Genomic DNA, 92,888 nt, shown 5'->3' with positions numbered 1-92,888 from the left:
CTCACCACCCTGTGGGCAATCACGGCGGGGCTGGGGGGGGCGGGCGGGAGGGCGACCAGCCCCCGGGCCCCCCCCGGGTTGGAGGCGATCGCGGGGGGGGGCGCCGCGCCCCCCACGTCGGTCCCGCCACCGGTGGGGCAGCCGGGCGAGGACCCGCGCGCCCCGCGCTGAGCGCAGCGAGGCCATCGAACGGTGCGCGGCGGCTCGGGGGCCGGAGGCCTCCCGCCGCCGTGCACTTTCGCGCTCAGCACCCGCCGGGAACGGCTCCTGGTCGCGGTGGTCGTCCGGGAGACGACGGTGTCACGGCTGGAAGACCGACCGGACGCAGCCGTCCTCCTTGTCCTTGAACAGCTGGTAACCCCGGGGCGCCTCGGTGAGCGGCATGACGTGGGTGGCCAGGTGCTCGGTGACGAGGTCGCCGGACTCCATGCGGCGCAGGAGCTCCGGGATGTAGCGCTGCGCGTGCACCTGGGCGCCGCGGATCGTCAGCCCCTTGTTCATGGCCGCGCCCAGCGGGAACTTGTCCACCATCGCGGCGAAGACGCCCAGGGTGAAGACCGAGCCGCCCTTGCGGCAGGCCATGATCGCCTCCCGGACGGCGGTCGGCCGGTCGGTCTGCAGCCGCAGCTGCTGCTTGACCTGGTCGTAGATGCCGGGCGCACCGGGTGCGTGCGCCTCCATGCCGACCGCCTCGATGCACACGTCCGGGCCGCGGCCACCGGTGCGCTCGCGCAGCTCGGCCTGGACGTCGGTGGCGGTGTAGTCCACGACCTCCGCGCCCACGTGGCTGCGCACCTGGTCCAGGCGCTCGGGGATCCGGTCGATCACCACCACCTGCTCGGCGCCCAGCAGCATCGCCGCGCGGGCGGCCATCTGCCCCACTCCCCCGGCGCCCCACACCGCGACGACGTCGCCCGGCCCGGTGCCGGCGAGGTCCGCGCCCATCCAGCCGGTCGAGGCGGCGTCGGAGGCGAACAGGGCGCGGGTGTCCGAGATCCCCTCGGGGACGACGAAGGTGCCCACGTCGGCGTAGGGCACCCGCATGTACTCGGCGTGGCTGCCCGCGTAGCCACCCATCGCGTGGGAGTAGCCGAAGCAGCCGCCGGGGCTCTGACCCCACAGCCCCTCGGTGATGCCCGGGTCGGGGTTGCCGTTGTCGCACAGCGAGTGCAGCCCCTGCGTGCAGTACCAGCAGTTGCCGCAGGCGGCGAACGGCGCGACGACGACGCGGTCGCCGACCTTCCGGTCGCGGACCTCCCTGCCGACCTCGACGACCTCCCCGATGAACTCGTGGCCGATCACGTCGCCGGCGCGCATGAAGGGGATGTAGCCGCCGATGAGGTGCAGGTCGGAGCCGCAGGTCACGCTCTGGCGGATCTTCAGGATCACGTCGCGGTCGTTGAGGATGGTGGGCTCGGGGACGTCCTCGACCGCGACCTCGTTGACGCCCGCCCAGGTCGCCGCCTTCACAGCACGCCCTCCTTGCCGGCACGCGCGGTCATGCCCTCCAGCACCGCGCCCTGCGGCGTCGGCTTCCGGTGCCCGTGCGGCTGCGGGTCCACGCGCAGCACCTCACCGACCTCCAGCAGCTGCTTGGCCTCGCGCAGCGCCGACCGCAGCTCACCGACCTCCCGCTCCGAGGGCGTGCCCCGGAAGCGCGCGGCGAGCTCGGTCCCGCGGTCGCCCGGCGCCGGCGCGGTCCGGACCTCGATCCGGTCGCCGAAGCCGTCCAGCGGCGGGGGCAGCGGCCCGACGTCCTCGGGGGAGCGCAGCACGGTGACCGCACGCCAGCGGCGTGCGGCGGTACGCGGGTCGTCGGTCACCGACGCCTGGCCCACGCCGGGGAGGCGGACGTGCTGGAGGGTGCTCAGGAGCGCCCCCCCGGCGCGGCTGACGATGGCGGGTAGCTCCATGCCTGCTCCTCGGTCGACGACGGTCCCCGACCTACCCGCGCAGCCCCCCGGGGCAACCGGCCTACTGTGAGGTGGTTCGCACCGACCCGTCGCCCCCGTGCCTGGAGACCTCGTGCCGTCGTCGTCGCTGATCCTGTCCCGCCGTGACCTGGACTTCCTGCTCAACGAGTGGCTCGACGTCGAGTCCCTGACCAAGCGGTCCCGGTTCACCGAGCACTCCCGGGAGACGTTCGACGCGGTCCTGGACCTGGCCGAGCAGATCGCCACCGACCACTTCGCCCCGCACAACCGCAAGGCCGACGAGAACGAGCCGCGTTTCGTCGACGGCAAGGTCGAGCTGATCCCGGAGGTCGCCGAGGCGCTCCGCGTCTTCGCCGAGGCGGGGCTGATGGCCGGCGAGTTCGACGAGGAGTTCGGGGGCATGCAGCTGCCGCACGTGGTCGGCCAGGCCGTCTTCGCCTGGTTCAAGGCGGCCAACGTGGGCACGTCGGCCTACCCGTTCCTGACGATGGGCAACGCCCGTCTGCTGCTGGCGCACGGCAGCCGCGAGCAGATCGACACCTACGTGGCGCCCGAGATCGAGGGCCGCTGGTTCGGCACCATGGCGCTCTCGGAGCCGCAGGCCGGCTCCTCGCTCGCCGACATCGCCACCAAGGCCGTCCCGCAGGACGACGGGACCTACCGGCTCAGCGGCAACAAGATGTGGATCTCCGGCGGCGACCACGAGCTGACCGAGAACATCGTCCACCTGGTGCTGGCGAAGATCCCGGGTGGCCCGCCCGGGGTGAAGGGCATCTCGCTGTTCATCGTCCCGAAGTTCCTGGTCGAGGAGGACGGCTCCCTGGGCGAGCGCAACGACGTCGTCCTCGCCGGGCTCAACCACAAGATGGGGTACCGGGGGACGACGAACACGCTGCTCAACTTCGGCGAGGGCGTGCACACCCCCGGCGGGCAGCCCGGCGCCGTCGGCTACCTGGTGGGCGAGCCGCACAAGGGCCTGACCTACATGTTCCACATGATGAACGAGGCCCGGATCGGTGTGGGGATGGGCGCCACGGTGCTGGGCTACACCGGCTACCTGCACGCGCTGGAGTACGCGCGCACGCGCACCCAGGGCCGCCCGGCCGGCGCCAAGGACCCCGCCTCCCCGATGGTGCCGATCGTCGAGCACCCCGACGTCCGCCGGATGCTGCTGGCCGCCAAGTCGTACGCCGAGGGCGGCCTCGCCCTGGGGCTCTACTGCGCGAAGCTCGTCGACGAGGAGCAGACGGCGGAGACCCAGGAGGAGCGGGACCGCGCCCACCTGCTGCTGGACATGCTGACGCCGGTCGCGAAGGCGTGGCCCTCGCAGTGGGGCCTGGCCGCCAACGACCTCGCGATCCAGGTGCACGGCGGCTACGGCTACACCCGCGACTACCCGGTGGAGCAGTTCTACCGGGACAACCGGCTCAACCCGATCCACGAGGGCACCCAGGGCATCCAGTCGCTCGACCTGCTCGGCCGCAAGGTGGTCATGCAGGGCGGGGCCGGTCTGGCGCTGCTCGGCGAGACGATCTCCGCGACGACCACCCGCGCCGCCGGGACGCAGTGGGCCGGCTTCGCCGCCGACCTCGACGCCGCCGTCGCCCGGATGGGATCGGTGACGGCGACCCTGTGGGGCACCGGCGACCCCGACCTCGCGCTGGCCAACTCGCACGTCTACCTGGAGGCCGCCGGGCACGTCGTCGTCGCCTGGCTGTGGCTCGAGCAGGCGCTGGCCGCCGAGGCGGGCAGCACGGACTTCCACGAGGGCAAGCGCGCCGCGGCCCGCTACTTCTGGCGCTGGGAGCTGCCCCGCACCCGCGCCTGGTTCGACCTGCTGGAGTCCCTGGACCGCACGGTGCTCGACGCCCGCGACGCCTGGCTCTGAGACCTTCCCCAGGGACGACGACGCCCCGCCGTCCAGGAGGACGGCGGGGCGTTCGGGGTCGTCCCGTCAGGCGCGCACGGCCCCCACGGACTCCGAGCCGGAGCGGCGGGTGTTCGCGGCGCGGCTGGCCGCGCGCTGCTCCTGCTCGTACCGGGCGGTGGACTGGGTGCCCATCGCGATGACCAGGGCCGTCAGGACCAGGAACCCCAGGAGGGTCACGGCCGGCCACAACATCATCAGATCGCTCTCCTCGTCGAACTCGCGGATGCCGCCGCCGGGTCAGGGGCGGTGGCACGTCATCGGGCCTGACTGTCCCCCGACGGACCCTGTCTCAATCGTCGGATCCGAGAGTTCACCTGAGGGGGTGTGAGATGTTGCACACAGGACATCCCGGGTAGGCGCGGATCCGGGGCGTGGTTGCATCAGGACGTGCCCGAACCCACAGCAGCGCCTCGGGCCGGTGCGGGTGCCGGCACCCGGCCGCTGGCGCTGGTCGTGGCCCTCTCCCTCGGCGTCACCACCCTCTCGCTGCTGCAGAGCCTCGTCGTCCCGGCGCTGGGGCGGATCGAGGAGCAGCTCGGCGTCTCGCCGGGCGCAGCCGGCTGGGTCCTCACCGCCAACCTGCTCGCCGCTGCCGTCCTGACCCCGGTCCTGGGCCGGCTGGGCGACCTCCGGGGCGCGCGCCCGGTCATCCTGGGCATCCTGGTCGCGGTCTCGCTGGGCACGCTGCTGATCGTCCTGACGGAGTCCCTGCCCCTGCTCCTGGTGGGCCGCGTCCTGCAGGGGGCGTCCTACGGCCTCTTCCCCCTGTCGATCAGCGTGCTGCGCCGGGAGCTCCCCGAGGCTCGGCTCAGCGTGGCGATGTCGGTGGTCAGCAGCACGCTCGCGGTCGGCGGGGTGGTCGGGCTGGTCGCCACCGGGCTCATCACCGGGGACGACGGCGACTACCGGCACGCCTTCTGGCTGGGCCTGGGCGTCGCCCTGCTCGCCCTGGTGCTCGCCGCCTGGCTGCTCCCCCGCCGCCCGGCCTCCGCCCGCGGCCGGGTCGACTGGTGGGGCGCGCTGGTGCTCGGCCTCGGCCTGGTCCTGCTGCTGCTGCCGCTCTCGCAGGGGCCCGCCTGGGGCTGGGTCTCCCCGGGGACCCTGGGGTGCGCCGCGGGCGCGGTCGCCGTCCTCGCCGGATGGGTCGTGCTGCAGCGGCGGACCGCCGAGCCGCTGGTGCGGCCGGGGATGCTCACCGACCGGCGGACCGTCGTCCCCAACGTCGCCGGCGTCATGAGCGGCATCGCGCTGTTCGCCTCCTTCCTCGCCGTCCTGCAGTACGTGCAGGCCGACCCGGCGGTCGCCGGGTACGGGTTCGACGCGAGCGTCCTGGAGGCCGCGGTGGTCTACCTGCTGCCCGGTGGGGTGGCGGGCATCCTGCTCGCACCGTTCGCCGGCCGGGTCGTCGGCCGGGTGGGCGGCCTGCCGACGCTCACCGCGGGTGCCGTGTTCGGCATCGCGGGCTTCGGGCTCCTGGCCGGCGCGCGCGGCGAGCCGTGGCTGGTCGTCGCCGCCGGCCTGCTGACCCAGGTGTCGGTGACGGTGGCCTACGCGGCCCTGCCGGCGCTCGTGGTCGACGCCGTCCGGGAGGACGAGACGGGCGTGGCCAACGCGGTGAACTCGATCGCCCGCTCGGTCGGCCAGGCGCTGGGCAGCACGCTCGCCGTCACGCTGATCGCGGGCACCCTCGACCCCGCCACCGGCCTGCCACGCGCCCTGGCCTTCACGCTGGTCGCGCTCATCGGGGCGGGCGCCTCGGTCGTCGTCGTGCTGGTGGCCCTGATCGGGGTTCGCGGCGACCGGCGCGGCGGGCCCCACCGGCGCCACGACCCGCTCGCCGACGTGGAGGAGGCCACCGCGGGCGCCGGTGAGTGGTCCCCGGTCTCCGGGGTGCGCTGAGGTCACCGACACAGGTGCCGCACAACCGTTACCGGCGCGTCCGGCATGGAACCCCCCCGTCCGGGGCAACGAGAGGTGCGACCGCCCTCGTCCCTGGAGGACCCCACATGGAACGACCCACCGGCTCGTCCAGCCGTGCGAAGGCTGAGACGCGCTTCGACGACAACCGCGCAGGCGGCGATCCCACTCCGCAGGACGACAACATCAGCGGCACGCGGGCCGACTACGCGCCCACGGGCGCCGACCCCAAGCCCACGACGGGCGGCACGCTCAAGCGGAGCGTCAAGGAGTTCAGCGAGGACAACCTCACCGACTGGGCGGCGGCGCTGACCTACTACGGCGTCCTGGCGCTGTTCCCCGCGCTGACCGCCCTGGCCGCCATCGTCGGCCTCTTCACCGACCCCGAGGAGCTCACCACCGCGCTGACGGCGGTGGTTCCCCAGTCCGCGGCGGAGACCCTCAACCCCGTCATCGAGGACGTCGCCGGGCAGAGTGCACCGCTGGGCTTCGCCCTCGTGCTCGGTCTCGTCGGTGCCCTGTGGACCGCGTCGGGCTACGTGGGCGCCTTCACCCGCGCCGCGAACGTCGTCTACGAGACGCGCGAAGGCCGCAAGGTCTGGAAGCTCAAGCCGCTGCAGATCCTGATCACCCTGGTCGGCATCCTCTTCGCGGCGCTCATCGTGGCGATGCTGGTGCTCAGCGGCCCGGTGGTCGACGCGATCGGGCAGGCCATGGGCCTGGGCGAGACCGTCCTGACCGTGTGGACCTGGGCCAAGTGGCCGGTCATCCTCGTGATCCTCGCGCTGATGATCGCGGTGCTCTACTACTCGACGCCGAACGCCAAGCTGCGCGGCTTCAAGTTCGTGAGCCCCGGTGCGGGCGTCGCCATCCTGGTGGCGGTCGTGGCCTCGGCCGCCTTCGCCTTCTACGTGGCGAACTTCGGCAGCTACAACGCCACCTACGGGGCGCTCGCCGGTGTGGTGATCTTCCTGATCTGGTTCTGGCTGATCAACGTGTCGCTGCTGTTCGGCATCGAGCTCGACGCCGAGGTGGAGCGCACCAAGGAGCTGAAGGAGGGCGTGCCGCGGGCGGAGAAGGAGATCCAGCTCGACGCCCGCGACGAGCCCGACGACAAGCAGACCACCTGAGACAGGCCCGCTCCTGCCCGAGTGCGACACAGCGCCGACGGCCCCCTCCCGCTGCGGGAGGGGGCCGTCGCGTGCCCGGGCCCGGTCGACCTCGCCGTACGTCAGCCGGGCGCGCGGTGGGCGGCGAGGTCCGCTCCAGTGCCGCGAGGTCGAGCGCACCTCCGGGACGGCCGTGAACCGGCGGAGGGGCCGGCACCGTGGGCGCCGGGCCCTCCGCCGGGTCAGCGGCTGGTCGGCGGCTCGTCCCCCCGCCGGCTCAGCGGCACCCGCTCGACCAGCCCGGCCAGCGCGCCCAGGCCCTGGCTCACCGCCCGCCCGGCCGGGGCGAACCGGGCCGGCACCCGGCGCGTCCCGGCGTCGACGGCGTCGCGGGTGCGGTCGATCAGCGACAGCGGCAGGCCGGAGAGCGCGTTCCCCGGAGGCCGACGCGACACGGTCGGGTGCGGCCGCGTGGGCGAGATCCGGGCCATGAGCGCCCAGCGCCGACCCAGCGCCCGCAGCTCGTCGGGGGTCAGCCGCTCCTGGAGCCGGGGCAGCACCACGTCCTCCTCGTCGCGGACGTCCTCTCGCAGCACCTCGACCAGCCGCCGCAGCCGGGCGGGGCGCCCGGGGTCGTCGAGGCCGTCGCGCTCGAGCGCGCTGACCAGCTCGTTCACCTCCTGGTGCTCCTCCTCCACCTGCAGGGTCAGCGCGTCGCCGTCGGGCAGCACCCGCCGGATCACCGGCCACAGCACCGTCTCCTCCGCGAAGGCGTGGCTGAACACCAGCCGGTCGATGCGGGTGAGCACCTCCTCCTGCGCGGCGCCCTTCGCGCCGTCGAGCTCGTGCAGGAGCCGGTCGAGCTCCTCGTGGTCACGGCGCTGGCGGGCGAGCACGCTGCCCGGCCCGCCCAGCTCCTCGATGGTCTGGTCGGCGATGGATCTCGTCACGGGGGTTCCTCCGGTCGGTCGGTCGGGCTTCTGTGCCCGCGGCGCCCGCACCGCACGCCTGGTTGCCACCACCGCCCCCGGGTACGTGCAGGCCACCGATCCCACCCAGGAGGCCGTACCGCGATGAGCGACGCGTCGACGATCACGTCCGACTTCTACGACCTCGAGGCGCTCCTCGACGACGAGGACCGGGCGCTGCTGCACCGGGTGCGCACCTTCATGGACGAGCAGGTCACGCCGATCATCAACGAGTACTGGACCCGGGCGGAGTTCCCCCGCCAGCTCATCCCCGCCATCGCCGAGCTCGGCATCGCCGGCGTCTCGATCCAGGGCTACGGCTGCCGCGGCCGCTCGCCGCTGCTGGACGGGATGATCGCCATGGAGCTGTCCAAGGGCGACCCGTCGATCGCCACGTTCATGGGCGTCCACGGCGGCCTGGCCATGGGCTCGGTCTACCTGTGCGGCTCCGAGGAGCAGAAGGAGCGCTGGTTGCCGGCGATGGCCCGGATGGAGCTGATCGGCGCGTTCGGGCTGACCGAGCCCGACCACGGCTCCGACGTCGCGCGCGGCCTGCAGACGACCTGCCGCCGCGAGGGCGACACCTGGGTGCTCGACGGCGAGAAGAAGTGGATCGGGAACGCCAGCTTCGCCGACCTGGTCATCATCTGGGCGCGCGACGTGGAGACCGAGCGGGTGCTCGGCTTCGTCGTCGAGCAGGGGACGCCGGGCTTCACCGCCGTCGACCTCAAGGACAAGATCGCGCTGCGGGCCGTGCAGAACGCGCACATCACGCTGGAGGGCGTGCGGGTGCCCGAGGAGAACCGGCTGCAGGAGGCGCACAGCTTCCGGGCAACCGCCGACGTGCTGCGCATGACCCGCGCCGGCGTCGCCTGGTCGGCCGTCGGCTGCTCGCGCGGCGCCTACGAGCACGCCCTGCGGTACGCCAAGGAGCGGCAGCAGTTCGGCCAGCCCATCGTGGAGTTCCAGCTGGTGCAGGACCTGCTGGTGCGGATGCTCGGCAACATCACCGCCTCGGCCGCGATGTGCACGCGGCTCTCCCACCTGCAGGGGGCCGGCACGATGACCGACGAGCAGGCCTCGCTGGCCAAGGCGTTCTGCACCATGCGGATGCGCGAGACCGTCGGCTGGGCCCGCGAGCTGATGGGCGGGAACGGCATCCTGCTGGAGAACCACGTCGGCCGGTACGTCGCCGACGCCGAGGCGATCTACTCCTACGAAGGCACCCGCGAGGTGAACACGCTCATCGTGGGGCGCGGTGTGACGGGGAGCAGCGCGATCGTCTGACGACAGCCCCGTGAGCATCGCGGCGAGCGCCAGCGAGCCAGGAGCGGGGCGCGGAGTAGGGCCGGCGGCATCGTCTGACCCCTACTGGGCGGCCCACCAGGCCCGCGCGGCCTCGGCCGGGGTCCGCCCGTCGAACTCCACGGCCCGGTTGAGCTCGACCAGGTCGCCGGTGGTCAGCCGCGCGCTCGTGTCGTCCAGGGCCTCGCGCAGGGGCTCGCCCCACCGATCCAGCGCCTCCGCCCGGACCATCGGGACGACGTTCTCGCGGGGCTGCAACCCGCGGTCGTCGGCCAGCAGGACGACGGGCGCCACCGCCAGCCGCGCATCGGTGGTCTCGAGCATCCCCACCTGCACCTGGCCCGACAGCAGCGCCTCGAGGGTCGCCGCCCGCGACGGCATGCTGGTCACCGTCCCGAACCGCAGCCCGTACACCTCGTCGAGGCCGACCAGGCAGAACGGGCGGTCGGGGCACTCCGGCGGCCCGCCGAAGGCCAGGTCACCGGCGAGCGGGGCCAGGTCCGACAGCCGACTCACCCCGTGCTCGGCGGCGAACCGGGCGGTGACGACGAAGCCGTTCTGGTCCTCCGCCGCGGCGGGGGTCAGCACGTCCACCCCGCGGCCGCCCATCGTGCGGGAGAGCACGGCGTGCATCTGCCCGGGCTCCGCCGGTGGGCGCGGGAACTGCGGGCGGGCGAAGGAGAGCGCCGTCCCGAGGTAGTCGACCACGACGTCGACCAGACCCTGCTGCAGCGCCGGCGAGACCACCTCGCGGGTGCCGATGCCGTGCTGCACCGAGACCGGGAGGCCACGGTTCCGGACCGCCTCGGCGTAGACCTCCACGAGGATCTGGTTCTCCGTGAAGTCGTAGGAGGCGAACCGGATCACCTCCGGGTCCGGCGGCGGCGCCTCCGCGGGGGTGCAGCCGGCCAGCACGGCCAGCGCCAGGAGCACCGCTCCGACGGACCTGCCAGCGCGCACGGCACCCACCTCCCGCGGCTGGCCACCGTAGCGCCGCAGCGGGCGGAAAGGGATGGTCCGTACGCGGGTGGAGGTGCAGCATTCCCCGCATGGCGTCGCTGCCGCAGGCGCTTCCGGAGCCACGGGCGACGGGGCCGGTCGCGCGCCCCGATCCGCCCCCGATCGCACGCGTCCGCCGCCGTCGCCGGCCCTCGGGCGAGCCACCGCCCCTCCCCCGCCAGCTCCGGGCGTCGGGCCGGTGGTGGCTGGCGCTCAGCGCGCTCGTCCTGCTCGCCTGCGTCGCCGTCGTCGCCACCGGCACCATCCGGTACGTCGACGTCGCCGACACCCGGATCCTGCAGGCGATCGCCGGCATCCGTTCCCCCGCCCTGACCACGGTCGCCGACCTCGCCGGCCTGCTGGCCAGCGCGAAGGCGCTGCACGCCCTCTGGCTCGCCGACCTGGTCCTGCTCGCCGCCTTCCGCCGCTGGCGGCACCTGCTCGTCTGGCTGGGCGTCGGCCTGCTCGTGGTCAACGTCGGCGCCGCGATGGCGACCACCCTGCAGCGGCCCCGGCCCTTCGAGGTCGAGGTGCTCGGCGACTGGTCGGGGTTCGCGATGCCGTCCCTCCCCGTGACGGTGCTCGCCGCCCTGCTGGTCAGCACGATCTACTCGCTGGTCCCGCCCGGCCGGAAGCGGGCGATCGGCAAGTGGGTGGTGTGCGCCCTGCTGGTGATCACCGCCGCCTCCCGGCTCTACCTGGCCCAGGACCACCCGACCGGCGTCCTGGCCGGCGTGGTCCTCGGCGTGGCCACCCCGCTGGCCGCGTTCCGGCTGCTCACGCCGAACGCCGTCCACCCGGTGCGCTACACCCGCGCCCGGCCGGCCCACCTCGACGTCTCCGGGGAGCGTGGCGCGGCCATCGTCCGGGCGCTGCAGGACCAGCTGGGGCTGGTGGCCACCGACGTCGCGCCGTTCGGGCTGGCCGGCTCGGGCGGCTCGACGCCGCTGAAGATCACCGTCAAGGCCCACGACCCGCACGGGGACGTCGAGAGCTGCGTGTTCGGCAAGCTCTACGCGGCCACCCACCTCCGCTCCGACCGCTGGTACAAGCTCGGGCGCACGCTGCTGTACGGGCGGCTGGAGGACGAGATGCCCTTCCACAGCGTGCGGCGGCTCGTGCAGTACGAGGACTACGTGCTGCGGGTGCTCTGCGACGGCGGGCTGCCGGTGCCGCAGCCGCACGGCATCGTCGAGATCACGCCCGAGCGGGAGTACCTGCTGGTCACCGAGTTCATCGCCGGCGCGAAGGAGGTCGGCGAGGCCGAGATCGACGACGCGGTCATCGACCAGGGCCTCGCGGCCGTGCGGCGGATGTGGGAGATCGGCGTGGCCCACCGGGACATCAAGCCGGCCAACCTGCTCGTCCGCGACGGCACGCTGTACCTCATCGACTCCGCGTTCGCCGAGGTGCGCCCGAGCCCGTGGCGGCAGGCGGTGGACCTGGCCAACATGATGCTGGTCCTGGCGCTGCGGACCGACGCCGAGCGGGTGTACCGGCGGGCGCGGCTGCACTTCTCCGACGAGGAGATCGCCGAGGCGTTCGCCGCCACCCGCGGGCTGACCATGCCCTCCCAGCTGCGGCGCATGATCCGCCAGCGGGGCCGGGACCTGCAGGCGGAGTTCCTGGCCCTGCTGCCCTTCCGGCTGCCGCCGGTGCGGATCCAGCGCTGGACCTGGCGGCGGGCCGGCCTGACCGTCGTCACCCTCGCCGCGGTCGGGATCGCCGCCTACGTCTCCACCGGCCTGCTCGGGTCCCCGCTGTGACCGCGCGACGGCGCCCGGCCGTGCTCCTGCTCGCCGCGACGGCCCTGCTCTCGGGCTGCGTGCAGCCGCAGGTGCTCAGCGAGGAGACGCTGGCCTGCAAGCGGGGCGACGAGGGGCACCCCGCCAACGGGGTCGTCCTCATGGCCCAGTCGGTGCCGAGCGCCACCTGGCTGCCCTGCCTGGAGGCCATGCCGCTGGGCTGGCGCCTGGCCGGCCTGGTCGCCACGGAGAGCTCCGCGCGCTTCTGGCTGGACTCCGACCGCGACGGGGTGCACGCGCTGGAGGTGGCGCTGACCGCGTCCTGCGACACGACCGGCGCGACGGAGATCCCCAGCGAGCGGGAGGGGATGCGCCGGTGGGAGCAGGTGGGCCAGGTGAGCCCGCACTACGTCGGCACCCGCTTCTACGTCTTCGACGGCGGGTGCGTGAGCGTGCTGTTCCGGCTGTCCGGCGAGAACCGCGCCGAGCCGCTGGGCGTGGCCACCCAGGGGATCGGTGCGGTGACCCGCGACGAGGTGCGGGCCGCCGTCCTCGACCAGACCGACGGTGAGCTGCACCTCGACCCGCCGGGCGGTGGCGGGTGAGCGCCGCCGCGGCCCCGGCGGGCGGCAAGGCCCCCCGCGCGCGGTGGTCCCGCCTCCTCGGGCCGCTGCTGTCGGTGGGCCTCGTCGTCGCCGTCTTCGCCTGGTTCCTGCCGCAGTTCACCAGCCTGTCGCAGGTGTGGGCGGCGATCGCGGACCTGTCGTGGGTGGAGACGGCGGCCCTGCTGCTGGCGGCCGGCTGGAACCTGGCGACCTACCAGTTCGTCGTCGTCGCCACGACCCCCGGCATGAACCTGCGGCAGGCGACGGTGGCGACCGAGGCAGCGACGGCCGTCTCCAACACCGTGCTCGGCGGGGCGGCCCTCGCCGTCGGCCTCACCTACGCGATGAACTCCTCCTGGGGCTTCTCCCGCTCCCGCACCTCCGTGGCGCTGCTGGTGGCCGGGCTGTGGAACAACTTCGCCAAGCTCGGCCTGCCCGTGCTGGCCCTGGCCCTCCTCGCGTTCTCCGCCCCGCCGTCGGCCGCGCGGCTGGTCGCCGGGCTGGTGGCCCTGGGCGCCCTCGCCGCGACGATCGCGCTGCTGGGGGCGGTGCTGCGCAGCCCCGCCGGCGCCGCCCGGGTCGGCCTCCTCGCCGCCCGGGCGGCGACGGCCGCGCGGCGGCCCTTCGGGCGCGGCCCGGTGGTCGGCTGGGACCTGGCGACGACGAAGTTCCGCGACCGGACGGTCCTGCTCCTGCGGGCCCGCTGGCACTGGATCACCCTGGCCACGCTGGTGAGCCACCTGTCGCTGTTCCTGCTGCTGCTGCTCTCGCTCCGGTTCGTCGGGGTGGGCGCCGAGCAGGTCGGCGTGGCCGAGGCCCTCGTCGTCTTCGCCTTCGCCCGGTTGCTCACCGCCGTCCCCTTCACCCCCGGCGGCCTCGGCGTGGTCGAGGTGGCGCTGATCGCCGGCCTCGCGGCGGCCGGGGGGCCGCGCGCGCCGGTGGCCGCGGCGGTGCTGCTGTTCCGGGCGCTGAGCTACGTGCTGCCCATCCCCCTCGGCCTGGGCAGCTACCTGTTCTGGCGGCACAACCGCTCCTGGCGGCGGGAGCCCAACGCCGCGCCGCGGACCGCGCTGGTCCCGGAGGCGGCGTGAGCGCCCGGGCGGGGCGGCGGGGCTGATGCTGGTCGACTCCCGGCGCGGGCTGGCCGTCAGCGGCGCGCTGCTCGGCGGCGGCGTGCTCGTCGGCGTGCTCGTCGTCCTGCCCGCCACCGCCCCGGCCGTCCAGGCGGTGGACGACGCGGTGTGGCGGTGGGTGGGGGCGGCGCAGAGCGAGGCCGTGACCGCGGTGGCGCGGGCCCTCTCCTGGATCGGGAGCGCCGAGGTCAACTGGCCGCTGCGCGTCGCGGCGCTGCTCCTGCTCGCCTGGCGGCGGCACTGGCTGCGCATGGCGGCGTTCGCGCTCGCCGTCCTGACCAGCGAGCTGTTCATCGGGCCGGTCAAGGCCGCCACCGACCGGCCGCGCCCACCGGGCGCCCTGATCGAGACGACGGCCGCGTCGTTCCCCTCCGGGCACGCCATCGCCACCGCGGTGACCGCGCTCGGCCTCGTGCTGGTGTTCGCCCACCCGGGCCCGAGCCGCTGGCGCTGGGAGGTGCACGCGGTCGAGTTCACCGCCGTCATGGCGCTGTCGCGCGTCTACCTGCGGGCGCACTGGCTCTCCGACACCGTGGCCGGCGCCCTCATCGGCGCCGGCCTGGCGCTGGGCTGGCCGGCCCTCCTCATGCTGCTGCGGCACCGGCGGGACTCGACGGCGTCGACAACCTGAGCGCGGGCTGCCGGACACCGGGCCCTGTGGTTGAGTGGGCCGAGTCACAACCGCGTCTCGGGGGACGGCGTCGCCGCCTCCCCGGGCAGCGCGTCACGAGGAGACCCGCGATGGCCCAGCCCGCGACCGAACCGGCCCGCAGCGCCTCCGCACCACCGCGCGGAGGTCCCGAGAGCGCACCTCCCGCCGGCAGCCCCGACGAGGCCGTGGAGGCCGCCACGGGGCTGGACATGGTGCTCGTGGACGCCGCCCGCGGCCCCCTGCGGCGGCTGGTGCCGCCCGCGGGGACGGCCCTCCGCTTCGGCACCTCGCTCGCGCGCCAGCCGGGCACGGTGGCCCGCCGGGCGGGCGAGCTGGCCCAGGAGCTCGGCAAGGTCGCCCTCGGCCGCTCCGACCTCGCGCCCGGGAAGAAGGACAAGCGGTTCGCCGACCCCGCGTGGAGCGGCAACCCGCTGCTCCGGCGGACCATGCAGGCCCACCTCGCGACGGCGCAGGTCGCCTGGGAGCTGATCGAGGACGCCGATCTCGACTGGCAGGACGACGAGCGGATCCGTTTCACCGCCACGAACCTGGTCGACGCCCTCGCCCCGAGCAACGTCCCGGTGCTGAACCCGCTGTCCCTGAAGGCCGCCATCGACACCGGCGGGATCAGCGCCCTCAAGGGCCTGCGCCGCCTGCTCTCGGACCTGACGAGCCCGCCGCGGGTGCCCTCGATGGTGGAACCCGACGCGTTCACCGTCGGCGAGGACCTGGCGGTCACCCCGGGGGCCGTGGTGTTCCGGACCGACGTCTTCGAGCTCATCCAGTACCGGCCCACGACGGAGACCGTGCGGTCGGTGCCGCTCGTCATCGTGCCGCCGACGATCAACAAGTACTACATCACCGACCTCGCGCCGGGCCGCAGCATCGTGGAGCACTACGTGGCCGGCGGCCAGCAGGTGTTCATGATCGTGTGGCGCAACCCCGACGAGCGGCACGCCGACTGGGGCCTGGACACCTACGGCCAGGCGGTCCTGGACGCGATGGACGCCGTCGACCGGATCACCGGCCAGGAGCAGGTCAGCGTCCAGGCCTTCTGCTCGGGCGGGATCATCACCGCGATGGTGCTGGCCCACCTGGCCGCCACCGGGCGGCAGGAGCGCGTCCGCTCGGCCAGCTTCGCGGTGACCGTCCTCGACTGGGAACGGGCCGGCACCATGGCCGCGCTCATGGACCCCGAGGCCGTGGAGTCGGCCATCGAGCGCTCGCGGCGGAAGGGGTACCTCGACGGCTCCCAGCTGGCCGAGGTCTTCGCCTGGCTGCGCCCCAACGACCTGATCTGGAACTACTGGGTCAACAACTACCTGCAGGGCAAGCCCCCGCCGAACTTCGACATCCTCTTCTGGAACGCCGACACCACCCGGATGAGCGCGGCCCTGCACCGCGACTTCATCGAGGTCGCGCTGGGCAACGCGCTGACCGAGCCCGGCCGGGCCGCCATGCTCGGCTCGCCGGTGGACCTGTCGGAGGTCACCGTCGACTCCTACGTCACCGCGGGCATCGCCGACCACCTCTGCCCGTGGCAGGCCTGCTACCGCACCACCCAGCTCCTCGGGGGCGAGAGCCGGTTCGTCCTCTCGACCAGCGGGCACATCGCCTCGCTGGTCAACCCCCCGGGCAACCCGAAGTCGACCTTCCAGGTTGCGCCCAGCACGCCTCCGGACCCCGAGGAGTGGCTGCGCCGGGCGGAGACGGTGCCGGGCTCCTGGTGGCCGGACTACGTGGCCTGGCTCGGCGAGCGGTCGGGCGAGGAGATCCCCGCACCGCAGCAGCTCGGCGGCAACGGCCTCGAACCGCTGGCCGACGCGCCCGGCACCTATGTCTTCGACAAGTAGCAACCGGGAGGTCGTCCGGAGCCTGACCATCGGCGGCCGGACGTTGCGCACCTCCGTGCGGCCGGGCACCGACGAGACCGTGCCGCCGCTGCTGCTCATGAACGGCATCGGCGCCAGCCTGGAGGTGCTGCAGCCCTTCGTCGACGCGCTGGAGCCGCGGCGCACCGTCATCCGCTTCGACGTACCCGGCGTCGGGGGCTCGCCCCCGCCCGTCGTCCCCTACCTGCTCTCCACGCTGAGCCCGGTGATCGCCGGGCTGCTGGACCGGCTGGGCCACCACCGGCCGGTCGACGTCCTGGGCCTGTCCTGGGGCGGCGGGCTGGCCCAGCACTTCGCGGTGCAACACCGGCGCCGCTGCCGGAAGCTGGTGCTGGCCGCGACGGCCACCGGATCGCTCATGGTGCCGGCCAGGCCCCGCGTGCTGGCCCACATGCTCACGCCGCGGCGGCACCGCGACTCCGATTACGCCCGCAGCATCGCCGGCCAGATCTACGGCGGGTCGGTGCGCACCGAGCCCGAGCGCGCCGCGGCGGCGCTGCACGCCCACACCCGCGTCGGCCCGCGGCGCGGCTACTACTACCAGCTCGCCTCGAGCACCGGCTGGAGCAGCCTGCCGTTCCTGCGGCTCATCCGGCAGCCGACGCTGGTCGTCGCCGGCGACGACGACCCGATCATCCCGGTGGTGAACGCCCGGGTGATGGCCCGGCTGATCCCCCGGGCGCAGCTGCACGTGTACCGCGGCGGGCACATCGCGCTGGTCACCGAGGCCGACGAACTCGCGCCCGTCGTGGAGGAGTTCCTCGACCGCTGACCGGCCGGCTCAGCCCCGGGCGGCGACGTGCTGCTCGAAGCGGTCCATCACGTCGTCGATCAGCTGGGCGTGGGTGAAGTTCATGACGTCGTAGCCGACCGCGCCGTCGCGGCCGCCCGGCTCCACCTGGACGTCGAGCCGCGAGCCCCCCAGGTCCGACGCCGGGCGGGCGCCGCCTCCGCCGCGATAGGGGGCGCGGCCCGGCCTGATGCGGTAGCGGAACGGCACCCCGTCGTGGCCCTGGGCGGTAAGCTCGACGCACGGCACCCCGGAGTCATCGACCACCCAGCGGGTGTCCGACGCCAGGTCCCGCGCCCGCAGCTCGGCCGACGCCTCCGCGAGGGCCGGCCGGACCGTCTCGTGCAGGTACTGGTCGACCCGCTCCCGCCCCGTGGGGCCCGGCGCCCGGCGGCGGCGCAGCCGCGCCCGGCGCCGTGCGGACGGCCGGCCCGAGGGGGCGATGCGGTGCCGGTACACGGCGCGGTCGGCCTCGCTGCGCAGCGCGCGGTACAGCCCGATCATCACCAGCACCATGACGAAGCCGAACGGCAGGCCCATGATGATCGTCGCGTTCTGCAGCGCGGGAACGCCGCCGACCAGGAGCATCGCGGCGGTGAGGACGCCGGTGGCGACCGCCCACACGATGCGCACGGCCGGGGCTGCGTCGTCCTGCGGCCGGCGCAGCCGTGACGAGAGGTTGGCCATGACGAGGGCGCCGGAGTCGGCCGACGTCACGTAGAAGAGCAGCCCGATGAAGGTCGCGATCGCCGCGATGAACGGGAACGCGGGGTAGTCGGCGAGCAGCGTGTAGAAGCCCCGCTCGGGGAGGTTCATCGCGGTCTCCCCGAACGCCGCGTCGCCCTGCCGGATCCGATCGATCGCGCTGTTCCCGAAGATCGACACCCACATGAGGATGTAGCTGAACGGGAGCAGCAGGGTGCCGGCGACGAACTGGCGGATCGTCCGCCCGCGGGAGATGCGGGCGAGGAAGAGCCCGACGAAGGACGCCCAGGCGATCCACCAGGCCCAGAAGAACAACGTCCAGGCGCTCAGCCACTCGTCCGGCCGGTCGTACGCGAAGGTCTCCGTCGTCAGGCCGGGAAAGCTGCTCACGAAGTCCCCGACGTTCTGGACCAGCCCGTTGAGCAGGAACGCGGTGTTGCCGGTGACCAGCACGAAGCCGGCCAGGCCCAGGGCGAGGACGACGTTGAGCTGGGACAGCCGCTTGATGCCCCGGTCGACGCCGCTGACCGCCGAGACGGTCGCCATGCCGACGGCCAGCGCGATGAGCCCGAGCTGGGCGGCGCGGCCCTCGGGGATCCCGAACAGCACCGACAGCCCGTAGTTCAGCTGGACCACGCCGATGCCCAGCGAGGTCGCGACGCCGAAGATCGTGCCGAGGACCGCGGCGATGTCGACGGCGTCGCCCAGCGCCCCGTGCACCCGCTTGCCGAAGATCGGGTAGAGCACCGAGCGGATCGCCAGCGGCATGTTCATGCGGTAGGCGAAGTAGGCCAGGGCCATGCCCATCAGGGCGTACATGCCCCAGCCGTTGATGCCGTAGTGGAACAACGTCCACACGGTCGCCTCGCCGGCGGCCTCGGGGGTCCCGCCCTCCCCCACCGGCGGGGCCAGGTACTGGCTGACCGGCTCGGCGACGGCGAAGAACATCAGGTCGGTGCCGATGCCCGCGGCGAAGAGCATCGAGGCCCACGCGAAGGTGCTGAACCGCGGGGTCGAGTGCTCGGGCCCCAGCTTCACCTTCCCGTACCGGGAGAAGGCGATGGCCAGGACGAAGACGAGCACCGCCGTCGCGAAGGCGATGTAGAACCAGCCGAACCACTCCGACGTCCAGCCGACGAGGGCGCCGATGGTGTCCGCGGCCGAGGTCGGGCTCGCGGTCGCCCACAGCGCGATGGCCAGGACCCCGGCGATCGAGCCGTAGAAGACCCGGCGCTTGACCCCGTTCTCCGCCTCGGCGGGCCGGACGTCGAGGTCGCTCACGCCCGCTCCCCCCGCCCGGTGGACGCGGAAAGCGCTGCCGACTCCGTTGTGCCGCTCACCGGGCGCATCGTGGCACACCCCGCGCCGCGGGGCAGCCGCACGACGGACGGCGGGACCCTCAGGCGCGGTCGGCGACCGCCCCGCGCCGGTGCAGCAACGCGCCGGCCTCGGCCGCGGGCAGCGGCCGGGAGAGCAGGTAGCCCTGCGCCCGGTCGCAGTCCTCGGCCCGGAGCCGGGCCAGCTGCCCCTGCTCCTCGACGCCCTCGGCGACGACGGTCAGCCCGAACGTGTGCGCGGCGCGGATCATCAGCGCCACCAGCTCCAGGTGGGCGGGCTCGGCCGACGCCACGAAGCTGCGGTCGATCTTCAGCGTGTCGACGGGCATGCTGCGCAGCTGCCCGATCGAGGTGTACCCGGTGCCGAAGTCGTCGATGGCGATGCCGACGCCCAGGTCCCGCAGCTCGGTCAGGTGGTCGTAGGCGGCCGGGTCGTCCACCAGCACGGTCTCGGTCACCTCGAGCACCAGCAGGTGCGCGGGGAGACCCGCGGCGGCGAGCGCCTCCGCGACGTCGGCGACGACCCGCCGGTCGGCGAGGTGCCGGCCGGAGATGTTCACCGCCACGGTGGGCTCGGGCCACCCCGGGGGCACCGGGATCCCGGCCCGCCACTCGGTCAGCTGGCGGGTGGCCTCCCCGAGCACGAAGCGGTCGATGTCCCGGATCAGGGACGAGCGCTCGGCCACCGGGACGAACTCGTCCGGAGGCACCGGGCCGACGCCCGGCCGGTCCCAGCGCACGAGCGCCTCGTAGCCGGTGAGCCGGTCGGAGGCCACGTCGACGACCGGCTGGTAGACCAGGTGCATCTCCCCGGCGGCCAGGCCGTGGCACATCGCGGCCTCGAGCGCGGCCTGCTCGGAGAGCTGGTGCCGGAGCGTCTCGTCGAAGATCTCCGCCCGGCCCCGCCCGTGGGCCTTGGCCCGGTTCGCGGCGGTGTCCGCCTCGGCGAACAGCACGTCGGCGTCGGTTCCGCCGTCGCGGCTGACCGCGACGCCGACGCTGGCGCCGACGCCGACCGTCGCCGTACCCACGACGATCGGTTCGCTGACCGACGCGATGAGGCGCTCGGCGAGGTCGATGAGGTCGTGCTCGGCGTGCACCGGCTCGACCAGGACGACGAACTCGTCGCCGCCGAGGCGGCACACGACGTCCCCCGGCCGCACGGCCGCGCCCAGGCGGGTGGCCACCTCGTGCAGCACCTGGTCACCGGCGGCGTGGCCGTGCGCGTCGTTGACCGCCTTGAAGCCGTCGAGGTCCACGTAGAGCAGCCCGGTCATCTCGCCGGACCGCCGGCCGCGGTGCAGCGCGGAGGTGACGAGGGTGAGCGCCTGGGCGCGGTTGGGCAACCCGGTGAGCGGGTCGTGGGTGGCCTGGTGCGCGAGGGCGAACTGCAGCTCCTCGCGCTGGCGCACCGAGGTGACGATGGCCTTGACCGACGCGTGCACGACCGCGCCGAGGGGGCCGGGCAGGGGCTCGTCGAGGAGCGCCTCGTCGACGTCGCCGCGGGCCACGGCCTGCGCCTGGTCCTGGATCCGGCGGAGCCCCGCGACCGCCGAGCCGAGCGCGGCCGAGACCGTCCGGACCTCGCGCGGTCCGTCCACCTCCACCTCGACCAGCGACCCCTCGCTGATCTCGGTCGCCTGGCCGGCCAGCAGCCGGAGCGCCCGGGTGACGCTGCGGCCCAGCAGGAACGCCCCCAGCAGGGAGGCGCCGAGCAGGCCGGCCCCCATGAGGAGCACGGCGTGGAACCGGTCGTTGGCGCGCTCGCGGTCCGCGGCGACGAGCTGCCGGGCCTCGTCGACCGCCGTCCCGACCAGCTCGGCCATCATGGCGCTGCGCTCCTGGCTCTGGAAGAGCGCGGTGACCAGGTCGGGGAGCTGCAGGTTCCTGACCTCGCCGGCGAGGCCGCGGGCGAGCAGCCCGTCCACGTCCGCGACGACGTCCGAGGTGCGCACCTGCTGCCAGGCGTCGCGCAGGGGTTGCCCCGACAGGGTCTCCATCGTGCGCTGGGCGTCCCGGTAGTCCATCCACGAGGTCTCCCACGCGGTGCGGGAGCCGATCAGCCGGTCCTCGCCGTCGACCAGCAGGGAACCGAGGAACAGCGGCATCTGCCGGCCGGCGGTCTCCGCCAGGTGTGCGACGGTCTGGACGTCACGGACGGCCAGCAGCGTGGCGCGGGGCACGCCCTCGGAGGTCGCCGTGGCTGCGGCGGCGGCCTGCGCGGTCATCAGGTCGTTCGAGACGGCGAGGAACCGCAGGTGCAGCTCCTCGAGGTCCAGGCGCCCGGCGTCCTGCCCCCGGCGCAGCCTGCCCAGGTGTTCCGTGGCGTGCGCCGCGGCCTCGGCGCCGACCGGGCCGTCGGCGAGGCGGGCCAGGGCGCGGTCGGTGATGCCGCGCGCCCGGGCCGCCTCGTCGAGGGCGACCTGCCGCTGGGCGGCCGGGAAGAAGGTGGGCAGCCCGAAGGCCGCCGCGGCCGCCGGGTCGTCGATGACCGCCAGCGACAGGGCGGGGATCATCTCCTGCTCCACCCCGCTGCGGGCGGCGTCCAGCAGGGCCAGCGCGCGCACGGCCACCTCGGCGCGCTCGGCGCTCTCCGCCTCGGCCGCGCGGGCCTGGGCCGCCGCCCCGGTGAGGACGACGACGCCGATCAGCGGCAGCAGCACGAGGGCGGTCAGGTACCGCCACAGCGGCACGCCGCGCCGCCGTCGGCGGTCCACGTCCGGGGATGTGCGCACGCCGCTCCCATCGGGCTGTGGTGCAGGTCGCTTGAAGGGGCCCCACCCGTCCAGGTGAGGCGAGTGCGGACCGGGGAATGGCAGGCACGTCGCAGGTCGCACCCGGGACGAGGTCAGCCCTCCGGGGAGCTCCGCGACCGACCTGCCCGCCCGTCCCGTCCCGTCCGACCCACCGTGCGCCCGCCGTCCGCGGGGCCCCTGCTGCCGGCACCGAAGCCGCCGGTCAGCGGTCCGGTTCCGTCACCAGGTGGCAGCCGGGTGAGCCGAACTCCGCGACCCCGAAGCCCATCTGCCGCAGCACGGAGGCGACGGCGACGCTCATCGTCCGCTGCACGGCGGCCTCCAGCGCGGCTCCGTGGGCCTGGTGCACGTTCATCCGGTCGTGCTGCCGCCAGGTGACGAGGACGCCCGCCCCCTCCGGGTGCGGGGTCAGGCAGACGCCGCCCGCGGCGTGGGCGGCCGGCTCCCGGGCCTCGCAGTCGTGCAGCGGGAGGCCCGCCTCCAGCAACGCCGCGGTGACGTCGACGGCGAGCGTGGCGAGCACGTCCTCGTCGTCGACCATGAAGGGGTCCCAGTCCTCGGAGAGCCGGTCGAGCTGGTCCCCGAGGTCGGCCAGCCACTCCCGCTCCTCCGGCGGCTGCCGGCGCACCACGCCGCCGTCCGGCCGCCGGCCGCCGTGCACGACGCGCGTGGTGTCGGTCAGGTTCGCGGAGAGGCGCGCCCACCCGGCGTCGATCGAGTCGACGAACGGGCCGGCCACCGCGGCGCCGTCGTGCTCGGCGACGAGCCACCAGCCGGTCGTGGAGGGGCCCTCGGGCAGGTCCCGCCCCGCCGGGTGGGTGGCCAGGCCGACGGCCGACCGCTCCGCCGCGGGCCGCTCGGCCGCACCGCTCGCGGCGGCGGTGACCTCGGACGCGCGGGCCGCGGCCGGGGCCGCCGGCCGGGACGCGTGCACCGACGCCCGCCGCTGCGCCTGCACCCCGTTGCGCTCGAACTCGTAGCGAGCGGTGGAGCTCGCCCCCAGCACCACGACGATCGCGATCAGCGCGCCGCACCCGATCAGCGGCGCGGCGACCGCGAGCAGCTCACCAGGCACGCCAGGCCCCCTGCGGCCCCTCGCCCCAGGCCGAGGCGCGGTGGGTCCAGTCCTGCACGCGGGCGGTCCACCCGGGATGGGGCGGGCGGGGTGCCGGCGGCGCGGGGGCGGGCTCTTCCACCATCAGCTCGCGCAGCAGGCCCAGGCCCTCGTCGGCGCCCTCCAGGAGATCGGGGACGGGCTTGCGGACCGGTGAAGCGGTGGCGTGCACAGGGGCTCCTCGCAGGCGGTTCACCGCGGCTGGGAAGCACCGCGGACGTCCCGAAGGCTAGGGAGGAGGAGCCCCTCCGACGGCCCCCGCGACCGGCCCCGGACCGGGCCCGTGTCCCATTCGTTGCACGGTGCCCGCGAGGGGCCCGGTGACCGTTCCCCCGGCGCACCGACCTGTCGACAAACCGCCGCTCCACGAGCGTGGCGGAGGGTCGGGAGCAGCTCGGTCATCCCGCGGCCGCCCCGCCGCGCCGGCGTGTCGGGGGCTACGCCCGGGCGGCGAGGAAGGCCCGCACGCGGTCGAGCACCTGGGCAGCGGCCGCCTCGACGTGGTCGGCCAGGCTGCGGTCGGTGAACAGGTGCCGGTCCCCCGGGTAGAGGAACAGCTCCGCGTCACCGATCGCCGCGGCGAGCTCGCGCGCCTCGGCGACGTCCCCCCACTCATCGGCTTCCATGACGTGGAACTGCACCGGCACACCCTCGGGCCACTCGTCGGCGAACTCCCCGAGGGGGACGGCGGCGTGCATCAGGACCGCACCGGCCGCGCCCGGGCGGGTCTGCGCCAGCAGCTGCGCCGGCATGACGCCGAGGCTGAACCCCGCGTAGACCAGCCGCTCGGGCAGCTCCGCCACGGCCGCCCGGCCGCGCTCCAGCACGGCGCCGAAGCCGAGCTCCCGGGCGTGCGCGACGCCGTCCTCCAGCGTGGCGAAAGTGCGCCCGTCGTAGAGGTCGGGTGTGTGGACGACGTGCCCGTCGGCCCGCAGGTCGTCGGCGAACGCGCGGACCCCTGCGGTCAACCCCTGCGCGTGGTGGAACAGCACCAGCTCGGCCATGGCGGCACGCTAGCCGGGAGCGCCGACCCTCGGGTCGGGGAACGACCGGTCACCGAAGAGGACGCGGGCCGCCGCGGCCCTGCCCAGCGGCGTCCGGAGCAGCCCGAAGGCCGCCGCCGCCATGGCCGGCGTCCGCACCTGCGCCAGTCCCCGGCGCAGGAGCAGCCGGCCGCGGAAGCGGGCGCGCAGCGTGGCGCCGTCGTAGTCGCGCAGCACCTCGGGATCCCCCGCGCGCAGCGCCCGGTCCAGGACGTCGACGGCGTGCTCGGACAGCCGCAGGCACGGGTCCAGTCCGCCGGCGGTGAGCGGCGAGACCGCTCCCGCCGCGTCGCCGACCAGGAGCCCCTCCGCGCTGCTGATCGGCGCAGCAGCCCACCGACCGGGATCGGGCCGCCCCGTCGTTCGACGTCGGCCGGCCGGCCGCCGTCGGCGAGACCGGGCGCGACGGAGGCGAACCGGTCCAGCGCGCGGCGCAGCCCGTGGGGGAAGCGGTCGCCGTAGCCGGCGACGCCGACGTGGGCGTGCCGGCCGTCGTTCACGACCCAGGCGAGGTAGCCGGGCGCCAGCGAGGGGTCGAGGACGCAGTGGAACGTCGGTGGTCCGTCGACGCCGGGGACGTCGAACACCTCCTCCGCGCCGACCAGCAGGTGGTCGTTGCGGTCGAGCCCCAGGTCGCGGGCGACCCGCGACCGCGCTCCGTCGGCGCCGACGACGAAGCGCGCCCGCACCTCCGCCGGGCCACCGCGACCGGCGAGCAGGGAGCGGCCGGACCGCCGGCCGACGTACCGCGTGCCCAGGGCGAGCCGCACGCCGGCGGCCTCGGCGCTCGCGGCAGCCGCCCGGTACAGGCCCGCCATGTCCCCCACCCGGAACTCGTCGCGCCCGCTGACCAGCTCGAGCGGACGCCGCAGGTCCGGTGGGTAGAGCAGCACCCGGCGGATGGGCGGGCCGAGGTGCTCCGCGGGGAGCGGGAAGTCGTCGAGGGTCTTCTGCACGAAGATGCCGGTGGTGCGGATCGCACCGGCGAGCTCGGTGCGCCGGTCGGCCAGCAGGACGTCGTGGCCGCGCCGGGCGAGCGAGGTGGCGGTGTGCAGGCCGGCCAGCCCGGCGCCGACCACGAGGACGTCGACGGGCTCGGGTCGCGTCACCGGTGCGCGTCGTCCCGCACCAGGCGCAGGCCGCCGAGGACGACCGCCGCGGTCGCCCAGGTGACCAGGACGGTGACCGAGGAGCCGCGGGTCATGCCCTGCGCCTCCCCGAGGAGCAGGAACGCGGCACCCGACCCGGGCAGCCACTGCGCCGCCGTCGTCGTCCAGTCGTAGCCGAACTGCGGCAGGAAGAGCGGGAGGACGAGCATCAGGAGGAAGACCGAGACGAGCACGCCGGCCGTGGAGCGCAGCAGGAAGCCGAGCCCGGTGGCGAGCGCGGCACCCGCCGCGACGACGAGGCCGAGGGTGCCGAGGGTGTCCAGGCCGGCGTCGAGCGGCAGCGTGAGCCCGGGGCCGACCACCGTGCGGGCCGCCAGGGCGGAGACGACGCCGAGCAGCACCCCGGCGAGGGTGGCCGCGGCGACCACGACGGCGGTGCGGGCGAGCAGGAGGACCGCGCGGCGGGGGGTCCACTGCAGCGCGGGGACGATCCCGCCCGTGGCGTAGTCGGCGATGACCGCGAGGGCGGCCAGCCCGAGGAGGGCGAACTGCGCCGGCATCGCGGTGAAGGTCGAGACCATCCAGGCCGGCTCACCCCGCAGACCCCCGGGGTCCGACGCCGCTTCACCTCCCAGCACCGCGCCCAGCCCCACCATGGCGATCGCCGCCGCGAGCAGGAACCACCAGGTCGACCGGACCGTCCACAACCGGGTCCACTCGGCGGCGCAGGTGCGCCCGAGCACGCGGGTGACCGACACGTCGTGCGCCGCACCCCGTGCCGTGGTCGCGCTCACCGTGCGGCCCCGGCTGCTGCCGGCTCGGCGCTGCGGTCGGTGAACTCGACGCTGCCGCCGGTCAGGGCGAGGTAGGCCTCCTCCAGTGACCGGGCCTCCTCGGAGAGGTGGTGCAGCGGGATGCGGGCGTCGTTGGCGGCCTCGCCGACCTGCCCGGCGGTCGCCTCCTCGACGACCAGCTCCTCGGCGCCCGTGCGCTCGGCCGTCATGCCGCCGTCCCGGAGCCGGGTGACCAGCTCGTCGGCGCGCGGGCTGCGGACCCGCACCCGGCCGCGCCCGAGGCCGCGGAGGATCTCCTGCGTCGTCGTGTCGGCGATCAGGCGACCGCGGCCGATCACGACCAGCCGGTCGGCGACCTGCTGCATCTCGCTGAGGAGGTGGCTGGAGACGAGCACGGTGCGGCCCTCGTCGGCCAGCCGCCGCAGCAGCGCGCGGATCCAGCGGACGCCGTCGAGGTCCAGGCCGTTGACCGGCTCGTCGAAGAGCACCACGCGGGGGTCGCCGAGCAGCGCCGCCGCGATGCCCAGCCGCTGCCGCATGCCGAGGGAGTAGCCGCGGATCCGGCGGCGGGCGGCGCCGTCGAGGCCCACCTGCTCGATGACCTCGTCCACGCGGCGACCCGGGATCCCGTTGGCGCGCGCCGCCACGCGCAGGTGCTGCCGTCCCGTGCGGCCGGGGTGTGCGGCCCCGGGGTCGAGGAGCGCGCCGACCTCGCGCAGCGGTTCGCGGAGGGCGGCGAAGGGGCGCCCGTTCACCAGCGCCAGGCCGGCGGTCGGGCGGTCGAGGCCGAGGACCACCCGCATGGTCGTGGACTTGCCGGCGCCGTTGGGTCCGAGGAACCCGGTGACTGTGCCCGGTTCGACGGTGAAGCTGAGGTCGTCGACGGCGAGCACGTCGCCGTAGCGGCGGGTGAGCCCGCGGACCTCGATCACCGGCCGGCTCCCTGAGCGGGTTCCGGCACGGCGTGCTCGTCCTCGACCCACTCCAGCAGGTCACCGGGCTGGCACTCGAGCACCCGGCACATGGCCTCCAGCGTGCTGAACCGGACGGCCTTGGCGCGCCCGTTCTTCAGGACGGCGACGTTGGCCGGGGTGAGGCCGATCCGCTCGGCGAACTCGCCGACGCTCATCTTCCGGCGGGCCAGCTCGACGTCGATGCGCACGACGATCGGCATCAGATGACCGCCTCCATGTCGGCCCGCAGGTTCGTGGCCTGCCGCAGCAGCGCCCGCATGACCACGACCAGCAGGCCCAGGACCGCGCCGACGAGCAGCAGGAGGAGCAGCAGCGCCGGCAGCACCGGGTCGTCGCTGACCTCGTCGACGATGAAGTAGTAGGCGCAGACGAAGGTGGCCAGGAGCATCGTCCACCCGACCGCGACGGCCCGGACGATCCCGTCCACCCACGGCAGCGCACCCGGGCTGAAGATCTTGTCCTGCGTGACCAGCGTGAGCAGCTTCCCGGTGCAGACGACGACGACCTGCACGCAGGCCAGCGCCACGACGGCGGCCACCAGCATGATCACGCGCATGGCCGACTGCTCGAGCGAGGGCTCGCCGATCTCCGGCAGCAGCTCGGGGACCACCCACAGCTGCGCGGCGAGCAGGGCCGCGAGGACGACCGCGAGCAGGATCCGGAGCGGGAGCACCACGTGCCGCAGATGGGTCATGCGATCGACTCTCGCCGCTTATCTATCGAAAGTCAGTAGAAACGCGCGGGCGCTCCGGCGGGGTCATCACGTCGTGGGTCAGGCGGCGCTGCCTCGGAGGACGGCGGGCGCGCGGGCCAGGCGTAGCGTCGGCGTTCCGGCCCCTCCTCGTTCGCTGCCTCCTTGCTGCGCCGGGACCGACGCACCGCTATCCCGCCGCGCCGCGGTGGAGTCAGGCCGCTTCCGCCATGACCTCCTCCATGCTCCACGCCCCGACCACGACCTCCGTCGAGAGACGAGCGCCCGAGCAGGCGCCGGCACCCGGCGCCGCGTGCGGCGCATGCCCGCACCCTCGGGCGGACCACGACGCGATCGCCGCGCGGTTCTGCTCGGCGACCGTCGACGGCGCCATCGCCCGTGGGTGCGCCTGCCGGACCTGACCGGCCGGCGGTCGCCACCCGTCCGTCGGGCACGGGGCGAACACACCGGCGCGGAGACGCACGGTGTGATCGCACGACAGCGGGCCCGTGGACCTGCTGTCGTGCGAACGAGCAGCTCTCGCACGGCTTCGGTCGGTCCGCGTGCCCGCGCAACCGGCCGAAGCAACCGGCGTCAGGAGGCGGGGAGCACCGTGATGGTGAAGGTCCTGCGTGCCGTGGCGCCGGTGTTGTCCTTGACCTGGACGGTGAACGAATAGGTCCCGGCGTCCGACGGGGTGCCGGTGACCCTGGCCTCAGGCCGGTTCTCCAAGGTGTTGCCGGAGAAGCGGGTGCCGTCGGGCACCTCGCCGGAGACCAGCTTGAACTTGAAGGTCGAGGGACCGGGCGGGTCGCTGCACACTATGGAGGCGAGGTAGGCCTCACCCACGACCGCGTCGGGCAGTCGGGACGGGGTGAGGAAGGTCAGCGCCTCCGCCTGCTGCACCGTTGCCGAGACGCTGTTCGCCGCCGAGACGTTCCCGGCGCCGTCGAAGGCCGCCACGGTGTAGGTGTAGGTCCCGGCGGCGAGGCCCGAGTCGACGTAGCTCATGTCCAGGGTCGTGCTGAGGACCGTGCCGTCGCGGGTGAGCCGGTAGCCGGTGACCGCGGTGTCGTCGGTGCTGAGGCCCCAGCCGACGCTGACGGTGGTGCCGACGACGGTGGCGGTGAAGTTGGGCGGGACGGTGGGAGCGGTGGTGTCCGTCTCCGGAGGCGGCTGCACCGTCACCGAGGCGCTGTTCGACTCCGCCGAGACGTTGCCGGCGCCGTCGACCGCGGCCACCGTGTAGGTCCAGGTGCCGACGGTGCGGTTCGTGTCGTCGTAGAAGGGGTTGAGCACGGTCGTGACCACCTCGCCGTTGCGGGTGACCCGGTAGCCGGTGACGCCCACGTCGTCGGCGCTGGCGGTCCACCTGAGCGAGGCCATCGTGCCGCTGAGGGTGGCCGTGAGGTCGGCCGGGACGGTGGGAGCGGTGGTGTCCGTCGCCGGCGGCGGCTGCACCGTCACCGAGGCGCTGCCGGACTCCGCGGAGACGTTGCCGGCGCCGTCGACGGCGGCCACCGTGTAGCTGTAGGCGCCGGCGGCAAGACCCGCGTCGGCGAAGGTCGTGCCGCTCACCGTGCCCGGCAGCACGCTGCCGTTACGGCTCACGCGGTACCCGGTGACGCCCACGTCGTCCGTGGCGGCGGTCCAGCTGAGGTCCGCGGTGCTGCCGGTCAGGGTGGCGGTCAGGCCGGTCGGCGCGGTGGGAGCGGTGGTGTCGCCGGCCGGCGGGGGCGGCTGCTCGGTCGTGGTGCAGCCGGACAGCCTCGCCGATGTGACGGTCGCCGTCCCGTCCGCGAGGTCGACGGTGCAGTCGGACGGCGGCACATAGCCGGAGCGTTCGATCCGGAACTCTCCGTCGCTGTCGCTGCGGCCCATGACCACTCCGTCGACCACGATGTCGCGGCCCGCGATCGCCGTCCCCTCCAGGCGCAGGTCAGAACCGCTGACCTCCGCGCGGCTGACCGCCACCGCGGCGTGCGCCGGCAGTGCCATCAGGAGGCTCAGCGGGACGGCGACGGTCACCACGAGCACCGCACCGCTCACGCGTCGCCCCCACCGACCCGGACGAGCACCGGTCCCCACTGCGGAATTCATCGAACTCACGACAGGCCTCCGATCAGCGACGGACGACCAGTCGGTGCCGTCCGAGGCGCAGAGTTGCACCGCACAGGCGTCCCCGGCTATTGGACTGAAGTCCTACGACCGCTCCTCGAGGCCGCCGTGGCGCGGGGAACCGTCGACGACCAGATGCCGCAGCCGTCCAGCGCAGCATCGCCCCCCGACACGGTCCACGCGGGGGCCGACGCGCGGAGGGGCGCGGACGCGGGAGTGGCCGGCACGGTGCAGCGCCGCTGGTGCCCCGATGGCGATCGGGGCACCCGCCTTCGAGCGCACTGCCGCCCCAGCCGACGACCACACTCGCCCGCTGCTGCCGCCGGTGCCGCCACCCAGGCCGACCCGACGGGAGCCCCTGGTGGTCAGCGAGGTGGGCCCCGTGGGGATCGAACCCACAACCCGCGGATTAAAAGTCCGCTGCTCTGCCAGTTGAGCTAGAGGCCCTGCGGGAGCGCGCGACCGACGGCCTGCGCCATCCGGCGGAAGGCTACCGCCGGAGGCGGCGCCGGCCCTCTCGTCCCGGGCGGCGGAGGGCCGATCGGGGCCGCTGGGTCGGCCCGCGCAGCGGTCCCGGCAGGTGCGGCCATAACCTTGAGAGGCCGCACCCACGAGGCGCGGTGAGATACCTCATACGCCCGCGATCGCATGCAGCGGCCCAATCAGGCCGACGATCGTGGAGGAGGCGCTGCGGCGCCGGGCCGAGCACACAGCCAGAGAGGCAGACGTGACTTCCGAGCGCAGCGTTCCCGACAGCGCGAACCCCGATGTCGTACTCGTCGGCGGCGGCATCATGAGCGCCACGCTGGCGCAGCTGCTGCACCTGGTCGCCCCCGAGTGGAGCGTCGCGGTCTTCGAGTCGGGCAGCGCCGTCGCCGGTGAGAGCTCCGGCCCCTGGAACAACGCGGGCACCGGGCACGCGGCCCTCTGCGAGCTGAACTACACGCCCGCGGGCCCCGACGGGCAGGTCGACCCCAGCAAGGCGATCACGATCAACGAGCAGTTCCAGGTCTCGCGCCAGTTCTGGTCGCACCTGGTCCGCGCCGGCATGACGGGGTCGCCCAAGGACTTCATCTCCCCGGTCCCCCATCTGAGCTTCGTCACGGGGGAGCAGGGGCGCACCTACATGCGCAACCGGTTCGCCGCCCTCAGCGCCCAGCCGCTGTTCGAGGGCATGGAGTACACCGAGAGCCAGGCCGAGATGGCGGGGTGGCTGCCGCTGATGATGGAGGGCCGCGACCCGGAGCAGATCGTCGCGGCCACCCGCTCGGTCGCGGGCACCGACGTCAACTTCGGCGCCCTCACCCGCCTCATGCTCGACGACGCCGCCACCCGCGGCGTGAACGTGCACCTCAACCAGCGCGTGGACGAGCTGGAGAAGGAGAGCGACGGCCGCTGGAAGGTCACCGTCCGCGATACCCGCTCCGGTGACCGCGTCACGATGCGCACCCGCTTCGTCTTCGTCGGCGCCGGAGGCGGCGCGCTCCCCCTGCTGCAGAAGGCCGCCATCCCGGAGATCCGCGGCTTCGGCGGCTTCCCGGTCAGCGGCATGTTCCTGCGCTCCCGCTCCCCCGAGCTGGTCAGCCGCCACCAGGCCAAGGTCTACGGCCAGGCCGCCGTCGGCGCCCCGCCGATGTCCGTGCCGCACCTGGATCTGCGGCTGATCGACGGCGAGTACTCGCTGCTGTTCGGGCCCTACGCGGGCTTCTCGCCCAGGTTCCTCAAGGCCGGCTCGATGTTCGACCTGCCCAAGAGCGTCAAGCCCAACAACCTGGGTTCCATGCTCGGTGTGGCCCGCAAGGAACTGGCGCTGACCAAGTACCTGATCGGCGAGCTCGTGCAGTCCCGCTCGGCCCGGCACCGCACGCTGCAGGCCTTCGTCCCCACCGCCGAGAAGCGCGACTGGGACATGGTGACCGCGGGCCAGCGGGTGCAGGTCATCAAGCAGGACCCGAACAGCGGCAAGGGCGTCCTGCAGTTCGGCACCGAGCTCATCGTCGGCGGGGACGGCAGCATCGCGGGCCTGCTCGGCGCCTCGCCCGGTGCCTCCACCGCCGTCTCGGCGATGCTGACGCTGATCGAGCGCTGCTTCCCGCAGCGCCTGGACGCCTGGCGGCCGCGGCTGCAGGAGGCCATCCCGTCCTACGGCCGGCCGCTCAACGACGAGCCGGCGCTGCTCGCCGAGATCCGCGCCGAGACGACGCAGACGCTGGAGCTCAACGGCTGATCCGGCACGACCCCACGCCCGGGTGACCGGTCCCCCACGGGACGGGTCGCCCGGGCGTCGTCGTCAGATCACGTCCAGCACCAGGAGCAGCACGAGGGTCAGCAGCGCCGACAGCAGCAGCGAGCCGAGGCAGCCCAGACGGCTGGAGAAGAGGAAGAACACCGCCTCTGGGTGCCCCCGGACCCCCTCGGCCCACACCTCATGTGCAACGCGTCACCCCCGCAGGGCTTCCACCACCCGTTCAGGGGATCGCCGGGACCGCGACGACTACGTACCGTCATCGACGTTCCGGTCGGGAGCGCAGCACCGCGCCCCGTCCGCCGCATCGTCCGCCCCCGCGCCCCGGCGCCGGGCGGGACCGACCCCGGCCCGGCTGACCCGTTCCCCCCGGGGCGGCCGGGCCGGCTCCTTCCCCCCTCAGCCCCGCCGGCACACCTGCCGGACGAGATCGGCGAGCGCCGACCGCAGGTCGTCGTCGACGGGCAGGCCGACCACGACCTCGTCCTCGTCACCGAGCCGCACGCCCGCGGGGAAGAGGTAGGGCTGCTTCACCTCCGCCAGGACGTGCGAATCGCAGGTGGCCACGGTGACGGTGACGGCGCCGTCCGCCACCTCCGCGCCCGCGGGGAGCTCCAGGGGCAGCTCCGCCGCGACGTCGAACTGGACGTTGCCCCCCACCCGGCCGACGACGACCTCCCCGTCGGCCCCCCGACGGGTCAGGCTCAGCCGGCCCGTGAGCCGGTCGGGACCCGGCTGCAGCCCGCCCACCCGCAGCTCGACCGCCTCGGCCACCGCGCGAGCCCGGCACTGCTGCTCGTGCACGCGGGCGAGGTCGTCACCGGTCAGTGGCACCCGCACCTCCTCCACCGAGCCGCCCGGCCGGAGCAGCGTCAGGCGGGCGGCCGACGTGCCGCTGCCCGGCGGGCACACCGCCTCGCCGTAGGGAGTCGGCAGGTCGACGACCCGGCCGGGCGCGAACTCGGCGGACACCGCGGACGGCGGGAGCGGCGCGAAGCCGGGTGCGTCCAGCGCCACGCCGGTCACCGTGTACGGCGCGCCTCCGGTGTGGGTGACCCGCACCTGGATCCGCCCGCCGACGGCCTCGTCGGTGCGCAGGAGCACCGCCTCGGCGGCCACGCCGGGCACCTCGGGCTCCGCGGCGACCGCGGACGACGACGGCGCCGGGTCCGCCCGCGGCGCGACCGGCTCGGCGCCGCAGCCGGCCAGGACGAGCGCCGTGCCGAGCGCGATTGCCCGAGCGATGGCCGTCCGCCCCATGGCGCCGCAGCCTAGGGCGGCTCCGGCGTCAGCGGTGGCGGCCCGGCACCCGGGCCTTCACCCGCCCAGCGTCCATCCGCACCTCGAGCTTCTCCTGCGGGTTGGCCGCCGGCCCGCGGCGCGGCTCGCCGTTGTCGAGGTCGAACGCGGAGCCGTGCCACGGGCAGACCAGGCACTCGCTGCCGCGCACCGTCTCGACCGTGCCCTCGTCCAACGGGCCGGACAGGTGCGAGCAGGCCCCGACGAAGACGTCGACCCGGGCGCCGCGGCGGACCACGGCCAGCGGCACCGACATGCTGCCGCCCTTGCCGGTGCGCATCGTCGGCCGGCCCTCCGGCAGGTCGTCCAGCGGGCCGAGGTCGACCCAGTCGGTGGTCAGCGCGCGGACGGCGGTCGCCGCGTGCGACGCCCCCGAGGACTGCGCGTAGGACATGTGCCCGCCGATCGCCGCCGAGCTCCCGGCCAGGCCCAGGCCCGCGTACGCCAGCACGCGGCCCAGCCCACCCCTCCCCCGCGCCCGGGCGACCAGGGACCCGCCGTAGAGCCCCAGCGCGGCGGTGTTCATCACCGCGTGCAGCGCGCCGAGCCGGCGCACACCCGAGCCCTGCTCCGACCAGTCGGCCGCCCCGGACATGGCGGCCGGGACGGCGGCGGCCATCCCGGTGCCGATCAGCACCGTGGCGGCGGGCCGCAGGGGCGGCACGGCGTCCAGCAGGCCGGCCGAGACCCAGCTGCCCACCGGGACCTGCACCAGCACCGGGTGCAGCGGGTGCCCCAGCCAGGTGCCGTGCAGGACGTCCTTGACCGCGCTCGGCATGCCCTGGACGGCGCGCCGCGCGGGCTCGATGGCCTTGTCGAACGACGACACGTCCGCGATGCGGTCCAGGAACCCCATGAGACTCATGGCGGCCCCCTACCCGCGTCACCCCGCCCCGACGCACGGGACGACCACGACTGCGCGGCGGAACACCCAGGTGACCGTGAGCAAGGACACGGGTGGATCCCAGGTGGGCGAGGCATGTTCGCACGTGACAGGGGTTCTCCTGGAGAGAATCCTTGCACCACTGACCCGCTCCACCAGAGGAAGCCCCGTGACCTGCGCGTCCCTGCTCCGCCGCGGCCAGGCCGCCGACACCGTCGGCGACCTCCCCGACGCGGCGCAGCCCCGGACGACCACGGCTCCCTCCCGCCTGACCGCGTGCCTGCGCGGTGACGCGATCCCCGCCCAGTTCCTGCGCTTCGTGCTCGTCGGCGGGGCCAGCACCGTGGTCTACGCGCTGCTGTTCGTCGCCGGGCACGGCTGGGGCTACCTCACGTCCCACCTGGTGGCGACGGCGGCCTCCACGGTGCTCGCCAACGAGCTGCACCGCCGGCTGACCTTCCACGCCGACGAGCGGGTGCACTGGTTCACCGCCCAGTGGGAGGCCGGTGGCGTCACCGTCCTGGGACTGCTGGCCACCAGCACCGCCCTGGGTCTGCTCGACGCCCTCACCGGAGACAACCAGCCGATCCTGCAGATCGCCACGGTCGTCGGCGTCACCGCGTTCATCGGTCTCCTGCGGTTCATCGCGCTGCGCTGGATCTTCCGCCCGGTGCCCGCGCGGGCCTGACACGCACCGCACGTCCGGAGACGCCGTCGGGAGATCGCTAGCCTGGGCCTGGTGAGCGAGCCCACCGCGTCGACGTCCCCGTGGCCGGGTCGTGCCCGGGTGGCCGCGCTCTGGTCCGCGCGCGTGGGGCTCGCGCTCATCGGCGCCCTCGTCGCCGTCCTGCTGTTCGCCCGGGTCTCCGCGCCGATCGGGCCGTTCGACGCCACGCTGGCCTTCCGCCCCGCCTCCGGGGGGGCCGAGGTCTCCGTCCCCCCGCTGGGCTCCCTCGCCGTCGACGCCTACGACGGCCCGCTGCGGCTGGACATCTCGCTGCAGTCCGTGGACCAGGCCCGCGCCCAGGCGCTGGCCACCGACCCGGTCCGGCTGGCCGGCGTCGTGGACCAGGTGACGGAGGACCTGCAGTCGGCCGTCGTCCGGCTGGTCTGGGTGACCGTGCTGGTGGCGCTGGCCGGAGCGGCGCTCACCTCCTGGGCGGTGCTGCGCCGGCGCCGGGAACCCCTGATCGCCGTGGGGCTGAGCGCGGCGCTGCTGGCCGGCACGGGCGCCCTGGGCGCGGCGACCTGGCGACCGGAGGCGCTGTCCCAGCCGACCTACACCGGGCTGCTGGTCAACGCCAACAGCCTCATCGGCAGCGCGCAGGACATCGTCGCTCGCTTCGACGCCTACCGCGCGTCGCTGGAGGACCTCGTCGCCAACGTCGGGACGCTCTACGCGACGCTCTCCGCGCTGCCCACCCCGAGCGGCACCGGCGACTCCGTGGTCCTCCTGCACGTCTCGGACATCCACCTCAACCCCTCCGGCTTCGACCTGGTGCGCCAGGTGGCGGAGAAGTTCGACGTCGACGGCATCCTCGACACCGGCGACATCACCGACTGGGGCAGCGAGCCGGAGAACCGGCTGATCACCTCGGTCGGCGACCTCGGCGTCCCGTACGTCTACATCCGCGGCAACCACGACTCGGCGACCACCGCCGGCATCCTCGCCGCGCAGCCGAACGTCACCGTCCTCGACGACTCCGACGTGACCGTCGCCGGGGTCCGCATCGTCGGCGCCCCCGATCCGCGCTTCACCCCCGACAAGACCACCGGCGGCGACGACGCGGGCGCCGACGTCCTCGAGGAGTCCGGCGAGGAGCTGGCGGACTTCACCCGGGCGCTGGGCGACGAGCCGGCCATCGCGATGGTCCACGACCCCAAGCAGGCGCCGCCGCTGGACGGCCTCGTGCCGCTGGTCCTCGCCGGGCACACGCACGACCGGGTGGTCGAGCAGCTCTCCGAGGAGACCCTCCTGATGGTGCAGGGCTCGACCGGCGGCGCCGGCCTGCGCGCCCTGGAGGGCGAGTACCCGGAGCCCCTCACCTGCACCGTGCTCTACCTCGACCCGGCGACCGGCGCCCTGCAGGCCTACGACGACATCACGCTCGGCGGGCTGGGCGCCACCGAGGTCACGGTGCAGCGCACCATCGTGGCGGCCGTTCCCCCCGCGGAGGGCGCACCCCTCCCGACGGAGCAGTTCACACCCCCGATCGGTGGCCTGGAGCCCCCCGCCGGCCGGGTCGGGCCACCGGTGGTCCCGGCATCCCCACCGGGATGATCCCCCGGCCCTACGCTCGGGTCATGACCTCGACGACCCGCGCCACCAGGCTCGCCGGAGGCCTGCTCGCCGGCGGCCTCTCCCTCGCCGCCCTCACCGGCTGCAGCTTCTCCTCCCAGAACGTCTCGTGCAGTGGGGGCACGTGCACGGTGACCCTCTCCGGCGCGGGCGCGGAGGCCGAGATCCTGGGCACCACGGTCTCGGTCGGCAGCGTGCAGGACGGCCGGGCCTTGCTGAGCGTCGGCGGCACCAGCGTGTCCTGCGCCGAGGGCGAGAGCGTCGCCGCCGGCCCCCTGGAGCTCGCGTGCTCCAGCGTCACCGAGGACGCGGTGGAGCTGCGCGCCTCCGTCGGCTGAGCCCCACCCGCCCGGACGGCCGGCGGACCGGCTCAGCCGGCGTGCGCCACCTCGACGACGACACGCGTCGGGGAGTCGAGCAGGTGCACCCGGAACGGTGCGCGCCCCTGCGTGCCGGCGAACGCCGTCGTGACGCCCTCGTAGGTCGCCGCGAAGGCCACCTCGGTCACCGCCGCCGTGCCGGCACCGGCCACGGGCCCGGCAGGGGCGAACTCCTCGACCCCGGTGTCGTACGGGTAGCCGGCACCGGTGATCTGGATCTGCAGGACGGCATCGCCGGCGAGCTCGATCTCCTGCCCGCGGCCCGGCTCGGTCGCCTGGTCGACGTACCGGACGTCCCAGCCCGGCGTGCCGGTGCCGCCCACCTCGAGGACCACCCGGTCGTAGCCGTCGTGCGCCCCCACCCGCACGTCGCGCACGGTGACGCGCGCGTCGCCGGAGGGCTCGGCGATCGCCGGCCCGGCCGCGGCGTCGAACGAGGGCACGGCCTGCTCGGACGGTGCCGGCTCGACCTCGGCCTCGCTCGTCGGCGCGCTCGCGGACGACGTGCTGGGAGTGGCGGCAGCCGAGGACGACGCCTCCCCCACCTCGCCGGTGCCGGCGCAGCCGGAGAGGGCGACGAGCGAGGTCACGACGGCGGGGAGGACCAGGTGAGGGCGGAGGCGCACACGACACAGCCTCGCACCCGGAACCCCCCGCGCAGAGGAGGCGCGAGGGGCATGTATTGTTCTCGCTGCCCCCGGCGACAACGAGCCCCCATCGTCTAGCGGTCCAGGACGCCGCCCTTTCAAGGCGGTAGCACGGGTTCGAACCCCGTTGGGGGCACGCACGATCAGCACCACCAGCAAGGCCCTGTAGCGCAGTTGGTTAGCGCGCCGCCCTGTCACGGCGGAGGTCGCGGGTTCGAGTCCCGTCAGGGTCGCTCTCCGGTGAGATCACCGGAAGGGGCAGGTAGCTCAGTCGGTACGAGCGCTCGCCTGAAAAGCGAGAGGTCGGCGGTTCGACCCCGCCCCTGCCCACACTCACTCCCCGCACGGGCCCGGCAGCTGCCGGGCCCGTCGTCGTTCAGGCCCAGCTGCGGTCGGCGACCACCTGCGCGTAGACCTCGCCGTGGACCTCGCGCACGGCGGTGCGCTGGTCCTCCCGCCAGCCGCGGTCGGCAGGCCGCGGCATCGGCCGGGTCAGCGCCGCACCGATCGCGGCGGCGAGCGAGACCGGGTCCAGCCCGGTGCGCTCGTCGTTGGCGTAGGGCACGACGTCCGACCACTGGTCGGCGAACCACCCGCAGCTCGGCGCCACCACCCGGGTGCCGACGTCACGGCAGACCTCGACGTCCGGCGAGTGCGTGCCGCACCGCTCGGGCAGCACCGCCACGTGCAGCTGCTGGAGCTGGGCCGGCCACTCCTCCTCGCCGTACCGGACGATCTCCAGCTCGCCCTCGTCGGCGAGCGCGACGATCCCGGGGTCCAGCGCCGGGGCGACGGCGGCGTCGACGAGGACCCGCAGCCGACCGCCGCCCGACAGCGCGCCGGAGAGGGCCGCGCGGACCATCCCCACCGGATCGGGCAGCGCGCTGGACGCCGGGCCGACCCGTACGCCGACCAGCCCCCGCTCCGCACCGAGCTCCGGGTCCGGGACGGCGAGGGAGGGGTGGGCGACCACGATCGCGGTGCGCCCGTAGCGCTCGGCGATCTCGTCGGCGGCCCCGGGCGTGAGGGTCAGCACCACCTCGGCCGTGGCGAGCACCGCCGCGAGCTGGGCGAGGTGCGAGACGGGCGAGGGCTGCTCCGCGTCCCGCAGCTCGTGGACGGTGACGACCAGGGGGATGCCGAGCCGCTGCAGCTCCTCGGCCCACGGCTCGAGCTCCGCGTCCCGCAGGTGGCCGCGGCCGACGTGCAGGTGCACCACGTCGAACTCGCCGGCGTGGGCGGCCACGTGCGCGCGGTCCAGCCACGGGCTCGGCTCGCCCACCCCGCCGATGCGGACGACGCCGGTGGGGAGCACGGCGTCCACGTAGGGATCGGCGTGCGGGAGGGAGACCACCCGGATGCCCACCCCCGGCATCGGGGGCAGCCCCGGGACGGGGGGTTCTGCGTACGTCACGCGGCGGCGCTTCTCCTCGTGCGGTCGCGTCTCCGACAGCACCACGGTGCCGCTCGACGTCCTCGACGCCCGCCGACGTCCTTGCAGCCGGGCCGGTCCTGCCTACCCCACGGGTCCGACGATCAACCTGTGATCAACTCCATCGGGTGACCCGGCGTGCCCGGCGAGTCATGGGCCCGGGCGGCCGAGCCGGCGCGCGGTGGCGTACGCCGGCTCCCGGAAACGCGCGAGCGGGCCGTCCGCCCGCAGGCCCGGCGGCGGGTTCCGCACCGCGTCGAAGCGCAGCCGCGTGTCCAGCGGCTCCTGAGCACCGGTGGCCCGCACCGTCGCGAAGGGACGCCAGTCCTCCCACCCGTGAGCGGCCGCGAGCGTGAAGACGACGTCGCCCGCGGCCGCCGCCGCGGCGACCGACGCGGGTTCCGACGGCAGGGACCGCACGGCGGGCAGGGCGGCCAGCCGCACCGGCCCGGCGGGTGACCGGTAGGCCATGATCGAGCCGTAGGTCGTCGCGGCGTCCGCCCGCAGCACGGGCACCCGCCGGGTCAGGGGGCCGCGACCGGTGGCCGAGAGCAGCAGGTCCACCGGGGGGCCATCGGGGGCGGTCACCCGGATCGCCAGTCCCAGGACGTCGGGCAGCGGAGCCGGCAGCCCCGCGCCGCGCGACATCCGGAGGAGCACCTCGTCGCTGCCGGTGTCGTCGAGCCACGGCACGCCGAACGCCGGGCTCGCCCCCCGCCGCTCCAGGACCCCGGAGAGCAGGGCGCCGCGGGGGTGCATCGGCCGGCCGCCGCGCCAGCGCGCCACGGCACCGACCGGCCACGCCACCAGCTGTCCCGCAGCCGCCACCAGATCCGGCACGACACCCTCCACCTCGACCGACGGCGGCAGCACTACCCGCCCGTGGGCGGCGGTCATGCGCCCGCGCCCGGTTCCCGCGGCAGGGCGTCGCCCGGCCCGGCGGAAGGTGCTGAGGCGGGTGGGGCGCTCCGGGGGAACCGTGGGTGAACTCTGCGGAACGGCGGACCCATCTTCGGATACTTCTGCCTGGTGACAGCACCCGCTCAGGCGCCTACGTTGAGTACATGCTCTCGACGCTCCTGGTCATCGGCGGTGTGCTGGTCGGTCTCCTCGTGCTGCTGGCCGTGATCGTGAGCCTGAGCGCCCGTCCGGCCACCACCAGCCGCGGTCCGCGCACGCCGGACTGGGCGGCCGACGCCGGGCGCCCGCACCCCGACGCGTGGGCGGCCCCGACCATCACCACCAGCGAGATGCCGGCCATCCGCTGACCCACGAGCCCGGGTCCCGGCGGCTGCGTCCACGCGCCGCCGGGACCCGCGTGCGTTCCGGGGACGGCGGGCCGCCTCGGCGCCGGACGGTGTCAGCCGGTCGTCAGCTCCGCGGCTCGCTCCCCCACCAGCACCGCGGTGGCAGCCGGGCCGCGGACGGGTACCCACGGCAGCACCGAGGTGTCGGCCACCCGCAGCCCGTCGACGCCCCGCACCCCCAGCCGCTGGTCGACCACGGCTCCCGGATCGCCGTCCGGGCCCATGCGGGCGGTGCCGGACAGGTGGACGGCGGTGGTCAGCCGGGCGCTGATCCAGTCGTCCAGCGCGGCGTCGTCGGCCGGCACCGGGCCGGGCTCGCCGAGCTCGGCCAGCGCGCGGGTGCGCAGCAGCTCCCCGGCCAGCCGTACGCCCTCCCGCATGCGACGCCGGTCGTCCTCCTCCGCCAGGTGCCCGTACCGCACGACCGGCGGCTCCGCCGGATCGGCGGCGAGGACCAGCCGGCCGCGGCCGACCGTCCGCTGGAGCGCGACCCCCACCTCCACCACCTCACCTTCCGGTGCGGCCCGGCCGGTCATCACCTGGGCGAACGGCGCCAGCCAGGGCAGCACCTCGAGGTCGCCCGGGATCTCCGCCGTCGTCGACGTGGCGTGCAGGACGCCGTGCAGCGGTGACCGGCCCAGCGGGGCGGTGACGCCCGGGACGGGCCGGAAGGGGAGGTAGACCAGCGGGTGGTCCGAGCAGTCGCGGCCCACGCCGGGCGCCTCGACCCGCACGTCGAGGCCCGCGGCGCGCAGCTCGTCCGGTGGGCCGATGCCGGAGAGCAGCAGCAGGTGGGCCGAGCCGACCGCACCCGCCGCGAGCACCACCTCGTCGGCGTGGACGTCGCCGGCCGTGGTGCGGACCCCCGTCGCGCGGCCGTGCACCACCAGCACCCGCAGCACCCGCACCCCGCCGCGCACGACGAGCCCGCGGTCGCCGCGCCGCGGCGCGAGGTAGGCCAGCGCCGTGCTGACCCGCACGCCGTCGACCACGTTCCGCGGGAGCGGGCCGTAACCGGGGGGGCCTCCGCCGTTCTTGTCGGGCTCGGCGGGCAGGCCGAGCTCCTCCGCGGCAGCGGCGAACGCCTCCGCCAGAGGCGGTCCACCGGTGGGCCGGGTGACCGGGACGGGCCCGTCCGCACCGTGGCCGGCGCGGTCGCCGTAGTCCCGGTCGCTCTCCAGCCGGCACAGCGCGGGGAGCAGCCGCTCCCAGGCCCACAGGTCGTTGCCCGCGGCGGCCCAGCCGGCGGCGTCGGCCGGGGTCGGGCGCAGGAAGTAGCCGGCGTTGACGGCGCTGGAGCCGCCGGCCGCCCGGCCGCGGGGCACCCGCACCGCGCGCCCGCCGGGGAGCAGCCCCGGCAGGTCCCAGTTGGCCGGGTGGCCGCTCACCGCGGCGCGCAGCGTCTGGCCGTCGCGCAGGTCGGCCGGGACGTCCGCGGGGTCGGGGTGGTGCGCCCCGGCCTCGAGCAGCAGCACCCGCCGGCCGGCGTCGGCGAGCCGGGCGGCCAGCGGGCACCCCGCCGTCCCCGCGCCGACCACGACGACGTCCCAGCGCTCAGCCACCGGTGAGGCCCAGCGCCTCCGGCAGGTCCAGCCGGCGCACCTTGCCGGTCGAGGTGCGCGGCAGCTCGGCCAGCGGGTGCAACGACTTCGGCCGCTTGGCGGGGGCCAGCCGCTCCCGCGCCCAGGCGGCCAGCTCCGCGGCCGCGGCGTCCCCGACGTAGGCGGCGACCACCCGCTGCCCCCAGTCGGGGTCGGGGAGCCCGAAGACGGCGCTCTCCACCACGCCGGGATGGGCGTCGAGGACCGCCTCCACCTCTGCCGGGTAGACGTTCACGCCGCCGGAGATGACCAGGTCCTCCCGGCGGCCGTCCAGCCAGACCGTCCCGTCCGCGTCGACCCGGCCGAGATCGCCCACGGTGACGCGGTCCCCGCGCCAGGCCGCCGCCGTCTTCTCCGGGGCGCGCCAGTACTCGAAGCGTGCCCAGGGGGGCACCGCGCACCACAGCTGGCCGCGCTCGTCGGTCTCCAGCCGCCGCCCGGGCCGGGCCCGGCCGACGCTGCCCGGGTGGGCCAGCCAGTCCTCGGGCGAGCAGACGGTGAACTGCGCCTCGGTGGAGCCGTAGAACTCCCACACGCTCCCGGCGGGCAGCGCCGCGAGGACGGCGTGCTTGAGCGGCTCGGGGCAGGGGGCGCCGGCGTGCACCAGCCGGCGGACGGAGGACCAGTCGACGTCGTCCCGGGTCAGCAGCCGCTGCAGGTGGGTCGGCACGCAGAACGTCGTCGTCGGCCGGAGCGTGGCGAGCACCCGCGCCACGCGGTCGGCGTCGAAGGGGCCCGGCAGGACCACCTCGCCGCCGGCGAGCAGGGTGTGGACGGCGAACCGCAGCGGGGCGCTGTGGTGCAGCGGGGAGAGGACCACGTGGCGGTCCCCCGGCCCGAACTCCCACAGGTCGATCTCCTCGCCGGCCAGCGCGCGGGCGTCGTCCCCGGCGAGGACGCCGGACCACACGCCCTTGCGGCGGCCGGTCGTGCCGGAGGTGTAGTGCATGGGCCGGGCCAGGGGCACCGGGGCGAGCGCCGCCTCCGCCTCCCCCAGCAGCCGCTCCGGCTCGGCCCCGGCGTCCAGCGCCGGATCGGCGTCCTCGGCCAGGGCTGCGCGCTCAGCGGCCGGGAGCGCGGGGTCCAGCACCACCGGGACGACGCCGGTGCGCAGGGCCCCGAGCACGACGGCGAGGAGCGCGGGCGAGGCCGCCGCCGACACCAGCACCCGGTCCCCCTCGCGGACCCCGGCCGCGGCGAGCGCCGCCGCCGCGCGCCGCTGGTCCCGCTCGCTCGCGGACGCGCTCACGACGGGGACGTCGCGGCTCCCGGTCACGCCGGCCGCACCCCGTCCTCGCCCACGAGCTCCACCCGGCCGTCGGCGGCGAGCTTGTCCAGCGTGGCCCGCGTCGACTGCGCTGCGGCCGGCCAGACCGCTCGGGGGACCTCGGCGTAGATCAGGGCGACCAGCTCGCCCACGCTCCGCGCCCCGGCGGCGAGCGCGTCGAGCAGCTGCTGCTCGCGGTGGGCCCGGTGGGCGAGGTAGTACTCCAGCACCGCGCCCGGATCGGTGGTCAGCTCCGGGCCGTGGCCGCAGTAGAGCGCGCTGGGGCCCAGGTCGTGCACCCGCCGCAGCGACTCCAGGTAGGCCACGACGTCGCCCTCCGGGTGGGTGACCACGGAGGTGCCCCGCCCGAGCACGTGGTCGCCCACCAGGACCGCGCCTGACTCCAGGCGGAACGCGAGGTGGTCGGCGGTGTGACCGGGGGTGCCGACGACGTCGACCGCCGTCCCCGCCAGCGCGAGCCGCTCGCCCGGGGCCAGCAGCCGTCCGGCCGGCCCGGCGACGTCCCGCGTCGCGGCGGCCACGGGGGCATCCATCCGGGCACCCCAGGGCAGCGCCGCCTCGGCGTGGTCCCCGTGGTGGTGGGTGACCAGCACGGCCACGCAGCGGGCGTCCCGCGCGGCCAGCGCCGCCTCGACCGCGGCCAGGTGGGCGGGGTCGTCGGGCCCCGGGTCGACCAGGACCGCCTGCCCGCTGCCCGGCGCCCCCACCACGTAGGTGTTGGTGCCGTCCAGGGTCATCGGCGAGGGGTTGGGCGCCAGCACCCGGGTGACCAGCGGCTCCAGCTCGGCGGTGCGCGGCAGGGCTCCGGGAGCGGGGAGCCCCCACGAGGCGCGGGGGTCGGTCGGGGCGGCCACGTCGGGCACGCTAGCCGCGCGGCCCCCGCCGCGCGCAGGCGGCCGCTAGCCTCGGTCCATGCGCCGCACCCTGCTCCGGTCCGCACTCCTGCCCGCCGCGACCGCCCTCGTCCTGCTCACCGGTTGCGGGGGCTCCGACGGCGAGGACAGCACCCCGTCGGGCGCGACCTCCGCCGCCGAGGAGACGTCTGCCGCCGAGACCTCCGCACCCGAGACCTCGGCCCCCGGGAGCGGCGACGCCGCGAACAGCGAGTTCTGCACGGAGGCGACCGACATCGTGGAGCGGCTCACCGGCAGCGCCACGGCCGGGAACCCCGCCGACCTGCCCCAGACCTTCCGGGACGCGGCGCAGGAGATCCGCGCCCTCGAGGCGCCCGAGGAGCTCGCCGCGGACTGGAACGCGCTGGCCGACGGCGTCGATCAGATCGCGACGACCCTGCAGGACATCGACCCCGCCGACCCGAACGCGCTGGCCACCCTCCAGGAGCGGCTCGCCCCGCTGCAGCAGCAGCTGGGCCAGTCCTCCTCGAACGTGGAGCAGTACCTGGTCGAGGAGTGCGGGCTGGGCCTGCCCACCGAGGAGAGCGCCCCGACCAGCTGAGCGAACCCTCAGCCGCCGCAGCCGCCGACGAAGACGCCGCGGGCGTTGAGCCACGGCACGGGGTCCACGTGCCCGCCGTGCATCCGCCCGCCGGGGTGGACCTCGAAGTGCAGGTGCGGGCCGGTGGACTGCCCGCGGTTGCCCACCTCGGCGATCCGCTCACCGGCCGACACCCGCTCCCCGGCGGACACGAAGTACCGGTTGACGTGGCCGTAGACGGTGACCGCGCCGTCGTCGCCCTCGATGTAGACGGCGTAGCCGAAGCCGGTGGCGGTGCCGGCGCGCCGGACGACGCCGCTGGTGACGGCGTACACCGGCGTCCCGATCGGGGCGGCGATGTCCACGCCCCCGTGCAGGGCGCCCCAGCGCCAGCCGTAGCAGCTGGAGACCCGGCCCGACGTGGGATTGACGTAGCCGGATCCGCTGACCGCGCCGCCGCCACCGCCGCCGCTGCTGTCGCCACCGCTGCTGCCGCCACCACCGGCGTTCGCCCGGTTCCGGGCCTCCTCCGCCGCGGCCTCGGCCTCGCGGGCGGCGCGCTCGGCCGCCTCCCTGGCCGCGGCCTCCTCGGCCGCCTTCTGCGCGGCCCACTGCTCGTAGGCGTTGCGCGCGCCCTGCAGCTCGAGGAGGTGGATCTGGGCCGCCTGCAGCTGCTGCTCGTACTCCGCCTTCTGCGCCTCGACCTGCGCGTACGCCGCCTGCTGGGTGGCCAGCTGGGCGTCGGCCGCCAGCTTGGCCGCCGCCGCGCTGTCCTCCGCGGCGGCGCGCTGATCGCGGGTGGCCCGCGCCGTCGACTCGGCGTTGGCCTGCCGCACCCGCGCGATCTCGAACTGGCCCAGGACGTCGAGCTGGTTGGCGGCGACGTAGTCGAGCATCGCGGCGCGCTGGATGAGCTCGCCGGGCCCCTCGGAGTCCAGCAGGGCTGCCGAGCTGGTCAGGCTCCCGCCGTTCATGTAGCTGTCGCGGGAGAAGGCCGCGATCCGCTTCTCCGCCGCGACGACCGCCTCGTCGGCGGCCCGCAGCTCGGCGGCCGCGCGCTCCGCGGCCTCCTGGGCCAGCTGCAGCTCCTCCACCGCCGCCTCGTAGGCGGTGCCGGCGGCCTCGGCGAGGACGCCGACGCGCTCGAGCTCGGCCTCGGCGGTGGCCACGAGGGCACGGATCCGGCCCACCTCCGCGGCGGCCGCGTCCTGCTGGCTCCGCGCCGCACCGATCTGGCCGTCGGTGGGGTTGGGCGGAGGCGCCGGCACGGCCAGCGCGGGCGGGGCACCGAACACCAGCGCGGCCCCGGCGACGGCCCCGATCAGGGCCGTGCGCAGCGGGCGGGGAGAGCGGCCCGCGACGGGGCGGCGACGGCCGGCCCGCGGAGTCGCCGGTCCGGTCGGACGGCGCTGGGACATGTGCTCGCTCCCTGGGGAAGAGGGTGGGCGGTGTGGCCCGCGAACGGTCCCACTGTCACCGGGAGTCACAAAGGCAACACGCGGAGGCGGTGCCGCGCCCATCTCAGAACGCTCGGTGACCGTCCTGCGGCGATCGGCATGTCGACACGCCCCGCCCGCCGACCGCCTCGCGTCAGCCGGGCGGGCGCTCCAGCTCGTGCGACAGCGCCTCCAGCTCCGCGCCACCGGCCATCAGCCGGGTCAGCTCCTCACGGCTGATGTCGGCCTTGGCGAACTCCCCCATGCTGCGCCCCCGGTTGAGCACCAGGAAGCGGTCGCCGACCGGGTGGGCGTGGTGCGGGTTGTGCGTGATCAGCACGACGCCGACGCCCCGGTCACGGGCCTGGGCGACGTAGCGCAGGACGACCCCCGCCTGCTTGACCCCCAGCGCCGAGGTCGGCTCGTCCAGGATGAGCACCCGCGCCCCGAAGTGCACCGCCCGCGCGATCGCCACGGACTGCCGCTCCCCACCGGAGAGCGTGCCCACCGGCTGGTCGGGGTCGCGGATGTCGATCCCCATCGCCGCGAGCTCCCGCCGGGTGGTCTCCTTGGCCTGCCCCACGTCGAAGCGGCGGAAGGGGCCCCACCCGCGGGTGGGCTCGGCGCCCAGGAAGAAGTTCCGCCAGATCGACATGAGCGGGATCATCGCGAGGTCCTGGTAGACGGTGGCGATGCCCGCGTCGAGCGCCTCCCGGGGCGAGCCGAAGGCCACGGGCCGGCCGTCGAGCAGGACCGCGCCGCGGTCGGCCCGGTGCACCCCCGAGAGAACCTTGATCAGGGTCGACTTCCCGGCGCCGTTGTCGCCCAGGACGCAGGTGACCTCGCCGGCGCGCACGGTGGCGTCGATCCCCTCGAGCGCGATGACCGAGCCGTAGTCCTTGCCGACGTCGCGCAGCTCGAGCAGCGGCGGGGTGCGGGCCGGGGCAGTCATCGTCGCGCCGCCTCGGCGTAGCGCCGCACCAGGCGGTTGGCCAGCACGGCGAGGAGCAGCATCGCCCCGAGGAAGAAGTAGAACCAGTCGGCGTCCCAGCGCAGGTACGGGATGCCCAGCAGCGTCATCCCGAAGATCAGCGCACCGAGGGCGGCGCCGACCGCCGAGCCGAACCCGCCGGTGAGCAGGCACCCGCCGATGACCGCCGCCACGATGAAGATGAGCTCCTGCCCGATGCCGGTGTTCGCCTGCACCGACGTCAGGCGCACCGCGAGCGTCGTCCCGACGAACCACGCCGCGCCCGCCGTCGTCATGAACAGCGTGATCGTGGTGCGGCGGGCGGGCACGCCGACGTTGCGGGCGGCCACCTCGTCACCGCCGGTGGCGAACACCCAGTTGCCGAAGCGGGTGCGCAGCAGCACCCAGCTGGCCAGCGCCGTGAACAGCAGCCACCAGAGGACCGCCACCCGCACCTCGGCACCGAGGATCTGCACGCGCGAGGCGAAGACCCACTCGGCGCCGGCGTACCCCGGCGCGTCGTCGACACCCCCGACGGTGACCGTGTCGGTGAAGAGCTTGGTCAGCCCCAGGTTCAGCCCCTGCAGCATCAGGAACGTGCCGAGCGTGATGATGAAGCTCGGCAGCCCGGTGCGGGTGACCAGCCACCCGTTGGCGAAGCCGATCGCCAGGGCCAGCACGAGCGCGACGCCGATGGCGACCCAGATGTTCTGGCCGAACTCGGTGGCGACGATGCCCACCGTGAGCGCCGTCGTCCCCGTCATCACCCCGGCGGAGAGGTCGAAGTGCCCGCCGATCATGAGCAGCGCGACCGCCACCGCCATGATCCCCAGCGTCGAGGCCGGGTCCAGCCAGTTGGCGATCCCCCGCGGCGAGCGGAAAGTCTCGGACTGGACGGCGAAGAAGGTGAAGACGACGACGGCGCCGACCAGCGCGCCGAGCTCCGGCTTCACCAGCAGCCGGCGCAGCGGCCCGGGCACGCTCAGCCGCTCGTCGGCCCGCTCCCCGACCGGGGCGGGCGCCTGCCGGGTGCTCAGCGGGTGCCCTCCGCGGCCAGGTCGGCGATCGCGTCGACGTTCTCGGCGTCCACGAATCCCGGGCCGGTGAGGACCGCCTGCCCGCCACCGACGGTGTTCAGGTTCTCCGCGTAGAGCTTGAGCATCACGACGGGCAGGTAGCCCTGCTCGTACTGCTGCTGGTCGACGGCGAAGGTGATCTCGCCCGCCTGGATGCCGCTGATCACGTCCTCGTTCAGGTCGAACGTCGCGACCCGGGCGTCGGAGCCGGCGTCCGCGGCCGCCTCCACGGCGACGGGCGCCAGCGCGGAGTTCAGCGTCAGCACCGAGTCGAGGTTCGGGTCGGTCTGCAGCTGGGAGGCGATCGTCGACTGGGCGCCGGTGAGGTCGTTGATGTCGACCTGCACGACGGAGAACGCCTCCGCCGACCCCCCGGCCTCCGCGAAGCCCTGCGCGGCCCCCGAGCAGCGCTGGTCCAGCCCGATGTTGCCGGCCTCGTGGACGACGCAGAGCACGCCCGTGGCGCCCTCCTCGGCCAGCCGCCGGCCCGCGCCCTGGCCCGCGACCACCTCGTCCTGGCCCACGTGCCCGATGGCGCCGAACTCCGCCGACCGGTCCCCGCCGGAGTTGATGGTGACCACGGGGATCCCGGCGTCGGCCGCCGCCTCGATCGAGTCCTGCAGCGCGTCCGGGTTGGCCATCGAGACGACGATGCCGTCCACGCCCTGGTTCACCGCGGCGTCGATGAGCTGCGCCTGCCGCTGCGGGTCGCCGTCGCTCTGGTAGTCCACGTCGATGCCGAGGTCCTCCCCCGCCGCCACGGCACCGTTCTGCACGACGTCCCAGAACGCGTCGCCGGCCGAGCCGTGCGTGACGACCGAGAAGGTGAGGTCGCCGCCGTCCCCGCCGCCCGAGGCCTCCCCGCCGCCACCGCCGCCACCGCCGCCGCCGTCCGTGGTGCACGAGGCGAGGAGCAGGGGTGCTGCCACGGCGAGTGCCAGCAGTCGCTTCGGTGCGGCCATCGGGGTTCCTCCTGTGCTCGCGGGGCGCGGGCCCGCGCATCCGGTCCGCCCAGGATCATGCCCCGCCCGCTCGCGGGCGACGTCGCCGGAGGCCCCGCGCCGCGTGGTCCGGTGCCGTCCGGTCGGCGGGCGGGCAGCCTAGGCTCGGCGTCGTGGACGTGCTGGCATCCGGTCATGAGCAGGTCGTCTTCTGCAGCGATCCCCGGTCGGGGCTGCGGGCGATCATCGCTCTCCACTCCACGGCCCTCGGGCCGGCGCTCGGCGGGACGCGGTTCTACCCCTACCCCGACGAGGACGCGGCGGTGGCCGACGTGCTGCGGCTCTCGGCCGCCATGTCCTACAAGAACAGCCTGGCGGGCCTGGACCTCGGCGGCGGCAAGGCCGTGATCATCGGCGATCCGCGCACCGACAAGACCGAGGCCCTGCTGCGGGCCTACGGACGGTTCGTCGAGTCCCTCGGCGGGCGCTACCTCACCGCCTGCGACGTCGGCACGTACAACGCCGACCTCGACGTGGTGGGCCGGGAGACGCGGTACGCGCACGGCCGCTCGGAGGCCTACGGCGGGTGCGGGGACTCCTCCGTGCTCACCGCCTACGGCGTGTTCCAGGGCATGCGGGCCGCGGCCCAGCACTGCTGGGGGACGCCGACGCTCTCCGGCCGCACCGTGGCCGTCGCCGGTGTGGGCAAGGTCGGGTCGTGGCTGGTGGACCACCTGGTCCAGGACGGCGCCGACGTGGTGGTCACCGACGTCGACCCCGGGGCCGTCGAGCGGGTGCGGACGCGCCACCCCCAGGTGCGCGCGGTCGCCGACACCGCAGGCCTCGTGCGCACGCCCCACGACGTCTACGCCCCCTGCGCGCTCGGCGGGGCCCTCGACGCGGAGACGGTGGAGGCGCTGCCCGGCCGCATCGTCTGCGGCGGCGCGAACAACCAGCTGGCCGACCCGGGGGCGGCCGAGCGGCTGCGCGCCCGCGGCGTCCTCTACGCGCCCGACTTCCTGGTCAACGCCGGCGGCGTCATCCAGGTCGAGGACGAGCGGCACGGGTTCTCGTTCGACCGGGCGCGGGCCAAGGCCTCGGGCATCTTCGACGTCGCGCTGCGGGTCTTCGCGCTGGCCGATGCCGAAGGCGTCTCCCCCGCCGTCGCCGCCGACCGCCTGGCCCAGGAGCGCATCGACTCGGTCGGCCGGCTGGCCACGATCCGGCTCCCGCGCTGAAAACGACCCCCGTCCTCCCCGCCCGTCGCACGCGCGGGGCGGGGCCCTGGACGGGGCCGAGGGAGGGGTGTGTGCCCCTGGCCGATCCGTGTCGTAATGTTGTCCGAGACATAGTCACTCAGTCGGGGTCGCCACGCGGGCCGCATCAGCCGCTTGGCTGGTCCACCGCACTCCGTAACGAGGGGGTCGAGCCGATGGGGCGCGGCCGAGCGAAGGCCAAGCAGACACGCGTGGCCCGTGAGCTCAAGTACAGCTCACCCAACACCGACCTCACCGCGCTCCAGCGCGAGCTGGCCGGTTCGTCGTCGACCTACACCGCGCCCAGCGCGGCGGACGACGACGACGAGGACGAGGACGACGAGTACGCCGACCGCTGGGCGGACGACGACTCGGACGACGACTGGGCGGCCAGCCGCTGACCGGCGGCTCGACGACCTGACCCGTCCGACCCCACGACACCGCGGCCCTTCGGGGCAGCGGTGTCGTGGCGTTGGCGTCGGCAAGCCAGGTCGTCCGGCCCGCTCGCGTCGGCGAGGGCACGCCGGAGCCGTCGCCGGCCCCCTCCCGAGGCTCGCTCCGAGCTGCACGGGATGAGGAGGGGCCTTCCTCAGCGGTAGTCGCCGACGAGCTCCGCCCCCGGTGCGCCACCGGCCTGCTCGCGCACGGTGCCGGCGATCCATGCCGGCACGCCGCGGCCGGTGAGCAGCGCGACGGCGGCGTCCGCCTGCTCCGGTGCGACCGACGCCACCATCCCGACACCGCAGTTGAAGGCCCGCTCGCTCTCCGCGCGCGGCACGCCGTGCTCCTCCATGAGGCGGACCGCCGCCGGCAGCGCCCACGTACCGCGGTCGAGGACCGCCTGCAGCCCGGGCGGCACCACGCGCGCGGTGTTGCCGGCCAACCCGCCGCCGGTGATGTGCGCGTAGGCGTGCACCGCCCCGACGCCGAGCTCCTCGACCAGCGCAAGGCAGTCGCGGGCGTAGATGCGGGTCGGCTCCAGGAGTTCGTCGCCCAGCGGCCGGTCCAGCCCCGCGGGGGTCGCGGTGAGGTCCAGGCCGGCGGCGGAGACCACGCGCCGCACCAGGGAGTAGCCGTTGGAGTGGAAGCCGGACGACGCCATGGCGATCACCGCGTCGCCGGCGCGCACCCGCTCCGGGCCCAGCACGGCATCGGCCTCCACGACGCCGACCGCGGTGGCGGCGAGGTCGTACTCGTCGGCGTCCATGAGGTCGCCGTGCTCGGCGGTCTCGCCGCCGACCAGGGCGGCACCGGCCTGGGTGCAGCCGGTCGCGATGCCGGTGACGATCGCCGCGATCCGTTCGGGCACGACCTTGCCGCAGGCCACGTAGTCCTGGAGGAACAGCGGCTCGGCGCCGCAGGCCACCAGGTCGTCGACGACCATCGCGACCAGGTCGATGCCGACGGTGTCGTGCCGGTCCAGCTGCCGGGCCAGGGCGATCTTCGTCCCGACGCCGTCGGTGGAGGAGGCCAGCAGCGGCCGCCGGTACTTCTGCACGTCCAGGGCGAAGAGCCCCGCGAACCCGCCGAGCCCGCCGACGACCTCGGGCCGGTTGGTCTGCTCGACGGCGGCCTTCATCAGGGCGACCGCGCGCTCGCCGGCGTCGATGTCCACGCCGGAGGCGGCGTAGGTGAACTCCGGTGCGCTCACGGCCGCCTCAGGGCGTCCTCGGCGCCGCCGGGCAGCACGGCGCTGCCGGCCTGCTGCCCGGTCCAGCCGCTGACCGCGCGCTGGCCGATGCCCTCGAGCACGTGCTTGCCCAGCACCTCCGGCGTTCCCAGGTCGATCGGGTACTCGCCGGTGAAGCAGGCGGTGCACAGCCGGTTGACCGGCTGCTCGGTGGCCGCGATCAGCCCCTGCTCGGAGACGTAGCCGAGCGAGTCGGCGTTGATGGAGGCGCGCACGCCGTCGATGTCGAGGCCGTTGGCGATGAGCTCCGCCCGGCTGGCGAAGTCGATGCCGTAGAAGCACGGCCACTTCACCGGCGGCGAGGAGATGCGCACGTGCACCTCGAGCGCGCCGGCCTCGCGCAGCATGCGGATCAGCGCGCGCTGCGTGTTCCCGCGCACGATCGAGTCGTCGACGACGACCAGCCGCTTGCCGCGGATGACGTCGCGCAGCGGGTTGAGCTTGAGCCGGATGCCCAGCTGCCGGATGGTCTGGCTGGGCTGGATGAACGTGCGCCCGACGTAGGAGTTCTTGACCAGCCCCAACCCGTACGGGATGCCGCTGGCCTCGGCGTACCCCACCGCGGCCGGGGTGCCGGACTCGGGGACCGGGATGACCAGGTCGGCGTCGGCCGGGTGCTCCTTGGCCAGCCGCCGGCCGATCTCCACCCGGGCGGCGTGCACGCCCCGGCCGGAGATGGTCGTGTCGGGCCGCGCCAGGTAGACGTACTCGAAGACGCAGCCCTTGGGCTGGGCCGCCGCGAAGTGCTGGCTGCGCAGGCCGTTCTCGTCGATGGCGATCAGCTCACCGGGCTCGACCTCGCGGACCACGGAGGCGCCGACGATGTCCAGCGCCGCGGTCTCGCTGGCCACGACCCAGCCCCGCTCCAGCCGGCCCAGCACCAGCGGGCGGACGCCCTGGGGGTCGCGGGCGGCGTAGAGCGTGTCCTCGTCCATGAACGTGATGGAGAAGGCCCCGCGCAGCTGCGGCAGCACCTCCATCGCGGCCGCCTCGACCGAGATGTCCTGGTACGAGGCGATCAGCGCCGTGACCAGGTCGGAGTCGGTGGTCGCGGCGAAGGCGCCGGCCACGCCGGCGTCGGCGGCCTTGCTGGCCAGCTCGGAGGTGTTCACCAGGTTCCCGTTGTGGCAGAGCGCCAGCCCGGTGCCGGAGTCCGTGGTGCGAAAGGTCGGCTGGGCGTTCTCCCACGTGGAGGAGCCGGTGGTGGAGTACCGGGTGTGCCCGACGGCGAGGTGCCCGCGCAGGCTGCCCAGGGTGGCCTCGTCGAACACCTGGCTGACCAGCCCGAGGTCCTTGTAGACGACGACCGAGGCGCCGTCGGAGACCGCGATGCCGGCCGCCTCCTGCCCGCGGTGCTGGAGGGCGTACAGGCCGAAATAGGTCAGCTTCGCGACCTCCTCACCCGGCGCCCAGACACCGAAGACGCCACAGGCGTCCTGGGGGCCGGGGAACTGGGGATCGAGGTCGTGCGTCAGCCGTCCATCACCACGGGGCACCGGTCGAGCGTACCGGCGTGGGCGCCCCCGCCGGCGCCGAGGCGGGAGAGCGCACCGCCGTCGCGCGTGTCCCCCCGGATCGCGCGCGCGGCCCGGGGCGAGGAACCTCGGCCAGGTGAGGCACGTTGACGTCTGACCCGCCCACTCACCGCCCGGCCGGTCCGCGCCGGACGACGTGCCCCGGGACGAGCGACAGGAGACATGGGATGGCGAGCAACGGGCCCGATCCGCGCGAGTTCCTCGACATGGCGCAGCGGATGCTGCGCCAGCTCTTCGAGGAGCCGCGCCGCGACGACCAGACGTGGGCCGACGTGACGCGCGAGGCCGCGCGGCGCCGCCCCGAGCCCAGCGCCGAGGAGCAGCGGGAGAACCTGACGTTCGCGCTCGCGACGCGCGCGGTCGAGGCGCTCGAGGACCTCGCGCTCAACGTCGCGGCGATCCGCCAGCGCCTCGAGCGCACGAACCCGGAGCAGCCGGACCGCCCGGAGCGGCACGACGATCGGCCGGGGCAGGACCAACCGCCGGGACAGGACCAACCGCCGGGGCGGTGACCGGATCGGATCGAGGGGACACCCCTCAGCGGACGTTGCTCAGCTCCGCCGCGATCGTCGTGTCCTCGCCGTGCCCGGTCCGCACCACCGTGTCCCCGTGCAGGCTGAGCAGCTGCGCCCGGATCGAGTTCACGATCGTCGTGTGGTCGCTGAACGACCGCCCGGTCGCCCCGGGGCCCCCGCAGAAGAGCGTGTCGCCGGTGAAGACGGTGCGCAGGTCGGCCGCGTGCAGGCAGGTGCTGCCCGGCGAGTGACCCGGGGTGTGCAGCGCGACCAGCCGGGTGCCGGCGACGTCGAACCGGGTCCCCGCCCGCAGGTCCTCGTCCGGCGCGGTGCCCGGGTGGGTCATGTCCCAGAGCATGCGGTCGTCGCTGTTGAACCAGATCGGCGCGCCGGTGGCCTCGCGCAGGGCGGGGGCGGCGGTGATGTGGTCGTTGTGCCCGTGGGTGAGCACGATGGCGGTCACCCGGCGCTCCCCGATCGCCGCGAGGATCGGCGCGGGGTCGTGCGGGGCGTCGATGACGAGCACCTCGTCGTCGTCCCCGACGAGCCAGACGTTGTTCTCGACGTCGAAGTCCTGCCCGTCGAGGGAGAAGACCCCGGGGACGACGACCTTCTCGACGCGGGCGCTCACTTGAGCACCACCACGCTGCGCAGCACCTCGCCGCGGTGCATCTTGTGGAACGCCTCCTCGACGTCGTCCAGGCCGATCGTCTCGGAGACGAACGCGTCGAGGTCGAAGCGCCCCTGCAGGTACAGGTCGACCAGCATCGGGAAGTCACGGCTGGGCAGGCAGTCGCCGTACCAGGAGCTCTTGATCGCCCCGCCCCGGCCGAACACCTCGATGGCGGGCAGGGTGATCTCCATCCCCGGCGTCGGGACGCCGACCATGACCACCCGGCCGGCGAGGTCACGGGCGTAGAACGCCTGCTCGAACACCGCCGGGTGCCCGACCGCGTCGATGGCGACGTCGACGCCGAACCCGCCGGTGAACCCCTTGATCGCCTCGACGGGGTCGGTCTCCTTCGAGTTGACCGTGTGGGTGGCGCCGAACCCGCGGGCCCACTCCAGCTTCCGGTCGTCGATGTCGACGGCGATGATCGTCGTCGCGCCGGCGAGCTTCGCCCCGGCGACGGCGGCGTCCCCGACCCCGCCGCAGCCGAACACGGCGACGGTCTCGCCGCGCTGCACACCGCCGGTGTTGATCGCCGCGCCGACGCCGGCCATGACGCCGCAGCCGAGCAGCCCGGCAGCGGTCGGTGGGGCGGCCGGGTCGACCTTGGTGCACTGCCCGGAGTGGACGAGCGTCTTCTCCGCGAAGGCCCCGATGCCTAGAGCCGGGGAGAGCTCGGTGCCGTCGGCCAGGGTCATCTTCTGGGCGGCGTTGTGCGTGTTGAAGCAGTACTGCAGCTGCCCCTTGCGGCAGGCGCGGCACTCCCCGCAGACCGCCCGCCAGTTGAGGACGACGTAGTCACCGACGGCGACGTTCGTGACGCCCTCGCCCACGGCCGCGACGACCCCGGCCGCCTCGTGGCCGAGGAGGAATGGGAAGTCGTCGTTGATGCCGCCCTCCCGGTAGTGCAGGTCGGTGTGGCAGACCCCGCAGGCCTGCACGTCCACGACCGCCTCGCCAGGGCCGGGATCGGGGACCACGATCGTCTCCACCGTGACCGGCTGTCCCTTGCCCCGGGCCACCACGCCTCGCACCTCGTAAGCCATGCCCGGCAGACTAAGGGGGCCGCCACGGCCCGGCTCGGCCGCTTCCACTGTGCGGGCGCACGATCACGCACGGATCACGGCACGCATGTTGCGCGCGCACTCTCAGGGCGGACAACGTACGGTGCCACCCGATAGCGACCCATATCACAGGGCGCGTCCCGGTCGCGGCCAACCGGCCGTACCGGTCCCGTCCCCGGAGGTTGTCCCCGTGGCAGTACCGAGCTTCCTGGCACGCGAGCGCATCGTCGCCCGGCCAGGATTCAACCGCTGGCTGATCCCGCCGGCAGCTCTGGCCGTGCACCTGAGCATCGGCCAGGCATACGCGACCAGTGTCTACAAGGTCGCCCTCGTCGAGCACTTCGACACGGGTCTCACCCAGATCGGGATCATCTTCTCGATCGCCATCGTGATGCTCGGCCTCTCCGCCGCCGTCTTCGGCACCTGGGTCGACAAGAACGGCCCCCGCGCCGCCATGTTCACCTCGGCCGTCTTCTGGGTGAGCGGCTTCCTGGTCGGCTCGCTGGGCATCTACACCGAGCAGCTGTGGCTGCTCTACCTCGGCTACGGCTTCCTCGGCGGCATCGGCCTGGGCATCGGCTACATCTCGCCGGTCTCCACGCTGATCAAGTGGTTCCCCGACCGCCCGGGCCTGGCCACCGGCATGGCGATCATGGGCTTCGGTGGTGGCGCGCTCATCGCCTCCCCGCTGTCGCGCCAGCTGATGAACTGGTACGACCCGAACTACGACCCGGCCGTCGCGGGCACCGTGCCCAGCGGCAACGCCGTCGCGGGGCTGTTCCTCACCCTGGGTCTGATCTACCTGGTCTTCATGATGTTCGGCGCCTTCATCATCCGGGTGCCGGCCGCGAACTGGCGGCCCGACGGCTTCGACCCGTCGACCGTCAAGTCCAAGTCCCTGGTCACGACCGAGAACGTCTCCGCGAACAACGCGATCAAGACGCCGCAGTTCTGGCTGCTGTGGACGGTGCTGTTCTGCAACGTGACCGCCGGCATCGGCATCCTCGAGCAGGCCGCCCCGATGATCCAGGACTTCTTCCGCGAGGGCGACACCTCCACCGTCCTGGCCGCCACCGCAGCCGGCTTCGTCGGTCTGCTGTCGCTGTTCAACATGGCCGGCCGGTTCGTGTGGTCCTCCACCTCGGACTACATCGGGCGCAAGCCGATCTACATGGTGTACCTGGGCGTCGGCCTGGTCCTCTACGTCCTGCTCGCCACCATCGGCAGCACGGCGACGTGGATCTTCGTGCTCCTCGCCGCGGTCATCATCAGCTTCTACGGCGGTGGCTTCGCGACGGTGCCCGCGTACCTGCGCGACCTGTTCGGCACCTACCAGGTGGGCGCCATCCACGGCCGGCTGCTGACCGCCTGGGCGGCCGCCGGCATCGTCGGCCCGCTGATCATCAACGGCGTCCTGGACGCCCGCGGGACGCCGGGTCAGCTCGTCGCCGCTGACTACCGGCCCGCCCTGTTCATCATGGTCGGGCTGCTGGCCGTCGGCTTCGTCGCCAACCTGCTGATCAAGCCGGTGTCGGAGAAGTACTTCGAGCCCAAGCAGACCGACATCCCCACCACGGCCGCCGAGCCCGAGAGGAGCACCGTCCGATGAGCACCCCCGCGTCCCGGACCGGCGAGCAGCCGACCACGCACACCCCCGTCGGCCTCATCGCCTTCGCGTGGGCCCTGGTGGGCGTCCCGCTGGCGTACGGCCTGTACAACACGATCAAGGCGGCCAGCGCGCTCTTCGGCTGAGCCACCCGAGCAGGGCCACTGCGCCCCCGTCCGCATCCCGCGGGCGGGGGCGCAATGCTGTCCGGGCGCGGGTCGACCCGGGTCGGGCAGGGTCCAGCCGCGTGCGCCCGGGGCTCAACCCCGCGTCGTCCGGGTCGACCCGCGACCGGCGTTCACCGGTGTCTCAGCGGGCGGAGCGGCAGCAACTGGCTCAGGTCCGCGCGGTTGCCGCTCGCGCTCACCGCACCCGCGGCGACGGCATCGGCCCAGGACAGCGCGCCCGTCGCCAGCCGCAGCCAGGTCGCGGCGTCGGTCTCGACGACGTTGGGTGGGGTGCCGCGGGTGTGCCGCGGCCCCTCGATGAACTGGACGGCGACGTGCGGCGGCACCCGCAGCTCCACCGAGCGGCCCGGCACCTGCTGGGCCAGCCAGCGCGCGCTGGTCTTCACCGCCGCCCCCAGCACCGCCCGCGGCGGCTGCTCGGCCTCGCCGGCCAGCCAGGCCCGCACCGGGTCGACCGCCGCCCGCAGCTCGTCGGCCGGGATGGGGGCCGGCATCAGGAGGTGGGGACGGTGCCCGCCGGAACGGTGCCGACGGCGTCCTCGGGAGCCCCGAACAGCGCCGGCAGGGTGGCGCTCCAGGTGGCCCGCAGCTCGTCCAGGGGAAGTTCGACCAGCCCGTCGACCGAGAGCACGTCGCCGCCCGTCGTCCCGAGCTCGGTGAGCGGCACGCCCGCCCAGCGTGCGGTCGTCTTCACCCCGCCGGGGTCGGTGGTGGTGAGGACGACGCGGGCCGTGGACTCGCTGAACAGCGCGGTGAAGGGGTCCTCGCCCAGCTCCAGGCGCGCGCCGACCCCGTGGCGCAGCGCCGACTCGGCCAGCGCCTGCGCCAGCCCGCCGTCGGCCAGGTCGTGCGCCGAGCCGACCAGGCCGGCCTTCGCCAGCGCGGCGAGCAGCTCGGCGAGCTTCCGCTCGGCCTCGAGGTCGACCACCGGCGGCCGCCCGCCGAGGTGGCCGTGCACGACCGAGGCCCAGGCCGAGCCGCCGAACTCCGGCCGCGTCTCGCCCAGGAGCAGCACCGTCTCCCCCGCCGTCCGCCAGCCGCTGCGGACCCGCGTGCGGACGTCCTCGTGCACCCCGAGCACACCGATCACCGGCGTCGGGTTGATCGCGACGTCGCCGGTCTGGTTGTAGAGGCTCACGTTGCCACCGGTGACCGGCAGGCCCAGCTCACGGCAGGCGTCGGCCAGGCCGCGGACGGCCTCGGCGAACTGCCACATCACCTCGGGGTTCTCCGGCGAGCCGAAGTTCAGGCAGTTGGTGACCGCCAGGGGTGTCGCGCCGGAGACCGCGACGTTGCGGTAGGCCTCGGCCAGGTTGAGCTGCGCGCCGGTGTAGGGGTCCAGGCGGGCGTAGCGGCCGTTGCCGTCGAGGGAGAGCGCGATGCCGCGGTGGCTCTCCTCGTCGATGCGCACGACGCCGGCGTCGTCGGGCTGCGCCAGCACGGTGTTGCCGCGGACGTAGCGGTCGTACTGCTCGGTCACCCAGGTCTTGTCGGCGCCGTCCGGGCTGCTGACGACGGCGAGCCAGTGCGCCTGGAGCTCCTCGGGCGTGGTGGGCCGGGGCAGCCGGGCGGCGTCGTCGGCCTGCAGGGCGTCGAGGTCGGCGGGGCGGGCCATCGGCCGCTCGTACACGGGGCCCTCGTGCGCGACGGTGCGCGGCGGGACGTCGACGATCCGCTCGCCGTGCCAGTCGACGGTCAGCCGGTCGCCGTCGGTGACCTCACCGATGACCGTGGCCAGGACGTCCCACTTCGCGCAGACGGCGAGGAAGGCGTCGACCTTGCCCGGCTCGACGATCGCGCACATGCGCTCCTGCGACTCGCTCATGAGGATCTCGGCGGGCGTCAGCGTGGAGTCGCGCAGCGGGACGGCGTCGAGGTCGACGTGCATGCCGCCGGTGCCGGCGCTGGCGAGCTCCGAGGTCGCGCAGGAGAGGCCGGCGCCGCCGAGGTCCTGGATGCCGGTGACCAGGTCCTGGGCGAAGATCTCCAGGCAGGCCTCGATGAGCAGCTTCTCGGTGAAGGGGTCGCCCACCTGCACGCTGGGGCGCTTGGCCGGCCCCTCGGCGTCGAACGTCTCGCTGGCCAGCACGCTGACGCCACCGATTCCGTCACCGCCGGTGCGGGCGCCGAACAGGATCACCTTGTTGCCGGCGCCCTCGGCCTTGGCCAGCCGGACGTCCTCGTGCTTCATGACGCCCACGCAGAGCGCGTTGACCAGCGGGTTGCCGGCGTAGCAGTCGTCGAAGAGGACCTCGCCGCCGATGTTGGGCAGCCCCAGGCAGTTGCCGTAGCCCCCGACGCCGGCGACGACGCCGGGCAGCACGCGGGCGGTGTCGGGCGCGTCGGCACGGCCGAACCGCAGTGAGTCCATGACCGCGACCGGGCGCGCGCCCATCGTGAGGATGTCGCGCACGATGCCGCCCACGCCGGTGGCCGCGCCCTGGTAGGGCTCGACGTAGCTCGGGTGGTTGTGGCTCTCGACCTTGAAGGTCACCGCGTAGCCATCCCCGACGTCGACGACGCCGGCGTTCTCGCCGATGCCGACCAGCAGCGCGTCGCTGGGCGGCAGGTCGCCGAACTTGCGCAGGTGCACCTTGGAGCTCTTGTAGGAGCAGTGCTCGCTCCACATGACCGAGTACATCGCCAGCTCCGCCGTCGTGGGGCGGCGGCCGAGGATGTCCTTGATCCGGGCGTACTCGTCGGCCTTGAGCCCGAGCTCGGCGAAGGGCTGCTCGTCGTCCGGCGTGCGTGCGGCGAGGTCGACGGTGTCGAGCCGGTTCTGCAGCCGGCCCGGGCCGGTGTCGAGGTCGGAGAGGCCCGCGGTTGCTGACTCGCTCACGCTGCGACGACCGCCTTCAGGACGCTGGTGAAGAAGCCGAGCCCGTCGGTCGACGGCCCGGTGAGGTCCTCGATCGCGTGCTCGGGGTGCGGCATGAGCCCCACCACCCGGCCGTTCCCGCTGGTGACGCCGGCGATCTCGCGGCTGGAGCCGTTCGGGTTGCCGCCCTCGTAGCGGAACACCACCCGGCCCTCGCCCTCCAGCCGGTCGAGGTCGGCGTCGGCGGCCACGTAGCGGCCCTCGCCGTTCTTGACCGGGATGACGATGCGCTGGCCGACCGCGTAGTCCTGCGTCCACGCGGTGTCGGCGCGCTCGACGACCAGCACCTGGTCGCGGTTGCGGAAGTGCAGGTGGCTGTTGCGGGTCAGCGCCCCGGGCAGCAGCCCCGCCTCGCAGAGCACCTGGAAGCCGTTGCAGATGCCGAGCACCGGCAGGCCGCCGTGAGCCGCGGCCACGACATCCTGCATCAGCGGCGAGCGGGCGGCGATGGCGCCGGCGCGCAGGTAGTCGCCGTAGGAGAAGCCGCCCGGCAGGACGACGGCGTCGACGTCCTTCAGGTCGTGGTCGGCGTGCCAGAGGGCGACCGGCTCACCACCGGCGAGCCGCACCGCGCGCGCGGCGTCGACGTCGTCCAGGGAGCCCGGGAAGGTGATGACACCGATGCGCACGGTTCGCTCAGTCCTTGGGGAGGTGCAGTTCGACGTCCTCGATCACCGGGTTGGCCAGCAACGTCTCGGCGATCTGCTCCAGCTCGGCCTCGTCGGGTGTCCCGTCGACCTCGAGCACGAAGTGCTTGCCCTGGCGGACGCTCCTCACGGAGTCGTGGCCGAGGCGGCCGAGCGCACCCAGGACCGCCTGCCCCTGGGGGTCGCTGATCTCCGGCTTCAGGACGACGTCGACGATCACCCGTGGCACGCCGACGAGGGTACCGGGCGCCGGGTGTGACCGTGGTCGCCACCGGGGCGACGCTCGTTCACGCGTTCGGGGGAATCCGTTCCGAATCCCTCAGGCCGGCGCCCGGAGCTGACGACGGGGATGGCACGGCCGGAACGCCTCCGGCCCGACCCCGAGGAGGACCCGTGAAGCTGGTGGCCCGTGCCGGCACCGTGGTCGCCCAGGTCCTCGCCGTCGTGCTGCTCTCCGGCGGGGCGGCCCTGGCCGCCTGGATCGCCGACCCCGCCGCGGCGGACCGGCCCCGGGTCACCGTCACCCACGGAGCCCCGGCCGGCGCCCTCTACCCCGAGCCGGCGACCGGTTACCCGTCGCCCGCGGTGGGGGCCGTCTCGGCGACCGCGAGCAACCTCGGCACCGCCGCGGTCCGGCTGACCACCGCCACCCTGGGCCGGGTGGAGGTCACTCCGGCGGCGGGACGGACCTGCGCCCCCGGCAGCATCGTGCCGGTGAGCAGCGGGCCGGTGACGCTCGACCAGCCGGTGGACCTGCGCCCGGGGGCCACCGGGGTGCCGGTGGTGCTGCCCGGAGCGGTGCGCATGCTCCCGACGGCCGAGCCGGGTTGCCAGGGGGCCCTCGTCACCGTGGGGGTCACCCTGGCCGGCACGTGACGCCGGCCGCCGCGGCGCGGAACAGAGCACCAGGGCCCACGGACGGTCGTCCCGGGGCCCCGAAAGGGTGATTCCGGCCCTCCGGCCCTTCCGGAACCGGTGGGTCCTCCCCTACTCAATGTCGTGACGCAGCGCACGTGCTGTGTCACAACAGGCAATGACTGGGGGTCCCATGAACACCAAGCGGAGGCGCATCGGCGTCCTCGCCATCCTCTTCCTGGCGCTGCTGGGCGGGAGCGCGGCGGTGGCGTCCTGGCTGGTGGACGGCACGGGTCCGGGTTCCGCGAAGGCGGCCACCGTCGCGGAGCTGGGCGTGTCCGCCGGCACGCCAACTGCGTCGCTCTACCCGGGAGCCACCGGGGACCTCGCCGCCCGGGTCAGCAACCCGAACCCGTTCCCGGTGATGCTCACCGGGGCCACCTTCGGCGCGGTCAGCGTGACGCCGGTCGAGGGCCGGACGTGCACCGCCGCCGACGTGGCGGTGTCCGGCCCGGTCAGCCTCTCCGGGATCACGCTGCCGGCTGACTCCGTGGGCATCAACGTCACCGTCCCTGGCGCGCTCACCATGCTGACGACGGCCGCCGACGGCTGCCAGGGCGCGACCTTCACCGTCGAGGTCACCCTGTCCGGCGCATCGGCCTGACCCCCCGCGCGGAGGCGCCGTCACCGACGGCGCCTCCGCGGCCCCGTCCGAGAGGAGGACCGACCGTGCTGCACCGGATGGGCGTCCCCCTGCTGGTCGTCGTCGCGGTGGTCCTCGGCACCGCCGCGCCCGCCCCGGCCACCTGGGCGACGCGGGCGGCCGCCGGGCCGGCCGTCGTCGCGGCGGCGGTCATGCCGCCGGGCGAGCAGCCGACCGCATCGGGCAGCGGAGTGCTGACCCGCTCGTTCACGGTGACCTGGCGCACGAGCCACGTGGCCGGCGTGCCGGTCACCGGCTACGTGGTCAGGCGCACCAGCAGCCTGCTGGGCGCCGGCCTGGTCTCCGAGGGCACGTGCTCGGGGGTCAGCCTGCTCGGCATCGACGCCCCCGTGTACGTGCCGGCCGACCCGGCCGCCGAGACGCAGTCCTGCACGGACACCTCGCTCGTGTCGCTCGGCACGGTGTCCTACACCGTCACACCGGTCCTCGAGCGCTGGCTCGGGGCGCCGTCGCCCTGGTCGGCGCCGGTCAGCTGAACGGCCGGCCGGTCAGCCGCTCGTAGGCGGTGACGTAGCGCTCGCGGGTGGCGGCGACGACGTCGGCGGGCAGCTCGGGTGGCTCGGAGACGCGGTCCCACCCGGACGACGTGAGCCAGTCGCGCACGAACTGCTTGTCGTACGACGGCTGCACCGCGCCCGGCGACCAGGTGTCGGCCGGCCAGAACCGGGACGAGTCCGGCGTGAGCACCTCGTCGCCGAGCACGAGCCCACCGTCCGGCGAGACCCCGAACTCGAACTTCGTGTCCGCCAGCACGATCCCGGCGTCGGCGGCGATCTCGGCGCCGCGCCGGTAGAGCGCCAGCGTCAGCTCGCGCAGCTCCTCGGCCCGTGCGGCGCCGACCGCCGACACCACGGCGGGGAAGTCGATCGCCTCGTCGTGCTCGCCGATCTCCGCCTTGGTGGACGGCGTGAACACCGGGTCGGGCAGCCGGGACCCCTCGACCAGGCCCGCCGGCAGGGCGACGTCCCGGATGGAGCCGGTCCGCTCGTACTCCTTCGTCCCGGACCCGGAGAGGTAGCCGCGGGCCACGCACTCCACCGGGAGCATCTCCAGCCGGTGGACCAGCATCGCGCGCCCGGCGACCTCCGCGGGCACCCCGTCGTCCGCCCCCGGAGCCGCCGACACCAGGTGGTGGGTCGCCCCGAAGGACTCCAGCACCGGGGTCAGCTGCTCGAACCACCACACCGACAGCTGGGTGAGCACCCGCCCCTTGTCCGGTATCGGGGTGGGCAGCACGACGTCGTACGCCGAGATCCGGTCCGATGCGACGAGCAGCAGCCGGTCGGCGCCGGCGTCGTAGATCTCCCGCACCTTGCCGCGGGCCACCAGCGGGAGGCCGACCATCAGGCCAGCGCCGCCAGCCGGTCGAACAGCGGGCCGAGGTTGGCCACGTACTTCTCCGGCCGGCAGATCTCGTCCAGCCGCGCCTCGTCCAGCGTCACGCCCGACGACCCCGCCCGCGCACGCAGGGTCTCCCGGAACGGCGTCCCCGAGTTCCACGTCTCCATCGCGGCGGCCTGCACCAGCGCGTAGGCGTCCTCGCGCGACTGGCCGCTCTCCACCAGCTCCAGCAACACCGACGAGGTGTAGATCAGCCCGCCGGTGGACTCCAGGTTCGCCCGCATCCGGTCGGCGTCCACCACCAGGTTCTCCACCAGCCCGGCGGTGAGGTGCAGCAGGTAGTCGGTGGTGATCGCGGCGTCGGGCAGGAACACCCGCTCGGTGGAGGAGTGCGAGATGTCGCGCTCGTGCCAGAGCGGGATGCCCTCCATGACCGGGACGATCGCCGCCCGCACCACCCGCGCCAGGCCGGCGATGCGCTCGGAGCGGATCGGGTTCTTCTTGTGCGGCATCGCGCTCGAGCCCTTCTGGCCCGACCCGAACGCCTCCGACAGCTCCCGCACCTCGGTGCGCTGGCCGTGCCGCACCTCCAGGGCGATCGCCTCGGAGACGGTCGCGATGATCGACAGCGCCGAGACCCACTCGCTGATCGAGTCGCGCAGCACCACCTGGGTGGAGGCGTCGGCGGGCCGCAGGTCCAGCGCCTCCGCGACCGCGACCTCGACCGAGGGGTCGATCAGCGAGTACGTGCCGACGGCGCCGGAGATGGCGACGACGCCCACGCGCTCGCGGGCGGCCCGCAGCCGGTCCCGCGACCGCGCCGCGGCGAAGGCCAGGTCGGCGACCCGGTGGCCCCAGACGACGGGCTCGGCGTGCACGCCGTGCGTGCGGCCCACCCGGATCGTGTCGCGGTGCTTCAGCCCGTGGTCGCGCAGCGCCGCCACGAGGCGGTCGGCCTTGGCCAGCAGGATGTCGGTGGCCTCGGTGAGCTGGACGGCGAGCGCGGTGTCCAGCAGGTCCGACGACGTCATGCCGTGGTGCACGTAGGCGGCGGCCGAGCGCGGCTCGGTGTTGTCGGCCCACGCGGTGAGGAAGGCGATGACGTCGTGCTGCGTCGTCTCCTCGATCTCGGCGACCCGCTCGGCCGTGGGCGGCGGCGCGTTGCGCACCGGCTCCACGACGTCGGCGGGCACCCGCCCGGCCGCGGCGTGCGCCTCCAGGACGAGCGTCTCCACGCGGCACCACAGCTCGTACTTGTGGGCGTCGCTCCAGACCCGGCCCATCTCGGGGAGGGTGTAGCGCTCGATCATGCGGGTACCGCCCGCCACCGGTCAGCTCGTCGCAGCACGGGGACAGTCTCCCGCAGGGCTAGCGTGATCACGAACGGCCCCTACCGGAGGTGATCGATGCGGCGTCGCGCCCGAGATCTCGCCGTGCGCGCAGGAGACCTCGCCGCGCGCGCCCGCGACCGGATCCGCGCCGCCCGGGAGCACGATCCACACGCCTGGCACCACCACCACGGGCCGCCCGACCCCTACCCGGTCGGCATCCGGGGCGACGGCGCACCGGCCGCGCGGGCGAACGGTGCCTCGGCGCCCCCGCTGGGCAGCCCGTCCCCCGCCGCCCCGGACCTCGACGGCGCGCTCGGCCCCGGTGGGGTCAGCGGCCCGCCCGCCGGGGGCTCCCCCGACGGCGCTGCGCCGCACCACCCGGGGCACCGCGCCGGCGCGCACCACGGCGGGCCGGAGGACGGCGTCCCGTTCGGGCTGCGCGTCGCGGCCGCGTGGTCCTGGCGGCTGATCCTGGTGATCGCGGGGTTCTCCGTGCTGCTCTACGCCGCGGCGTCCATCGCCGTCGTCGCCGTGCCGGTGCTCGTGGCCCTGCTGCTGTCGGCGCTGCTGCAGCCGGGGGCCGCGAGCCTGGCCCGGCGCGGGTGGCCGCCGACCCTGGCCGCCTTCACCATGCTGCTGGTGGGCCTGGCCGTGGTCGCCGGGATCATCACGTTGGTCGTCGAGCGCTTCACCGCAGGCTTCGCCGACCTCGCCGAGCAGGTCAGCGAGGGGCTGGCGCAGGTCCAGACGTTCGTCGTCCGCAGCTTCCCCATCACCGAGGGGCAGCTCGCCGACCTCCTCACCCAGGCGCAGGACGCGCTGCTCGACAACCAGGACACCCTGGCCTCGGGCGCGCTCACGACCGCGGCGACGGTGGGCGAGGTCGTCGCCGGCATCGTGCTGGCGCTCTTCACGCTCTTCTTCTTCCTGAAGGACGGCCGGTCGATCTGGCTGTGGCTGGTCGGTCTCTTCCCCGCCGCCTCCCGGGCCTACCTCGACGAGGCCGCCCGGCGCTCCTGGCGCACGCTGATCTCCTACGTCCGCGCGACGGTGGTGGTGGCGCTGGTCGACGCCGTCGGCATCGGCATCGGGCTGGCGGTCCTCGGCGTCCCCCTGGTGATCCCGCTGGCCGCGCTGGTCTTCCTGGGGGCCTTCGTGCCGATCATCGGCGGCTTCCTGGCCGGCACCGTGGCCGTGCTGGTGGCCCTGGTCTCCAACGGCCCGATCACCGCGCTGATCGCGCTCGCCATCGTCATCGGCGTCATGCAGCTGGAGGGCCACGTGCTGCAGCCGCTGCTGCTCGGCCGGGCCGTGCGGGTGCACCCGCTGGCGGTGGTGCTCGCGATCGCCGCGGGCCTGCTGATCGGCGGCATCTTCGGCGCGCTCATCGCCGTCCCCGCCGTGGCCTGCGTCAACGTCGCGGGGACCTACCTCAGCCGCCGGCACGAGGGGCCGCGGCCGCCGGAGCCCCGGCCCGGGCGCGCGCGACCGGTCGTCGCGGCGGGTTAGCCGACGGCGATCCGGCCCTCGACGGCGGCGAGCGCGATGTCGGTGCGCCAGTGCGCATCGGCCAGCCGCACGCCGGCGACCCGCTCGTAGGCGCCCCGCCGCGCGGCCGCGAGGTCCTCGCCCACCGCGGTGACCGCGAGGACCCGGCCCCCCGCGGAGAGCACGGTGCCGTCGTCGGCGAGCGCCGTGCCGGCGTGCAGCACGCCCTCGCCGTCGGCCCCGGTGATCGGGTCACCGGTCCGCGGCGACTCCGGGTAACCCGGCGCCGCGACCACGACGGTCACCGCGGCACCGGCGCGCCAGCGCAGCGGCGGGTGCTCGCCGAGGGTGCCGGTGGCCGCGGCGTGCAGCAGCCCGCCGAGCGGGGTCTCCAGCAGGGGGAGCACCACCTGGGTCTCGGGATCGCCGAAGCGGGCGTTGAACTCCACCACCCGGACGCCGCGCGAGGTGAGCGCGAGCCCGGCGTAGAGCAGGCCGCTGAAGGTCTCGCCGCGCCGGGCCATCTCGTCGACGGTCGGCTGCAGCACGGTGGCCAGCACCTCGTCGACCAGGCCCGGCGGGGCCCACGGCAGCGGGGCGTAGGCGCCCATCCCGCCGGTGTTGGGCCCGGCGTCGCCGTCGTCGCGGCGCTTGTGGTCCTGGGCCGGCACGAGGGGGACGACGGTCGCGCCGTCGGTCACCGCGAAGAGCGACACCTCGGGCCCGTCGAGGTACTCCTCCACCAGGACGGCGCCACCGGCGTCGAGCACGTGCCGGCCGTGCGCGGCGGCGGCCGCCCGGTCGGGGGTGACGACGACGCCCTTCCCGGCGGCCAGCCCGTCGTCCTTGACCACGAAGGGGGCGCCACCGGTGAGCGCCGCCACCTCGTCGAGGGCGGTCTCCAGCTCGGCCGGGCCGCCGACGGGCCAGGACCGCGCGGTGGGCACGCCGGCCGCCGTCATCACGTGCTTGGCGAAGGACTTGCTGCCCTCGAGCCGGGCCGCCTGCGCGGAGGGGCCGAAGCAGGCGATGCCGGCCTCCCGCACCGCGTCGGCGGCGCCCGCGACCAGCGGCACCTCCGGTCCGATCACCACGAGGTCCGCACGCCAGTCGCGCGCCACGGCCGCCACCGCGACCGGATCGGCCACCGCCAGCGCCGCGCCGCCGGGCGGCGGGGGAGCGACCGCCCGCGTCCCGGCGTTGCCGGGAGCGCAGGCGAGCGCGCTCACCGCGGGGTCGGACTGCAGAGCCACGCACAGGGCGTGCTCCCGGGCACCGGAGCCGATCACCAGCACGCGCACGATCGGCGACCCTACCGATGTCGCGCGCCGGCGCCCCGGGCGCAGGGCGTCGTCCCACCCGTCACAGACCCTCCGTGTGAGATCACCCACGCCGGGTGGGACCTCCGCTGGTCAGCGCGCTGGCCGCTCGATCGTGCGCAACCCGTCCCCTCCAGTTCGCCGTGGATTCACCCGGCTCCTGTGTTGTGGGTGCCATGCGCGCGACCGAGTCGCTGGCGGACAGGCCGGTGACACGCCTTCCCCGGCCCGTCGTCATCGGACACCGCGGAGCCCCGGCCTACCGGCCGGAGCACACCGCGGCCAGCTACGAGCTGGCCATCGACCTGGGCGCCGACCTCATCGAGCCCGACGTCGTCGTCAGCGGCGACGGCGTCCTCGTCGCCCGGCACGAGAACGAGCTCTCCCTGTCGACCGACGTGGCCGACCACCCGCAGTTCGCCGACCGCCGGACCACGAAGCTGGTCGGCGGGAAGCTGCGCACCGGTTGGTTCACCGAGGACTTCACCCACGCGGAGCTGCGCACCCTGCGGGCGGTCGAGCGGATGCCGTCGCTGCGGCCGCTGAACACCGCGTACGACGGGCGGTTCGGCATCCTGACGCTGGCCGAGGTCGTCGAGCTCGCCCGGAGCCGCTCGACCCCGGAGCGCCGGATCCGCGTGCTCGCCGAGCTCAAGCACGCCGAGTGCCCCGAGGCCGGTCGCTCCATGGCCGAGCTGGTCGCCGCGGAGCTGCGCCGGCTCGGTGCCGACCGCGCCGACGGTGACGTGGTGCTGCAGTCGTTCGACCCGGCCCTTCTGCGCCACCTGCGCGCGCTGCTCGGCGAGGACGGCCCGCAGCTGGTCCAGCTCGTCGACGACATCCCGGCGGGCGACACCATGGTCACGCCGGCCGGCCTGCGCGAGATCTCCACCTACGCGCAGGGGGTCGGCCCCAGCCGGGGGCGGGTCCTGGCCAGCGGAGCCGACCACGCGCTGACCGGCACGCCGCACCTGGTGGAGCAGGCGCACGCCGCCGAGCTGGCGGTCTTCTGCTGGACGCTGCGGGCCGAGAACGCCTTCCTCCCCGCGCACCGCCGGCGCGGGGAGGCCCCCGACGGGCTCGGTGACGCCGTCGGCGACGCGCTGGCGCTGCTGGCGCTCGGCGTCGACGGCCTGATCAGCGACTCCCCCGACCACGCGGTCCGCGCGCGGACGGCGCTCAGCGCCCAGCTGGTCTGAGCCCGGCCGGTGGGTCGCGACGCGGGGCCCGGAGGCCTCCCGGCGCGGTCCACCGAGCGGCTCAGCGCGAGCCCGCCCGCCGCCTGGCCGCGGTGTCGTCCGGAGGACCACGGTGTCGTCGCGCCCGGGCGTCGACCCGGAGCTGCTGGCGGCGCGCCTCGGCCTGCAGCTTCCGCCACGAGGTGAAGCGGGCGGGGTCGAGCCGCCCGTCGTCGATGGCTGCCGCGACGGCGCAGCCGGGCTCGCTCCGGTGCCCGCAGTCGCGGTAGCGGCACCGGGTCGCCAGCTCCGTGACGTCGGCGAACACCCGGTCGACGCCGTCCGCGTCGTCGTGGAGGCCCAGCTCACGCATGCCCGGGGTGTCGATGAGCAGCCCGCCGCCGGGCAGCCGGTGCAGCTCCCGCGCGGTGGTCGTGTGCCGCCCCCGGCCGTCGTCGCGGATGTCGCGGGTGCCGGCCACCGTGCGCCCGGCCAGCGCGTTGGCGAGGCTGGACTTCCCGACCCCGGAGGGGCCGACCATGGCGGCCGTGGAACCGGGCGGCACGAGCGCCCGCACGGCATCCAGACCCTCCCCCGTGACCGAGCTGACCGCCAGCACCGGCACGCCCGCGGCGTCGTCCGCCACCTGCGCCACCCCGGCCGGCACGTCGGGGCACAGGTCTGCCTTGGTGAGGACGACGACGGGCGCGGCACCGCTGCTCCAGGCCACGGCCAGGTAGCGCTCCACCCGGCGCAGCCGCGCGGGGCCGATCAGCGCGTCGACCACCAGGACGGCGTCGACGTTGGCGGCCACCACCTGCGCGGCGGAGGTGCGGCCGGCGGCGGTGCGCGTGAAGGCGCTGCTGCGCGGCAGCACCGCCACCGCCAGCTCACCGCGCAGGGCGACCCAGTCGCCGACCGCGGGGCCGGCCGGGGCCTCCTGCAGCGCCGCCCCGAGCGCCACCCGTCGCTCCCCGCCGCCGGTGAGGACGCTGAGCCGGCCGCGGTCGACCCGCCCCACCCGGCCGGGCTCGCACCCCGGTGGCAGCGCGGTCGCGCGGTCCGGCGTCCAGCCCAGATCGGTCAGCTCCACGCGCGGCATCGTGGCCCCGGGCGGCCCCGGTCGTCGCTCGATTTACCGGCAGAGGCTGCTTCTTCAGATCAGGTCGTGGATGACCACGTTCTCGTCGCGGCCGGGGCCGACCCCGATGACGCTGATCCGGGCCCCGGAGAGCTCCTCCAGCCGCCGCACGTAGGCCTGCGCTGCCGCGGGCAGCGAGTCGAAGGTGCGGCAGTTCCGGATGTCCTCGAACCAGCCCGGCATCTCCTCGTAGACCGGCTTCGCGTGGTGGAAGTCGGTCTGGGTCATCGGCATCTCCTCGTGCCGGACGCCGTCGATCTCGTAGGCCACGCAGATCGGCACCGTCTCCAGGCCCGAGAGCACATCGAGCTTGGTGAGGAAGTAGTCGGTGATGCCGTTGACCCGGCTGGCGTAGCGGGCGACGACGGCGTCGAACCAGCCGCAGCGCCGGTCGCGCCCGGTCGTGACGCCGACCTCCCCGCCGTGCTTGCGCAGGTACTCGCCCCACTGGTCGTGCAGCTCGGTCGGGAAGGGACCGGAGCCGACGCGGGTCGTGTAGGCCTTCAGGATGCCGACGACGCGCTCGATCCGCGTGGGGCCGACACCGGCGCCGACGGCCGCCCCGCCCGCGGTCGGGTTGGACGAGGTGACGAACGGATACGTGCCGTGGTCGACGTCGAGCAGCGTGCCCTGGGAGCCCTCGAGGAGCACCCACTCGCCGGCGTCGAGCGCCTGCCCGAGCAGGAGGCGGGTGTCGACGATGCGGTGCTTCAGGGCCTCGGCGTACTGCGCGTACTCCTCGACCACCTCGTCGACGTCGATGGCCTTGCGGTTGTAGACCTTGACGAGGATCTGGTTCTTCTCCTGCAGCGTGCCCTCGAGCTTCTGCCGGAGGATCGACAGGTCGAGCAGGTCCTGCACGCGGATCCCGCCGCGGGCCACCTTGTCGCCGTAGGCGGGGCCGATCCCGCGCCCCGTGGTGCCGATCTTGCGCTTGCCCAGGAACCGCTCGGTGACTTTGTCGAGGGCCCGGTGGTGCGGCATGATCAGGTGCGCGTCGGAGGAGATGACCAGCCGCGAGGTGTCCACCCCACGCTCCTCCAGCCCGGCCAGCTCGCGGATCAGCACCTCCGGGTCGATCACCACGCCGTTGCCGATGACCGGCGTGCAGCCCGGCGTCAGGATGCCCGACGGGATCAGGTGGAGGGCGTACTTCTCGCCATCGGGCGTGATCACCGTGTGCCCGGCGTTGTTGCCGCCCTGGTAGCGGACGACGTAGGGGACGCGGCCGCCGAGCAGGTCGGTGGCCTTGCCCTTGCCCTCGTCGCCCCACTGGGCACCGATCAGCACGACAGCGGGCATCGGCTCGTGGCTCTCCTGTCCGGCGGGGTGGCGGCGCGGTCCTGCGGTTCGACACCCGGGTCGATCCGTCCGGCAGGTCGGCCGGGACGGTGGGGTGGGACGGGTGACAGGGTATCGGCATGTCGTCGGTCGAGCTGGACCTCCGCCGCCTGGGCCCGGCGGAGGCGCCGCTGCGCAGTCAGCTGACGCCGGTCGCCACGGCCGGGCAGTTGGTGGTGCGCGGCCCGGTCGCGGGGCTCTCGGCGGTGCTGGCCGCACTGCTCAAGGCCGGCCGGACGGCGGAGGTGCCGGTGGCCTGGGAGCCGTCGGGCGACAAGTCCTCGACCGCCCTCGCCCGCGCGCTGGGGATCGGGACCGGCGGGCCGCGCGACCTCACCCTCGTCCGGGACGACCACGGCGGCGTGCTGCTGCACCACGGGCGCATCGAGGCCCCCGGCACCGGCCGCCGGTCCCTCTCCCGGCGGCTGGGCCTGCAGGCGTACCACGACGACATCAAGGTGGCCGACGGCGAGATCACCCGCATCGACGTGCGGCCGGACTGGACCGCCGTCGACACCATCGGCGTGACGGTGATGACCCAGCCGCTGCGGCCGACCCGGCAGACCAGCGGCCGGGCGCTGCAGGTCGCCTCCGACCCCGCGCGGGTGGTCCGCGACGGGGTGCCGTACGTGCGCTCCGTCGACCGGTGGACCTGGTACGCCGACGACCGGGTGCGGTGGCGCCTGGTCCCCTAGGAGCGGCCTGCGCGGGGCCGGGGCCGTCATGGACACTGGGGGGCACCCGACCGCCCGAGGAGGACCCGCTGCCGACGTCCTGCCGCCCCGTCGGGTCGCCGTGCCGGTGATCACCGACCCGCGCACCGCCTTCGGCTCCCGCATCGCCCCGGTGCCCGCCCACCGCCGCTTCCTGGCGCGCGCGTTCGCCCGCCCGAGCCTCCCCGCCGTCGTGGGGCTGGTCGTCGTCGTCGCCTTCTTCGCCGTGCGGGTGCCCGACCTGCTGAGCCCCTTCGGCCTGGCGACGGTCCTGGACACCGCGGCGCTGCTCGGCATCGGCGGGGTCGCCGTCGCGCTCCTGCTGGTGGCCGGGCAGTTCGACCTCTCGGTCGGGGTGGTGGCCGTCGCGAGCTCGCTGCTGACGGCGCTGCTCATCGGGTACGCGGGCTGGAGCACCTGGCCGGCCCTGGTGGTCTCCCTGCTGGCCGCGCTGCTGGTGGGGGTGGTCAACGGTGTGCTGGTCGTGAACACCGGCCTGCCCAGCTTCCTGGTCACCCTGGCGACCTTCCTGATCCTGCAGGGCACCTCGCAGGCCGGCGCGCAGGAGGTGGCCGGCGGCACACGGGTCAGCGGCCTGGACGAGAGCCCCGGCTGGACCTCCGCGACCGCCGTCTTCGACGCGACGGTCCAGCTCGGCAACGGCCGGTTCAGCATCAGCATCCTGTGGTGGCTGGGGATCACGGCGCTGGCCACCTGGGCGCTGTGGCGCACCAAGTTCGGCAACGCGGTCTTCGCCAGTGGTGGCGCCCACCAGGCGGCGCGCGAGCTCGGTGTGCCGGTTCGGCGGACGACCGTGGCGCTGTTCTGCCTCACCGCGGCCGCGGGCTGGCTGCTCGGCACCATGACCCTCGTGCGGCTGGCCAGCGTCCAGGCCGGCGGGACGGTGGGGATCCTCAGCGGGATCGACTTCATCGTCGTGGCGGTCATCGGCGGCTGCCTGCTGACCGGTGGCTACGGGTCCGCGATCGGCGCCTCCGTCGGCGCCCTGCTCTACTCGGTCGCCCGGGAGGGCATCACGCTGGCGGACTGGGACACCCGCTGGTTCCAGGCGCTCCTGGGCGTGCTGCTGCTGGTCGCGCTGCTGGCCAACGGCGAGGTGCGGCGGCGCCTCCGCGCGAGGCCGCGGTCGTGACCGGCTCCGAGCAGCCGGCCGGCGAGGCGACCCCCGTCCTCGAGCTGCGCGGCGTCACCGTGCGGCACGGCAGCGTGCCGGCGCTCAGCCGGGTCAACGTCGCCCTGGTGCCCGGGCAGATCACCTGCGTCCTCGGGGAGAACGGCTCGGGGAAGTCCACGCTGGTGCAGGTGCTGTCCGGGTACCGGTGCCACGACGAGGGCGAGCTGCTGGTCGCGGGCGTGCCCACGAGGTTCCGCTCGCCGCGGCAGGCACGGGAGGTGGGGATCGCCACCGTGTGGCAGGACCTCGCCGTCGCCCCGCTGCTGTCGGTCTGGCGGAACTTCTTCCTCGGCGCCGAGCCCACCCGCGGGGTGTGGCCGCTGCGCCGGCTGGACGTGGACGGCGCCCGCGAGACGACGGTGCGCGCCATGGCACGGGTCGGCGTCACGGGCCTGGACCCCGACCAGCCGGCCAGCGCCCTGCAGGCCGGGGAGCGGCAGAGCCTCGCGGTCGCCCGCGCCCTCCACTTCGGCGCCCGAGCCCTGGTCATCGACGAGCCCATCACCCCCATGACGGTGGCACGCCAGACGCTGTTCGGGCAGGCGGTCCTCGCGGCGCGCGCGCAGGGGCTGGCGGTCGCCGTCGTCACCAACAACCCGCGGTACGCCCACCTCATCGGCGACCGGTTCCTGCTGCTGGCGCACGGGCACGTGGCCGGCAACCTGACGCGGGAGGACGTCGACTCCGACGGGCTCACCGCGCTGATGGCCGGCGGGGACCAGCTCACCACCCTCACCGACGCGCTGACCGCGCTGCACCCGGAGCTCGGCGAGCGGTGAATCCCCCGGGCCCCCGCCGTGCGGGGGCCCGGGGCCGATCAGGTGAAGATGCTCACCCCGCCGGGCCCGACCAGCAGCCCGAGGACGATGAGCACGATCCCCCAGACGATCTCCTTGCGGACGATCGCGACGACACCGGCGACCACGAGGACGACGGCGAGGATCCAGAGCAGGGTGGCCATCAGAGGTCTCCTCTCCAGGGCGCCTTTCTGGCGCCGAGCACTCTGCGTAGTGATCACGACGGCGCCGATCCAAACCCGTCGACCCGAAAGTGCAGTTGGACGCGGAACGGGCGGCCCGCACACGCGGACCGCCCGTTACCGATCGTGAACGATCAGATGGCCAACGTCGGATCGCAGTCCCGGAGCAGCTGGGTGCAGCGTTCGGCCTCCGCCGTCTCGCCGATCGCCTCGGCCGCCCGGGCGAGGACGGTGACGCAGCGCAGGAACCCCTGGTTGGGCTCGTGCGACCACGGCACCGGGCCGTAGCCCTTCCACCCGTTGCGGCGTAGTGCGTCCAGCCCGCGGTGGTAGCCGGTGCGGGCGTAGGCGTAGGCCTGGATCGTGTCGCCCAGCGCCCGCTCGGGACGGCTCATAGCCTCCTCGGCCAGGCCCGCCCACACCGCGCTCACGGTCGGGTGGTGGGCGGCGACCTCGGCGAGCGTGGCGCCCTGGGCGAGCTCGGCGTCGGCCTCGGGCGTGGCCGGCAGCAGCGTGGCCGGCGGCTCGCCGAGCAGGTTGCCGTGGGAGTGGCTCATCGTCACGCGCCCTGCGACTGGCCGGCCGACAGCAGGTGCTCGCACGCCTCGACGACGCGGGCGGCCATGCCGGTCTCGGCGGCCTTGAGGTAGCTGCGCGGGTCGTAGGCCTTCTTGTTGCCGACCTCGCCGTCGATCTTCAGGACGCCGTCGTAGTTGGCGAACATGTGCCCGGCGATCGGCCGGGTGAAGGCGTACTGCGTGTCGGTGTCGACGTTCATCTTCACGACGCCGTAGGAGATCGCCTCGCGGATCTCCGACTCGGCCGAGCCGGAGCCGCCGTGGAACACCAGGTTGAACGGCTTGGCGTCCTCGCCCAGGCCGAACTCCTCGGCGACCAGCGCCTGGCCGCGCTGCAGCACGTCCGGGCGCAGCTTGACGTTGCCCGGCTTGTACACCCCGTGCACGTTGCCGAAGGTGGCCGCGAGCAGGTAGACCCCGCGCTCGCCCAGCCCGAGCTGCTGCGCGGTGCGCAGGAAGTCGCCGTCGGCGGTGTAGAGCTTCTCGTTGATCTCGGCGACGACGCCGTCCTCCTCACCGCCGACGATGCCGATCTCGAGCTCCAGGACGATCTTGGCCGCCGCCGACTTCTCCATCAGCTCCTCGGCGATGTCGAGGTTCTCGCCGAGCTCGATCGCCGAGCCGTCCCACATGTGCGACTGGAACAGCGGCGCCTGCCCGGCGTCGACCCGGTCCTTCGACAGCGCGATCAGCGGGCGCACGTAGGAGTCGAGCTTGTCCTTCGGGCAGTGGTCGGTGTGCAGCGCCACGTTGACCGGGTACTTCTCCGCGACGACGTGTGCGAACTCGGCCAGCGCGACCGCGCCGGTGACCATGTCCTTCACCCGGGTGCCCGAGCCGAACTCCGCGCCCCCCGTGGAGAACTGGATGATCCCGTCGCTGCCGGCGTCGGCGAACCCGCGCAGCGCCGCGTTGATGGTCTCCGAGGACGTGCAGTTGATCGCCGGGTAGGCGAACCCGCCCTCCTTCGCCCGGCTGATCATGTCGGCGTAGACCTCGGGGCTGGCGATGGGCATGCGGCACTCCTCCGTCGGGAACGGCTGTACGGCGCTGTACGTGCGGACGTCGGTGATCAGTATCGCGCCGCGCCTCCCCCGGCGACACCGTGGGCCGCAGCTGCCCCCGACCGGGCGACCGCGCGGTCAGCCCTGCTCGATCCGGCTGACCACCCGGGCGGCGACGACCACCGGGTCGTAGGTCGGCGAGAACGGCGGGGCGTAGGAGAGGTCGGAGCCCGCGAGGTCCTCGGCGGTCATCCCGGCCCAGATGGCGGTGGCCAGGACGTCGATCCGCTTGCCGCTGCCGGGGCCGCCGACGATCTGGGCGCCGATCAGCCGCCCCGACCCCGCTTCGCTGATGAGCTTGATCGCGATCTCCTCGGCGCCGGGGTAGTAGCCGGCCTTCGTCGTCGCCTCGATCATGTCGGTGCGGTAGTCGAAGCCCGCCTCCTCGGCCTCGGTGGTGCACAGCCCGGTGCGGCCGATCTCCAGGTCTCCCACCTTGGTCAGCGCCGTCCCCAGGACGCCGGCGAAGCGCGCCGCCCGCCCGCCGATCACCGAGCCGGCCACCCGGCCCTGCTTGTTGGCGTGGGTGCCCAGGGCGACGTGGGTGGCCTCGCCGGTGACCCGGTGGAAGGTCTGCGCGCAGTCGCCGGCGGCGTAGATCCCCGGGTGCGAGCGGGTGCGCTGGGTGCGGTCGACGGCGATGGCGCCGGTGGTGCCCAGCCGGATCCCGGCCTGCTCGGCCAGCCCCACCTCGGGGCCCATGCCGAGACCGAGGACCACCAGGTCGGCGTCGTAGCTGCCGGCGTCGGTGCGCACGCCGCGCGCGCGGCCGGACCCGTCGACCAGGATCTCCCGCACCGCCTGGTCGGGGTGCATCTCCATGCCCATGGCGCCCATGCCGGCGCAGACCCGCTCGGCCATGTCGGCGTCCAGCAGCTGCATCGGCAGCGGGTCGGCGAGCACCACGGTGACCTCGAGCCCGCGGCGCTGCAGCGCCTCGGCCATCTCCAGCCCGATGTAGCCGCCGCCCAGCACCAGGGCGCGGCGCGGGCCGGCGTCCAGGGCGGCCCGGATGGCGGCGCCGTCGTCGAGCCGGTGGACGCCGAAGACGCCCGGGGAGTCCAGGCCGGGGATCGGTGGGCGGTTCGGTCGCCCGCCGGTGGCCACGAGCAGCCGGTCGTAGCCGACCCGCTCGCCGGCGTCGGTGACCACCTTTCCGGCGTCGGCGTCGATCTCGACCGCCCTCGTGCCGGTGTGCACGGTGATGTCCCGGACGGCGAACTCCGCCGGCGTGCGGGTGATCAGCGCGTCGCGGTCCTCGACCTGCCCGCCGATCCAGTACGGGATGCCGCACGCGGAGTAGGAGACGACGTCGCCCTGCTCCAGGACGACGATCTCCAGGTCGTCGGCGCCCCGGAGCCGGCGCGCCTGGGCCGCGGCCGACATCCCTGCCGCGTCGCCGCCGATGACGAGGAACCGCTCTCTGGTCATCGCCCCAGCGTGGCACCCGCCGGCGTGCTGCGGAACACCGTGCCGGGGTTGAGCAGGCCGGCCGGGTCGAGCGCGGACTTGATCGAGCGGTGCACGTCCAGCGCCACCGGGCCGATCTCGCGCTCCAGCCAGTCGAGCTTGATGGTGCCGACCCCGTGCTCGCCGGTGATCGTCCCGCCCAGCGACAGCCCGAGGGCGAGGATGTCGTCGAACGCCGCGTAGGCCCGCTCGCGCTGGTCGGCGTCCGAGGCGTCGAAGCAGACGGTCGGGTGCATGTTGCCGTCGCCGGCGTGGCCGACGACGCCGATGACGACGTCGCGGTCGGCGGCGATGCCGTCGCAGCCGTCCAGGAACCCGGCGATCCGCGAGCGGGGCACGGCGACGTCGTCGATGAGCACCGCGCCCCCGACCCGCTCCAGGGCGGGCAACGCCATCCGCCGGGCCGCGAGCAGCAGGTCGCCCTCGGCCTGGTCCTCGGTGGAGTGCACGAACTGGGCGCCGGCCTCCTCGCAGAGCGCGGTGAGCGCCGCGATCTCCTCGGCGGCGGCCGCGCCGCCCGCGTCGGACTGCGCCACCAGCAGCGCGCGGGTGTCGTGGTCCAGGCCGGCCCGGAGCACCTGGTCGACGGTGCGGATGCAGGTGCCGTCCATGATCTCCAGCAGGCTGGGCACCAGGCCGCCGGTGACCACCCGCTCGACGACCTGCCCGGCCTGCGCCGTCGTCGCGAAGGAGGCGGCGAGGGTGACCGGGGCCTTCGGCGCGGGGCGCAGCGCCAGCGTCGCCTCGGTGATGACGCCGAGCGTCCCCTCGGATCCCACGAACAGACGGGCCAGGTCGTAGCCGGCCACCCCCTTGACCGTGCGCCGGCCGGTGCGCAGCACGCGCCCGTCGGCGAGGACGACCTCCAGGCCGAGCACGTAGTCGGTGGTGACGCCGTACTTGACGCAGCAGAGGCCGCCGGAGTTGGTGGCCAGGTTGCCGCCGATCGTGCACCAGTCGTAGCTGGAGGGGTCCGGCGGGTAGAACAGCCCGCTGCCGGCGACGGCGTCGCGCAGCTGCTTGTTGACGACCCCCGGCTGGACGACGGCGAGCCGGTCGGCCGTGGAGATCTCGAGGACGGCGTCCATGCGGGTCATCACCAGCGTGATCCCGCCGTCGACGGCGTTGCTGCCGCCGGCGAGGCCGGAGCCCGCGCCGCGGGGCACCACCGGGATGCCGTGCCGCGAGGCGACCCGCAGCACCGCGGCGACCTCCTCGGTGCGGCGGGGGAAGACCACGGCCGCGGGCGTGCCGGCGGGCGCCATCATCGCCTGGTCGCGGGCGTAGGAGGTGGTCACGTCCGGATCGGTCAGGACGCTTTCGGGGCCCAGGGCGTCGGTCAGCTCGGCGAGCCACGTCGCCGTCGTCGTGGTCACCGTCACACCGTAGGACCACCGGCGATGATCAGGTGACCTGATCACGCGGTGTCCTCCCTCAGCGCCCACGGTGAGGGAGGACGCTTCATGATCAGGGTCCCTGATCCCAGCGGGCCGTCAGTCGAGGCCGAGGTCGGCCAGGGTGAACGCGGCCCGGTACTCGTACCCGGCCTCCTCGACCGCCGCCCGCCCGCCCCGGTCGACGATCACCGCCACCGCCACCACCTCGGCGCCGGCCTCCTGCAGCGCCTCCGCGGCGGTCAGCGGGCTGCCCCCGGTGGTGGAGACGTCCTCGACCACGAGGACGGCGCGCCCGGCGACGTCCGGGCCCTCGATCCGCCGCTGCAGGCCGTGCGCCTTCCCCGCCTTGCGCACCACGAAGGCGTCGAGGAAGCCCTCCCCCGCCGCGGCCGCGTGCAGCATCGCGGTGGCGACCGGGTCCGCCCCGAGGGTGAGCCCGCCGACGGCGTCGTAGCGCAGGTCGCCGGTGAGCTGGCGCATCACCCGGCCCACCAGCGGCCCGCCCTCGTGGTGCAGCGTCAGCCGGCGCATGTCGATGTACCAGTCGGCCTCCTGCCCGGAGGAGAGCGTGACCTTCCCGTGCACCACGGCGAGCTCGATGATCAGCTGGAGCAGCCGGTCGCGGTCGGGCAGCGAGGCCGCGTTCCCGGGGCCCGCGCCGAGGGACGAGGTGTGGGGGGGAACGTGGTCCTTCTGCATGCCCGGACCCTACTGAGCCGGCGGCCCCGCGGCGGACCACCAGGTCATCCGGCGGCGGGCTGGAGCACCTGGTCGATGACGTAGACGGTGGCGTTGGCGGTCTGCACGTTCCCGCAGATCACCGAGGCCTCCGTGCCGACGACGGTGGCGTCCATCCCGATGGTGAAGTCCTCGCCCGAGCCCTCGATCGTCACCTCGTCGTTGTTCAGCGTGGTGTGCGTGCCGGCGAGCTCGCCGGGGGCGAGGCGGCCCGGGAGGACGTGGTGGGTGAGCACCGCGGTCAGCGCCGGGGTGTCGGCGAGCAGGCCCTGCAGCGCGTCGGCCGGGAGCGCCTCGAACGCCGGGTTGGCCGGGGCGAGCACGGTGATGTCCCGGGTCGTGTCGAGGGTCTCGACGAGGTTGGCCGCCTGCACCGCCTGGACCAGCGTCGACAGCGCTGGGTTGGTGCCGGCGGCGGTGACCACCGGGGCGGCGCTCATGGCCTGGAAGCTGCCGGGGCCCTCGGCCGGGACCGCCGCGCAGCCCTCGCCGAACGGCCCACCGGGGACGGGGGCGGCGGCGCTGCTCTCCGGGGCCGGGCTGCTGGTGCCGGGCGGCGTGGTGGCGGCGCTCTCGGCCGCGGGGTCGTCGTCGGAGCCGCAGGCGCTGAGCGCGATCCCGAGGCTCGAGACGGCGGCGAGCAGGATCCCGCGGGGGAGCGTGCGCGTCATGGTGGTGCTCCTGTTCCTCGTCCGGCGCGACGGCCGCGTCGCGGTCGATCCTCGTGGGGCGCCGGCCGCGGTGCGGCCGGTGGGGAATGGCCGGGACCACCCGGACCGGGCCGGTCGTCGCGCGGGCGCGCCGGCACGGTCACGAACGGTGTTCCGCTGCCGGGGCCGATCCGGATTCGACTCGAGCGGGAAACCCGGCCACCGCGCCGGCCCGGGGCGGGCCGTCTGCCAGGCTGGAGAGGTGCCGGCCGATCCCCGCTCCCGCCCCGTCGACGGCGACGCGACCCCGCAGGCCCCGCCGTCGGTGCGGGTCGCCATGGCGCTGCTGGCGACGCTCGCCGTCCTGCTGCTGCTGTACGTGACGATCACCTGGCTGGGCCGCGACGGCGTCACCCAGGCGCTCACCGAGGCCGGGCTGACCCCGGACGAGGCCCAGCAGTTCCTGCTCGTCAACACGACCGCCCCGCTCGTCCTGGGCATCACCTACGCCGTCTCGGCCTGGGCGGTGTCCCGCCACCGCCGGTGGGGGCTCTGGGCCGGCGTGGTCTCGACGGTCCTCCTGGCGCTGGTGCTGCTCTCCACGATGCTCACCGCCGGCGGGGTCACCGTCGTCGCGCTGCTGCTGCTGGTGCTCTCGGTCGCGGCGGCGGCCAGCCTGGTCGCGCGGACGACGCGGGACTGGCTGGCCGCCGGCCGGGCCTGAGCGGCCTCGGGGCTCAGCCCTGCCCGGTGGCGCGCTGCCACTTGCGGAAGCGGTACCAGTCGTTGGACGGCTTCGCCGCCAGCAGCACCACCCCGACCCCGGTCAGGATCAGCTGGAACCAGGAGAGCGCGGTCACGAAGGGCAGCGGCCCGCTCGCGACGGCGTTGAAGGGCCCCGCGAGCAGCGCCAGGCCGCCGAGGACCCACAGCCCGATTCGACCCCAGTTGCGCCCCTGCCAGGCGAACCACAGGAAGAGCAGCTCCAGGGCGAGCCCGAGGATCGTGAAGCCGATCGTCAGCTGCCCCCCGAGCTCGGCCAACGCCTCGGCGTCGAGGCCCTCGAACTCGGGGCCCTGGAGGTCGGCGCCCGACCGATCGAGCGTCCAGGCCACGAACCGGTCCCAGTTGAGCAGCGTGGCGACCACCGCCACCGCGCTGAGCACGAGGGAGGCGAGGAAGGCGCCCAGCCCGGCGCGGACGGTGAGCGGGCGCTCCATCGGCTGGGGCGCGTCCGGGCCCCAGCCCTGGGGCGCCGAGGGGGCCGGGGCGTAGCCGTACGGGTTCTGGCCGTAGGGGTTCGGCTGCCCCTGGCCGTAGGGGCTCTGCGGCGGCTGACCGCCGTACGGGGGCTGGCCGTAGGGAGGCTGGCCGTAGGGAGGCTGGCCGTAGGGAGGCTGGCCGTAGGGAGGCTGGCCGCCCTGCGGTGGCTGCCCCGGCGGCGGCTCCCAGCCCGGCTGCTGCTGGCCGCCCTGCCCCTCGGGCCGCCCCTGCTGCCGACCGTGCTGGTCGTCCTGGCCCGCCGTCATCGTTCCTCCGCTCGTCGTCCCCCGTCGCCGCGATCATGGACGACGCCTTCCGGGCGGACCAGCACGGCACGCGGTCGCACCCGTTCGGGCACCGGCGCCCGCCGGACCCGGCCGGGTCCGGCGGGTGCGGGACGCCCGTCGCGCGTGCCGGTCACGCGCCGCGGGCGACGGTCAGGCCCTCGACGTCGCCGCCCGGCCAGTCGACGACGACCTCGTCGCCGTCCCGGATCTCGCCGGACAGCAGCGCCTTCGCGAGCTGGTCGCCGATCGCCGACTGCACCAGCCGGCGCAGCGGGCGGGCGCCGTAGACCGGGTCGAACCCGTTGAGCGCCAGCCACTCACGCGCCGCGTCGGTGACGCGCAGGGTCAGCCGGCGGGCGGCCAGGCGGCGGGCCAGGACGCCGACCTGGATGTCGACGATCCCGGTCAGCTCCTCGCTGCCCAGCGCCCGGAAGACCACGACGTCGTCCAGCCGGTTGAGGAACTCCGGCTTGAAGTGGCCCCGGACGACCCCCATCACCGCGTCGCGGCGCCGCTCCTCGGGCACCGACTGGTCGGCGATCAGCTGCGAGCCGAGGTTCGACGTCAGGATCAGAATGGTGTTCCGGAAGTCCACCGTCCGGCCCTGCCCGTCGGTGAGCCGGCCGTCGTCCAGCACCTGGAGCAGCACGTCGAAGACGTCGGGGTGGGCCTTCTCCACCTCGTCGAGCAGCACGACGGTGTACGGACGGCGTCGCACCGCCTCGGTGAGCTGGCCGCCGGCCTCGTAGCCGACGTAGCCGGGGGGCGCCCCGACCAGCCGGGCCACCGAGTGCTTCTCGGAGTACTCGCTCATGTCGATGCGGACCATGGCCCGCTCGTCGTCGAACAGGAACTCCGCCAGCGCCTTGGCCAGCTCGGTCTTGCCGACGCCGGTGGGGCCGAGGAAGAGGAACGAGCCGGTCGGCCGGTCGGGGTCGGCGACGCCGGAGCGGGCACGGCGGACGGCGTCGGACACCGCCCGCACCGCGTCGGGCTGGCCGACGACCCGGCCGGCGAGGCCCTCCTCCATGCGCAGCAGCTTCTGCGTCTCGCCCTCGAGCAGCCGGCCCGCCGGGATCCCGGTCCAGGCCTGGACGACCTCGGCGATGTCGTCGGGGCCGACCTCCTCCTTGAGCATGGAGTCGCCGGTCTCGACGGACGCCTCGGCCTCGGCCAGGGACTTCTCCAGCTGCGGCAGCCGGCCGTAGCGCAGCTCGGCGACCCGCGCGAGCTCGCCGTCCCGCTCCGCCCGCTCGGCCTCGAGGCGCAGCCGCTCGAGCTCCTCCTTGATCGCCTGGATCCGGCCGATGGCGCTCTTGTCCTGCTGCCAGCGGGCGGTCAGCTCGGCGAGCTCCTCGCGCTTGTCGGCGAGGTCCTCGCGGAGGGCGGCCAGCCGCTCGACCGACGACGGGTCGTCCTCCTTGGCCAGCGCCATCTCCTCGATCTCCAGCCGGCGCACGGCGCGCTCCACCTCGTCGACCTCGACGGGGCGGCTGTCGATCTCCATGCGCAGCCGGCTGGCGGCCTCGTCGACCAGGTCGATCGCCTTGTCGGGCAGGAACCGGGAGGTGACGTACCGGTCCGACAGCGTGGCGGCCGCGACGATCGCACCGTCGGTGATGCGGACGCCGTGGTGCACCTCGTAGCGCTCCTTGAGCCCGCGCAGGATGCCGATGGTGTCCTCGACGCTCGGCTCACCGACGAAGACCTGCTGGAAGCGGCGCTCCAGCGCCGGGTCCTTCTCGATGTGCTCCCGGTACTCGTCGAGCGTGGTCGCGCCGACCATGCGCAGCTCACCGCGGGCCAGCATCGGCTTGATCATGTTGCCGGCGTCCATCGCGCCGTCGCCGGTCGCGCCCGCGCCGACGATCGTGTGCAGCTCGTCGATGAACGTGACGATCTCGCCCTCGGCGTCGGTGATCTCCTGGAGGACGGCCTTGAGCCGCTCCTCGAACTCACCGCGGTACTTGGCGCCGGCCACCATCGAGGCCAGGTCGAGCGCCATCAGCCGCTTGCCCTTGAGGCTCTCCGGGACGTCGCCGGCGACGATCCGCTGGGCCAGCCCCTCGACGATCGCCGTCTTGCCGACGCCGGGCTCGCCGATCAGCACCGGGTTGTTCTTGGTGCGACGGGACAGCACCTGGACGACGCGGCGGATCTCGGTGTCCCGGCCGATGACCGGGTCGATCTTGCCGTCGCGCGCCCGCTGGGTGAGGTCGACGGCGTACTTCTCCAGCGCCTGGTAGGTCGCCTCCGGGTCGGCGGTGGTGACCTTGCGGTTGCCGCGCACCGTGCGGAACGCGGCCAGCAGCGCGTCAGGGGTGGCGCCCGCGCTGGTGAGCACGGCGGCGGCCTCCCCCTCCGAGCCGGCGAGCGCGACCAGCAGGTGCTCGGTGGAGACGTACTCGTCACCGAGCGCCCCGGCCTGCTCCGAGGCGGCGTTGATCACCCGGAGGAACTCCCGCGAGGGCGAGGGGGCCGACACGGTGGCACCGCTCACGCTCGGCATGCGGCGCAGCGCCGCGTCGGCCTTGCTCCGCACGTCGGCCGGGTCGGCCCCGACCGCGGTGAGCAGGGGGCCGGCGATGCCGTCGGCCTGCTCGACCAGGGCGACCAGCAGGTGCAGCGGCTCCAGGGCCGCCTGACCCCGGCCGACGGCGAGGCGCTGGGCACCGGCGACGGCCTCCTGCGAACGGGTCGTCAGCTTGCTCTCCATGCTGGGGGGCACGTCCTTCCTGTCTCGGGCACGCCGTCCGTCCGTAGCCGGCGTCATCGCTCCCTGCAACGAGCCGGGGGTTGAGTCTGTTCCGCTCAACTCTGCCGGGTCCGACCCTCCACCCGCTGCGTCCCCGGCGCCACCCCGGGACCACCCTCCGGGGCGAGGTAGGGGCGAAAGGTCCCGGCTCCGTTCGCGGAGCCCCCTAGACTGGCTCCATGACCGCCCTGCCGGCTCCGAGCGTCGCGCTCGACGACCAGCTGTGCTTCGCGCTGTACGCCGCGTCCCGCGCGGTGACCGCGCGGTATCGCCCCATGCTCGACGCGATCGGTCTCACCTACCCGCAGTACCTGGTGATGCTGCTCCTCTGGGAGCAGGACAACCAGACGGTCGGCCAGCTCGGCTCCCGGCTGGCGCTGGACAGCGGCACCCTCTCCCCCCTGCTCAAGCGGCTGACCGCGGCGGGTCTGGTCACGCGGCACCGTCGCGTCGAGGACGAGCGCTCGGTCTCCATCACCCTCACCGACGCCGGCCGGGCCCTGGAGGACAAGGCCGTCGCCATCTCCGAGGAGATGATCGGGGCCATCGGGTTCGACGCCAGCGAGTTCGACGACCTCAAGGCGCGGCTCCGGCTGCTCACAGAGCGGGTCAACGGGACGACCGAGGTCCCCGACCACCCCGACTCCGCACGGTAGGTCGCCCCGCGGGCGGGTAGGAGGGCGGCCACGGCGCCGCCCGAGCCAGAGGCGGCCACGGCCCGGAAGGGGCAGCATGCCCACACGTACCGCCCGTACCGCCTGGAACGGCACCCTGCAGGAGGGCTCGGGGCAGGTGGAGCTCTCCAGCTCCAAGATCGGCACCTACGAGGTCTCCTTCCCCAAGCGAGCCGCCGACGAGGCCGGGGGCACGACCAGCCCCGAGGAGCTGATCGCGGCGGCGCACTCCGCCTGCTTCGCGATGGCGCTCTCCAGCGAGATCGGGAAGGCCGGCGGTACGCCGCAGTCCCTCGAGGTCTCGGCCGACGTCACGCTCGGCCAGCAGGACGGCGCTCCCACCATCACCGGCATCACGCTCACCGTGCGGGGCGAGGTCGAGGGCCTGGACGCCGCCGGCTTCGACAAGGCCGCCCAGGCCGCCAAGGTCGGCTGCCCCGTGAGCAAGGCGCTCACCGGCACGGAGATCACCCTGGACGCCTCCCTCGAGGGCTGACCACGGACGGACGCCGACGGCCCGCCTCCCTCCGGGGAGACGGGCCGTCGGCGCTCCGGCCGGGATCCGGCTGCCTCAGCCGGTGTAGGGCCGGTGCAGGTAGCGGCCCGTCGGGCTGCCGGTGATCGCTCCGTCGGCGAGGACCTGGGTGCCGCGCACCCACGTGTCGGTCACCTTCGCGCCGAGCTCGAAGCCCTCGAAGGGCGTGTACTCCTGCGTCGACTCGGACTTCGCCGCCTCGACCGTCCAGGTCGCCGACGGGTCGACCAGGCAGAAGTCCGCGTCGTAGCCGACCCCGATCGTCCCCTTGCCCGGCAGCCCGTAGCGCCGGGCCGGGTTCCAGGAGGTCAGCTCCGCGATGCGCCGGTAGGACAGCCCCCGGCGGCTCCCCTCGCTGACCAGGCCGGGGAGCAGGTACTCCGCCCCTCCGAAGCCCGACTTGGCGAGGAAGATGTCGTCCCGCGGCTCGCCGAACTTCTGCTCCTCCTTGCAGCAGGCGTGGTCGCTCACGACCCAGTCCAGGTCGCCGGCGAGCAGGTGCTCCCACAGGGCCTCGACGTCCTCGCGCGGCCGCAGCGGCGGGTTCACCTTGCCGCCCAGCCCGTGCGCGGTGTCGATGTCGGCCAGCAGGTGGCCGATGGTGACCTCGCGCCGGAAGTCGACGTGCGGGAAGACCTTCGCCATCCGGAGGGCCGCGGTGAGCGCCTTGCGGGAGGACAGGTGCAGCAGGTTGATGCTGGGCAGCTGGGTCTCGTCGGCGAGGAACGATGCGATCGTGATCGCCAGGCCCTCGGAGTGCGGCGGGCGGGAGGCGCTGTAGGCGGCCAGGCCCGTCAGCGTCCCCTCCTCCATGACCATCCGGGTGTAGGCGGTCATGATCTCGGCCGTCTCGCAGTGCAGGGACAACGAGACGTGCGGCGCCTTGTCCGCCAGCTTCTCCCGCGCCTCCTGGATGCCGCGCATGACGAACTCGAAGTGGGCGAGGTCGTAGCGCTCCCCCTGCGGGATCATCAGGAACGAGCTCTGGTCGGACGACGCGCCGTGCAGGCCGTGCCCGCCGTAGAACATGAAGATCTTGAACGAGGTGACGCCGAACTCCTCGATGAGCTCGGGGATCTCGGCGATGTGCACCTGCGACATCGGCGCGAGGTGGAAGGCGTAGTCGATGTAGGAGCGGCCCTCGGACGCCGCGAGCACCTTGGGGAAGAACTGCCGGTAGGGGCCGCCCTCGTTGAGGTAGTACTGCCCGGTGCGCATGTAGGTGAGCCCGGTGGTGACGCCGCCCTGCGCGCTGGCCCGGCTCTCGGTCTCGGCGTCCTCGCCCAGCGGGTTGTAGATCCCCCAGTGCTGGTGCGCGTCGACCACGCCGGGGAAGGCCACCCGGCCGCGGCCGTCGACGACCACGTCGGCGTCCTCGGCGGGGATGTCCCGCTCCACCCGGACGAACTTCCCGTCGGTGACGCCGAGGTCGAGGGCCTCGCCGTCCTCGGCGCCGGCGACGTCCGGCCGGACGACCGTGACGTTCTTGACAAGGGTCTGGAGGCGGGTCATGCGGTTCCTTCCTCGGAGGGGGTGGCGGCCGGCCGGCCGTGGCCCGCGGCCACGTGGTCGGCGGCCAGGTAGGCCAGGCCCAAGGCGGGCAGGAGGCCGTTGCCGGCCAGGTAGCCGGCGGCGCCGTGACCGGAGATCCCGGCCGCCGCCCCGCCGGACGCGTAGAGCCCGGGGATGACCGAGCCGTCGGGGCGGGTGACGCGGGCGTGCTCGTCGACGACGAGACCGCCCTGGGTGTGGAAGAGCGCCGGCACGACGCGGACGGCGGCCAGCGGCGGGGCGAGCTCGGCCTCGAAGGAGGTGCGGCCGAAGCGGTCCTCGGCCTCCCCGCGCGCCAGGGCGGCAGCTGCGCCGAGCTCCTCGGCCAGCGTGTCGGCCGGTAGCCCGGTGGCCGCGGCGAGGCCGGCGACGTCGTCGGCCCAGACCAGGGCGCCGCCCTCGATGGTCTGGCGGAAGTCGGTGAACGGCAGGCAGGCGTCGTGGATGCGCTGGTCCAGGACGATCCAGGCGGTCGCGCCGGGCTGCCGCGCGATGACCGCGGCGTACTCGGAGTAGCCCGACGTCTCGTCCCCGAAGCGCCGGCCGTCCTGGCCGACGATCACCGCGCCGTGCATGACCGTCGCCCAGCCCACCAGGGTGGACGACCGCGCGGCCAGCGCCCCGTGGCCCTGGTAGGCGTCGAGGTAGCCGGTGGCCGCCCCGAGCTCCGCGCCGATCCGCAGCGCGTCCCCGTGGGAGGCCTCGCTGCCGTGGTAGACGGCGTCGGCGATCTCCGGGAGGTGGCGGGCGACCAACGCGCGGTCGGCGCCGTAGCCGTTGGTCGCCAGCAGCACCGCCGGCGTCTCGACCTCCTCCGCGGCGCCGTCGGGCGTCTCGATGACCGCGGCGCGCACCCGGCCCTCGTCGTCGAGGAGGACGTCCACCAGCTTGGCGGGGACCAGCAGGTCGATCCGCTCCTCGGCCTTCACGGCGGCGACCAGGTGGTCGAGCAGGACGGTGCCGTGCCGGCCCTCGATCGTGTGGCAGCGGTCGGCGGTGTGACCCGGGTAGTGGAAGTCGGTGACGAGCGCGAGCGGCAGCCCGACGTCGTCGGCCAGCCACTCCACCAGCGGCGCGCTCACCTCGGCGAGGGCCCGCGCCAGCCGCTCGTCGGCCTCCCCCTTCGTCTTGCGCCGGATGTCCTGGACGTAGAGATCGGGCGAGTCCTCGATGCCGGCCTCCCGCTGGAAGCGCGACCCGGCGCCGGGGATCATCGCCGTCGACATCGAGGTGTTGTTGCCGCGGCGGAAGTGCTCGCTGACCTCGACGACCAGCACGTCCAGCCCGTGCTGCGCCGCCCGCAGGGCCGCGGCCAGGCCGCCGCCCGCCCCTGCGACGACGAGGTCGGGTCCGGTGTCGCTCACGCCGCCGCCTCCCCCGCGGCGATCAGCCGCAGGGCCAGGGCCGTGGGGTCGACCACGCGCACCGGCCAGTCCGCGGCCTCCGCCGGCAGGTCGACGGCGCTGCAGCCGTTGACCAGGTCGCCGGCGCCGGCCCGGCCCATCCGCCCGACCACCGCCTCCAGCGACGCCCCCCAGCGATCGGCCTGGTGGATGGCGTCCACGTCCAGGTCGAGCACCTCCACCCCGGTGAAGGAGCCGCCCAGGCCGTAGACGTCGACCTGCCGGGCGAGCTCGTCGGCGATCGGCCGGTTGCGGGTGACCGCCCCGACGGAGCGCCCCGCGAGCGCGCTCCAGGTCATGCTCGTGCGCAGCAGGCCGAAGACGGGACGGCCGAGGGTCCCGGCCAGCGCGGGGACGCCGGGGTCGAGCACGCAGTCGGGCAGCAGCGCGTCCGCCTCGTCCGGCGCCGCGCGGAGCGCCTCGGTGACCATGCCCTCGCTGTCGCGCACCTGCTGCTCGGTGTCCAGGGCGCGCGGCGCCCCCGCGCCGATGTCGTGCAGCTCCACGCTCAGCCCCGGCGGGCAGAGGGCGTCGTAGCGCGCCTGCCTCCGGGCCAGCTCCTCGTCGGGGACGTGGATCGGGGTGACGGCGTAGATGCGCACGGAGCTCCTCGGGGTTCGGTCGGACGGGCGGGTCATCCGGCCAGCCGTCCGAGCAGGGGGGCGACGTCGGGGGCGTCGGGCAGGCCCCCGGCGACCTCCCGGGCGGTGGCCACGACCTCGTCGTCCCCGAGCAGCGCCGAGAGCAGCGCGACCACGTCGTCCTCGTCGAACGGGTGGTGGGCGGCGTCGCCGACCGGGTTGGGGACCTCCAGCACGAGCTCCCGCCCGGCGGCCCGGACGGTCACCCGGGCGGCGCGCTCGTCGGGCAGCCGGGCGTCGAGGTCGTCGGCGCGCACGACGCGGACCCGCCGGGCGAGGTGCGTGACGCGGGCGTCCGAGCGGGCCTCCGCCGCGGACGCCTCGGGCCCCACGTGCCCGTGCACCAGCGCCGCGGCCACCACGAACGGCACGCTGAACAGCGCGCCGAGACGGGAGTCCCAGGAGGTGCGCGCCAGGCCGGCGGCCAGGGAGTGCGTCTCGACGACGACCTCGTCGACGTCGGTGGGGTCGGTCAGCTCCGGGCGAAGCCGCAGCACCGCGTCGGCCACCGGGTGGGTGAACGAGCACGACGCGTGCCGCTTGAAGTAGCCGTGCCGCACGTCCCACCGCTCGCCGAGCGCCTCGGTCAGGGCCGCGGCGTCGAAGGAGCCGAGCAGCTCACCCAGCGAGCCGGCCGCCGTCCCGGTGTTGCGGGCCACCCCGGCGGCGGCCATCCGCGCGGCGGCGAGCCCCGCGACGTTGGACGCCGACATCCACGCGTCCCGCACCGGGTTGCCGTCCAGCGCCGAGTCGAAGTGGCCCGCCACGGGCAGGCCGGCCCCGCTGTCGACGGCGGCGGCCACCCCGTCGGCGTCGAGGCCGAGCAGCCGGGCGCAGCCCGCGGCCGCCCCGGCCACCCCCCAGCTGCCGTGCGGGTGCATGCCGGGGCGCAGCCGGGTGGCGCGGCCGAAGCGGGCGGCGACCTCGTAGGCGGCCATCAGCGCCGCGGCGGTGTCGGGGCCGGGCGCCCGCAGGTCGGCCGCGAGCGCCAGGACCGCGGGCAGGCCGTGCGCGCCGGGGTGGCCCTTGGCGTACTTGTGGCCCTCGTCGAGCTCCAGCCGCACCAGCGCGCTCGCGTTGAGCCACGCCGCGGCCTCGACCGTCGTCGACAGCCCGCCGCCGACCAGCGGCGCCGGCCCGGGCCCCGGGCGCCACGCCGCCACGAGGGCGCGCTGCTCGGGCTGGCGCGCCCCCAGGACCATGACGCCGAAGGAGTCCAGGAGCACCAGCCGCAGCCGGTCGCGCGCGTCGGCCGGGACGTCGGCCCACCGCAGCCCGGCCGCCCACGCGCCCAGGGCCTGCGTCGCCTCCCGCGCCTCGTCGGCGGGCGAGCGCAGCGCGGCGGCCGTCACCGGTCGTCCTGCCGTCACAGGCCGAGGTACGCGCTGCGCACCCGGTCGTCCTCGGCGAGCTCCGGCCCGGGGCCGGAGAGCACGCAGCTGCCGCTCTCCAGGACGTAGGCCCGGTCGGCCATCCGCAGCGCCTGCGCGGCGTTCTGCTCGACCAGCAGGACGGCGACGCCGCGGTCGCGGATGGTCCGCACCGCCTCGAGCACCGACCAGGTCAGCTTGGGCGCGAGCCCGGTCGAGGGCTCGTCGAGCATGAGCAGCTTGGGCCGGGCCATGAGGGCGCGGCCGATCGCCAGCATCTGCTGCTGACCGCCGCTGAGCGTCTCCGCGGCCTGCCGCCGCCGCTCCTCCAGGATGGGGAACAGCTCGAACACCTCGGTGAGGGAGGCCTGCACGTCGGGCGCCTTCTGGGTCCAGCCGCCCATGCGGAGGTTCTCCTCCACGGTGAGGGGCCCGAACAGCGCGCGCTCCTCGGGCACCTGCACCAGCCCGCGGCGGACCAGCTCGGCGGTGCGGACGCCGTCGGCCCGCTGGCCGTCGAAGGTGATCGACCCCGAGCTGGAGGGCAGCAGACCGGAGATCGCCCGCAGCGTCGTCGTCTTGCCCGCACCGTTGGCGCCGACCACAGCCACGATCTCGCCGGCCTCCACCCTGAGGTCGAGCTCGTGCAGGATCTGCAGCCCGTGGTAGCCGGCGCAGAGACCGTCAAGAACCAGCACCGGTCGGCTCCTCTCCGAGGTAGGCCTCGATCACCCGGGGGTCCTGGGTGACCTCCGCGGGGGACCCTGCGGTGAGCACCCGGCCCTGCTCGAGGACGAGCACCGAGTCCGACAGCCGCATCACCGCGGCCATGATGTGCTCGACGAAGACGAGGGTGATGCCGTCGTCGGACCGCAGGGTCTCGAGCAGCTCCATCACCGGCAGGCGCTCGGCCGGGAGCAGCCCGGCGAGCACCTCGTCCAGCAGCAGGACCCGCGGCCGGGACGCCAGCGCGCGGGCGAGCTCCAGGCGCTTGAGCCCGGCAGTGGGCAGCCCGTCGCTGCGCGCGTCGCGCCAACGGGACAGCCCGACCCGCTCGACGACGTCGGCCGCCGTGTCGCCGGCCGCGCGCCGCGAGGTGCCGTGGGCCATCGCCGCCACCGCGACGTTCTCCAGCACGCTCATGCTGCCGAAGGGCTTCATGAGCTGGAAGGTCCGCGCCATGCCGGCCCGCGACACCTTGTGCGGCTTCGCCCCGGTGACGTCGGCGCCGCCGAGCCGGACGGTGCCGGTGTCGGGGGAGATCGCCCCGGCGATGCAGTTGAACAGCGTGGTCTTCCCGGCGCCGTTGGGCCCGATGATCCCGAGGATGCTGCCCTCCTCCACCGCGAAGGAGACGTCGTCGACGGCCCGGAGGCCGCGGAAGGTCTTGCTGACGTTGTCGACCTGCAGCAGCGTCACCGCCGTTCCCACCTCTCGCGGATGGCCCCGTACACCCCTTGGGGGAGGAGCAGGACGATGAGGATGAGCAGCACCGCGTAGACCATGACGTCCAGCCCCGCGCGGCCCTGCAGGAACTCCAGGCCGGGCGGCGGGTCGCGCAGCAGGGTGGCCGTGAGGTCGTTGAGCGGGCCGAGGATGGCCGCGCCGATGACCGGCCCCCAGATCGTCGCGACGCCGCCGATGACCGCCGGCAGGATCGCCTGGATCGAGACGCTGGACCCGAAGGCGACGTCGGGGTCGACGAAGAAGTAGTACTGGACGTAGAAGGTGCCGGCGACCGAGGTGATCGCGGCCGAGAGCATGATCGTGATCAGCTTCGTGCGCATCACCGGGATGCCGAGGGCCGCCGCGGCGTCCTCGTCGTCCCGCACCGCCACGGTGAACCGGCCGATCCGCGACCGCAGGAACACGATGGTGGTCACCAGCGCGGCGACGGTCAGCGCCAGGGCGATCCAGAAGTACTCCGCCGCGCCGGGCTCGAACTGGATGAACGCCCAGGAGGACTCCGGCCGCAGCGGGACGTTGTACCCGACGGCGCG

90 protein-coding genes and 4 tRNA genes (1 of these 94 running past the window's edge) are annotated in these 92,888 nt (G+C 74.7%); 36 read left to right on the top strand and 58 right to left on the bottom strand.

Going from position 1 to position 92,888, the window contains the following annotated elements; genetic code table 11:
* Positions 1-300: 300 nt before the first annotated feature.
* Together ACI79P_RS11245 and ACI79P_RS11240 are read right to left on the bottom strand one after the other, a co-directional pair.
* Positions 301-1,470, bottom strand: a complete 1,170-nt coding sequence (locus ACI79P_RS11245; protein ID WP_456581131.1) for a zinc-dependent alcohol dehydrogenase — start codon at positions 1,468-1,470, stop codon at positions 301-303.
* Positions 1,467-1,913 (bottom strand): hypothetical protein, encoded by a 447-nt coding sequence (locus tag ACI79P_RS11240; RefSeq protein WP_456581130.1) that lies wholly within the window; start codon positions 1,911-1,913, stop codon positions 1,467-1,469. The genes ACI79P_RS11245 and ACI79P_RS11240 overlap by 4 nt, the downstream gene beginning before the upstream one ends.
* A 97-nt stretch (positions 1,914-2,010) precedes the next feature.
* On the opposite strand from ACI79P_RS11240, the gene ACI79P_RS11235 reads away from it, so the two are divergent.
* Positions 2,011-3,822, top strand: a complete 1,812-nt coding sequence (locus tag ACI79P_RS11235; RefSeq protein ID WP_456581129.1) for an acyl-CoA dehydrogenase — start codon at positions 2,011-2,013, stop codon at positions 3,820-3,822.
* A 66-nt stretch (positions 3,823-3,888) separates the two neighbouring features.
* Here the strand turns inward: ACI79P_RS11235 and ACI79P_RS11230 are convergent, their stop codons facing one another.
* Positions 3,889-4,059: a hypothetical protein gene (locus tag ACI79P_RS11230; RefSeq protein WP_456581128.1), complete on the bottom strand. Its 171-nt coding sequence runs from the start codon at positions 4,057-4,059 to the stop codon at positions 3,889-3,891.
* Between the two features lie 192 nt (positions 4,060-4,251).
* Between ACI79P_RS11230 and ACI79P_RS11225 the strand changes: the two genes are divergently transcribed.
* Complete coding sequence (locus ACI79P_RS11225; protein ID WP_456581127.1) at positions 4,252-5,763, top strand: MFS transporter; 1,512 nt, start codon at positions 4,252-4,254, stop codon at positions 5,761-5,763.
* A 107-nt stretch (positions 5,764-5,870) separates the two neighbouring features.
* A complete protein-coding gene (locus ACI79P_RS11220) occupies positions 5,871-6,911 on the top strand; it encodes a YihY/virulence factor BrkB family protein (protein ID WP_456581126.1) in 1,041 nt (346 codons plus the stop codon).
* A 221-nt stretch (positions 6,912-7,132) separates the two neighbouring features.
* Here ACI79P_RS11220 and ACI79P_RS11215 read toward each other — a convergent pair whose 3' ends face one another.
* Positions 7,133-7,840 (bottom strand): hemerythrin domain-containing protein, encoded by a 708-nt coding sequence (locus tag ACI79P_RS11215; protein ID WP_456581125.1) that lies wholly within the window; start codon positions 7,838-7,840, stop codon positions 7,133-7,135.
* 123 nt (positions 7,841-7,963) lie between these two features.
* On the opposite strand from ACI79P_RS11215, the gene ACI79P_RS11210 reads away from it, so the two are divergent.
* Positions 7,964-9,145 (top strand): acyl-CoA dehydrogenase family protein, encoded by a 1,182-nt coding sequence (locus ACI79P_RS11210; protein WP_456581124.1) that lies wholly within the window; start codon positions 7,964-7,966, stop codon positions 9,143-9,145.
* Positions 9,146-9,226: 81 nt separating this feature from the next.
* Here ACI79P_RS11210 and ACI79P_RS11205 read toward each other — a convergent pair whose 3' ends face one another.
* Entirely contained in the window at positions 9,227-10,123 is an 897-nt protein-coding gene (locus ACI79P_RS11205; protein ID WP_456581123.1) for an ABC transporter substrate-binding protein, read from the bottom strand.
* A gap of 89 nt (positions 10,124-10,212) precedes the next feature.
* Between ACI79P_RS11205 and ACI79P_RS11200 the strand changes: the two genes are divergently transcribed.
* From ACI79P_RS11200 to phaZ, 6 genes are all read left to right on the top strand, one after another.
* Positions 10,213-11,928 (top strand): phosphatase PAP2 family protein, encoded by a 1,716-nt coding sequence (locus ACI79P_RS11200; protein WP_456581122.1) that lies wholly within the window; start codon positions 10,213-10,215, stop codon positions 11,926-11,928.
* Complete coding sequence (locus tag ACI79P_RS11195; RefSeq protein WP_456581121.1) at positions 11,925-12,512, top strand: hypothetical protein; 588 nt, start codon at positions 11,925-11,927, stop codon at positions 12,510-12,512. The genes ACI79P_RS11200 and ACI79P_RS11195 overlap by 4 nt, the downstream gene beginning before the upstream one ends.
* Positions 12,509-13,603 carry a flippase-like domain-containing protein gene (locus ACI79P_RS11190; protein WP_456581120.1) on the top strand — a complete coding sequence of 365 codons (1,095 nt, stop codon included), beginning with the start codon at positions 12,509-12,511 and terminating at the stop codon, positions 13,601-13,603. Before ACI79P_RS11195 ends, ACI79P_RS11190 begins: the two co-directional genes overlap by 4 nt.
* Positions 13,604-13,628: 25 nt before the next feature.
* The gene (locus ACI79P_RS11185; RefSeq protein ID WP_456581119.1) at positions 13,629-14,276 is read left to right on the top strand and encodes a phosphatase PAP2 family protein; all 648 of its coding nucleotides are present in this window, start codon (positions 13,629-13,631) and stop codon (positions 14,274-14,276) included.
* Positions 14,277-14,386: 110 nt separating this feature from the next.
* Positions 14,387-16,150 (top strand): PHA/PHB synthase family protein, encoded by a 1,764-nt coding sequence (locus ACI79P_RS11180; protein ID WP_456581118.1) that lies wholly within the window; start codon positions 14,387-14,389, stop codon positions 16,148-16,150.
* On the top strand, positions 16,134-16,961 hold the full coding sequence (gene phaZ / locus ACI79P_RS11175; RefSeq protein WP_456581117.1) for a poly(3-hydroxyalkanoate) depolymerase: 828 nt from the start codon (positions 16,134-16,136) through the stop codon (positions 16,959-16,961). The genes ACI79P_RS11180 and phaZ overlap by 17 nt, the downstream gene beginning before the upstream one ends.
* A gap of 9 nt (positions 16,962-16,970) precedes the next feature.
* On the opposite strand, the gene betT is transcribed toward phaZ, so the two are convergent.
* The 10 genes from betT to ACI79P_RS11125 form a co-directional block, all read right to left on the bottom strand.
* Positions 16,971-18,965, bottom strand: coding sequence for a choline BCCT transporter BetT (betT, locus tag ACI79P_RS11170; RefSeq protein ID WP_456581116.1), 1,995 nt, complete (start codon positions 18,963-18,965; stop codon positions 16,971-16,973).
* A 118-nt stretch (positions 18,966-19,083) separates the two neighbouring features.
* Positions 19,084-21,756, bottom strand: a complete 2,673-nt coding sequence (locus ACI79P_RS11165) for a putative bifunctional diguanylate cyclase/phosphodiesterase (RefSeq protein WP_456581115.1) — start codon at positions 21,754-21,756, stop codon at positions 19,084-19,086.
* A 223-nt stretch (positions 21,757-21,979) separates the two neighbouring features.
* Entirely contained in the window at positions 21,980-22,852 is an 873-nt protein-coding gene (locus ACI79P_RS11160) for a hypothetical protein (RefSeq protein ID WP_456581114.1), read from the bottom strand.
* A complete protein-coding gene (locus ACI79P_RS11155; RefSeq protein ID WP_456581113.1) occupies positions 22,842-23,063 on the bottom strand; it encodes a hypothetical protein in 222 nt (73 codons plus the stop codon). The genes ACI79P_RS11160 and ACI79P_RS11155 overlap by 11 nt, the downstream gene beginning before the upstream one ends.
* A 265-nt stretch (positions 23,064-23,328) precedes the next feature.
* Entirely contained in the window at positions 23,329-23,895 is a 567-nt protein-coding gene (locus tag ACI79P_RS11150) for a dienelactone hydrolase family protein (protein ID WP_456581112.1), read from the bottom strand.
* Positions 23,856-25,043, bottom strand: a complete 1,188-nt coding sequence (locus tag ACI79P_RS11145) for an NAD(P)/FAD-dependent oxidoreductase (protein WP_456581111.1) — start codon at positions 25,041-25,043, stop codon at positions 23,856-23,858. The genes ACI79P_RS11150 and ACI79P_RS11145 overlap by 40 nt, the downstream gene beginning before the upstream one ends.
* Positions 25,040-25,837 carry a hypothetical protein gene (locus tag ACI79P_RS11140; RefSeq protein ID WP_456581110.1) on the bottom strand — a complete coding sequence of 266 codons (798 nt, stop codon included), beginning with the start codon at positions 25,835-25,837 and terminating at the stop codon, positions 25,040-25,042. Before ACI79P_RS11140 ends, ACI79P_RS11145 begins: the two co-directional genes overlap by 4 nt.
* Positions 25,834-26,769 carry an ABC transporter ATP-binding protein gene (locus ACI79P_RS11135; protein WP_456581109.1) on the bottom strand — a complete coding sequence of 312 codons (936 nt, stop codon included), beginning with the start codon at positions 26,767-26,769 and terminating at the stop codon, positions 25,834-25,836. Before ACI79P_RS11135 ends, ACI79P_RS11140 begins: the two co-directional genes overlap by 4 nt.
* The gene (locus ACI79P_RS11130) at positions 26,766-27,011 is read right to left on the bottom strand and encodes a helix-turn-helix domain-containing protein (RefSeq protein WP_456581108.1); all 246 of its coding nucleotides are present in this window, start codon (positions 27,009-27,011) and stop codon (positions 26,766-26,768) included. Before ACI79P_RS11130 ends, ACI79P_RS11135 begins: the two co-directional genes overlap by 4 nt.
* A complete protein-coding gene (locus ACI79P_RS11125) occupies positions 27,011-27,505 on the bottom strand; it encodes a DUF2975 domain-containing protein (RefSeq protein ID WP_456581107.1) in 495 nt (164 codons plus the stop codon). Before ACI79P_RS11125 ends, ACI79P_RS11130 begins: the two co-directional genes overlap by 1 nt.
* Positions 27,506-27,732: 227 nt before the next feature.
* Between ACI79P_RS11125 and ACI79P_RS11120 the strand changes: the two genes are divergently transcribed.
* Positions 27,733-27,924, top strand: coding sequence for an RGCVC family protein (locus ACI79P_RS11120; protein WP_456581106.1), 192 nt, complete (start codon positions 27,733-27,735; stop codon positions 27,922-27,924).
* A gap of 172 nt (positions 27,925-28,096) precedes the next feature.
* Here ACI79P_RS11120 and ACI79P_RS11115 read toward each other — a convergent pair whose 3' ends face one another.
* Entirely contained in the window at positions 28,097-29,551 is a 1,455-nt protein-coding gene (locus tag ACI79P_RS11115; protein ID WP_456581105.1) for a putative Ig domain-containing protein, read from the bottom strand.
* 443 nt (positions 29,552-29,994) lie between these two features.
* Positions 29,995-30,067 (bottom strand) — tRNA-Lys (locus tag ACI79P_RS11110).
* A gap of 280 nt (positions 30,068-30,347) precedes the next feature.
* Between ACI79P_RS11110 and ACI79P_RS11105 the strand changes: the two genes are divergently transcribed.
* On the top strand, positions 30,348-31,847 hold the full coding sequence (locus ACI79P_RS11105; RefSeq protein ID WP_456581104.1) for a malate:quinone oxidoreductase: 1,500 nt from the start codon (positions 30,348-30,350) through the stop codon (positions 31,845-31,847).
* Between the two features lie 417 nt (positions 31,848-32,264).
* Here the strand turns inward: ACI79P_RS11105 and ACI79P_RS11100 are convergent, their stop codons facing one another.
* Together ACI79P_RS11100 and ACI79P_RS11095 are read right to left on the bottom strand one after the other, a co-directional pair.
* Positions 32,265-33,125 (bottom strand): hypothetical protein, encoded by an 861-nt coding sequence (locus ACI79P_RS11100; protein WP_456581103.1) that lies wholly within the window; start codon positions 33,123-33,125, stop codon positions 32,265-32,267.
* Between the two features lie 28 nt (positions 33,126-33,153).
* A complete protein-coding gene (locus ACI79P_RS11095) occupies positions 33,154-34,029 on the bottom strand; it encodes a Rieske 2Fe-2S domain-containing protein (RefSeq protein ID WP_456581102.1) in 876 nt (291 codons plus the stop codon).
* A gap of 187 nt (positions 34,030-34,216) precedes the next feature.
* Here ACI79P_RS11095 and ACI79P_RS11090 point away from each other — a divergent pair, with 187 nt between their 5' ends.
* From ACI79P_RS11090 to ACI79P_RS11080, 3 genes are read left to right on the top strand one after another with little or no spacing between them, the layout of a single operon-like run.
* Positions 34,217-34,735 carry a GtrA family protein gene (locus ACI79P_RS11090; RefSeq protein WP_456581101.1) on the top strand — a complete coding sequence of 173 codons (519 nt, stop codon included), beginning with the start codon at positions 34,217-34,219 and terminating at the stop codon, positions 34,733-34,735.
* Between the two features lie 51 nt (positions 34,736-34,786).
* Positions 34,787-36,328, top strand: a complete 1,542-nt coding sequence (locus ACI79P_RS11085) for a metallophosphoesterase family protein (RefSeq protein WP_456581100.1) — start codon at positions 34,787-34,789, stop codon at positions 36,326-36,328.
* A gap of 23 nt (positions 36,329-36,351) precedes the next feature.
* Positions 36,352-36,684: a hypothetical protein gene (locus ACI79P_RS11080; protein WP_456581099.1), complete on the top strand. Its 333-nt coding sequence runs from the start codon at positions 36,352-36,354 to the stop codon at positions 36,682-36,684.
* 32 nt (positions 36,685-36,716) lie between these two features.
* Here the strand turns inward: ACI79P_RS11080 and ACI79P_RS11075 are convergent, their stop codons facing one another.
* Positions 36,717-37,352: an AMIN-like domain-containing (lipo)protein gene (locus ACI79P_RS11075; protein ID WP_456581098.1), complete on the bottom strand. Its 636-nt coding sequence runs from the start codon at positions 37,350-37,352 to the stop codon at positions 36,717-36,719.
* A gap of 84 nt (positions 37,353-37,436) precedes the next feature.
* Between ACI79P_RS11075 and ACI79P_RS11070 the strand changes: the two genes are divergently transcribed.
* The 3 genes from ACI79P_RS11070 (at position 37,437) to ACI79P_RS11060 (ending at position 37,703) form a co-directional block, all read left to right on the top strand.
* A tRNA-Glu gene (locus ACI79P_RS11070) sits at positions 37,437-37,509 on the top strand.
* 23 nt (positions 37,510-37,532) lie between these two features.
* Positions 37,533-37,606 (top strand) — tRNA-Asp (locus ACI79P_RS11065).
* A gap of 23 nt (positions 37,607-37,629) precedes the next feature.
* Positions 37,630-37,703: transfer RNA gene (locus tag ACI79P_RS11060), tRNA-Phe, on the top strand.
* A gap of 46 nt (positions 37,704-37,749) precedes the next feature.
* Here the strand turns inward: ACI79P_RS11060 and ACI79P_RS11055 are convergent.
* Positions 37,750-38,787 (bottom strand): glycosyltransferase, encoded by a 1,038-nt coding sequence (locus tag ACI79P_RS11055; protein ID WP_456581097.1) that lies wholly within the window; start codon positions 38,785-38,787, stop codon positions 37,750-37,752.
* A gap of 168 nt (positions 38,788-38,955) precedes the next feature.
* Complete coding sequence (locus ACI79P_RS11050; protein WP_456581096.1) at positions 38,956-39,702, bottom strand: phosphodiesterase; 747 nt, start codon at positions 39,700-39,702, stop codon at positions 38,956-38,958.
* A gap of 167 nt (positions 39,703-39,869) precedes the next feature.
* Between ACI79P_RS11050 and ACI79P_RS11045 the strand changes: the two genes are divergently transcribed.
* Positions 39,870-40,073 carry a hypothetical protein gene (locus tag ACI79P_RS11045; RefSeq protein ID WP_456581095.1) on the top strand — a complete coding sequence of 68 codons (204 nt, stop codon included), beginning with the start codon at positions 39,870-39,872 and terminating at the stop codon, positions 40,071-40,073.
* A 92-nt stretch (positions 40,074-40,165) separates the two neighbouring features.
* Here the strand turns inward: ACI79P_RS11045 and mftG are convergent, their stop codons facing one another.
* The 3 genes from mftG to ACI79P_RS11030 are packed head-to-tail and all read right to left on the bottom strand — an operon-like array spanning position 40,166 to position 43,855.
* Positions 40,166-41,674: a mycofactocin dehydrogenase MftG gene (mftG, locus tag ACI79P_RS11040; RefSeq protein ID WP_456581094.1), complete on the bottom strand. Its 1,509-nt coding sequence runs from the start codon at positions 41,672-41,674 to the stop codon at positions 40,166-40,168.
* A complete protein-coding gene (locus ACI79P_RS11035; RefSeq protein ID WP_456581093.1) occupies positions 41,667-42,989 on the bottom strand; it encodes a class I adenylate-forming enzyme family protein in 1,323 nt (440 codons plus the stop codon). The genes mftG and ACI79P_RS11035 overlap by 8 nt, the downstream gene beginning before the upstream one ends.
* A complete protein-coding gene (locus ACI79P_RS11030; RefSeq protein ID WP_456581092.1) occupies positions 42,986-43,855 on the bottom strand; it encodes an MBL fold metallo-hydrolase in 870 nt (289 codons plus the stop codon). Before ACI79P_RS11030 ends, ACI79P_RS11035 begins: the two co-directional genes overlap by 4 nt.
* A gap of 58 nt (positions 43,856-43,913) precedes the next feature.
* On the opposite strand from ACI79P_RS11030, the gene ACI79P_RS11025 reads away from it, so the two are divergent.
* Entirely contained in the window at positions 43,914-44,456 is a 543-nt protein-coding gene (locus tag ACI79P_RS11025; protein WP_456581091.1) for a hypothetical protein, read from the top strand.
* Between the two features lie 8 nt (positions 44,457-44,464).
* Here ACI79P_RS11025 and ACI79P_RS11020 read toward each other — a convergent pair whose 3' ends face one another.
* The 4 genes from ACI79P_RS11020 to ACI79P_RS11005 all read right to left on the bottom strand — a co-directional run bounded on the left by ACI79P_RS11020 (position 44,465) and on the right by ACI79P_RS11005 (position 48,879).
* A complete protein-coding gene (locus tag ACI79P_RS11020) occupies positions 44,465-45,853 on the bottom strand; it encodes a M23 family metallopeptidase (protein ID WP_456581090.1) in 1,389 nt (462 codons plus the stop codon).
* 172 nt (positions 45,854-46,025) lie between these two features.
* Positions 46,026-46,823, bottom strand: a complete 798-nt coding sequence (locus tag ACI79P_RS11015; protein ID WP_456581089.1) for an ATP-binding cassette domain-containing protein — start codon at positions 46,821-46,823, stop codon at positions 46,026-46,028.
* The gene (locus tag ACI79P_RS11010) at positions 46,820-47,821 is read right to left on the bottom strand and encodes an ABC transporter permease (protein ID WP_456581088.1); all 1,002 of its coding nucleotides are present in this window, start codon (positions 47,819-47,821) and stop codon (positions 46,820-46,822) included. Before ACI79P_RS11010 ends, ACI79P_RS11015 begins: the two co-directional genes overlap by 4 nt.
* Positions 47,822-47,874: 53 nt before the next feature.
* Positions 47,875-48,879, bottom strand: a complete 1,005-nt coding sequence (locus ACI79P_RS11005) for a sugar ABC transporter substrate-binding protein (protein ID WP_456581087.1) — start codon at positions 48,877-48,879, stop codon at positions 47,875-47,877.
* Positions 48,880-49,031: 152 nt separating this feature from the next.
* On the opposite strand from ACI79P_RS11005, the gene ACI79P_RS11000 reads away from it, so the two are divergent.
* Complete coding sequence (locus ACI79P_RS11000) at positions 49,032-50,096, top strand: Glu/Leu/Phe/Val family dehydrogenase (RefSeq protein WP_456581086.1); 1,065 nt, start codon at positions 49,032-49,034, stop codon at positions 50,094-50,096.
* Between the two features lie 194 nt (positions 50,097-50,290).
* A complete protein-coding gene (locus tag ACI79P_RS10995) occupies positions 50,291-50,515 on the top strand; it encodes a DUF3073 domain-containing protein (protein WP_456581085.1) in 225 nt (74 codons plus the stop codon).
* Between the two features lie 188 nt (positions 50,516-50,703).
* Here ACI79P_RS10995 and purM read toward each other — a convergent pair whose 3' ends face one another.
* Positions 50,704-51,765, bottom strand: coding sequence for a phosphoribosylformylglycinamidine cyclo-ligase (gene purM / locus ACI79P_RS10990; protein ID WP_456581084.1), 1,062 nt, complete (start codon positions 51,763-51,765; stop codon positions 50,704-50,706).
* On the bottom strand, positions 51,762-53,300 hold the full coding sequence (gene purF, locus ACI79P_RS10985; protein ID WP_456581083.1) for an amidophosphoribosyltransferase: 1,539 nt from the start codon (positions 53,298-53,300) through the stop codon (positions 51,762-51,764). The genes purM and purF overlap by 4 nt, the downstream gene beginning before the upstream one ends.
* A 206-nt stretch (positions 53,301-53,506) precedes the next feature.
* Between purF and ACI79P_RS10980 the strand changes: the two genes are divergently transcribed.
* Positions 53,507-53,851, top strand: a complete 345-nt coding sequence (locus tag ACI79P_RS10980) for a hypothetical protein (protein WP_456581082.1) — start codon at positions 53,507-53,509, stop codon at positions 53,849-53,851.
* Between the two features lie 25 nt (positions 53,852-53,876).
* Here the strand turns inward: ACI79P_RS10980 and ACI79P_RS10975 are convergent, their stop codons facing one another.
* Together ACI79P_RS10975 and ACI79P_RS10970 are read right to left on the bottom strand one after the other, a co-directional pair.
* Complete coding sequence (locus tag ACI79P_RS10975) at positions 53,877-54,485, bottom strand: MBL fold metallo-hydrolase (protein ID WP_456581081.1); 609 nt, start codon at positions 54,483-54,485, stop codon at positions 53,877-53,879.
* Positions 54,482-55,570 (bottom strand): S-(hydroxymethyl)mycothiol dehydrogenase, encoded by a 1,089-nt coding sequence (locus ACI79P_RS10970; protein WP_456581080.1) that lies wholly within the window; start codon positions 55,568-55,570, stop codon positions 54,482-54,484. The genes ACI79P_RS10975 and ACI79P_RS10970 overlap by 4 nt, the downstream gene beginning before the upstream one ends.
* A gap of 208 nt (positions 55,571-55,778) precedes the next feature.
* Here ACI79P_RS10970 and ACI79P_RS10965 point away from each other — a divergent pair, with 208 nt between their 5' ends.
* Both ACI79P_RS10965 and ACI79P_RS10960 read left to right on the top strand, forming a co-directional pair.
* A complete protein-coding gene (locus tag ACI79P_RS10965; RefSeq protein WP_456581079.1) occupies positions 55,779-57,197 on the top strand; it encodes an OFA family MFS transporter in 1,419 nt (472 codons plus the stop codon).
* Positions 57,194-57,340, top strand: coding sequence for an MFS transporter small subunit (locus tag ACI79P_RS10960; protein ID WP_456581078.1), 147 nt, complete (start codon positions 57,194-57,196; stop codon positions 57,338-57,340). The genes ACI79P_RS10965 and ACI79P_RS10960 overlap by 4 nt, the downstream gene beginning before the upstream one ends.
* A gap of 152 nt (positions 57,341-57,492) precedes the next feature.
* Here ACI79P_RS10960 and ACI79P_RS10955 read toward each other — a convergent pair whose 3' ends face one another.
* Genes ACI79P_RS10955 through purS form a run of 4 tightly spaced genes read right to left on the bottom strand, consistent with a single transcriptional unit; the run spans position 57,493 to position 61,136 of the window.
* On the bottom strand, positions 57,493-57,876 hold the full coding sequence (locus ACI79P_RS10955; RefSeq protein ID WP_456581077.1) for a sterol carrier family protein: 384 nt from the start codon (positions 57,874-57,876) through the stop codon (positions 57,493-57,495).
* Positions 57,876-60,221 (bottom strand): phosphoribosylformylglycinamidine synthase subunit PurL, encoded by a 2,346-nt coding sequence (gene purL, locus ACI79P_RS10950; protein ID WP_456581076.1) that lies wholly within the window; start codon positions 60,219-60,221, stop codon positions 57,876-57,878. Before purL ends, ACI79P_RS10955 begins: the two co-directional genes overlap by 1 nt.
* A complete protein-coding gene (purQ, locus tag ACI79P_RS10945; protein ID WP_456581075.1) occupies positions 60,218-60,889 on the bottom strand; it encodes a phosphoribosylformylglycinamidine synthase subunit PurQ in 672 nt (223 codons plus the stop codon). Before purQ ends, purL begins: the two co-directional genes overlap by 4 nt.
* Positions 60,890-60,896: 7 nt before the next feature.
* Entirely contained in the window at positions 60,897-61,136 is a 240-nt protein-coding gene (gene purS, locus ACI79P_RS10940) for a phosphoribosylformylglycinamidine synthase subunit PurS (RefSeq protein ID WP_456581074.1), read from the bottom strand.
* Between the two features lie 164 nt (positions 61,137-61,300).
* Here purS and ACI79P_RS10935 point away from each other — a divergent pair, with 164 nt between their 5' ends.
* The 3 genes from ACI79P_RS10935 (at position 61,301) to ACI79P_RS10925 (ending at position 62,962) form a co-directional block, all read left to right on the top strand.
* A complete protein-coding gene (locus ACI79P_RS10935) occupies positions 61,301-61,783 on the top strand; it encodes a hypothetical protein (protein WP_456581073.1) in 483 nt (160 codons plus the stop codon).
* A 157-nt stretch (positions 61,784-61,940) separates the two neighbouring features.
* Positions 61,941-62,426: a hypothetical protein gene (locus ACI79P_RS10930; protein ID WP_456581072.1), complete on the top strand. Its 486-nt coding sequence runs from the start codon at positions 61,941-61,943 to the stop codon at positions 62,424-62,426.
* 65 nt (positions 62,427-62,491) lie between these two features.
* A complete protein-coding gene (locus ACI79P_RS10925; protein ID WP_456581071.1) occupies positions 62,492-62,962 on the top strand; it encodes a hypothetical protein in 471 nt (156 codons plus the stop codon).
* On the opposite strand, the gene ACI79P_RS10920 is transcribed toward ACI79P_RS10925, so the two are convergent.
* The gene (locus ACI79P_RS10920) at positions 62,955-63,830 is read right to left on the bottom strand and encodes a phosphoribosylaminoimidazolesuccinocarboxamide synthase (protein WP_456581070.1); all 876 of its coding nucleotides are present in this window, start codon (positions 63,828-63,830) and stop codon (positions 62,955-62,957) included. The two genes, ACI79P_RS10925 and ACI79P_RS10920, sit on opposite strands and share 8 nt — an antisense overlap.
* Positions 63,830-65,137, bottom strand: a complete 1,308-nt coding sequence (purB, locus tag ACI79P_RS10915; RefSeq protein WP_456581069.1) for an adenylosuccinate lyase — start codon at positions 65,135-65,137, stop codon at positions 63,830-63,832. Before purB ends, ACI79P_RS10920 begins: the two co-directional genes overlap by 1 nt.
* 123 nt (positions 65,138-65,260) lie before the next feature.
* On the opposite strand from purB, the gene ACI79P_RS10910 reads away from it, so the two are divergent.
* The gene (locus ACI79P_RS10910) at positions 65,261-66,667 is read left to right on the top strand and encodes an AI-2E family transporter (RefSeq protein ID WP_456581068.1); all 1,407 of its coding nucleotides are present in this window, start codon (positions 65,261-65,263) and stop codon (positions 66,665-66,667) included.
* Here ACI79P_RS10910 and purD read toward each other — a convergent pair.
* Positions 66,664-67,947 carry a phosphoribosylamine--glycine ligase gene (gene purD / locus ACI79P_RS10905; protein ID WP_456581067.1) on the bottom strand — a complete coding sequence of 428 codons (1,284 nt, stop codon included), beginning with the start codon at positions 67,945-67,947 and terminating at the stop codon, positions 66,664-66,666. The genes ACI79P_RS10910 and purD overlap by 4 nt on opposite strands.
* A 227-nt stretch (positions 67,948-68,174) precedes the next feature.
* On the opposite strand from purD, the gene ACI79P_RS10900 reads away from it, so the two are divergent.
* Entirely contained in the window at positions 68,175-69,164 is a 990-nt protein-coding gene (locus tag ACI79P_RS10900) for a glycerophosphodiester phosphodiesterase family protein (protein WP_456581066.1), read from the top strand.
* A gap of 61 nt (positions 69,165-69,225) precedes the next feature.
* Here the strand turns inward: ACI79P_RS10900 and rsgA are convergent, their stop codons facing one another.
* Positions 69,226-70,236 (bottom strand): ribosome small subunit-dependent GTPase A, encoded by a 1,011-nt coding sequence (rsgA, locus tag ACI79P_RS10895; RefSeq protein ID WP_456581065.1) that lies wholly within the window; start codon positions 70,234-70,236, stop codon positions 69,226-69,228.
* A 63-nt stretch (positions 70,237-70,299) separates the two neighbouring features.
* The gene (locus tag ACI79P_RS10890; protein WP_456581064.1) at positions 70,300-71,586 is read right to left on the bottom strand and encodes an adenylosuccinate synthase; all 1,287 of its coding nucleotides are present in this window, start codon (positions 71,584-71,586) and stop codon (positions 70,300-70,302) included.
* Between the two features lie 119 nt (positions 71,587-71,705).
* Here ACI79P_RS10890 and ACI79P_RS10885 point away from each other — a divergent pair, with 119 nt between their 5' ends.
* From ACI79P_RS10885 to ACI79P_RS10875, 3 genes are all read left to right on the top strand, one after another.
* The gene (locus ACI79P_RS10885) at positions 71,706-72,320 is read left to right on the top strand and encodes a hypothetical protein (RefSeq protein WP_456581063.1); all 615 of its coding nucleotides are present in this window, start codon (positions 71,706-71,708) and stop codon (positions 72,318-72,320) included.
* A gap of 106 nt (positions 72,321-72,426) precedes the next feature.
* Positions 72,427-73,491, top strand: coding sequence for an ABC transporter permease (locus ACI79P_RS10880; RefSeq protein ID WP_456581062.1), 1,065 nt, complete (start codon positions 72,427-72,429; stop codon positions 73,489-73,491).
* Positions 73,488-74,312 carry an ATP-binding cassette domain-containing protein gene (locus tag ACI79P_RS10875; protein WP_456581061.1) on the top strand — a complete coding sequence of 275 codons (825 nt, stop codon included), beginning with the start codon at positions 73,488-73,490 and terminating at the stop codon, positions 74,310-74,312. Before ACI79P_RS10880 ends, ACI79P_RS10875 begins: the two co-directional genes overlap by 4 nt.
* Positions 74,313-74,350: 38 nt before the next feature.
* Here the strand turns inward: ACI79P_RS10875 and ACI79P_RS10870 are convergent, their stop codons facing one another.
* From ACI79P_RS10870 to ACI79P_RS10840, 7 genes are all read right to left on the bottom strand, one after another.
* Positions 74,351-74,494, bottom strand: a complete 144-nt coding sequence (locus ACI79P_RS10870) for a GPGG-motif small membrane protein (RefSeq protein ID WP_346620395.1) — start codon at positions 74,492-74,494, stop codon at positions 74,351-74,353.
* 152 nt (positions 74,495-74,646) lie between these two features.
* Positions 74,647-75,069, bottom strand: coding sequence for a DUF3151 domain-containing protein (locus ACI79P_RS10865; RefSeq protein ID WP_456581060.1), 423 nt, complete (start codon positions 75,067-75,069; stop codon positions 74,647-74,649).
* 2 nt (positions 75,070-75,071) lie between these two features.
* Positions 75,072-76,106: a class II fructose-bisphosphate aldolase gene (fbaA, locus tag ACI79P_RS10860; protein ID WP_456581059.1), complete on the bottom strand. Its 1,035-nt coding sequence runs from the start codon at positions 76,104-76,106 to the stop codon at positions 75,072-75,074.
* A gap of 126 nt (positions 76,107-76,232) precedes the next feature.
* Positions 76,233-77,585, bottom strand: a complete 1,353-nt coding sequence (locus ACI79P_RS10855) for an FAD-dependent oxidoreductase (protein ID WP_456581058.1) — start codon at positions 77,583-77,585, stop codon at positions 76,233-76,235.
* Complete coding sequence (locus tag ACI79P_RS10850; protein WP_456581057.1) at positions 77,582-79,000, bottom strand: FAD-binding oxidoreductase; 1,419 nt, start codon at positions 78,998-79,000, stop codon at positions 77,582-77,584. The genes ACI79P_RS10855 and ACI79P_RS10850 overlap by 4 nt, the downstream gene beginning before the upstream one ends.
* A gap of 117 nt (positions 79,001-79,117) precedes the next feature.
* On the bottom strand, positions 79,118-79,720 hold the full coding sequence (gene pyrE, locus ACI79P_RS10845; protein ID WP_456581056.1) for an orotate phosphoribosyltransferase: 603 nt from the start codon (positions 79,718-79,720) through the stop codon (positions 79,118-79,120).
* 44 nt (positions 79,721-79,764) lie between these two features.
* Positions 79,765-80,430 (bottom strand): fasciclin domain-containing protein, encoded by a 666-nt coding sequence (locus ACI79P_RS10840; protein ID WP_456581055.1) that lies wholly within the window; start codon positions 80,428-80,430, stop codon positions 79,765-79,767.
* 241 nt (positions 80,431-80,671) lie between these two features.
* Here ACI79P_RS10840 and ACI79P_RS10835 point away from each other — a divergent pair, with 241 nt between their 5' ends.
* Complete coding sequence (locus tag ACI79P_RS10835; RefSeq protein WP_456581054.1) at positions 80,672-81,133, top strand: hypothetical protein; 462 nt, start codon at positions 80,672-80,674, stop codon at positions 81,131-81,133.
* Between the two features lie 13 nt (positions 81,134-81,146).
* Here the strand turns inward: ACI79P_RS10835 and ACI79P_RS10830 are convergent, their stop codons facing one another.
* Together ACI79P_RS10830 and clpB are read right to left on the bottom strand one after the other, a co-directional pair.
* Complete coding sequence (locus ACI79P_RS10830) at positions 81,147-81,938, bottom strand: hypothetical protein (RefSeq protein WP_456581053.1); 792 nt, start codon at positions 81,936-81,938, stop codon at positions 81,147-81,149.
* A 151-nt stretch (positions 81,939-82,089) separates the two neighbouring features.
* Positions 82,090-84,675, bottom strand: coding sequence for an ATP-dependent chaperone ClpB (clpB, locus tag ACI79P_RS10825; protein ID WP_456581052.1), 2,586 nt, complete (start codon positions 84,673-84,675; stop codon positions 82,090-82,092).
* A 218-nt stretch (positions 84,676-84,893) separates the two neighbouring features.
* On the opposite strand from clpB, the gene ACI79P_RS10820 reads away from it, so the two are divergent.
* Positions 84,894-85,370, top strand: coding sequence for a MarR family winged helix-turn-helix transcriptional regulator (locus tag ACI79P_RS10820; protein WP_456581051.1), 477 nt, complete (start codon positions 84,894-84,896; stop codon positions 85,368-85,370).
* 76 nt (positions 85,371-85,446) lie between these two features.
* On the top strand, positions 85,447-85,884 hold the full coding sequence (locus tag ACI79P_RS10815) for an OsmC family protein (RefSeq protein ID WP_456581050.1): 438 nt from the start codon (positions 85,447-85,449) through the stop codon (positions 85,882-85,884).
* A gap of 75 nt (positions 85,885-85,959) precedes the next feature.
* Here the strand turns inward: ACI79P_RS10815 and ACI79P_RS10810 are convergent, their stop codons facing one another.
* The 7 genes in view from ACI79P_RS10810 to ACI79P_RS10780 are tightly spaced (at most 32 nt apart) and all read right to left on the bottom strand, a layout consistent with a single transcriptional unit that may run on beyond the window.
* The gene (locus tag ACI79P_RS10810) at positions 85,960-87,435 is read right to left on the bottom strand and encodes a dihydroorotase (protein ID WP_456581049.1); all 1,476 of its coding nucleotides are present in this window, start codon (positions 87,433-87,435) and stop codon (positions 85,960-85,962) included.
* The gene (locus ACI79P_RS10805; protein WP_456581048.1) at positions 87,432-88,838 is read right to left on the bottom strand and encodes an FAD-dependent oxidoreductase; all 1,407 of its coding nucleotides are present in this window, start codon (positions 88,836-88,838) and stop codon (positions 87,432-87,434) included. The genes ACI79P_RS10810 and ACI79P_RS10805 overlap by 4 nt, the downstream gene beginning before the upstream one ends.
* Complete coding sequence (locus ACI79P_RS10800; protein WP_456581047.1) at positions 88,835-89,479, bottom strand: aspartate/glutamate racemase family protein; 645 nt, start codon at positions 89,477-89,479, stop codon at positions 88,835-88,837. The genes ACI79P_RS10805 and ACI79P_RS10800 overlap by 4 nt, the downstream gene beginning before the upstream one ends.
* A gap of 32 nt (positions 89,480-89,511) precedes the next feature.
* Positions 89,512-90,870 (bottom strand): MmgE/PrpD family protein, encoded by a 1,359-nt coding sequence (locus tag ACI79P_RS10795; RefSeq protein WP_456581046.1) that lies wholly within the window; start codon positions 90,868-90,870, stop codon positions 89,512-89,514.
* Between the two features lie 14 nt (positions 90,871-90,884).
* Positions 90,885-91,586 carry an ABC transporter ATP-binding protein gene (locus tag ACI79P_RS10790; RefSeq protein WP_456581045.1) on the bottom strand — a complete coding sequence of 234 codons (702 nt, stop codon included), beginning with the start codon at positions 91,584-91,586 and terminating at the stop codon, positions 90,885-90,887.
* Entirely contained in the window at positions 91,573-92,307 is a 735-nt protein-coding gene (locus ACI79P_RS10785) for an ABC transporter ATP-binding protein (protein ID WP_456581044.1), read from the bottom strand. The genes ACI79P_RS10790 and ACI79P_RS10785 overlap by 14 nt, the downstream gene beginning before the upstream one ends.
* Positions 92,304-92,888: the 3' portion of a branched-chain amino acid ABC transporter permease gene (locus ACI79P_RS10780; RefSeq protein WP_456581043.1), read on the bottom strand. It continues 453 nt past the right edge of the window; 585 of the gene's 1,038 nt are visible here — the last part of the coding sequence; its start codon lies off the right edge, out of view; the stop codon is at positions 92,304-92,306. Before ACI79P_RS10780 ends, ACI79P_RS10785 begins: the two co-directional genes overlap by 4 nt.

It is taken from the genome of Blastococcus sp. SYSU DS0510 (genome assembly GCF_054050835.1).
Note: the sequence above shows the minus strand (reverse complement) of the source record. Positions and strands in the feature narration are given on the sequence as shown.

What these genes read in the sequence shown, in the direction of transcription:
- ACI79P_RS10870 (WP_346620395.1), bottom strand. Translation starts at nt 74,494, where the DNA reads ATGGCCACCCTGCTCTGGATCCTCGCCGTCGTCCTCGTGGTCGCCGGT.
- ACI79P_RS11025 (WP_456581091.1), top strand. Translation starts at nt 43,914, where the DNA reads ATGCGCCGCACCCTGCTCCGGTCCGCACTCCTGCCCGCCGCGACCGCC.
- ACI79P_RS10830 (WP_456581053.1), bottom strand. Translation starts at nt 81,938, where the DNA reads ATGACGGCGGGCCAGGACGACCAGCACGGTCGGCAGCAGGGGCGGCCC.
- ACI79P_RS11005 (WP_456581087.1), bottom strand. Translation starts at nt 48,879, where the DNA reads ATGGCCGCACCGAAGCGACTGCTGGCACTCGCCGTGGCAGCACCCCTG.
- ACI79P_RS10815 (WP_456581050.1), top strand. Translation starts at nt 85,447, where the DNA reads ATGCCCACACGTACCGCCCGTACCGCCTGGAACGGCACCCTGCAGGAG.
- ACI79P_RS11050 (WP_456581096.1), bottom strand. Translation starts at nt 39,702, where the DNA reads ATGACCGCCGCCCACGGGCGGGTAGTGCTGCCGCCGTCGGTCGAGGTG.
- phaZ (WP_456581117.1), top strand. Translation starts at nt 16,134, where the DNA reads ATGTCTTCGACAAGTAGCAACCGGGAGGTCGTCCGGAGCCTGACCATC.
- ACI79P_RS10855 (WP_456581058.1), bottom strand. Translation starts at nt 77,585, where the DNA reads ATGACCAGAGAGCGGTTCCTCGTCATCGGCGGCGACGCGGCAGGGATG.
- ACI79P_RS11150 (WP_456581112.1), bottom strand. Translation starts at nt 23,895, where the DNA reads ATGGCCGAGCTGGTGCTGTTCCACCACGCGCAGGGGTTGACCGCAGGG.
- ACI79P_RS10820 (WP_456581051.1), top strand. Translation starts at nt 84,894, where the DNA reads ATGACCGCCCTGCCGGCTCCGAGCGTCGCGCTCGACGACCAGCTGTGC.
- ACI79P_RS11240 (WP_456581130.1), bottom strand. Translation starts at nt 1,913, where the DNA reads ATGGAGCTACCCGCCATCGTCAGCCGCGCCGGGGGGGCGCTCCTGAGC.
- ACI79P_RS10920 (WP_456581070.1), bottom strand. Translation starts at nt 63,830, where the DNA reads ATGGTCGGCCTCCCGCTGGTGGCCCGCGGCAAGGTGCGGGAGATCTAC.
- ACI79P_RS11230 (WP_456581128.1), bottom strand. Translation starts at nt 4,059, where the DNA reads ATGATGTTGTGGCCGGCCGTGACCCTCCTGGGGTTCCTGGTCCTGACG.
- fbaA (WP_456581059.1), bottom strand. Translation starts at nt 76,106, where the DNA reads ATGCCCATCGCCAGCCCCGAGGTCTACGCCGACATGATCAGCCGGGCG.
- ACI79P_RS11080 (WP_456581099.1), top strand. Translation starts at nt 36,352, where the DNA reads ATGACCTCGACGACCCGCGCCACCAGGCTCGCCGGAGGCCTGCTCGCC.
- ACI79P_RS11200 (WP_456581122.1), top strand. Translation starts at nt 10,213, where the DNA reads ATGGCGTCGCTGCCGCAGGCGCTTCCGGAGCCACGGGCGACGGGGCCG.
- ACI79P_RS10995 (WP_456581085.1), top strand. Translation starts at nt 50,291, where the DNA reads ATGGGGCGCGGCCGAGCGAAGGCCAAGCAGACACGCGTGGCCCGTGAG.
- ACI79P_RS10865 (WP_456581060.1), bottom strand. Translation starts at nt 75,069, where the DNA reads ATGAGCCACTCCCACGGCAACCTGCTCGGCGAGCCGCCGGCCACGCTG.
- ACI79P_RS10885 (WP_456581063.1), top strand. Translation starts at nt 71,706, where the DNA reads ATGTCGTCGGTCGAGCTGGACCTCCGCCGCCTGGGCCCGGCGGAGGCG.
- ACI79P_RS11185 (WP_456581119.1), top strand. Translation starts at nt 13,629, where the DNA reads ATGCTGGTCGACTCCCGGCGCGGGCTGGCCGTCAGCGGCGCGCTGCTC.
- ACI79P_RS10890 (WP_456581064.1), bottom strand. Translation starts at nt 71,586, where the DNA reads ATGCCCGCTGTCGTGCTGATCGGTGCCCAGTGGGGCGACGAGGGCAAG.
- ACI79P_RS11095 (WP_456581102.1), bottom strand. Translation starts at nt 34,029, where the DNA reads ATGAGTCTCATGGGGTTCCTGGACCGCATCGCGGACGTGTCGTCGTTC.
- ACI79P_RS11180 (WP_456581118.1), top strand. Translation starts at nt 14,387, where the DNA reads ATGGCCCAGCCCGCGACCGAACCGGCCCGCAGCGCCTCCGCACCACCG.
- ACI79P_RS10930 (WP_456581072.1), top strand. Translation starts at nt 61,941, where the DNA reads ATGACTGGGGGTCCCATGAACACCAAGCGGAGGCGCATCGGCGTCCTC.
- ACI79P_RS11130 (WP_456581108.1), bottom strand. Translation starts at nt 27,011, where the DNA reads ATGCCGATCGTCGTGCGCATCGACGTCGAGCTGGCCCGCCGGAAGATG.
- ACI79P_RS11020 (WP_456581090.1), bottom strand. Translation starts at nt 45,853, where the DNA reads ATGTCCCAGCGCCGTCCGACCGGACCGGCGACTCCGCGGGCCGGCCGT.
- ACI79P_RS10970 (WP_456581080.1), bottom strand. Translation starts at nt 55,570, where the DNA reads ATGGCTTACGAGGTGCGAGGCGTGGTGGCCCGGGGCAAGGGACAGCCG.
- ACI79P_RS11120 (WP_456581106.1), top strand. Translation starts at nt 27,733, where the DNA reads ATGACCTCCTCCATGCTCCACGCCCCGACCACGACCTCCGTCGAGAGA.
- purB (WP_456581069.1), bottom strand. Translation starts at nt 65,137, where the DNA reads ATGATCGAGCGCTACACCCTCCCCGAGATGGGCCGGGTCTGGAGCGAC.
- ACI79P_RS11100 (WP_456581103.1), bottom strand. Translation starts at nt 33,125, where the DNA reads ATGGGGCGGACGGCCATCGCTCGGGCAATCGCGCTCGGCACGGCGCTC.
- ACI79P_RS10960 (WP_456581078.1), top strand. Translation starts at nt 57,194, where the DNA reads ATGAGCACCCCCGCGTCCCGGACCGGCGAGCAGCCGACCACGCACACC.
- ACI79P_RS10810 (WP_456581049.1), bottom strand. Translation starts at nt 87,435, where the DNA reads ATGACCCGCCTCCAGACCCTTGTCAAGAACGTCACGGTCGTCCGGCCG.
- ACI79P_RS10840 (WP_456581055.1), bottom strand. Translation starts at nt 80,430, where the DNA reads ATGACGCGCACGCTCCCCCGCGGGATCCTGCTCGCCGCCGTCTCGAGC.
- pyrE (WP_456581056.1), bottom strand. Translation starts at nt 79,720, where the DNA reads ATGCAGAAGGACCACGTTCCCCCCCACACCTCGTCCCTCGGCGCGGGC.
- ACI79P_RS10955 (WP_456581077.1), bottom strand. Translation starts at nt 57,876, where the DNA reads ATGCCGGCCCCCATCCCGGCCGACGAGCTGCGGGCGGCGGTCGACCCG.
- ACI79P_RS11015 (WP_456581089.1), bottom strand. Translation starts at nt 46,823, where the DNA reads ATGACTGCCCCGGCCCGCACCCCGCCGCTGCTCGAGCTGCGCGACGTC.
- ACI79P_RS10980 (WP_456581082.1), top strand. Translation starts at nt 53,507, where the DNA reads ATGGCGAGCAACGGGCCCGATCCGCGCGAGTTCCTCGACATGGCGCAG.
- ACI79P_RS11125 (WP_456581107.1), bottom strand. Translation starts at nt 27,505, where the DNA reads ATGACCCATCTGCGGCACGTGGTGCTCCCGCTCCGGATCCTGCTCGCG.
- ACI79P_RS11210 (WP_456581124.1), top strand. Translation starts at nt 7,964, where the DNA reads ATGAGCGACGCGTCGACGATCACGTCCGACTTCTACGACCTCGAGGCG.
- ACI79P_RS11045 (WP_456581095.1), top strand. Translation starts at nt 39,870, where the DNA reads ATGCTCTCGACGCTCCTGGTCATCGGCGGTGTGCTGGTCGGTCTCCTC.
- clpB (WP_456581052.1), bottom strand. Translation starts at nt 84,675, where the DNA reads ATGGAGAGCAAGCTGACGACCCGTTCGCAGGAGGCCGTCGCCGGTGCC.
- ACI79P_RS11220 (WP_456581126.1), top strand. Translation starts at nt 5,871, where the DNA reads ATGGAACGACCCACCGGCTCGTCCAGCCGTGCGAAGGCTGAGACGCGC.